Genomic DNA, 115,343 nt, shown 5'->3' on the forward strand with positions numbered 1-115,343 from the left:
CTGTGGAGGGTGCCGGTGTCGATGGCGACGACGGGGAAGCCGTCGCAGTCGGGGCAGCGGCGTACGCGGGCAGGGGTGGGCTGGGTCATGATGGTTGGTGTCCTTTCGGATCTTTGGATTCGGGAGAGATGCAGGCGCCCGGGGCGGCGGATACTTGGCGGTAGAGGCCGCCCCGGGGGCCCTTCAGCGGCGACGGCCGCGGCGCGGAGTGGAGACCGGGGGGATCGCCTCGTAGTCCTGGCGGCCCTTGCCGAAGGACTTGGAGTCGATGGAGTCGTCCCGCTCCAACTTGCGGGCGATCTGTCGCTGTGCACTGCGGTCTCGGTGGCGACGCGCGATGGCGTACTCGCGACCGAGTTCGTACGAAGCGGTGTCCGAAGTCGAGGCGGACTCGGAAGACTTGCGGTTGAACAGGCCCATGTCGGGGCTCCTTTCAGCGGTTGTTGGTGAGCAGGGAGCGGAGGACCACGGCGCACACGGCGACCGAGGTGGCGGTGATGGCGACGGCCAGGAGCATGGAGACCAGGACCGCGCCGACGATGAGCACCGCGGCGGCGCCACCGGCCACGGCGAGACCGGCACCGGCCGGGGAGATGTGCACCGAGGGCCGGGAGGCAGCAACCGATGCCGGCGCGGGTGCCTGAACGGCAGGCGCCTGTGCGACCGCGGGCGCCTGGTGGGCGGTCCTGCCGAGGGTGGTCACGACCGGGACCGGGGCCGTGCTGGCCTGGTCAGGTGCGGGGTACTTCGGGGTGAACATGCCTGTCCTTCCTGATCAGTTGGTGGTGCAGGTGTGGGTGCGTGCGGCAAGTTCCGCCGCGGCGCGGGAGTCGTAGTCGGCGGAGAAGCCACAGCGAGGTGCGGTGCAGGCAGCGGTGTGCTTCTGCCGACCCCGGACATCGGAGCGGGAGCCGACGCGGACGGGACCGATACGGATCACGTCGCGGAAGTGGTTCGGGCGTGCCATGCGCGATCTCCTTTCAGGCAAGTTGGGCCGCGATCGCGTCGGCCAGGTGGTCAGGGATGCCAAGACGCGCGCGCAAAGTCGCGGTGTCGATCGGGGCACCGGTCCGTGCGTGATGGGCGTTGGCGACCTTGCGTGCGTGGTCAACCAGCGCCGGAGGCACATCCGGAACAGGTGCCGGCGTCGGCGTCTCCACCGGTGCCGGGGTCGGTGTCTCGGCCGGTGCAGTGGCCGGCGTCGGGTGAGGCGGTGCGATCGCCGGTGCCGGCACTGGCGTAGGAACGGGCTCGATGTCCACGGCCGGGGCCGGGACAGGTGGCGGCGCGGGTGCACGGTCGGTGGTTTCGTCGGTGACGAGGCCATGGACCTGGCGCATGAGGGCGCCGAAGGCGAGCAGTGCCGCGGTCGGCGGGACGGCAGCGACGACGTGATCAAGGCTCAGGTCATCGGTGCCGACACCCGCGACGTTCAAGGCGATGGAACCCAGCGAGCCCGCGGCGGTGAGGGAGAAGGCCCACCAGTCCCAGCCGCCGCGCAATGCGGCCCGGAACATGAGGACTTCACCGGCCAGGATGAACAGGTCGATGGTGCCGGGCCATGCCCAGGCACGTTCGGGGCTCTTGGCGAGACCGTTGTGCTTGGCCACGTCCGCGAGGTGGGCGTAGGAGAGCCAGAACGCGGCCACCGTCAAAGCGATGATCACGACTCCTGCGGTGAGGATCGCCGCGCGTTCTGCCTGTGTCTTCGTCATCGGGGACACCTCCTTTCCTGTTCGAGGCATGGGCGGGGTAGGGACCTGGCGCGAGGCGGTCACGCCAACCGTTGGGAAAGGGCGGGCTATTCGGTTACGGGCCGGGGCTTGACCAGCGAGGGCCGCTCAACCGGTGCCGACTCATCCACGTACTCGATCGCGGGGCGGAACGGTGCCAGTGCCGGCACGTCCGGGGTGAGGTGTGCGAACTCGCGGCAGATCGCGGTCGCTTCGGCGGGTGTCTTCTCGGGGGTGCGGATGTAGGACCAGCCACCGGAGGTGTCCCCTGCCACGGCGACGCCGGGACGATCCGGGGCGATCGTGGTCACGGCAGAGACGGCTTCGGGTGCGATATCCCCGAGACCCATTTCGCCGGTCTGCTTGTCATTCACTCGGTGCACGACACGGCCGGTGAGCTGTGCACGGAGCATCGTGGCTCCCTTGCCCAGATCGGAGCCGAAGCGCTGCCCGCAGACTTCGAGGTAGATGCCGATCGCGCGGGACATCTGCGCCAGGCGCACGAGCTGCATGACGATCCGGTCCCGGCGTTCCTCGTCCTTCTTCGCGGCGACCAGGAACAGCTCAGCCACCTCATCGACCAGGACGACCAGGGGCACCGGCCGCAGATGTGCGGGCAGTTCCCACAGGTCCGAGGCGCCGTGTTCGCTGAGCAGATCGAAGCGGGATTCCATCTCCCCCACGAGGACATTCAGCAACTCGGAAGCCTCATCCGGGTTCGTCGCCAACGCCGAGAGCCGGGGCGCGAAACGGGTCTGTTCCACGCCACGTTTGCAGTCGATCCCGACCAGGCCGACCGGCAGCTTCGCCAGCTCGGTGATCAAGTTGCGCTGGTACATCGACTTGCCCGACTGGTTCGCACCCAGCGTCAGCCCGTGCGGGACCTTGACGTAGTCGCGAACGAACGCGGTCCCGTCATCCCGCACAGCCACCGGCACCACAATCGGCCCGGAAGGCAAACGGCGCGGCATGCGCACCTTCTTCAGCACGTCATAGCCCGTCATTCGCAGTTCGACCACGCCGGGCTTGGTGTTGACGACGTTCACCGCGTGGACACCCCAGGCGTGCCGAAGACGACCAGCTGCAGCGGACACATCAGCAGGTTCCAGACCAGCGGGCAGGCGCAGGGTCACCCGCAGCCCCGTGGAAGCGGCGCGGACGCGGCGGATCTTCGGCGGAACCGGCTGCACCTCACGACGACGCGCGATGTTCCGCGCGACGAAGGCCCGCAGCCGGGAGGGCTGAACCGTCAGCCCACACACATCCATCGTGGAGCGGTAGGTGACGAGAAACCGTCCCCAGGTGAGCGGCAGTCCGACCAGGGACCAGTACACGCGCGGGGCGCGGACCTTGGCGTAGCCGAGGCCACCGGCCCCCGCGAGGGGGCCAGCGATCTCCAGCACCGTAGAGAGGTCTGTCATGGTCAGGCACCCGCCGTGATGGCGACCGCGCGGAAGGCGATCCCGTGACGCTTCTGCCCGTTGAACTCGTTCTCCCAGTCACGGGCCTTCAGCCCGACCACGGAGACCGGGGTGCCGGGCTCCAGGTTCTCGGGGACACCGGTCTCGGGCACGGACACCTGGTAGAGGTTGCCCTCACCCTCGTCCGAGATCAGCAGGCCAACGGTCATCATCTTCGCCTGCGTCTCGCGGTCGACCGCGATCTCGCCGGTCTGCTTGTTGACCATCTTCGGCGTCGGCGCAGTCGCAACGAACACCACGGCGGTCGAAGTATCGATCTTGAAAGAAGGCATGAGTCACTCCCAGCTTTCGAGGGTCGCCCCGTTGGCAACAACTTCTCTAGACATCTCTAGTGAACTTCACCTACCTAGAGACGTCAAGCCTCTTCTCTAGAGATCTTCGATTCGACGACATGAGCAAGGTCTCGTGCGGGCACCCACGGCTGGGTGAACCCGCCTGGGTCGCCTACGCTGTCTAGAGAAGCGAAGGGAGGATGTGCCATGGCCAACCAGGGCAAGGACCGTCAGCCGAAGTACCAGCAGATCGCCGGCGCGCTCCGGGCAGCGATTCAGGCAGGCGAGTACGGCCCAGGTGACCGGCTGCCAGGCGAGAACGACCTGATGGCCACCTACGAGGTGGCACGCATGACGGCACGGCAGGCCCTCGGCGTTCTGCAGAGCGAAGGGCTGACCGAGTCCCGGAAGGGTGCCGGTGTCTTCGTAAGGGACTTCAAGCCATTGCGACGCCAAGGCATCAAGCGTTTGTCAGAAGAGCAATGGGGCAACGGCCAATCCATCTGGGCTGCTGACATCGGAGACCGCACGCTCGAAGTGGATCAGGTTTCGGTGTGTGAGGAATCTGCGCCGGAACGGATCGCTCGCGTGCTCGACTTGGCCCCGGGCGACGCTGTCTGCGTTCGGAACCGACGCTTCGTCCTTGACGGCAAGCCGGTGCTGCTTGCCACCAGCTACCTGCCAGCAGAACTCGTTGCCGGTTCAGCCATCACCCAGAAGGACACAGGCCCTGGCGGGATCTATGCGCGGTTGGATGAGCTGGGATGGAAGCCCGTGCACTTCCGCGAAGAGATCCGCTCGCGCATGCCCTCACAGGACGAAGTCAGCAGTTTGCAGCTCACGTCCGGCACACCAGTCATCCTCCTGTGCAGGACAGCGTTCGCTGATGAAGGTCGAGCCGTCGAAGTCAATGAGATGACGCTCGACTCTGCGTCCTACGTGCTGGATTACTCCTTCGACGCGTAGTGCCTGAACAGCCCTCCTGAGGTTGTCTAGTCCCAGTTGATGCGCGACGTTCTGATCCCGGGTGATGCTTGACGTTGGGCCTAGACAACATCACTGCCTTCGTGGGGCTTGTCCGCTTTGATGTTGCGGACGGGGAGGTCGGTGGTGCGCCGTACGACGCGGGCCTGGCCGTCCAACTCGACCGTGAAGGTCGACTCCGACACGTGGACGGTCACGGTCTGTCCCGCATACGTCCGTCCCAGGGAGACCACCTGGCGGCAGACCATGATCGTGCCCTGACTGCTGATCCGCCGCTGCACACGCACCGGCTCCACCCGCGGCCGAGGCGGCGGACCGGCCGGACGAAGCCCCCGCAAACGCTGGACCTCCCCGGGACTGAGCGGGTTGGGCCGCACCCTCAGCAACTCCCGCGAGGACGGATCGAAGAACGACAACGTCTCCTTCTCGATCCGCACACCCACCTGCCGACCACCCAGAATCTCCGCCGCCAGCACCCGATGCCCGCCCAGGCTCACCACTCCGCTGTTGTTGACCAACCGGTCCACCTCGAACGCAACAGCATCCCCAGCCGGAAGCGGCGCCGGCCCCGCCGCACGCCCGCCCCGGGCCGCCAACCGGGCCAAGTCCGCCACCGACAGGTGCGAACGCACCGTCTTGACCCTCGCACCGGCGATCAGCAGATGAATCACCGCGGTGTCGGCCCAGAACGTCACCGTCAGCCCCGCCCGGGCCGGCCCCAGCCAGAACTGCTTGTCCGCGACCTGCAGATTCCCACTCGCAGGCACCACCCGCTCGAACTCCACCGGCCCACCGTGCTCCCACGGCACCGCCTCCGACGGATCAGCCGGCACAGGCTCCACCGCATCCACCGGCTCCGGGAGCACAGGAGCAGTCCGCTGCTGCGGCACCAGAGCAAGCGCGCCCGGCACCCGCACTCCCAGCACAGCCCGCTCCTGCTCGGAAACCGAAGCGAACCGGTCTGCCGGAGACTGCATCTCCAACGCCTGATGCGGCCGCGAAGAGTTGTACTCCTCCACCCACGCATCCAGCGCCATCTGAGCCGCCTCGACGCTCTCGAACGCGCCGCAGTCATCAAGGAGTTCGCGCCGCAGCGTCTGATGGAACCGCTCGATCTTGCCCGTCGTCGTCGGAGACGCCGGCTGCGTCAACCGATGCGCAATCCCGTTCTCCCGGCAGATCCGGTCGAAGAGCACCTCACCACCCCGCCCGAACCGGTCGGTGAACTGCTTGCCGTTGTCCGTCAGCACCTCCTCCGGCACCCCGAACCTCTGCAAAGCTCCAGCGAACGCCGCGCACACCGCCCGTCCCGTCGCCCGCTCGACCACCGACGCGATCACGCAGTACCGGGAATGATCATCCACACCGGTCACGACCTTCGCCTCGGACAACTCACCCGTGAGCGGATCGACCAGCATCACCCCGCCGACGATGTCCATCTGCCACAACTGCATCGGACGATCCCGCTGCCAGCGCTTGTAATCCGACCGCTTCCGCCGCCGAACCCCCGGCTCCACCAGCCCATGCCGCAGCAAGATCCGATACACCGTCATCCGCGACGGCGCCGGGCTCACCGCTCCACCCCGCTCCAGCACATGAGCAATCCGCACCGGACCCCACCGAGGATGCTTCCGCCGCAGCTCACACACCGCCGCCTCCACCTCCGCAGAAGCCTGATGCGGACACGAAGCCGGCCTGCGCGAGCGGTCCACCAAACCCGCCAACCCAGCAGCTCCATAACGCGACTTCCACCCGCTGACCGTCTGCCGCGACACCCCCACTTGAGCGGCGACTTCCGTCACCGTCGCGCCCGCCAGCACCGCCAGGACAGCCCGGTACCTCTGCTCGACGACCGACAACTCCACCAGCGCCAATCCCAGCCTCCCCACACGCGCCGCAACGACGCGCACAGAAAGACCGATCACGGCCACTGTCAACCATCAGCTGGGACCGAAGCGTCAAGCATCTACCGGGACACGACACAGCCCTCCTGAGGTGAGTTGTTACAAGTTTCTCTACCTCATCAAGACCCCGCCCGATGGGCGGGGAGGGGGTGGGGCCGCCTGGTGGAGTGCGCTTCAGTGGGAACCGGTCGAAGAGGGATGGCCGGCACCGGTCAGCCTCACGGCAGGAAGAGGGAAGACGGGGAAGCGCTCGTACGGGAGCTCCCGCACCACGACAGGCCAGCGGGAAGACTCCGCCCCAAGGGCAACGTGTCGGTGTCGGCACCATGTTGGCGGGGAAGCTCTTGCCCTTCGGGCATCCGGTCGCATGGCAGATCAATCGGCTTCACAGCCGTCGCTACGGACACACCCCGGGGCCCGCAGTGCGGGCCACTCGGGGCTCGGGGCCGGGCGCCTGCCTTCGGCGCGCCCGCCCCGGCCCCACGGCAGCAAGACAGCCGCGGGATGTCCGTTTCACGCTTTGATCCACCAAAGCCCGCGCCGGACTGACGAGAGCAGAAAACACCCCGCCCCACGGGCAACGCAGCACCCACAGCCCACAGGCAAGCCACCGACAACCGGCCAGGATCGAAGCAACGACCGACGCACACCGAAACCCGCACCAGGCCCGGAGCAGCCACCCGCCGAACCCCAAGGCGCAGGAAGAAGAGGGCGGGGGAGAGGGGTAGTTGGTGGGGTCGGCCGGCTCCACGGCTTTAAGCAGCCACCTTGGGGCGAGACTCTAAGATCAGGGGCTCACTTCGGGCTATTGCGGGCAGGCGAGATGCTGCCCGAGTCGCGGCAAGCTTACGAGCCCCTGATCTCTCACCCCAAGGCAGCTCCAGCTCAAAGCCGCTACACCGACCTCGACTGCGCGTGGACAATCACGCTCATGGACCAAGGGAAAGCAGCCGTTTACGGAGCCATTGTCGGCGTCGGCGGCACGGTGCTCGGCCACCTGATCGCCTGGATGCAGTTGCGCACCCAAGCTAAGTACGGCAACGCCCAGTGGCGACGCCAACTGCAACGCGACTCCTACGGGGTTCTGATCGAGAAGGTCATAGCTGTCACTCAGCAGTTGGAAGCTCTAGGCAAAGACATACGCGCTACCGGCTGTACTTCCACGAAGTATGCCCAGCTCACCTCGTTGGCCCAGAGCGCTGGCCCCGATATCGACTCGGCAACCATCGTCGTTCTCCTAGAGGGCCCACAACCGATCTCGGAGCAGGCGTTCGAGGTCGGTCATGCCGTGAGAGCCTGGGGAGCCGCGCTAGACGCCTTCGCGAGCGCTGTGCTGAATCAGGAGACCGGCAAAGACGAGAAGGACGAAGAGGAACAGCAGATCAGCCTCATCGCGGGCGAAGTCGTCGGCACCTTCATTGACATGGCCCGCAAGCACTTGGATCGAGCCTAGACTGCACTAAATGGCCTGAACGTATATTCATGTCCGAGATGCCCAGTTCTACTCTCAGGCCATGAGCAACCTCATAGCTGGCCTTGCCGTGGTCATCAGCATTGCCGCCCTGGTGTACACGCGACTTCAGGTGGTCTACAGCAGGCAGCAGTTGGCACTAGGCGAACGAGTCCGCAAAGAGGCCACCGAGCCGTACGTCGTCCCAGATATCCAGCCCCGGGCTGGATCCGGGCTCCTGGTCTTCACGGTCGAGAACACCGGACCAACCATCGCCCGGGATGTAGAGCTGGATGTCAGTCCTCCCCTTCAGGGTGGGGAGCGCACCGACTGGGACGAGAAGCTGGCTCAAGTTGTGGGCCGGAAGATCCCTCACCTACCGCCACGTCGACGACTTGAGTGGTACTTCGCCTTCGGACCTAGGCTCTTTGACAACCCCGAACTGCCGCGTCAGTACACGGTCACCGTCAGAGCAACCGGCCCCGGGGGGCCTGTCGAACCACTGACCTATGTGATTGACCTCGATGTCATGCAAACCTTGGCGCTCGACCGGGAGACCGTCGTAGCAAAGCTCGACACCATCGCCGACAACACGAAGGCACTGAGGAAGCTTCCCTCGAAGTGACCAAGAGCAACCCCTCGTCCCTGATACCAACAGGCGCGGGCACCGGCGATCGAAGGCGAACTCCGACGGACCACTCACCGAGAGCCTGGTCGATCGGGCCGCCCCTGGGCCGTGCGAGGTGGCTCAACGGTGACAGACGATGACAGAGGCCAACACCCAACTCGCAGGTCAGGCCGTTGGTCTCTCGTTCATCCGCAGGTCAGTGAACTGGCGCATCAATTCTTCGACTTCTGATCACGCTGGTGTCCACCGACCTCACGCGAGACCAGTGACCCATCATTTTCAGCCAGCTTCTGTTTATCTCGGGACCTCTTCGTTGCAGCTACGCATTCGCGATTGACGGTTTCCACCGTTGCATCGAGCTAAATGGAGACCGTGCTGCTCAAGCCCAGTTTCTGTACTGCAACAACATCTATAATAGTGGAAGATTCCGCAGGTCAGACACTCAACGAACACCTAACGAACCCTCAATAATCCTAGGTTTAATAGGCCTCGTTCGGCTTCTGGAACGCACCACTGCTGTCGTTACCGTCGACCGTTCGCTGCTAACTTCTCCGATTAGCGATGAGGCAGAAAACAACGCCCCGCAACTGCCGATTGGTCGTCGCGTGCGGGGCGTTGTGACGGCCCGTCGGTCGAAACCCGCGGGACACGGAGGAGCCCACATTGAACGACAGCTCGTTGGCACACAAGCCGAGCCCTCGTAGCAACGCTACCCGGGGAGCACTAACAAGCACTACTGCTGCAACTTGGGTCGCTGCCCTGTCCACCCTGGCAGGAGCAGTAGCCGCCATCTTCACCGCACTGCGGGGCTAGCCTGCGCGGCTGCCCGTGCCACTCGCGTGCCAGATCGAGCGGGGAACCACGGTCAACCGCGGTCACTAACGGAGAGCCCCCACAGCAACGGCCCCCGACCAACTTCCCTGGTCGGGGGCCGTTTTCACTGCTCAGCGAGCGGAGGCGGTGGGATTTGAACCCACGGAGACATCGCTGCCTCGACGGTTTTCAAGACCGTTCCCTTCGGCCGCTCGGGCACACCTCCTCGCGCCGCCCCCGCAGGAGCAGCGCGAGGGCAAGCCTAGCGAATGGCCGGGACGGTCACTGATCGCCCTTGCGGGAGCCGAGGGTCACCTCGGTCGTGGCTTCCTTGCCGTCGCGCTCGTAGGTGATCTTGACCTTCTCGCCGGGCTTGTGCGTCCAGATCGTGCCGATCAGCGTGGGCCCGCTGTCGATCGTCGTGTCGTCCAGCTTGGTGATGACGTCGCCGGGCTTCAGGCCCGCCTTGTCGGCGGGGCCGTCCTTGGTGACCGCTCCCTGGCCGCCCTCGCCCCTGTCGGCGATGACCGCGCCGCCGCCCTTCTGGTCCATGGTGACCGTGGCGCCGATCACCGGGTAGACGGGCGTGCCCGTCTTGATCAGCTGGGTGGCCACCCGCTTCGCCTGGTTCACGGGGATCGCGAAGCCGAGGCCGATGCTGCCGGACTGGCCCTGGCCGAGGCCGCCCTCGCCCCCGGCCGACTGGATCGCCGAGTTGACGCCGATGACCGCGCCCTGGGCGTTGAGCAGCGGGCCGCCCGAGTTGCCGGGGTTGATCGAGGCGTCGGTCTGCAGGGCGTTCATGTAGGAGGCGTTGCTGCCCTGGCCGTCGCTGGAGGCCACCGGGCGGTTCTTGGCGCTGACGATGCCCGTCGTCACGGTGCCGGACAGCCCGAAGGGTGCACCGATCGCGACGGTGGCGTCACCGACCTGTACGTCGTTGCTCCTGCCGAGCGGGAGCGGCCTGAGCTTCCGGTCGTCGGCGTCCTTGAGCTTGATGACTGCGACGTCGTAGCCCTGCGCCTTGCCGACGACCTCCGCCTCGTACTTCTTGCCGTCCGAGAAGGTCGCGGAGAGGCCGCCGCCGTCACCCCCGCTGGCGACGACGTGGTTGTTGGTCAGGATGTGGCCCTGCTTGTCGAAGACGAAGCCGGTGCCGGTGCCTTCCTCGCCCCCGCCCTGGGTCTCGATCGTCACGACGCTCGGCAGTGTCTTGGCCGCTATGCCCGCGACGGACTTGGGGGAGCGGTTGAGTGCCTCGGGGTCCGAGCCGGAGGTGATCGTCGTGGAGCTGTCGTCGCCGCTCTCCGCCGCCCAGAATCCGATGCCGCCGCCGATGCCGCCCGCGACCAGCGCGGCCACGAGTACGGCTGCGAGCACACCGCCCGGCAGGCGCTTGCCGCCCGGCGGAGGGCCGGGCGGCACCGGGGGAGCTCCCCACGGGTACTGCGGACCGGCGGGGCCCTCGGGTCCGCCCGAGCCGGGACCACCGGCACCGGGACCGCCGGCACCGGGGCCACCCGCACCGGGGCCGTACGGGTTGTGGGCGCCGGGTGCGCCGCCCCACGGTCCGCCCTGCGCGGGCCCGCCGCCCTGGTCCGAGCCGCCGGGCCGGCCGGGATCGCCGAAGGCCCCCGTCGGCTGCTGCGACGGGGCCGTCCGGGGCGGCTGCTCGGGCTGGTGCGGCGCCTGCGGGGGCTGCGCAGAATGGCCGGACTGCGCAGACTGGGCGGGCTGCGCCGGCTGGACGGGCTGGCCGAACTGAACGGTGTCCCCGGAAGAGGACGGCGTGGTCCCCGGCTTGCTCATGCTCTGCCCCTGGGAGTCGGTGGCTTCGGGTGCCGGAGTGCCGTCCTGCGCCCCCGTCATCGGCACCGTGGGGGACGTGGGGTTCGGCCCCGTCGCCGGCGTGGTGGCAGCGCCCTCGTTCTCGGTGCTCACAGGTTTCTCCTCATCAGCTACACGCCATCACAGACCGGGCGTTCGCGTATTCGGATGTCCTTGGACAGCCTTTCCCATGGTGCGTCAGGCGGACGTAAACCGCCGCCCGACCGGAAGAGGGGATCCTTTAACTCCGGCATTACGGACGCATCCGGTACATCCGCAGCAGGCCCCCGGCAGCCTCCCCGCCCGCCGGTGGCACGATAACCCGGTGAGCCCTGAGATCCGCCCCGGGTTGCGCCTCTCCCCCGACCGCCCGGTATCCGTCATCGCGCACCGCGGCGCCTCCGAAGCCGCCCCGGAGCACACCCTCGCCGCCTACCGCAGAGCCATCGACGAGGGCGCGGACGCGCTCGAGTGCGACGTGCGGCTCACCGCCGACGGTCATCTCGTCTGTGTACACGACCGCAGGGTCAACCGCACCTCCAACGGCCGCGGTGCCGTGTCCGCCCTGGAGCTGGCGGACCTCGCGGCACTCGACTTCGGCTCGTGGAAGAAGGAAGGCCCGGACGAGGACCCGTACGAGTCACCCGACCAGGAGGAGAGCGACCGCACCTCCGTCCTCACCCTGGAGCGGCTGCTGCAGCTGGTGGCGGACGCCCCGCGCCCCGTCGGCCTCGCCATCGAGACGAAGCACCCGTCGCGGTGGGCCGGCCAGGTCGAGGCGCGGCTGCTGCAGCTCCTGGAGAAGTACCGGCCGGTGACCCCCGTACGGGTCATGAGTTTCTCCGCGCGGTCCCTGCACCGCATACGGGCCGCCGCGCCGCACATCCCCACCGTCTATCTCATGAGCCTGCTCTTGCCGCGCCACCGTGACGGCCGCCTGCCCCCCGGCGTCGCCGTCGCGGGCCCCAGCATCCGCATCCTGCGGGCGCGTCCGGAGTACGTGGAGCGGGCGCACCGCCTCGGCAACGAGGTGTACGCATGGACCGTGAACGAGCCGGAGGACGTCGAGCTGTGCGTACGGCTCGGTGTCGACGCGGTGATCACAAACCGGCCACAGCAGGTACTGGCGCAGCTGCGCTGAGAACGCCGCTTTCCCGCACCCGTGTTAGATACGACACAACCGGCACCGGCGAGACGACGCCACGCGGCCCCAATTCGCCCTGAAAACAAACCTCTTACCTGCTGTGCATCGATGCATTCGTTCTGTATTCGATCCTTCCGAATGCGTCAAGCAGCGTTGCGTGGCCGGTTTCCGCCAGACGTTCCCGGGGCATTCATCGAATTGGCGTGGGGCAAAGGAGGTCTCGGGGGTGGCGTTGGTTATGGCACAGAACGTGCCTGCTTCGTCGACGATGGCTGTGCCTCACGGCCCCGCCGGCGTAGGGGCTGCGCGGCGCAGAATGCGCGCGGACCTGCTTGCGAGCGGGGCTAACGAGACGGTCGTCGACGATGCCGTCCTGATCCTTTCCGAACTGCTCAGCAACTCGTGCCGGCATGCGAGACCGCTGAGCCGCGACGAATCCGTACGAGCGGCCTGGAACCGCGACAGACATGGCGAGTTGACCATTTCCGTGACGGACGGCGGCGGCCCCACCCGGCCGCTGCCCGGCACCCCCTCGGTCAGTGCGCGAGGTGGCCGGGGTCTGGCCATCATCGGTGCGCTGGCGCGTGACTGGGGTGTTCGGGAGGAGTTCCACGAAATCCCGGGAGAAATACGGCATCCGGAAGGCGGTCCGGAACGGGGGGTGACCGTGTGGGTCGTCCTCGCAGGCGACAGCGGCGACATCGGGGAAGGCCTGGCGGACAGCCTGGCTCTCGACCTCGCGGCGGTCGAGGAACTGCGCTGAGCCGAAGCACGGCACGGGGTGGAGGAACTGCCACGGGCGGTGACCGCATCGGGTTGCGGTCACCGCACCGCGTTGCCGGGAGGGCGAGTACCGCGGGCCGTCGCACGGCTGCCCCGCCCTCCTCCGGGAAGCGGACGGACGACACGCGGAGCGCGTCCTCCGGCGGACTCAGCGGCTAGGCTCACGCCCACAGTTGGTGCGCGCGGCAGGGGCCGTCGGCCGCCGCGGACCGTGACCTGCCGGCCGGCCGAGCGCACGGCCCGGCTCCCAACGTCACGGCAGCGCACCGCACTTCACCGCACCGACCGACCGCCGACCGATCTCGACCGCGATCCCTCCCGACCACCCGATCGCAGAGCTGGAGAACCGCACGCCATGGCCAAGAAGCGCCGCCCCCAGCCCAAGGCCGCCGCACCGCGACTCGTCGACGGTGAAGTCCCCGTCGTCGGCGCCCGCGAGCCCTGCCCCTGTGGCTCCGGACGCCGCTACAAGGCGTGCCACGGCCGTGCCGCCGCCCAGGCCGTGACGGAGCTCGTGCAGCGCCCCTTCGAGGGGTTGCCCGGCGAGGCCGACTGGGTCGCGCTGCGGGAGCTCGTACCCGCCGCGACAGCGCAGTTGACGCTCAAGGACGGGCTGCCCGAGGGCGTACCGTCCGTGACGCTCGCAACCGTGCTGCCGATGGCCTGGCCCGCGCTGCGCCGCGACAGCGGCGAAGTGCTCCTCGGCCTGCAGAACGACACCGCTTCCGGTGACATCAGCCGGGACCTCGCGGACACGCTGAACCGCGCGTTCACCACCGCGCCCGGTTCTCCCGTGGACGCAGGCCGCGCGGCTCCCGACGGACCGCGCCTTCAGGACCTGCTGGACCTGGACGCGCCGTTCTCGCCCGAGGTGCACACAGGCTTCGAGTTTTGGCTGGGGGACGAGGGCGACAAGGCCTCCGGCGAGGTCGCCGCATCGCTGGAGCGAGCCAATTCGGCCGCCATCCCCACGGCCCGGCTCACCGGCGCGGAGGGGGCGTACTGGTGTGAGACACCCGAGAAGAACCACCTGCGCTGGGTCATGACGCACCCCGAGGAGAAGCTCCTCGACGCGCTCGCCCGCCTGCACGCCGCCGGAACCTCGTCGCTGGGCGAAGACACCCGGCTCGTGGGTTCCTTCCGCGCACACGGGCTGACGGTGCCCGTGTGGGACCTGCCCGGCAGCATGCGCGCCGAGGACTGCGAGAAGCCGGCGGCGGCCTTCGCCGAGCGGCTGACGGAGGCCCTCGGCACGAGCACGCCTCTCACCGGGGACGAACGGCGGGCACGCAGCGGTCTCATGAACCGCCAGGTGACACTGAGCTGATCTGGAGCAGACCATTCCGCAGAGGCCGTACGGAGAAAGTGTGACCGTGACTCCCGTCACACCTGGCCGGTAACCGAGCATACTGGCAGGTAAATCAACGTCCGGATCTGCGCGATCGAATTTGCTAACGGCGGATCTCTTGTTACCTTTCTAGGAGCCCGGTCGCTGGTGCATCCCCCGTCGCCAGCGACCGGGTTCTTCCATGTCCGGCCCCGGAGCCGCACCGCCGCCACAACTCAACTCCCTCATTCCGCTTGGGAGTTGCTCCCCGAGCGGAGCAACAGCCGCGCTCCGTCGGGGGTTCCGATCTCCGCCGTCGCCGAGTACCGCTCCGTCCCCCCGGCCGTCCGCTGCCCGCCCGCCTCCCGGCTCCGCTCCCGGGGCGTCTCGCACATCCCCGGGCCGCCCCCGGCCGGCAGCGCGCACTCGGCGCGCAGCGAGGTGCCGTCGGGCCGGGTGAGCGTGAGCGCGCCGCGCAGCGGGGAGCCGGTGCCGTTCCGGTGGTACGTACGGGCCCACGTCTCCTCCGCGTCGGTCAGGACGCAGGTCTGCGCACGCAGTCCCCCGGCTGCGGTGAGTTCGTCACCGCAGGACGAGACGAGCCGCGCGCCCTCCGCCGAGTGCGCAGCAGGGCCGCCACGCATGCCGCCCGCCGATCCGGTCCCGGTGCCGGGCCGCTCGTCGCCCCCGGCTGCGGAATCAGAGAACTTCGTGACCTGTACGGGCGTCTCCCCGTCCGGACCGGACCCGGCGGGCCCTGCCGTGGCCGCCGCGATCGGCAGCACGGCAGCGAGCACCACGGTGCAGGCGAGCGCGACGAGGGGGAGGTGAGACGCACGGTTCTGCGGCTGCTGCTGAGGCATGAGGGAACCCATCTACGGCTCACCGGAGAGAGGAAGCGGGACCGTGGAGCGAACATATCCGGCGTACCGGGTCAACTCCGCGCGAAAAGCGCCCATTTCGCGTACAACACCCGTGAGCTCCTACCCGTACGGGTGACGCGGCTCCGCATCCCTCTGCGAGGCGCCCCGGAGAGCACTCCGGGGCGCCCTGCGGCCCGTGGCCGCCCAGGGTTCGGAAGGTTCAGAAGGTGAGGCTCGTGCCGGAGCCGGGAGCCGTCGTACTCGCCTCGACGAGGACGTCCAGCACGCGCTCCATGCGGGGCAGCCACGGCGCCGTGCAGGGCAGGGCACCGCGCTTGGCACGGCGCGCGGCGGACCGCCCCGACTTGCGCGTGCCTCCCGTCACCTCCGCGGCGAACGGTTCACGTTCCCAGCGCACCCGGCCGGCGCCGGTGTGCGAGGGCGGCAGGGCGACGTAGCCGCCCTCGCCGTGGAACCGGAGCGAACTGGGCACCCAGTCATGGGCGTAGAGCTTCTCCCCCAGCTCCGCGAGGGCGTACGGCGCGACGAGCAGCGTGAACCGGGTCGGCGTCGCGACCACCGGCCCGATGCGCTCCCCGAGGCGGTCGAACTCCGCGAGCGCGCGGGCACCCGCGATCGCGGGCAGGCTGAGCGCGGACGGTCCCCGCCCGCCGGTCGCCAGGATCAGCGGCGCCGTGGGGCGGTTGGTCCACCACCAGCCGACCATGCGGGCGTCGGTGGACGCGGCAAGCAGCACCGGGTCGAAGGGATGGGCTCCCGGCACCGCGCACTCGGCATCGGGGCAGGAGCACACCGCGGCCGACGGCTGTCTGGACTGGCGTGCGGTCGTGGCGGAGGCCGGATTGAGTGCCGCTCCGGGAAGTACCGGCCAGCCCCAGCAAGTTGCGTAGTGGAGCGCCGCGTTGCGCAGCGAAGACCGGTTCATGCGTCGCCTTCCGAGGATCTCGCGCATGTGCGCTCGTTCCTTTCCGTAAACGCCAACAGATCGTCCCGACAGAGATCGTTCAGCCCGTCACCACACGTCATTCACTGCTCACTTTGCGCCACAAGAAGCGCATCTCATCCCACGGCCGAGCCTGGAACATGGCGGGTGCGGGCTCACGCACCGTGCCCGCGCGCCGTGCCGCCTTCTGTGCTGGTGCCCTCGATGACGCCTGGTATTGCGCTCGTACTGGCCGTGCCGACTGTGCCTGTCCGTCGAACCGGAGAGGGGAGAGGTCGCTGCCTCATATGACGCGCCGCTCCCTCACCGGGTTCCGTTCCCGCGGCTGCCGAGTCGACCCTCCGGCCTGCGCTTCCTCAACAGCGGGGAAGCGAGCGGGTGTGCGGGGTTGCTCCAGTCGACAGCAAATGCCGCCCCTCAGAGACGATTTTACGCCAACGTTGTGCAACCGCCGCACGGGCCCGTGGAGTCAACATCAGCACACGGACACCATTCGTAGTGCAAGGACAATGCTGGACATCCCGTTGTTGGTACGTGTACATCTGGTGCATTGCCAGCGGAGCAGCGTGCCATGGGGGTTTGCGATGCTATGCAGAGAGACTGTCCAGAGCGCGAGAACGCTCCCGTGAGCGCCCCGCAGCGGTCGAAAGTGGCCGGATTCAAACCCGTGATCCCCCCACCGCCTCAAACTGCGCCCCCCGCTTCCGATGCGTCGGCAGAGCAGTTCGCCGCCATCCACGACAGGCTGGCCAGCTGGGTCACCGACCTGACGACACTTCAGGAACTCGCCGAGCGGCTCTCGGCGACCGCCACCCTCGATGAAGCTCTCCGGGAGACGCTCCGCGCCGGAGCCACCCTCGTCGGCGCCCAGCGGGGTCTCCTCGCGCTCGAACCGGCCGACAGCGACAGCCCGGAACGCACCATCGGGCTGGGCCTGGGCCGCTCCGACATCGGCGAACTGGAGACGGTGCCGCGCAGCTCGTCCTCGTACGCACGCATCCTGGACGGACTGCCCGCGCCGGACGGCCGGGACGCAGCCCGCGGTCCCGACGGCAGCGCCGACGACGGCATGGGCCCGGGGCTCGGCGAGGACCGCGGCTACCCCGAGATCACCCACCCCGACATCGCCACCGACGACACCCTCGACCCACGGCACCGCGAGGTCGCCGCCAGACTCGGCTACGCCGCCAGCCACGCCACCCGCATCGCCACGGCAGGCTCCCCGCGCATCGGCGCCGCCGTGTGGCTCTACGACGAGCCCGCCGAGCCGACCCCCCGCCAGCGCCACCTGCTCGGTCTCTACCTCCGCTGCGCCAGCGAGCAGATCGCCCGGCATCTCGAACTGGCAAGGGCCCGCGCCGACCTGAGCGCACTGCACGAGGGGCTGCTCCCCAGCCGGCTGCCGCGTGTCCCCGGCGTCACGACCGCCGTACGCCATCTGACGGGCAGGGGCGGCGGAGGCGACTGGTACGACGCACTGCCCCTGCCCGACGCCGCGCTCGGTCTCACCGTCGGAGGAGTCACGGGCAGCGGCCCCGGCACGGTGGCGGCGATGGGACGGCTGCGTGCCTCTCTGCGCGCGTACGCCGTCATGGAGGGCGAGGACCCGGTCGCCGTGCTCTCCGACCTCGAACTGCTGCTGCGTCTGACCGAACCGGCGCGTTCGGCCACGGCGCTCTTCGCCTACGTCGAACCGTCCGTGCGTCGTGTGCTGCTCGCCGGTGCCGGCCACTGCCCTCCCCTGATCATCGGCGAACACCGCACCGAGTTCGTCGAGACGACCCTCTCCGCACCGCTGGGCATGCTCGCCTGCTGGGAGGCGCCCAGTGTGGAGCTGACGCTGTACGAGGGCGAGACGCTGCTGCTCTACAGCGACGGGCTGCTGCACCGCACCGGCGAGGAGATGGACCGGGCGTTCGCCAGGCTGCACGCCGCTGCCTCCTGCGCACCCCCGGCCGTACGGGCCGACCCCGACGCGCTCGTCGACCACGTGCTGCGCACGACGCTGCCGGAGGGCGACACCGGACAGTCCGGCCGCCGAGGGCTCGCCGGGCACCCCGGCGACTTCGGACAGCACGACTCCGAGGACGTCGTCCTGCTGGCCGCACGCTTCTGACCCTCCCCGGCCGTCGGCGCGTCCGTGCACCGGCGGCCCCCGCGCGGGCACCCGTCCGGTGCCCCGCGCTCTTCGCGGCGACCCCTTGCTCGCCATCGCGTCGCCCGGCGACCGCTCCCCGCGCCCGTACGCCCTCACACCTGCCCCATGACCAGCTTCCGCGGGCTCGTGGGCCCCCATACGATGGAGGCGGTCGAACACCAGGAGGAGGCAGACGTGGCGGACCCCGCTGACGAGCAGCCGATCAAGCAGCGGAAGAACGGCCTCTACCCGGCCGTCTCCGACGAGCTGGCCGAGAACATGAAGACCGGCTGGGCCGACACCGAGCTGCGCGGGCTGGAGCCCGTCGCCCAGGCCGGGCAGACCGCGGACCGGCGTGCCCGGCTCTCCGCGCGGTTCCCCGGCGAGCGACTGGTGATCCCGGCGGGCAACCTCAAGACCCGCTCCAACGACACCGAGTACAGCTTCCGCGCCTCGGTGGAGTACGCCTACCTCACCGGTGACCAGACCGAGGACGGCGTCCTCGTCATGGAGCCGGACCCGGCCGGCGAGGGACACGAAGCCACGCTCTATCTGCTTCCGCGTTCGGACCGGGAGAACGGCGAGTTCTGGCTGGACGGCCAGGGCGAGTTGTGGGTCGGCCGCCGGCACAGCCTCAGCGAGGCGCAGCAGCTGTACGGGATGAGCTGTGCGGACGTCCGCACAGTCACAGGTGAGCTGCGTGCCGCCGCAGGTCCCGTGCGCGTGGTGCGTGGATACGACGCCGCTGTCGAACAGGCGCTCAACGACAAGGTCACCGCCGAGCGCGACATGGAGCTGCAGGTCTTCCTGTCCGAGATGCGCCTCGTCAAGGACGACTTCGAGATCGGCGAGCTGGCCAAGGCGTGCGAGTCGACTGTCCGCGGCTTCGAGGACGTCGTCAGAGTGCTGGACAGGGCGGAGGCCACCTCCGAGCGGTACATCGAGGGAACGTTCTTCCTCCGGGCCCGCGTCGAGGGCAACGACATCGGCTACGGCTCGATCTGCGCCGCCGGCCCGCACGCCACGACGCTGCACTGGGTGCGCAACGACGGCGCCGTCCGCTCCGGCGAGCTGCTGCTTCTCGACGCGGGGGTGGAGACCCACACCCTCTACACCGCCGACGTCACCCGCACGCTTCCGATCAACGGCCGCTTCACGGACCTGCAGCGGAAGATCTACGACGCGGTCCACGAGGCGCAGGAGGCAGGCATCGCGGCGGTCCAGCCCGGCGCCAAGTACCTCGACTTCCATCTCGCCGCGCAGCGCGTCCTGGCGACGAAACTCGTCGAGTGGGGCCTGCTGGACGGACCCGTGGAGCGGGTCCTGGAACTGGGGCTCCAGCGCCGCTGGACTCTGCACGGCACGGGTCACATGCTGGGCATGGACGTGCACGACTGCGCGACCGCCCGCCGCGAGACGTACGCCGAGGGCACCCTGGAGCCCGGGATGTGCCTCACCGTCGAGCCCGGACTGTACTTCCAGCCCGACGACCTCACGGTCCCCGAGGAGTACCGGGGGATCGGCGTCCGCATCGAGGACGACATCCTGGTGACGGCGGACGGCAACCGCAATCTCTCCGCCGGGCTGCCGCGCAGCAGCGGCGACGTGGAGGAATGGATGGCCGCCCTGCGCAGTTGACCGGTCGGGCGGCGGACGGCAGGCACCAGCCGCGAGTTGTGTGCCGTGCCCGGAGTACCGGGTTACAGCAAGGGCGTTCCGGTACGTCCGGTTCCGGGGCTACTTTCGTCACATTGCCGCGCGGAATCAGTCACGGTGCATAACCTTGCTGATACCCGGCTTGCCAGTCCCGGTCAAGGAGAGAGCACACGGTGGTCACGCTTCGGTTCCGGCCCGGCCTGCTGGCGGCGCTGCCCTTCGTGGCGATGGGCAGCGTCGTACTGGTCGACGTGACCGCGGGCCCGGGCATCGGTTTTCTGCCGATGATGGCGCTGGGGCCCGCGTTCGCCGGCTTGATCGGAAACGTACGCCGCAGCGTGGTGATCGGAGTCGTCGCGCTCGTGCTGTCGCTGATGCTGAGCATCTTCAACGACCAACTCGGCGAACGCCGCGGTTACACGACCCTGTTCTCGGTGGCCGGGGTCGCCGTCGCGGGGGTCGCGGCGACGGCGATGCGCCAGCGGCGCGAGGCGGAACTGGCCAGCGTACGGTCCATCGCGGAAGCCGCACAGCGCGTCCTGCTGCGGCCTGTGCCGCGCAACGCGGGGCATCTGCGGGCGGCCGTCTCCTACACGTCCGCCATGGCCGACGCCCGCATCGGCGGTGATCTGTACGAGGTGGTGACCTCGCCGACCGGCGTGCGCATCATCGTCGGGGACGTGCAGGGCAAGGGCCTCGAAGCGGTGGAGACGGCGGCGGTCGTCGTGGGCGCGTTCCGTGAGGCCGCGTACGACGAGAAGGACCTGATGGCGGTCGGCGAGCGGCTCGAACGTGCGCTGTCGCGCCATCTGAGCGGGGAGAAGTTCGTGACCGCCGTGCTGGCGGAGGTGCGCGACGGGGACGGCGCCACCCTGCTCAACTTCGGTCATCCCGCGCCGCTGATGATCCGTCCCGACGGCTCCGTCTCCTTCGTGGAACCGCCCGAGCGTGCCATGCCGCTCGGCCTGGACCTCGAGGACGGCCCCGCGCCCGAGCCCCACCCCGTGCCGTTCGTCCCCGGTGACCAGCTGCTCTTCTACACCGACGGCGTCAGCGAGGCCCGCGACCGGTTCAACCGGTTCTATCCGATCGACGAACGCGGCGACCTCTTCAAGGACCCCGACCCGGACGCGGTGCTCGCCTCCGTGCGGCACGACCTCGCCGACCACGTGGGCGCCCCGCCGCACGACGACGCCGCGATGCTGCTGCTGCGGTATCGCGACCAGTAGGCGTAGGCGTCGAGAGCAGCGACAGCTGAGCGTTCAGCCCGCCGCCAGCAGCGCGCTCGGGCCGCTCTCGGACCGCTTCCCGTTCCCCGAACCACCCTGACCGTGCTGCCATTTGAGCGTCTTGTCGAAAGTGACGACAGCTCCGCCGTGGTCCGGCCTGTTCTGTACGCGCAAATGGTCGGCGAGTGACTCGATCAGGACGAGCCCCCGCCCTGACTCCGCGTCGAGGGGCCCGCTGCGGGCGCGTGAAGCTGCCGCGGCACGGAAGCCGGGGCCGGAGTCGGCGACCTCGATGCGGCACTGGTCACCGTCGAGGTAGGCGGTCACGCAGTACGCCTCGGACGTCTCGCCCTGCCCGTGCTCCACGGCGTTCGCGCATGCTTCGGAGAGTGCGAGCGACAGTTCGTAGGAGATCTCGCTGTCCACACCGGCGCTGTCCATGGCGTTGACGAGCAGCCGCCGGGCGAGCGGCACGCTGGCAGCTTCGCGCCTCAGTTGGAGACACCACCACATGCTCATGCTCAACCCTCCACAGGCCGAGGCTCGACGGTCGGCCCCGAGAGGCCGCCCCGGCCATGGGCTACGTATTGCCGGGGTGGGCGAGGCGTACGCACATGGATCTGCGCATGCCGTCCGTTCGGGGGACCCGCGGCCGGTGGCGGAGGGGGAGAGACATAGCTCCGGCCAGACGTTCCGGTCGGAGCCGGACCGGTGTGGGCAGGGACGGAGTGCACCGGTGCACATGATTCGGATGTTTCGACCCCCGGCTTATGCAGGGCGGTCCCCGGTGAGATGATTGCGCCGCAATGACGGCCGGGGCGGATCTCAGACTCCTGCGGACTGCGGTGTTCACCGCGGTCTGCGTGACGTTGTCCGCCGGCGGTCACTCGCTGACAGGCGGTGGTCGCGTACCGCTCTGGACGATCGGTGTCGCCTGCGTCGCCGTCTTCGTGATCGCGGCACCGCTGGCCGGGCGTGAACGCTCGCTGCCAGGGATCGCCGCACTGCTCGCGGGCGGACAGATAGCGCTCCACATGCTTTTCTCGTGCGGCGGTACGAGGTCTGTGACGGCTTCCGCCGCTCCCTCTGCCCATTCCTCCCACGGCGTCACCGCCCCCGGGAGCGGCGCGGGTCTGCGGAGTCTCGCCGCGCAGTTGCTCTGCGGTGATCAGTCCGCGGGGAGCATCAGCGAAGCGCGTGCCCGCCGCGTCGTCTCCGACGCCGGGCTGGACCCGGCCCGGCTCGGCGGCCAGGCGGGGTCGTCCGTGCCCGAGCACGGACACGCCGCCCACCACGCCGGTCAGCACGCCGCGCACCACCCGGGGACAGGCACGGGGGCAGGGCACGAGGCCGCCGGTGCCGCCGCGTCCGCGGCGGACACCCCGCTGGAGTGCCTGCGCACCGCGGCCGACGTCGCACTCTCCCTCTTCGACGGGCCGATGCTCCTCGCCCACCTGGTTGCCGCGCTCGCCCTGGGCTGGCTGCTGCGCCGCGGCGAAGCAGCGCTGTGGCAGCTGGTCCGGCTCTCCGCCCGCTCGGCGCGCACCGCCGCCGCCCACGCGCGTGCGCTGGGCACGGCGTTCGCGTGCGTCCGGGCGATGAGCGGCAGGTCCCTGCCGCAGCTTCCCGGACGCGTCGTCTGCGGCATCCGCGCATGCGACCAACGTGAGCCGCGCTCCGTACTGCTGGACCACTCCGTGCACCGGCGCGGACCGCCGGAACAGCCGCGGCAAGAGACCTACGGACTCGCGGCCTGACGCACGGCGCCCACGACGGAACGACGGCGTGCGCCTCGCCGCGCACCCAGTCCTGTGCTGATCCGTTTTCCGATCCGCGTTCCGTCCTGGCATTCAGGAGCAACACACCATGCAGAGCACTCCACGCCGTCGTCTCACCGCCGTCGGCGCCCTCGCAGCCACCACCGTCATGCTGTGCGCCGGGCCCGCGCTCGCGCACGTCGGCGTCGACCCCGAGGAGGCCGAGCAGGGCGGCTACGGCGTCGTGAACTTCAAGGTCCCCAACGAGCGGGACGACGCCGCCACCACCAAGCTCGAGATCAGCATCCCGACCGACCACCCGCTCGCGTCCGTCATGCCGCAGCCGGTGCCCGGCTGGGACGTGAAGGTCACCAAGTCCGAGCTGGACAAGCCGATCGAGATGCACGGCGAGAAGATCACCGAAGCCGTCACCAAGCTCACCTGGACCGGCGGCAAGATCGGCAAGGGCGAGTTCCAGCAGTTCCCCGTCTCCATGGGGGAGTTGCCGAAGGACGCCGACCAGATCGTGTTCAAGGCCCTGCAGACGTACGACGACGACGAGGTCGTGCGCTGGATCGAGGAGCCGAAGGAAGGGCAGCCCGAGCCGGAGAGCCCCGCCCCGGTGCTGAAGCTGGCGCCGGCCGCGGCGTCCGGGTCCGACGCCAAGAACGGCGCGGGCACGGAGCAGACCTCGGCGGACGTCGCGGCCGAGGCGAAGGGCGGCGCCGAGAGCGGTACGGACACCACCGCACGCGTCCTCGGTGTCGCAGGCATCGTCGTGGGCATCGCGGGCGTGGCCTTCGGCGTGCTCGCCGGGCGGCGCAGGAGCGCCTGACCGGGGCCTCGGATGCGGGGTGGCCCGGCCGGACTCCCACCAGGGTTCCTGACTGGGCTGCCGGGCGCCCGTACGCGTGCGGCTGCGCGGGTACGGGCGCCCTCCCCCGGCAGGCCGCGGAGTGCGCTGCTCTCCGTACTGCCCACGGGGACCGACCCGAGGACTGCGAACCACGAACCACGGACCGCGGACCGCGAACCGCATGACCAAGCCGCAGGGCGGCTGCCGACGAACAGGAAGTCAGAAGGCAAGTGCTACATGCGTAAGACAAGAACCCTCTCCGCGGTCGCTCTCGCTGCGACCGCCGCCCTCGCCCTGTCGGCGTGCGGCGGAGACTCCGGTGCGAGTGGCAAGGGCACGGGCGACGAGGACAAGGCCGTCGCCTCCGCCGAACCGCAGAAGAAGGGCGGGACGGTACTCGACCAGCCCTTCGACAAGCCGGACCTCACCCTCACGGACACCAAGGGCGAGGAGTACGACCTGATCGACGAGACCAAGGGCAAGCCGGTGCTGCTGTACTTCGGCTACACCCACTGCCCGGACGTCTGCCCGCTGACGATGAGCAACATCGCCGTAGCGAGGTCGAAGCTGACCGCGGAGCAGAAGAAGGAGCTGAAGGTCGTCTTCGTCACGTCCGACCCCAAGCGCGACAACCCCGAGGAACTGGGCAGCTGGCTGCGCGGCCAGGACCCTTCCTTCGTGGGGCTCACCGGTGACTTCGACACGATCCAGGCGGGAGCCCGCACGGCAGGAATCAGCATCGAGCCGGCCTACAAGAAGAAGAACGGCGACATCGTCTCCACGCACGGGGCGCAGTTGCTGGCCTTCTCGCCGAAGGACGACAAGGCGCACGTCCTCTACACCGAGGGCAACACGTCCCCGCAGATCCTGGAGAAGGAACTCCCCGAGATCATCAAGGGGGAGAACCCGTGAGTGCCACGCTCCACCCGGCCCGGGGCCACCGCACCGGCCGCAGTCTCCGAACGGCCGTTCTGGCAGGAACGGCCGCCGTGCTGCTCGCGCTGTCCGCGTGCGGCTCCGGCGAGGAATCCGGCGCCGGAGCCAAGGGCTCGGGTTCGGACTCCGCGCCGCGGCTCACCGTCGAAGGCGCCTACCTGCCCGAGCCGGTGACGTCCGACATGGCCGGGGGCTTCCTCGTCGTGCGGAACGACAGCGCCACGGCGGACAAGCTGACGTCGGTCGAGAGCAGTGCGTTCGAAGAGGCGCAGCTACACAAGACGGTGGACCAGCAGATGCAGCGCGTGAAGTCGATGGACGTACCGGCTGACGGGGAGCTGCGGCTGAGCCGCGGCGGAAATCACATCATGTTCCTCAAACCGGAGCGGAAGCCGGTGAAGGGCGAGAAGGTGCCCGTGACGCTCCACTTCGAGAAGTCCGACCCCGTCGAGCTCTCGATGCCGGTCAAGGCGACCAACCACGTACCGGAGAAATGAGGGACTGACTCGTGCTGTTCACCACTCGGGCCACGACGTGCACTGCGCACACCTCGCTCAGCCCGTTGCTGCGGCCGCTGTCGATCGCTCTGTGCGCGGTTCTGTTCGCGCTGATCGCCGTACTGGGCAGCGCCGCTCCTGCTTCCGCGCACGCGGTGCAGACCGACAGCAGTCCCACGGAAGGGGCGGTGGTGGACAGCGCTCCCCGGGAGGTCCGCGTGACCTACTCCGAGGAGGTGTCGATGTCGGACGGTTCGATCAGGGTGCTCGGGCCGGACGGCAAGCGCGTCGACAAGAACAAGGTACGCGTCGTCCAGGGCAGCAAGGTCGAACGGGCAGTCGGCCTCAAGTCCGATGTGCCGAAGGGGACTTACACAGTCGCCTGGCGAGCTGTCTCCGCCGACAGCCATCCCGTGTCCGGGGCCTTCACCTTCTCGGTCGGGGCACCGTCCGCGACGAAGGCGGACGTGGGAAGCGGCGGCGGGGACTCCGAGACGGGGCTGGTCGACGCGGCTTATCAGACAGGACGGTACGCGGCCTACGCGGGTTTCATCCTGCTCGTGGGAGGCGCGGGCTTCGTGATCGCCTGCCGGCCGCGCGAAGCATCAGCGCGTCGTCTGCAGCGGCTCGTGGTGACCGGCTGGATGACACTCACGGCGGCCACGCTGCTGATGCTCCTGCTGCGCAACTCCTACGTGAACACCGGGTCGCTGAGCGAGATCTTCGACCTGGACGGGCTGAAGGCCGTCTTCGGGACCAAACCCGGCGCCGCCCTCGCCTCGCGACTGCTGCTGCTCGGCACGTCCGCAGTGATCATCGCGGTGCTGTTCGGCTCGTACGGGCGGAGTCACACGGAGGAGACGGCGCAGGGGGACGAGCAGGAACCGGCTGCGGAGAAGCCGGAGCAGAAACAGGGAGAGAGGACCGCAGAGGGAACGGCAGAAGGAACAGCGACGGCGGACGGGCCGAACCGCGACGTCACTCTCGGGCTCTGCCTCGGCGGCGGCGTCGTCGCAGTGGGACTGGCGGCGACCTGGGCCATGGCCGAGCACGCCTCCGCAGGACTCCAGACCGCCGTGGCCATGCCCGTCGACGTGGTGCACATGCTCGCGGTGGCGGCGTGGCTGGGCGGACTGGCGTCCCTGCTCACCTGCCTCCACTGGGGACCGCAGCCCTCTCGCAGCACTGTGCAGCGCTTCTCGCAGATCGCGTTCGGCAGTGTGGTGACGCTGGTGGCGACGGGGCTGTACCAGTCCTGGCGTCAAGTCGGGTCCTTCAGCGCGCTCACCGGGACTCCGTACGGGAAGCTGCTGCTGGCCAAGGTGGCTCTGATCATTCTGCTCATCGCAGTCGCCCGGGCGTCACGGCACCTGGTGGGGCGCCTCGGTGAGGTGCACAGCGACGCCCAGGACGCAGCGGGCACGAGAGCCGCCGACGACGCAGACAACGCAGACGATGCAGAGGACGCCGAGCACTGCGCGGATGCCGAGCCCCCTGTGCGCGAGGCCGAACCCGTCGCTGTCGGAACCGCTGGGACCGGGAGGAGCGAAGACTCCGGGGCCGGTTCCGGTTCCGGGGCCGGTTCCGGAGCCGTACGCGCCGCACAGCTCGCGCGGCAGCGCGCAGCGATCGAGAGCGCTCGCCGCAAGAAGTCCCGCCAGTCGGACCCGGAACGTGGCGCCCTTCGCCGTTCCGTGCTCGTCGAAGCCGGTATCGCCGTCGTACTGCTGGCCGTGACGACCGGCCTGACCAGCACCGAACCCGGCCGCACGGAGGAGCTGGCCCGGGCGGGGAGCGCAGCGGCGGCCGAAGCGGCACAGAAGCGCCTCGGCCCCGTGAAGGAGAAGATCCCCTTCGACACCGGTGGGCCGAAGGGCAAGGGCACCGCCGAACTGTGGATCACGCCGGGCCAAGCGGGTGGCAACTCGCTGCGAGTGATCACGAAGGGCCCGGGAGGCAGACCGCTGGAAGCCTCGGAAGTGAAGGCCGCCCTCCGGCTCCCCCTGCAGGACCTCGGACCGATCTCGGTGCCGTTCGAAACGATCAACGACAAGAAGAACCGCTGGCGTTCAGAGGTCGTCCAGGTTCCCCTTGCCGGCCGGTGGAAGGTCGCGCTGACCATCCGTACGTCCGACATCGACCAGGTCACCGAGACGATAACGGTGCAGATCGACTGACCGCCCCGGGTCCGTACGGCCCTCGCCGTACGGACCCGGGCACCGTGGGAGCGTCCTCCCGTCCGCACGACCCACCGAGACGAAGATCCGATAGGAAAGCCCCGATGAACGCGAAGATGGGCAGAACCACCCCAACCGCACACCCTCACGTCCGGGCGCGCACGGGAACACGCGCCTGCGCTGAGGTAATTGTGGCCGTGCGGCTGAGAACCGTCGTCCCCGGAACTCGCTAGGACTCCCATGACCCAGCACGACAACGAACCACAGCGCGTCTCACGGCGCCGCCTCGTCAGCCAGGTCGGCGCTGTCGGCGCCACCGGCATCGCACACGGCGCAACAGGCGGCGCTGTCGCGCAGGCCACGGCGCAGCAGGCACCGAAAGCGCCCACCCCCCTCACCAGCGTCGGCTCGACGCGCGTGCCGTTCCACGGAACCCACCAGGCGGGCATCACCACGCCGGTGCAGGCCTTCGGACACCTGATCGCCTTCGACCTCGTCTCCGGTGCCGGCCGCAAGCAGGCCGCGGCACTGCTGCGGCGCTGGTCGACGACGGCGCGGGAGCTGATGGAGGGCGAGTCCCCCGCGCGCAACACCGGCATCGCGCTGGACGCGGGGCCCTGCTCGCTCACCGTGACCTTCGGTTTCGGGCGCAGCTTCTTCGCCCGTACGAAGCTCGGGAAGCAGCTGCCCACGGAGCTGGCGCCCCTTCCGGATTTCTCCAACGACGCTCTGGAGAAGGGCCGTTCGGAGGGTGACCTGTGGGTGCAGATCGGAGCCGACGACGGACTCGTCGCCTTCGACGCCCTGCGTGAGGTGCAGCGTCAGGCCGAGGGAACCGCCCGCGTGCGCTGGCAGATGAACGGATTCAACCGCACGCCCGGTGCCACCCCCCGTCCGATGACCACCCGGAACCTCATGGGGCAGATCGACGGCACCCGGAACCCCAAGCCGTCCGAGGCGGACTTCGCCGAACGGGTCTTCGTCCCCGGCTCCGGTGCGAAACCGGGTGCCGCGTCCCCGGAGTGGATGGCGGGCGGGTCCTACGCCGTCGTACGGCGCATCCGGATGCTCCTCGACGACTGGGACGAGAGGTCGCTGACCGAACAGGAGAAGGTCATCGGCAGGCGCAAGTCCGACGGTGCTCCTCTCAGCGGCGGCAGCGAGAAGACCGAACCCGACCTCGAGAAGCGCGGTCCGGACGGCTCCCCCGCGATCGCAGCCGACGCCCACGTACGGGTCACCGCGCCCGAGACGAACGGTGGCGCCGCCATGCTCCGCCGCCCCTTCTCGTACCACGACGGCTTCCGCGACGACGGTGCACCCGATGCGGGGCTGCTCTTCATCGCCTGGCAGGCCGATCCGCAGCGCGGTTTCGTACCGGTGCAGCGCAAACTCGACCGCGGAGACGCCCTCTCGAGGTTCATCCGGCACGAGGCGAGCGGACTCTTCGCGGTGCCGGGCGGCCCCGCGAAGGGCGAGTACGTGGGGCAGCGGCTCCTGGAGGGGTGACCCCCTTTGCCGCTGCTGCCGGCTGGTCACGCGGTTCCCGTCAGGCGGGGCACCGAACAGCGGGGGCACCTGGGGCGACGCGCGGTGGCCGGCGGACTCGGTCGGTACGACGACGAGAGCCCGCCGGCCCCGCCGGTCACCGGGTTCCCGTCCCGGCGGAGTGGCGTTTCCGGCGCTGAGGGCCCCTCGCGGAGTTCAGACTCTCCCGAAGAGGTTCACCGGATCGACAAGCGCCTTGATGCCCGTCAGACGACGGTGGTGCCCGGTGTCGTGGGCGGCCCGCACCCCGCCGGGCGTCGTCCGGGCGGCCCGTCCGTATCGGAAGTTGCGGTTCGAGCCGACCGTCCAGGGCTCCACCAGTTCGAACACGCGCTCGTGCAGTGCACCGAGTTCGGCGAGGGCGGCGCCCTCCGTCACCGACAGCACCACCAGCAGACAGCCGGCGTCCCTGTGTCCCACGGCGTTCGGCACCTCCGGTTCCCGGCCGAGCGCACCGCCCAGATGACGCAGGCTGAGCACAGTCATCGCCGGGGCCCGCGGGCCGGTCAGCTCCAGCACGGAACGCAGCACCCCCGCATCCGGCAGCTCCCCGCCGAGCAGCACGTTGCCGCCCGCGTAACCGTGCGGCCGGTCGGGTTCGTTGTACACACCGGCCGACTCGGAGTACGGCATCGTCCGCAGGGTCTCCGCCAGACGCGGCCCGATCGCGCGCAGCGGGTCCACCAGACGCTCCCCGTCGGCCTGCAGACCGTTGTACGCGATCTGCACCTGCGCCACGTACCGTCCGCGGAGGTGCTCCGGCAGGACGGGAATGTCCGGGTAGTCGAGCAGGGTCACCGACGACGTCAGCTCTTCCGGGACCGTCGGCGTCCACGCCCGCCACCCTTCGACGACGTCCTCGGCGAGCTCGCCGTCGAAGAGCAACTGGCCGCCGTAGAACTGCTCGACGGGCATCAGACCGATCTCCAGCCCCGTCACCACGCCGAAGCCGCCCCGGCCGCCGCCTCCGCGCAACGCCCAGAACAGCTCCGGGTCACTGTCCTCGGTGACGTGGCGCAGACGCGTGTCGGAGGTGACGACGTCGAGACTCCGCACATGATCGGCCGCATAGCCGTACTGCCGTGCGAGCAGGCCCACACCGCCGTTGAGGGTGTACGAGACGGCACCGACCCCCGGCCCCGAACCGCTCAACGGTGCCAGACCGAACCGGGCCGCCTCCTCGATCACCTGGCCCCAGCGCACGCCGGCACCGATCCGCGCGGTACGGGCCGCGGCGTCCACGTGGATGTCCGTCATCCGGCGCGTACTCACCAGCACCCCGCCGTCCAGTGCCGTCCCGAGTCCATGGCCGGTGGCCTGCACTGCGAACGGAAGTTCGTGCGCTGCTGCGTGCCGCACCGCTGTGCGTACGTCCTCCGCATCGGCGGCACAGACGACCACGTCCGGGCAGTGCCGGTAACCGGCCTGGAAACCGGAGCATTCCTCGCTGTACGCGTCGTCGTCCGGCAGCAGGACCCGGCCCCGTACACGGCCGGTGGGGAACGGCACCGGGCTGACGGTGGCGCGGTCAGCCATGCGACCCGTCCGCAGAGCCGGCAGGCGTCCAGCTGCGCCCGAGCCAGGCCGCCAGTTCGTCGTACGCGTCCGCCCCTTCGGGTGGGGGCACGGCCGGACCGAACGGGACGTCCCCGCCGCGGCGTTCCGCGGGCGCGGCCTGCTTGGCGACCGCGAGGGCGAACTCCGCCAGTCCGTTGTCGAGTTCCGTACGCCTGCCCAGGGCCTGCGCCAGGTCCCACGCGTGGGTGACCACCTCCATCACACTGCCCGCGAGTGCGAACCGGCCGGGCATCGTCCCCCACGGAACGGTGACCACGGCGTCGAGCTTCGCGTCGTCCGCCCAGGCCGCGCTGAACCGTTCGCGGGCCTCCGCGTACGCCGCCGGCCAGGCGTCGTCCGCGACGCCCGACACCCCCGAGTCCACCTCCGCGTCCGGATCGACCTCCCCGGGCCCGCCGCCCTCCCCGACCTGCGCGATGCGGAGCGTTCCCCCGACCACGTGGCTCAGCAGGGCGCCGACGCTGAAGTCCGGGCAGGGCGTCGGATCGGCCAACTGCGCGGGACGCACCGAGTCGAACAGGAAGGCCATCTGGCGCGCTGCCCGTTCGTACACGGGACGGGGGTCGGCGGACGGGTCCGGAGCCGGGGCTCCATCCGGGCCGGGGGCGGAGGAATTCATGAAGCATCTCCTTTATTGCGGCATCTGTCCTGTCGTTGGACGTGCTGAGCTTCCCCGGTTTTCCTGACACATACCGTCAAGTTTTCCGGCAGTGTGGAACACGTGAAGTCGGACCGACTGCTCTCGATCCTGCTGCTGCTCCAGACCCGCTCACGGGTGCCCGCCGACGAACTGGCCAGACGGCTCGAGGTCTCCACGCGCACCATCTACCGCGACGTCGAATCGCTCTCGGCGACGGGCGTCCCCGTGTACGCGGAACGAGGCAGGCACGGCGGCATCTCCCTCCTGCCGGGGTTCCGCACGGACGTCACGGGCCTCACCGCCGACGAGGCGCGCGCGCTGTTCGTCCTCACCGCGCAGGGCACACACTCGGCGCTCGGCCTGGACAGCGCACTCGGCTCCGCCCTGCGCAAGGTGATGGCCGCGCTGCCGGCACCGCACAGACCAGCCGCCGAACTGACCAGCCGGCGCATCCTCGTGGACCCGGAACGCTGGCTGAGCGGACAGCAGCCCGCCGTCGACCTGGACGTCCTCACGACAGCTGTCTTCGCCGACCGGCGCCTGCACATCCGCTACCGGCACGGCGGAGAGACGCGCACGCACCACTACACCGTCGACCCGTACGGGCTCGTGGCGAAGGCCGGCACCTGGTACCTCGTCGCCGACCGCCGTGGACGGCCGCAGCTCTTCCGCGCGGACCGCGTCCAGCACGCGAACGTGACCGAGGTGCCCGTGCGGCGCAGGGAAGGTGTCGAACTGGGCGACGTCTGGGAGGAGTTGCGGCGACAGGTGGAGAGCTGGGCTCCGGACGTCCCGGTCAGGGCGAGGGTGCGGCAGTCCCGTCTGGAGATGTTCCGGCGCATCGTCGGGCCCTTCCTGCTCGGTACGGACGGCGACGGTGTCCCCGCGAGTGCCGACGCGGGTGGGGACGGAACGGCGGAAGGGGACACCGCAAGGACCGGGGATGCCGCCGTCGGGGATGCCGCCGAGGTCGGGGACAGTGCCGGAGAGACAGCCTGGGACACAGCCGAAGACGGCGATCCGGAGCACACCTGGGTGACCGTCCGTCTTGCCTACCCCGTGCTGCGCGCCGTCCGTCAGCTGCTCCAGTTCGGCCCGGACGTCGAGGTCCTCGAACCGGCGGCAGCGCGGGCTGAACTCGCCCGCGCTGCCGCCGCCGTCAGTGCGCTCTACGCGACGGACGGGGATGCGCCGATCTCACAGTCAGCTTGAGTGTGAGATCGGTGCGGTGTGATCAGCGGTCTCGACGGTGAGGTCGTCTCCGCGCGCAGTCCCGCGACAGGCGGTTGACGTCGGCACGCATGGTGCGCATGTCCTCGCCCATGTCGGCGAGACGCCGGCTCATGGCCGACACCACACGTTCGGTGTTGACCTGCCGTCGCTCCATCTGCAGGAGCCGGTGATCGACCCGCTCCAGCCTGGACGAGATCCGTCCGATGACGGGGCCGAGCTCGCGGAGGACGGACCCGGCGTCCGCGACGGCTGACTCCAAGTTCGTCACCCGGCGGTCGAGCGACGCGTACCCGGGCGGCGTCGCCGAGGCCGTGGTGGTCGCTGCTCGGGCGCTTTCCTCCGCGTCGAGGAGATATGCCCGCACCCGACGGGCCACGTCGCTGTCCCGCAGCAGCATCGCCACGTTGAGGACGGTGCGCCGGGTGTACACAGCGAGATGCGGCCGCCGCTGTGGATAACTTTGGGCCGCCTCGGATGTAACACTCAAGTTGAGTGTTACATATTCCTGCAGCTCAGAGCCCTGCAGGACCCGCAGACCGTTCCCCTCCAGCTCTTCCCGGTGACGGCGCAGCAGGTTATGCACAGCCTGCTCACCCACCTCGAAGTACTCGGCGACGTCCCGCGTCGTCGCGCGCACGCCGTCGGCGGACAGCGCCAACGCCTTGATCTTGTCGAGGACTTCGACCCTGTGGCTCATGCCGGAACGCGCGGTCGGCGACTCCAGCAACACGGATTCGGTGTACACGAAGAAACCCCTCCTGGGGCTCGTACGGACATGACGAGAAAGGCCCACTCACCTGGGGCCGTCAGGCGTCCGTATCCAGGAGCCAGGAGCGGAGATCAGCTCATGTCTGCCACGTACTGCACCACCGGCAAGGGAACTTCGCCCTCAACCGGCCACCACTGCTTCACGGACTCTCGTCGTCACGTACTCCGGTCGCCTCCGCGCACCGGGTGCAACGAACGGATCTTCGTATGGTCACGGCTCGAATCGAGTCGACTGCCGTGCTTCGCAAACCCGTACGGGAGGGGGCGGTTCCGACGCGGCGGCCGTGTGCGGGTCACACCGAGAGCAGGCGCTCCAGCACCACCGCGATGCCGTCGGCGTCGTTGGACGCCGTCACCTCGTCGGCCACCGCGCGCAGTTCCGGGTGGGCGTTGTCCATGGCGACGCCGCGGGACGCCCACCCGAACATGGGGATGTCGTTCGGCATGTCGCCGAAGGCGATCGTCTCCCGCGCCGTGATCCCGAGCCGCCGTGCCGCCACGGACAGACCCTTCGCCTTGCTGAGGCCCAACGGCAGCAGTTCGACGATGTCTTCGCCGGCCATCGTGATGCCGACCAGATCTCCGGCGACGGCGTGGGCGGCCTCCGCCAGTTCGTCGTCACCGAGGACGGGGTGCTGGAGGTACAGCTTGCTCAGCGGTTCCGCCCAAAGCTCCAGGGGATCGGCGCACTTCACGACCGGCAGGGTCCCGTCCAGCACCCGGTACCCCGGGCCGACGACCACCTCGCCGTCGATGCCGTCACGGGAGGCGGCCACCGCGAGCGGGCCGGTCTCCGCCTCGATCTTGGCCAGCGCGACCTGGGCCAGCTGCCGGTCCAGGGTCACGGACGTCAGCAGCCGGTGCGCGCCGGCGTCGTAGACCTGTGCGCCCTGCCCGCACACGGCCAGGCCGTCGTAGCCGAGGTCGTCCAGGATGTGCCTCGTCCACGGCACGGCGCGGCCCGTCACCACGATGTGTGCCGCGCCGCGTGCCGCGGCAACGGTCAGCGCTTCCCGCGTACGCGGGGAGACCGTCTGGTCGGAGCGCAGCAGCGTGCCGTCGAGATCGGTGGCGATCAGGCGGTACGGGACCGGGGCAGGCGGCACGGCTCCGGGGCCGTCGCCGGGCTCTCGGCTCACTTGCCCACCGGTTCGAGGATCTCGCGTCCGCCCAGATAGGGCTGGAGCAGCGGCGGCACCCGGACCGAACCGTCCGCCTGCTGGTGGTTCTCCAGCAGGGCGACGATCGTGCGGGGCACCGCGCACAGCGTGCCGTTGAGCGTCGCGAGCGGCCGGACCTGCTTGCCGTCCCGCATCCGGATCGAGAGCCGACGGGCCTGGAACTCGGTGCAGTCGGAAGTCGAGGTCAGCTCGCGGTACTTGCCCTGCGTGGGAATCCACGCCTCGCAGTCGTACTTCCGCGCCGCCGAGGAGCCCAGGTCACCGGTCGCCACGTCGATCACCTGGAAGGGAAGGCCGAGCGCGGTCAGCCACTGCTTCTCCCACTCCAGCAGCCGCAGGTGCTCCGCCTCGGAATCCTCCGGCGTCACGTACGAGAACATCTCGACCTTGTCGAACTGGTGCACCCGGAAGATGCCCCGGGTGTCCTTGCCGTACGAGCCCGCCTCGCGCCGGAAGCAGGGCGAGAACGCCGCGTAGCGCAACGGCAGCCGCGAGGCGTCGATGATCTCGTCCATGTGGTAGCCGGCGAGGGGGACCTCGGAGGTGCCCACCAGATAGAGCTCGTCCTTCTCCAGCTGGTAGACGTCCTGAGCTGCCTGCCCGAGGAAGCCGGTGCCCTCCATGGCCTGCGGTTTGACCAGGGCGGGAGTCAGCATGGGCGTGAAGCCCGCCTCGGTGGCCTGGGCGATCGCCGCGTTCACCAGGGCGAGTTCGAGCAGGGCGCCGACGCCGGTGAGGTAGTAGAAGCGCGCTCCGGAGACCTTGGCGCCGCGTTCTACGTCGATCGCGCCGAGCAGCTGGCCGAGCTCCAGGTGGTCCTTCGGCTCGAAGCCCTCGGCGCCGAAGTCGCGGGGCGAGCCGATCGTCTCGCGGACGGTGAAGTCCTCCTCACCGCCGACGGGGACGTCGGGGTGCACCAGGTTGCCCAGGAGGCGGAGCAGGCGCTGGGTCTCCTCGGCTGCCTCGTTCTGTTCGGCGTCCGCGGCCTTCACCGCTGCCGAGAGCTCACCGGCCTTCGCCAGCAGCTGGGCCTTCTCCTCGCCCTCGGCCTTGGGGATCAGCTTGCCGAGCTGCTTCTGCTCGGAACGCAGCGAGTCGAAGCGGACGCTGGACGACCTTCGGCGTTCGTCGGCGGAGAGCAGTTCGTCGACGATGCCGACGTCCTCTCCACGAGCGCGCTGGGATGCGCGGACACGGTCGGGGTCCTCACGGAGCAGTCGAAGGTCAATCACCCCGTCAGGGTACCGGGGGGATCACGATGCCTCGACAGCATTCCCCCGAGACCTTTCTTTCCTAAATTGTCCCTTTTTGCCAAAATGTGGAACCGCGGCCTCACGCCCCTCGCCACTGCGAAGTGATCAACACCCCCGCACGCGGCCCGCTTCCCCATGTCCACCCTCGTCAAGGGCAGTTGGGGAGGGGTGCGGACGGGGTCCACGGCTGACTTATCCACAGCTTCCACTGTCTTCCGCAACCTTTTCCACAGGAGCCCGTGGGGGCCTGTGGAAATTGGAGTTGACAGTTCCGAAGGAATCCTTGAGGCAGCGGAATTTCCGTCGCAAACCCTCAATAAGCACTCATTCGAGCGGGTTGGACTCACACCAAAGAGTGCAGCAGTGGAATTGAAGTGACGAAAAGGGATGGAAGCGGATCAGAAGCGCTGTGGATGCTTACACGGTCTCCATGCTGCTTTGTCGATAGTGTCCGTTTCGAGCACCCGGGTTGTGCACAGGCGCCGCAACACCCTGTGGATAACTCTCTGGGCTGCACAGACGCCGTGAAGTGCGGGCTCAGCCCCGCCCGTCCAGGCAGCGTGTGAGCCAGTCGGCGGCCTCGACGAACTCCGTGTCCGTCGTGCCGGGGCGTTCTGTGGGACGCCCTCCGTCCGCACGCGGGTACGAGCCCAGATAGCGCACCTTCTCGCATGCCCGCTTCAGCCCCATGAGCACATCGCCCACACGACGCTGCTGGAGGTGCCCCTCGCAGTCCACCGAGAAGCAGTAGCGGCCGATGCCCTCGCCGGTGGGCCGGGACTCGATGCGCATCATGTTCACGCCGCGCGACGCGAACTCCTGAAGCACCTCCAGCAGTGCACCAGGGTGGTCGTCGCGCAGCCAGAAGACGACGGAGGTCTTGTCCGCACCCGTCGAGGCCGCGGGCCGGGCCGGCCGTCCCACCAGGACGAAGCGCGTCGCCGCGTTGTCCGCGTCGTGGATGTCCGTCACCAGCGGCTCCAGGCCGTACGTGGCAGCCGCGAACTCACCGGCGAACGCCGCGTCGTACCGGCCCTCCTGCACGAGCCGCGCGCCGTCCGCGTTGGACGCCGCGGACTCCCACAGGGCGTCCGGGAGGTGCTTGGCCATCCACTGCCGTACCTGCGGCTGCGCGACCGGGTGCCCAGTGACTGTCTTGATGCTCTCGATGGACGTGCCGGGCCGGACGAGCAGCGCGAAGGCGATGGGAAGCAGCACCTCGCGGTAGATCATCAGCGGCCGGCCGCTCGCCAGTTCGTCGAGTGTCGCCGTCACGCCACCCTCGACCGAGTTCTCGATCGGTACGAGCGCTGCCGCCGCCTCGCCGTTGCGTACGGCGTCCAGCGCCGTGGGCACGGACACCATCGGTGTCAGCTCCCGAGTGGCGGCCTCGGGGAGGGTGCGCAGGGCAGCCTCGGTGAAGGTCCCTTCTGGACCGAGGTAGGTGTAGCGGCTCGCTGGTGACATACGGACACGTTAGTCGTGCCGGCGGCCATGCGGGTCCGGGGTCTCGACGGCCGGACGGTACGGCAGGTGCAGGACGGCCGGACAGTACGGCCGGACAGTACGGCCGGTTCATGGCTGCCGGCGGAGGCCGTCGGGCACCCCGGGACGTACAGACGTGAGTGCCCGGGCTACGGTCACGGGTGACCGTAGCCCGGGCACTCACAGTCGGCGTGCGGCCGGTCACTCCTCCCCGGCGAGCGTGAGCGTGCGCAGCCTGCGGCTCGCGTACCAGGTGCCGCCCACGGTGGCGACCAGCAGCAGGGTGAGGCCGGTCGTCAGCCCGACCTCGGACGTGATCCCCGCACCGCTGTCGGCGACTTTCTGCGCCAGTGCGAGCGCCCACTGCTGCACGGACAGTGCACGTGCGCCGTCCACGAGGCTGCCGAACAGGGCCTCCCAGATCAGGGCGTAGACCAGTCCGATCACCACAGCGTGCCGGGAGACCGTCCCCAGCAGCAGGAAGAGCGCACTGTAGGCGACGGATGCGATTGCGGCGGCCACCGCGTAGGCGACGGCGATCTGCTGGCTGTTGCCGTTGAGGACGAAGCCCGCCAGCAGCGTCGGAACGGCCGAGAACACCACTGTCACGCCGATGGCGACCAGCAGCTTCGTGAAGATGATGCTGGACCGCTTCAGCGGCTTGGCCAGCAGGTACACCACTGAGCCGTCGTCGATCTCGGGGCCGATAGCGCCCGTGCCCGCCACGACGCCGATGAGCGGCACCATCGTGGCCAGCGCGAAGCCGCCGAGCAGCTCCCTCGTCACCTCGTCGTCCATGCCGGTCAGCGTCCGTACGGCCACGGCCACGACGAGGAGCAGCAGCGGCAGCGCGAACAGGATCAGCGCGCGGCGCCTGCCCAGCAGGGCCTTGTAGGTGAGCCTTGCGACTGTCTGGTTGTACATCGTGAAGGCTCCCTTCAGGCCGCGACGAGGTACGAGAAGACGCTCTCCAGGGACTCGTCCGAGGGCGAGACCGTGTAGAGCCGGATGCCGTGCTCGCGTGCGAGCCGGGGGAGGACCTCGGTGAACCGTCCGAAGTCGACGGCCTGGATCTGCAGGGCCTTCTCGGTGTAGTCGAGCTGGATGCCCGCCGTGGAGGCGTCGGCGATGAGCGCCGCCGCCAGGGCCCGGTCGTCGCTGGAACGCACGAGGTACCGGTGCGGACGGTCCGTCATCAGGCGGCGGATCTTGCGGAAGTCGCCGCTGGCGGCGTGCCGTCCGGCGACGACGACCTCGATGTGGGAGGCGAGCTGTTCGACCTCTTCCAGGATGTGCGAGGAGAACAGCACTGTGCGGCCCTCGTCGCCCATCTGACGCAGCAGCTCCATCAACTGCATGCGCTGCCGCGGGTCCATGCCGTTGAACGGTTCGTCGAGCAGCAGCACCGACGGGTCGTGCACGAGGGCGGACGCCATCTTCACGCGCTGGCGCATGCCCTTGCTGTAGGTGGAGATCTTGCGGTCCTGGGCCTGCTCCATCTCGACGGTGGCGAGCGCCTTGCGGGCAGCCGCTGCCGGGTCCGGAAGCCTGTGCAGTTCCGCGTTGGCGAGCACGAAGTCCCAGCCGGTGAGGAATTCGTACATCCCCTCCCGCTCGGGTACGAGCCCGATCTCCCTGTACGCCTCCTGGTTGCGCCAGATCGGCGAGGAGTCGAGGGTGACGCTCCCGGTGGAGGGCGGCAGGAAGCCGCCCATCATGTTGATGAGGGTGGACTTCCCCGCGCCGTTCGGGCCGAGGAGGCCCGTCACGCCGGGGCCGATGTCCATGGTGATGTCGTTGACGGCGACGACGTTCCCGAACCAGCGGGACGTGTGGTCGATGTGCAGGGTTGTCACAGCCCGGCCTTTCGGTAGCGGCGCAGCAGCAGGGCGTACGTACCGGCGATCAGTACGGCGATGAGCGCGACGTAGACGGACACCTGCGCATCGGTGAGCTCCTGGCCCAGCGGGAAGGCGTTCCTCCCGCCGAGGAGCTTGCTCTGCAGCCCGTCGATCAGCGATCCGGGCGAGCCGAGTCCGAGCCAGCCGATGGCCGCGGTGTTGTCCTGCGAGGAGACGATGGCCTGCAGTGCGCTGATGAGCATGTACGGGATGGTCAGCACGGCGATGATCGCGGCGACGCCGAAGCCGCGCCGGGGTGTGGCCGCGGCCGCCACCAGGCCGATGCCCGCGTGCAGCACGGAGAAGACGAGGCAGCAGACCATGCCCAGGGCGAAGTCCTTCGTCTCGTCGCCGAAGTCGAGCTTCGCCAGCAGTGCGCCGACGTAGAGGATCACGACGGACGCACCGGTGAAGATGAAGATCGCGGCGGACAGTGCCGCGTACTTGGCCCCGACATAGTCGCCCCGCTCGATGGGACGGGAGAAGTAGAGCGGCACGACGCGGAAGCGCAGGTCGAGCGATACGGCCTGGGGTGCCATCGCGGCGATGTAGATGCCGATGACGGGCTGCATCTGGATGACGTAGGCGCTGTACCCGACGGGCAGCTGCTTCGCCTCGGTGAAGACGGTGACGGCGACGACGATCGCTGCCGGAACGCACATCACAGCGAAGAGGATCATCGGCAGGACCTTGGACTTGGCCGAGCGGCCCAGCCCGTACGCGCCGCGCAGCGACTGCTCGAAGAGCGACGTGCGGGCGTAGCCGCGGCCGAGCCTGGGCCCGTCGTAGTTGCGGTAGCCGATGTTGTGGATGACGTTCTCGCCGCGCGCTCCCGCTCCGTGCGCCTGCGCAGTGGCAGTGCCGGCGGACGCGGGGCCGGGCGTGGACTCCGGGGCGGACCGGGGGGCTTGAGGCTCAGGCGACATCGCCGCTGCCTCCCTTCTGCATCTGGAGCTGCCGGTCGGCGGCGGGCTCCGCGGACGCCGCGGCGGAGGCGGTGCCGGGCTGCGAGCTGAAGACCTCGGAGATGTGGTGCCTGCGCTGTTCCATCCGGACCAGGCCGAGGCCGAGTTCGCTCACGGTGTCGCGGACGGTGTCGTAGGCGCTCTCGTCGGTGGCGTCGACCATCAGCAGATGCCCGGCGCCCGGTGCGCCCGCGGCGCCGGGCGCTTGCGCGGACAGGCCGGCGGCGACGAGCGCGGCACGCAGCGCCTCGGTCCCGTTCGGGTGGGTGTCGGTGTCGGTGACCTCGACGGCCAGGGACGGCGTGCTCTTGGTGAAGTCCGCGGTGCTTGAGGCACGGAGCAGCTTGCCGCCGTCGATGACGACGACGTGGTCGCAGGTGCGCTCCAGCTCGCCCAGCAGGTGGGAGGTGACGAGCACGGATATGCCGAAGTCCGTGTGGACGCGGCGGATGAGCGCGAGCATCTCGTCGCGGCCGACCGGGTCGAGTCCGTTCGTGGGCTCGTCCAGGAGCACGAGCTGCGGGTCGTGCACGAGGGCCTGGGCGAGTTTGACGCGCTGCTTCATGCCGGTCGAGTAGCCGCCCATGGGGCGGTAGCGCTCCTCGTACAGTCCGACGTGGCGCAGGGTGTCGGCCGTGCGTTCCCGGGCGGAGGTCGTCGGGAGCCCGGACATCCGGGCCATGTGGACGACGAACTCGGTGGCCGAGACGTCGGGCGGCAGGCAGTCGTGCTCGGGCATGTATCCGACGCGTTCGCGGATGGCGGATCCTTCGCGGGCGACGTCCAGACCGAGGACGGTCGCGCCGCCCTCGGTCGCGGGGGAGAGCCCCAGAAGGATCTTGATGAGGGTCGATTTACCGGCCCCGTTGGCGCCCACCAGGCCGGTTACACCCGGTGTGATGCCGACGGTCAGCCGGTCCAGGGCGGTCACCCGTGGGTACCGCTTGGTCAGGCTTTCGATAGCGATCACAGTCACCCTCACGACGCTAGGGCCTGAGCGCCGTGTGTCACGTCCCTCCTGAGGGCTGGATCCGACTGATACCGGAGACGGACGCGCCCTTAAGGGGGCGTAGACAAGTAGGACAAAGCCGGGTTACTCGCGGTATCCACAGGAACCGCGCCGCTGTTGACGGCGTCACGCGGCGTTGATCCCATTGACCGGTGTCGAGTACGCGGGCCGGCGGAGGCGTCGGGCCCTCGATCGCGGGATGGTGGGGGCTGTGAGCGAGCGTGCGGGCGTCGAGGGGCACGGGGCGGACGGAGCCGCTCGGGCGGCGGAGAGCGGAGCAGTGCGCGGGGCGGGACGGGACGGAGGTCCCGCGGTTCTGGAAGGTGCGCGGGAGCGCTGGGTCCGTACGCGGGAGGGCGTGGAGCTGTGCGTCGCCGAGCTGGGCGACGCGGAACGGCCCACCGTGCTGCTGCTGCACGGCTATCCCGACAGCAAGGAGGTCTGGTCGACGGTCGCCCGGCAGCTGTCCGGACGCTTCCACGTCGTGCTCTACGACGTGCGGGGCTGCGGCCGTTCCTCCGCACCGCGGCCGCTGCGCGGCGGGTTCACGCTGGAGAAGCTGACGCAGGACTTCCTCGCCGTGGCGGACGCGGTCTCCCCCGACCGCCCCGTCCATCTGGTCGGACACGACTGGGGCTCGGTGCAGGGCTGGGAGTTCGTCTCCGTCGAGGAGACCCGCGGCCGCATCGCCTCGTTCACCTCGATGTCGGGCCCGTCCCTGGACCACTTCGGGCACTGGCTCAGGCGGCGGACGAGGCGCCCGACGCCCGGGGGGCTGGCGCAGGCGCTGAACCAGGGCGTCCGCTCCTGGTACGTCGGGGCGCTGCACACCCCGGTTCTGCCGGAACTGGCCTGGCGGGGGCCCCTGTCCGCGTACTGGCCGAAGTATCTCCAGCGGGTCGAGAAGGTCCCGGCCGACGGCTATCCCACGCCGTCGCTCCCGCGCGACGCGGCACACGGCGCCTGGCTCTACCGGGACAACGTGCGACGGCGGCTGCGCAGTCCCCGCCCGGACTGCCACGCGCACGCGCCGGTGCAGCTGATCACCCCGCTGCGGGACGTCTTCCTCAGTGCGCGGCTCTACGACGAAGTGGCCGTCTGGGAGCCGGACGTCACGCGCAGGACGCTGGACGCCGGGCACTGGATCCCCCGGACGAGGCCCGACCTGCTGGCCTGGTGGATCACGGACTTCGTCACCGGACGGGAGGCGGCCGCCACAGGGGGCGACCTCCGTGAGCCCCTCGTGGAGGGGGCCGGGGAAGACGGCGGGGCGGTCGCCCGCGCAGGCGCCGGCCGCGACCCTCTCGCGGAGCGGTTCGGCGGGCAGCTCGTCCTGGTCACAGGCGCGGGCAGCGGCATCGGCAGGGCCACCGCGGTGGCCTTCGCGGCGGCCGGGGCCCGGGTCGTGTCCGTCGACGTGGACGAGGAGAGCGCCGTACGCACGGCGGAGCTGGCGCGGGAGGCCGGAGCTTCCCAGGCGTGGGCGGAGACAGTCGACGTGAGCGACCAGGACGGCATGGAGGAGCTCGCCGCCAAGGTCGCGTCGGAGATGGGCACGGTGGACGTCCTGGTCAACAACGCCGGGATCGGGGTCTCCGGCCCCTTCCTCGAGACCGGTGTGGAGGACTGGAAGCGGACCCTGGACGTCAATCTGTGGGGCGTCATCCACGGCTGCCGGCTCTTCGGCAAGCAGATGGCGGAGCGGGGCCAGGGCGGGCACATCGTCAACACCGCTTCGGACGCGGCCTACCAGCCGACGAGGATGCTTCCCGCCTATGGAACCTCGAAGGCGGCGGTGCTGATGCTGAGCGAATGCCTGCGCGCGGAGCTGGCGGGGAAGGGGATCGGCGTCACGGCGGTCTGTCCCGGTCCCGTGAACACCGGGATAACGGGGACGGCGCGGTTCGTCGGCCTCGGCGAGACGGAGGAGCGGCGGCGCAGGGAGCGGGTGGCGAAGCTGTACAGGCTGCGGAACTACCCGCCGGAGAAGGTCGCGAAAGCGATCATGCGCGGGGTCGTCCGCGATCAGGCCGTCGTGCCGGTGACGGCGGAGGCACACGTCGCACGGTTCCTCTCCCGGTTCGCCCCCCGCGTGCTGCGTGCCCTCGCCCGGATCGAGCCGCCGCTGTGACAGGCCGGAGTCCCGGACTCACTCCCGGCCCGCCCACAGCCGGCCTTGCAGTTCAGGATTCTGTTCAGACAGCTGACTCACATGACTAGGCCCTGTCTGACAAATGGCGTCGTCCGCCGCAGGCGGTGCTCGCGACGGATGGTGCGTGCAGCCGCAAGGCGGAGGATCGCCCTCGTAGTGGGCTACTCGGTCGATGCGACAACGCAGCGGATGTGCGTGCCAGTCGTCGCGAGCAAGGCGAGATTTGTCAGACAGGGCCTAGAGGCCCGGCGCTCCCCAAAGCGGGAACCAGCGTGCCAGATCCGGTTCCATCCGCAGGTCGTCCGTGAGCAGGCCACGAACCTGCAGTTCCAGGGCGCTGTCACGCTTCTCCGGTCCGCCCGGTTGGGGCGCGAACGGATAGAAGGTGCCGCGCTTGTAGAGGTAGACCAGGGCCAGCGCACGGGGGTCACCGTCCCCTGCCCCGCGGAAACCCACCAGGGAGCACAGCAGTTGCGGCCCGAATCCGTTCTCGGCGAGCAGGGTGTTCACGGCGTGCAGATCGTTCACGAGGGCGATCGTCCCCTCCGGTCCGTGCCGGGCGAGGAGCCAGGTGTAGCCGTACTCGTCCTGGCTGAACTCGACCGGTACGCCGGACCCGTCCCCTGTGCGGCTCCCGCCTCCCGCACCGTCCGCGGCTGCGCCCCCCGCCGCATGCTGAGCCGTATCCGCGTCGAGCAACTCCCGTACGTCCCGCTCCACCTGCTTGAACGCGCCGCCCTCGACGCTCGCGAAGCACACCGATCCGAGCCCCGTCGGCACGAGATCCGCACCGGCCTGGAGCGTGACGGCCGCGGCGGGCAGGCCGAAGAGCTGGTCCAGGTCGGGTCGCGCCGGTTTGCTGCGTCCGAGCAGTGCGTCCAGGAGACCCACGGTCTTCACGTCCCTCGGTGCGATGGGGGGCTGACGGGTGCGGTTCTGCTGTTGTCGTTCGGTGGACGCCGGTGGGCGCCCCTCCCTCACCGCTGCTGTCCGAGTTGCTGCCCGAGCTGCGCGGAGATGCGGCTGAGCTGGTCGAGGCGGCGCTCGAGCGGGGGGTGCGAGGAGAGCAGGGTCGCGACGCTCTCGCCGGAGAACGCGGGCGCGAAGTAGAAGGCGTTGAAGGGCTCGGCCTTGCGCAGGTCGCGGGTGGGGATCCGCGCCATCTCACCGGTGACCTTGGTCAGCGCGGAGGCGAGCGCCGAGGGCCGCCCCGTCAGCAGCGCTCCGGCACGGTCCGCGGACAGCTCGCGGTAGCGCGAGAGCAGCCGCGTCAGCAGGAAGCTGACGATGTAGACGGCGGCGCTCACCAGCGGAACGAGCAGCAGGACGATGCCGGCCCCGCTCTGGTCGTCACGGCCCACTCGGCTCAGGCCGCCCCAGAGCGCGACGCGCGTCATGACACCGGCCAGGACGCCGAGGAACGAGGCGATGGTCATCACGGCCACGTCGCGGTGTGCGACGTGGGACAGCTCGTGGGAGAGCACTCCTTCGAGTTCCTCCGGCTCGAGGCGCCGCATGAGTCCGGTGGTCGCGCAGACCATGGAACTGCTCCGGCTCCGTCCCGTGGCGAAGGCGTTGGGTACGTCGCTCTGGGCCAGTGCCACCTTCGGCTTCGGTACGTCCGCCAGTGCGCACAGCCTGTCCACCGCGCCGTGCAGTTCGGGTGCCTGTTCGGGTGTGACTTCGCGGGCGCCCATGCTGAAGGCGGCGATCCGGTCGCTGAACCAGAACTGTGCGACGAAGAGCCCGCCCACCACCAGGACGATCAGGGGCCAGGCGTTGCCGAGGGTCGCGACCAGTGCGCCGACGAGCACGACGTACAGCAGTCCGATGAAGAACATCGTGACCACCATGCGGCTGGTCAGGCCGCGGTCGGCGACATACCGGCTGTGAGTGGCTGCCATGGCCTCTGTTCCTTCCAGCGCCGAGTCCGGGACCGGCCGGCCCGGTGCCCTCCGTGCCGCTCGCTCCGCCAGGAGCAGTCGTCCGGGACGGCTCACTCCGCGCGAGGCGGAGACGCCGCACCGGGACCGGGCCGATGCACTGGTGCCTTCACTGCAAGCACCATGTGGTAATTGTCCACTTTTTAACTCTTTTCGACTAATAGCTGAGCGTGTCCGCGGGCTGACCCGGCGCGAACCGGGCGGTCCACAGCATCCGGTGCTCTTCCGGCGGGAGTTCCACGCGCGAGGCGTCGGCGCGGGGGCGCGCGGGGAGAGCAGGCAGTTCCGCTTGGCCCCGCCCTCTGCGGCCCCAGGCCGGAGCCGTGACGGACCAGGGCCCGACGTAGGGTCGCGGTCATGAGTCTGCGCCTGAGCACTGTGATCCTTCCGGTCCACCGCTGGCACGAGGGCGGTCGCGAGCGATGGCAGCGGGCGGAGGAGCAGGGCTTCCACGCCGCCTACACCTACGACCACCTCTCGTGGCGCGAACCCTTCCGCGACGGACCGTGGTTCGGCGCCCTCCCCACCCTGACTGCGGCGGCCTCGGCCACCTCCCGGCTGCGCCTGGGCACGCTGGTCACCTCGCCCAACTTCCGGCACCCGGTGACGCTGGCGAAGGAGTTGCTCTCCCTGGACGACATCAGCGACGGCCGCGTCGTCCTCGGCGTCGGAGCCGGAGGCAACGGCTTCGACGCGTCAGCCCTCGGGCAGCAGCCGTGGACGCCCCGCGAACGCGCAGACCGCTTCGCCGAGTTCGTGCCGCTGCTGGACCGTCTCCTGCGCGACCCCGTGGTCACCTACGACGGAGAGTTCTACTCGGCGCACGAGGTCCGTGGTGTCCCCGGCTGCGTGCAGCGCCCCCGCCTCCCCTTCGCCGTCGCCGCCACCGGCCCGCGCGGGCTCCTGCTCGCCGCACGCTACGGGGAGGCGTGGGTGACGACGGGAGACCCGCGCGTCTCCGAGAAGGGCACCCCGGCGGAGAGTCTTCAGGCCGTACGGGACCAGATCGTCAGGCTCGGCACGGCCTGCGCCGAGACCGGACGGGACGCGTCGGAACCGGAGAAGATCCTGCTCACCGGCTTCACCCCGGGGAATCCGCTCGAATCGCTCGACGCCTTCGTCGACTTCGCCGGGAAGCACGCGGAAGCGGGCATCACGGAGATCGTCCTGCACTGGCCGCTGCCCGGCACCCGCTTCGAAGCCGACGAGAGTGTCTTCGAGCAGATCGCCACCGAGGCACTCGGGCAGCTGGAGCAGAAGCGCTGAAGCCGGACCGCGCGGCGGGCGGCGCACCGCCCGGAGGCGGCCCGCGTCGCTGCCCGCGGCCCCTCGGCCGCTCATCGGGGGAGCCCTCCGCACGTGTGTGCGCACAAATGCGCGATGATGGACGCTGTGACTGATCCGCGCCCGTCCCCCGCCGCCGCCTGCGCCGCCGAACCCTCCGTCGGCACCTCCGCCGCCGGTGCCCCCCGCACCGTCCGTCCACGGCTGATCGCCACAGACCTCGACGGCACGCTGCTGCGGGACGACAAGACGGTCTCGAACCGTACGGTCGCCGCCCTGGCCGCAGCAGAGGTCGCGGGGCTCGACGTCTTCTTCGTGACGGGACGGCCCGCGCGCTGGATGGACGTCGTGAGCGAGCACGTCCACGGCCACGGTCTCGCGATCTGCGCGAACGGCGCCGCGGTCGTCGATCTGCACCGGGGCCGCAAGGTCGTCGACGTGCGTCCGCTGGAACTGGACGACGCGCTGGCCGTCGTGGACGCTCTGCGCGGTGCGGCGGACGGCGTGAGCTTCGCCGTCGAGCGCAGCGGCGGAATCCACTTCGAGCCCTCCTATCCCGCACTGCACCCCGATCCGGTGGGTGTCGTCGCCCCCGCCGAGAAGCTGCTGGGCGCGGGACCGGGGCCGAGGCCCGCTCTGGACCACGAGCAGCCCGTCCTGAAGCTCCTCGCGTACCACCCCGCGCTCGAACCGGACGACTTCCTCGCCCTCGGCCGCGAAGTGGCGGGCGCCCACGCCCAGTTCACGCGCTCCAGCAAGTCGGCGCTGCTGGAGATCAGCGGCCGGGGGGTGAGCAAGGCCAGCACGCTGGCGAAGTGCTGCGCGGAGCGGGGCGTTCAGCCGGAGGAGGTCGTCGCCTTCGGGGACATGCCCAACGATCTGGAGATGCTGGGCTGGGCGGGCACCTCGTACGCGATGGCCAACGCACACCCCGAAGTGCTCACCGCCACGACGCACGTCACCTCGTCGAACGAGGCGGACGGCGTCGCGGAGGTCATCGAGAAGCTGCTGCTCGGGACGCCTCTCGGGCAGCCCGGCCTGTCGTCCGGCCCGTCGTCAGGTCCGTCGTCCGGTCCGGTTCCGGACCCTGCGGGCCGCTGAATCCGCCCCCGGCGGGCGGGGCGCCCGCCGCCCACGAGGCCGCCTCCGCCTCCCGTGCCAGCATCCGGCTGAACGGACCTCCCGCGGCGGCCAGTTCACGGTAGGTGCCGCGCTCGACCGTACGTCCGCCGTCCAGCACGACCACCTCGTCCACCGCGTCGAGGCCCTGCAGGCGGTGCGTGATCAGCACGGTCGTACGGCCCTCGGTGACGGCCAGCAGGTCGGCCGTCAGTGCGTCCGCGGTGGGAAGGTCGAGGTGCTCGGCGGGCTCGTCCAGTACGAGGACGGGAAAGTCGGCGAGCAACGCCCGTGCGAGCGCGAGCCGTTGACGCTGCCCGCCGGAGAGCCGGGCGCCGTGCTCGCCGACGAGGGTGTCCAGACCGTCGGGCAGCGTCCCGACCCACGTCCCGAGCCGGGCAGCGGCCAGCGCCCGGTGCAGATCGGCGTCGCTCGCGTCCGTACGGGCGAGGCGCAGGTTCTCGCGCAGTGAGCTGTCGAAGATGTGGGCGTCCTGGGCGCACAGGCCGACGAAACGGCGGACGGTGTCGGAGTGCAGCCGTTCCGCGGGGACTCCGCCGAGGGTGTACGAACCGCTCTGTGCGCCGAGGAAGCGCAGCAGCGTCTGCGCGAGGGTGGTCTTCCCGGAGCCCGAGACTCCCACCACCGCGACGCGGTGACCGGGGGTGAGCGTCAGGTCGAACTCCGCGAGCGGCGCCGGAGGCCGGCTGCCCGGGGTGACGGTCTCCTCGTCCGGGTAGCGCACGGTGACGTTCCGCAGCCGGACGGGGAAGGGGCTGCCGGGTGCGGGGAGGGGCCGTTCGGGCTCCCGGACGGGTTCGGGCGCCTGGAGCACTTCCCGTACCCGCTCCGCGGATCGCCGGGTGCGCTGCCGGTACTGGACGGCGAGCGGCATGCCGTTGACCGCCTCGAACGCGGCGAGCGGCGTGAGCACGAGAGCCGCGAGCCACACCCCGTCGAGCGAGCCGTCGTGCACTGCCGCGACCCCGGCCCAGGCGGCGGCGGTCACGGTGAGCCCGGACGCGAGTGCGGCGAGGCCGGAACCGAGGGCGGTGACCGCTGCGGAACGCGTGGCCAGGCGGGTCAGGGAGGCGTCGGCCTGCCGCGCCGCCGAGGTCCTGGCGGGCAGCGCACCCGCGACGGTCAACTCGGCCGTACCGGTGAGGAGATCGACCACGCTTGTGGTCAAGGTGCTGCGTTCCGGCGCGAGTTGACGTTCCGTACGCCTGGAGAGAGCACCGGTCAGCGTGGGGACGGCGGCGCCCGCGGCGAACAGGCCCACGGCGAGCGCCGCTCCGGCCGCGGGAAGCAGCGCACCGGTGAAGCCGACGGCGACGACGCCGACCGTGCCCGCGACCGCCGCGGGGAGCAGCCACCGCAGCAGATGGTCCTGCAGGGCGTCGACATCGCTGACGAGACGGGTCAGCAGGTCACCGCGGTGGCTGCGGCGCAGCCCGGCGGGCGCGAGGCGTTCGAGCCGCCGGTGGACCTGCACGCGGACGTCGGCCAGGACGCGCAGCACGGCGTCGTGCGAGACGAGGCGTTCGGCGTACCGGAAGACCGCCCGTCCGATCCCGAAGGCGCGCGTCGCGGTGACGGCGACCATGAGGTAGAGCACCGGCGGATGCTGGGCGGCCCGGGAGATCAGCCAGCCCGAGGTGGCCATGAGACCGACGGCGCTGAGCAGGGCGAGCGAGCCGAGGAGGAGGGCGAGGGCGAAGCGGGGAGCGGCTGTCGACAGGGTGAAGGCGCGCGGAGGGCGGGGCGCCTGCTCCGGGCCGGACGGCACGCTCTCCCCGTCGGCCGCGTTCGCGTCAGGGAGCCCTGGCGAGCCGGGCTCTGCCGGGCGGCCGTCGGCGGCGAATTCGGCGCTCCCGATGTGGCTGCCGATGTCGCTTCCGCTGTCTCCGGCGTGCCCGTCCGGTTCCAGCTCCGGCTCCGGTTCCGGCCGTCCGAGGGCGATCACTCGGTCCGCCACCCCCAGCAGCGCGGGACGATGGGTGATCAGGAGAACTGTGCGGTCGGCGCAGAGGCGGTGGATCGTCTCGACGACCGCCGATTCCGTCTCCCCGTCCAGTGCCGCTGTCGGCTCGTCCAGCAGCAGCAGGGGACGGTCGGCGAGGAACGCCCTGGCCAGCGCGACGCGCTGGCGCTGGCCCGCGGAGAGCCCCGCGCCGCCCTCGCCGAGTTCGGCTGCCGGGTCGAGGCCGGCGCACGCCTCGGCGAGGGCGGTGCGTACTTCGTCGTCCGTGGCTCCGGGCCGGGCCAGCCGCACGTTGTCCGCGACGGTCCCGGCGAAGAGATGGGGGTGCTGGGGGACCCAGGCGATCTGGGCGTGCCAGCTTGCGAGTTCGAGATCCCGCAGTTCGGTGCCGTCCACCCGGATGCCGCCCTGTGCGGGACGGGCGAAGCCGAGCAGCGCGTTCACCAGGGTCGTCTTCCCCGCCCCGGAGGGCCCGGTCAGCGCGAGCGTCTCCCCCGGCGCGAGGGTCAGGTCCGTGGCCGGAAGGGAGTCCTGGCTGCGGCCCTCGTGCCGTACGACGAGGCCGTCGACCGTGATGCTCGCGGACCTCACGTCGGGGGCGGGGCTGCCGGAGACCTCCGGCGGCGGCTCCTCCAGTACGGCGAAGACCTCCTCCGCGGCGGAGAGACCTTCGGCCGCGGCGTGGTACTGGGTGCCGACCTGGCGGAGCGGCAGATACGCCTCGGGCGCCAGGACGAGGACGAGCAGCCCCGTGTACAGATCGAGCTCACCGTGTACGAGGCGCATCCCGATGCCGACGGCCACGAGAGCGACGGAGATCGTCGCGAGGAGTTCCAGCACGAAGGACGAGAGGAAGGCGATGCGCAGGGTGCGCAGCGTGGCCCGCCGGTAGTCGGCGGTGATGGCGCGGATGTTCTCCGCCTGTGCCTTGGCCCGGCCGAAGACCTTGAGTGTCGGGAGGCCCGCGACGACGTCCAGGAAGTGCCCCGAGAGCCGGGTGAGCAGCCGCCACTGGCGGTCCATGCGTGCCTGGGTGGCCCAGCCGACGAGGACCATGAAGAGCGGGATGAGCGGAAGGGTGACGGTGATGACCGCGGCGGAGACCCAGTCGGCGGTGACGATCCTCGCCAGCACCGCCACGGGCACGACGACGGCGAGCGCGAGCTGGGGCAGGTAGCGGGCGAAGTAGTCGTCGAGGGCGTCGACGCCGCGCGTGACGAGCGCGGTGAGCTCACCGGTGCGCTGCTTCGACAGCCACGCGGGCCCGAGCCTGCCCGCATGTTCCAGCAGCCGGGCGCGCAGCTGCGACTTGACCGCCGCGCTGGAGCGGTGTGCGGCCAGCTCCGTCAGCCAGGAGACCAGCGCGCGGCCGGCGGCCGTGGCGGCGAGCAGCAGCAGCGGCGTCCGCAGCTGCGCGGCCGAGGCGTGCTCCTGGAAGCCGCGCACGACGACGTCGGCGATCAGCATGGCCTGCCCGACGACCAGCGCGGCCGACGCCAGACCGAGGACCACCGAGGCGACGAGGAAGACCCGGGTGGTGCGGGCGTACCTGAGCAGGCGCGGGTCTACGGGCTTCATGGGTGACCTCAGTGGTTGCCGGCGATGTTCCGGGTGCCGATGCGCTTGCGGAAGACCCAGTATGTCCACCCCTGGTAGAGGAGGACGACCGGTGTGGCGAAGGCCGCACACCAGCTCATGATCCTCAGCGTGTACGGGCTGGAGGCCGCGCCCTCGACCGTCAGGCTCCAGTCGGCGTCGAGCGAGGAGGGCATGACGTCGGGGAAGAGCGCGAGGAAGAGCATGCTCACCGTGGCGGCGACGGTCACCCCGGACAGGCCGAAGGCCCAGCCCTCCCGGCCCGCCCTGTTCGCGACCAGGGCGGCGAGCAGGGCGAGCAGCGCCACGGCCAGTGCGACGAGGCTCCCGGTGCCGCCGGTGTGCCGTTGCGTCCAGGCGAGGAAGAGCGCTGCGGTGGCTGCGGCCGCCGGGCCGAGCAGCCCTGCCAGCCGCCGTGCCCGTCCGCGGATGTCACCGGTGGTCTTCAGGGCGGCGAAGACGCTGCCGTGGAAGGTGAAGAGGGTGAGCGTCGCCAGCCCGCCGAGCAGCGCGTACGGACCGAACAGGTCGACGGTCGTACCGGCGTAGTTCTTCCGGGCGTCGATCGGCACGCCCCGCACGATGTTGGCGAAGACGACCCCCCACAGGAACGCGGGCAGCAGCGAGGTGACGAACAGCGCCGCCTCCCAGCGGTCCTGCCAGCTCTTCTCCGGCCGCTTGGCGCGGTATTCGAAGGCGACGCCGCGCACGATGAGGCAGACGAGGACGAGCAGCAGCGGCAGGTAGAAGCCGGAGAAGAGCGTCGCGTACCAGTCGGGGAAGGCCGCGAAGGTCGCGCCCGCCGCGGTCAGCAGCCACACCTCGTTGCCGTCCCAGACCGGTCCGATGGTGTTGATCAGTACGCGGCGCTCGGCCCGGTCGCGTGCGAGGAGACGGGTGAGGACGCCGATGCCGAAGTCGAAGCCCTCCAGGAAGAAGTAGCCGGTCCACAGGACGCCGATGACGGCGAACCAGACGTCGTGCAGTTGCATCGTTCTCTCCTCAGTACGAGAAGGCCATCGGCCGGTCGGCGTCGGCGTCGTGACCGCCGATCCTGGTGGGCGGGTCGAGGTCGGCCTCGGTCAGTTCGGGGGGCCCGGCCTTGACGTACTTCGCGAGCAGCTTGACCTCGACGACTGCGAGGACCGCGTACAGCGCGACGAAGACGAGCATCGAGGTGAGCACCTCGCCCTGGCCGACGCTGGGCGAGACGGCTGCCGAAGTGGGCAGTACGCCGTAGACGACCCACGGCTGACGGCCTGTCTCCGTGAAGATCCATCCCCAGGCGTTGGCGACGAGCGGGAACGCCATGGTCAGCAGCGCGAGCCGCCAGTACCAGCGGGTGAGGAAGGGCCCGGCCTCGCGGTCCCGGGTCAGGGCGAGTCTCGGCACCTCGTCGTCGGAGGTACGGAGCCGGGGCGAGAGCCAGAACCTGCGCCGGGTGAGGTGCAGCCCAACGGCGCCCAGCGCCAGGGAGGTCATGCCGAAGCCGATCATCCAGCGGAACGACCAGTAGGCGACGGGGATGTTGGGCCGGTAGTCGTCGATGTCCATCTCGCCGCCGTACTTCTCCTGCAGTGCCCTCTCGGTGTCGTTGATGCCGGGAACGGCCTCGGAGAAGTTGTCGTGCGCGAGGAAGGAGAGCAGTCCCGGGATCTCGATCGCCACGGTGTTACGGCCCTCGTCGACGTCCCCGTACGCGAAGAGGGAGAACGGCGCCGGCGCCTTGGTCTCCCACAGGGCCTCGGCGGCGGCCATCTTCATCGGCTGCTGGTCGTACATGATCTTCCCCAGCCGGTCGCCGCTGACGGCGGTGAGCATCCCGGCGACGACGAGGGTGACGAGCCCGAGCCGCAGCGAGGAGCGCATCACGGACACGTGCCGCCCCCGCATCAGGTGGTACGCGGCCACGCCGACCATGAACGCCCCGCCGGTCAGGAACGCCGCGGCCAGTGTGTGCGCGAACTGGGCCAGCGCCGTGTTCTGCGTGAGCACGCGGACGATGTCGGTGAGCTCCGCCCGGCCGTTGTCCGGGTTGATGCGGTAGCCGACGGGGTGCTGCATCCAGGAGTTGGCGGCCAGGATGAAGTACGCGGACAGGACGGTGCCGACGGCGACCATCCACATGCACGCCGCGTGGATGTGCTTGGGCAGCTTGTCCCAGCCGAAGATCCACAGTCCGATGAAGGTGGACTCGAAGAAGAAGGCGATGAGCGCCTCGAAGGCGAGGGGGGCGCCGAACACGTCTCCGACGAAGCGCGAGTAGTCCGACCAGTTCATCCCGAACTGGAACTCCTGGAGGATGCCGGTCACCACGCCCATGGCGATGTTGATCAGGAAGAGCTTTCCCCAGAACTTGGTGGCCCGCAGGTACTTCTCCTTGCCGGTGCGCACCCACGCGGTCTCCAGGCCCGCGACGAGGGAGGCGAGGGAGATCGTCAGAGGGACGAAGAGGAAGTGGTAGACGGTCGTGATGCCGAACTGCCAACGCGCCAGGGTCTCCGGCGCCAGAGCTGTGATCTCCACCGGCTCTCTCCTTTGCCTTCCACCGTGACCCCGGGACTTCCTCCTGGTCGGGACGGGAAGCCCGGGGACACCGAAGTCGCTTGTGAATGAGTTCACATTCACAAGTAATATTACGACCCTGCCGTGCCGCTCGTGCAGCGGGGTCCCGAAATGGGAGGAAGGCCACAAGCGCAGCCCGGAGCGGCACCCGCACGACGACGGCCCGTCCGCGCCCACCCGCTGAGCGGAAGGGCGGACGGGCCGTCGGACGGTCGGACGCGGACGGGCCGACCGCCCTTCCGCGGGGTCAGAGCTCGTTCTTGCGGAACGCCGCCGCGGTCCGCAGGAAGATGTCGTTGGCCTCGCTCTCCCCCACAGTCACGCGGACCCCCTCACCCGCGAAGGGACGGATCATCGCCCCGGCCTTCTCGCAGGCCGCCGCGAAGTCGCCCGTACGCTCGCCCAGCCGCAGCCACACGAAGTTGGCCTGCGACTCGGGAACCGTCCAGCCCTGCGCCACCAGTTCACGCGAGACGCGGGCGCGCTCCGCGACGAGCGACTCGACCCGCTCCAGCAGCGCCTCCTCGCTGCGCAGCGAGGCCACGGCGGCGTCCTGGGCGATCTGGCTGACGCCGAAGGGCACGGCGGTCTTGCGCAGCGCGGCGGCGACCGGTTCGTGGGCGACGGCGAAGCCGACCCGGAGCCCGGCCAGGCCGTACGCCTTGGAGAAGGTGCGCAGCACGCAGACGTTGGGACGGTCGCGGTAGAGAGAGATGCCGTCGGGGACGTGCTCGTCCCTGACGAACTCGCGGTAGGCCTCGTCCAGGACGACCAGGACGTCTCCCGGCACACGGTCCAGGAAGCGCTCCAGGGCGTCCCGGCGGATGGCGGCACCCGTCGGGTTGTTGGGGTTGCAGACGAAGATCAGCCTGGTCCGGTCGGTGACCGCGTCGGCCATCGCGTCCAGGTCGTGCTCCTCGCCCTCGGTCAGCGGCACCTGCACCGGGGTGGCCCCGGAGATCTGGGTGATGATCGGGTAGGCCTCGAAGGACCGCCAGGCGTAGATCACTTCGTCGCCGGGCCCCGCAGTGCACTGGAGCAGCTGCTGTGCGACACCGACCGACCCGGTGCCGGTGGCCACATGCTCGACGGGGACGTCGAAGCGGTCCGCCAGTTCGGCGAGCAGAGCGGTGCAGGCCATGTCCGGATACCGGTTGGCCGCCGCGGAGGCCGCCGTCATCGTCTCCAGGACGCCCGGCAGCGGGGGGTAGGGGTTCTCGTTGGAGGACAGCTTGTAGGCGGCCGTTCCGGAGGCGGCCGGCCGGCCCGGCTTGTAGGTGGGGATCCCCTCGAGCGCGCCACGCAGTCTGGGCGTCTTCTCACTCACCGCTGCTCCTCCTCGTCCGACTCGGACTTCAATACTGCTCACCCTAAGAGGAATGCGGAACAGGGCGTACGGGTGTGCGGCATGAGCTCCCCCACTCACTACCGCGCTGGTGGCGGAAGCGGTGGCGCGCGTCACTCATGAGTGTGAGTTGAGACCTCCTCGCAACATCACCGTGTCCGCGGGCGCAATCACCCGAAGAGGACGACAAAGTTTATGACGGGGCGTCAACTACCGTAGTTTTAAAGGTCGTTGACGCCAGGGACACGTGCAGAATCGTGCCTTCTGGCCCTCCTCCGCGGCGTCCCTCACCCCCTCCGCCGCGGGCCTACGATCGGGGCGCCATGACAGCAGCAGAGAAGCATCAGGTAAGCCGGGCATCGGCCTCGCGCCGAGCACGCGGGGGGAGCCGGCTGAACGGGCGCGCGGGCATCCGCGATGTCGCCGCCGCGGCCGGTGTATCCATCACGACTGTCTCCGACGCCCTCAACGGCAAGGGCAGACTGCCCGAAGCCACCCGCCGGCACGTGCGGGAGGTCGCCGAGCGCCTCGGCTACCGCCCGTCGGCAGCCGCCCGTACGCTCCGCACCGGAAAGTCCGGCCTGATCGGGCTCACGGTGACCACGTACGGCGAAGAACCGTTCACCTTCACCGAGTTCGCCTACTTCGCGGAGATGGCCCGTGCCGCCACCTCCGCGGCACTCGCGCGTGGATACGCCCTGGTCATCCTGCCTGCCACCTCGCGTCACGACCTGTGGTCCAACGTCGCCCTCGACGGCACGGTCGTGATCGACCCCTCCGACGAGGACCCCGTCGTCACCGAACTCGTGCGCTCCGGACTGCCCGTCGTCTCCGACGGCCGCCCCGCCGGTTCGCTGCCCGTCACCGCGTGGGTCGACAACGACCACGAGGAGGCGGTGCGCGGCCTCCTCGACCACCTCGCCGAATCGGGCGCGCGCCGCATCGGACTGCTCACCGGCACCAGCACCGACACCTACACGCGGCTGTCCACCTCCGCCTACTTCGACTGGTGCAAGCGCGTCGGCCAGGAACCGGTCTACGAGACCTACCCCGCCCACGACCCCTGCGCGGGCGCCGTCGCCGCGGACCGGCTCCTGGCGCGGCCCGACCGTCCCGATGCCGTCTACGGCCTCTTCGACCCCAACGGCACGGACCTGCTCGCCGCCGCCCGGCGCTACGGGCTGCGGGTCCCGGAGGACCTGCTGCTGGTGTGCTGCAGCGAATCCACCGTCTACGCCAGCACCGAGCCGCCCATCACGACGCTCTCCCTGAAGCCCGGCAGGATCGGCAACACGGTCATCCAGTTACTCATCGACGCCATCGAGGGCGTCAGTCCGAAGACTCCCGTGCACCAGGTGATGCCGACCGACCTCATCGTCCGCACGTCCTCGCAGCGCCGACCGCCACGCACGACGATCAGCGCGCCCCGCTCGCCCGGTGCGAAGTGAGGCCCGTCAGCGATACGGCCCGGCCCGGCGGACCCGGCCGTACCGCTGACGGGCCGTCCGCCCGGGGACGAGAGGGGAATTTCCGGAGGAATGCGCCGGCCTCGCGTTCACGAGCCTCAATTGCCACCCCCAGGTGCGTCGCAAGGCGCTACAGGCGTTCCTATGATGGGCGCACGACACCGGGACCCGCCCACGACCTGTGAAACCGTGGGAACCCACGGACGTGTGGGCCGGCGCAGACAGACAACTGGCGGGAGTTCCCCGCCGCAGCAGGCAGGGCAAGGTCCGGGCAGGTGCACGGCGGCGCGCGATGGTGGAGGGGTCGATGACTCAGGGGGCCGGTCAGGGACCCGCGATGTGGCAGGGCGGCGGCGCGACCGCACAGGGCAGCGGGTTCGGCGGTGCTGCTGTTCCGCCCGTTGCGCCCGCACAAGCCGGTCCTCCCGTACACGCCGGTGCGCCTGCTCCTCTCCTGCCCCCGGTGGTGACCTCCGCTCCCGTGCGTGAGGAGCCGCAACCGGGGGAGCCCGAGGGCTACACGCCCACCGAACGCGACCTGCCGGTGATCAACACCCGCAACGGGAACGGCGAACCGGAGCCGACCCTCGTGGATGTACCTGCGCACAGCACCACCAACGAAGGCGACGGTTCGCTCTTCGTCGTCGGCGACGTGCACGGTTACCTCGACGAGCTGCGCGAGGCGCTGCGCAGCGCCGGGATCATCGACGCCCAGGACGACTGGATCGCGGGCGACTCCCGTCTGTGGTTCCTCGGCGACTTCACGGACCGGGGCCCGGACGGAATCGGCGTCATCGACCTGGTGATGGACCTCTCGGCGCAGGCCGCCGCCGCGGGCGGGTACTGCAAGGCCCTGATGGGCAATCACGAACTGCTGCTCATCGGCGCGAAACGCTTCGGGGACACCCCCGTCAACTCCAGCGCGGGGACGGCCTCCTTCCAGGCCGCCTGGCTCCTCAACGGCGGCCAGCGGTCGGACATGGAGCGCCTGCAGGATCACCATGTGCAGTGGATGTCACGGCTGGACGCGATGGCGCTCGCCGACGGGCATCTGCTGCTCCACTCCGACGCCACCTGCTATCTCGACTACGGCAGGACGATCGACGCGGTCAACGACGCCGTCACCGTGGCCCTCCAGCGCAACGACGCCGACGAGACCTGGGACATGTTCCGCAAGTTCACCAAGCGGTTCGCCTTCCGCGACGGCACGGGTCCCGAGAACGCCCGCGGTCTGCTCTCCGTCTTCGGCGGCACGCGCATCGTCCACGGCCACAGCCCGATCCCCTACCTGCTGGGGGACGTCGGCAGCGAGGACGAGGAAGCCGCACCCGACGTGACCGGCCCGCACATCTACGCGGACGGGCTGGCGCTGGCCATGGACGGCGGCGTGACCATGGCAGGAAAGCTGCTCGTCACGCAACTTCCCCTGGCGGAATAGCCGTTCGGAGGCGGGCGCAGAACTTCACGTACGGGCGCGGACGGCGCGGAACACGTTGCCGGGAAGAGCCAATTACCGGAAACTCTTCCTCAAGGGGTGCCGGACTGCCTCTAACATCGGTCCTGCCGCAGCGAGTTCCCCTACCCGTCGCCGTGGCCGCCCCGCCCGCCGACCGGCCGTCACGGCCTTACGGAGCATCGGGGGATGCACATGAACAGCGCTCCGCACCTGTTGCCCGAGGACCGGCCCGAATTCGAGCGGGCCGTGGACGAGGCTCTGCGTACGGCGGCCCGACGTCCCGCCCTGGCGGCACTGGGCGAGCGGCTCAGGGCCGAGCAGCTGCGCACGATGGCCCTCAGCGCGGCCAGTGCGATCGCCGACAACGCCGCGGAGGAGTACGCCCACTTCGTCGCGCTGCGCACCGAGCTGCGTCAGCCGGCGGCGAGAACCGCATCCGCCGCGCAGTCGGCGGGCGGCGCAGGCGGCGGAGCCGGGGGGAAGGCCGGACCGGGCTCCGGCTCCGGTTCCCGCTCCGGAGAGACGGGTTCGGGTACGCAGCACCAGGGAGGGCTCGGCCTGGCCGGCGCCGGGGCCGAGGGCCTCGGCGAGTCCGCGGGAGCCGGGCTGCTGGCGATGATCTCCGTGCTGGTCCCCCTGCTCGCCGGGACGGCGGCCGTCATCTTCCTGCTGCTCGGCTACGCGCTGCACGCCATGACACCCGAGCCGTCGATAGCGGCCCCGATGCGGGGCGCTGGCTGGGTCTTCGCCGTGCTCGCCGCCGCGGGAATCGTCGTCGGCATGGTCGAGTTGTGGCTGACCGCGCTGCGCAACGGTGCCGGAGCACGCCGGAGGGCTGCCGAGGAGGCGGCGTCGACGGCCGGCTCCGGAACGCCCGGCCGGGCGGGTCTCACGGAGGAGCTCGCCAAGGCCCGGGCCGCCTGGCGTGAGGCGCTGCTGGAACGCGGCATAGTCCCGTTCCTGACCGGTGCCCTCGCGGACGAGCCGGGCAGCCGGGCGCCGTCCAGTTACGCCCCGACTCCGCACGAGGACCCGGCGGCCGAGCAGCCGCGCCGTGCCGAGCGCACCCCCCGGCTCGGCTACTCCCACCCGGACTTCTCCAGCCGCACGCCCTCCGACGGCAAGGAGGAGCGGAGCGTACGGCCCCGCTACTCCAGCCCCGACTACTCCAGCCCGGAGTACGGCGGTCCCGAACACCCGCCGGAGTGACGCCCGTTCAGCGGCCCGCGGCCACGTCGAGGGCGCGCCGCACGTCCGCCACGAGATCGCCGGCGTCCTCCACGCCGACCGACATGCGCACGAAGCCCTCCGGCACGGCGTCCCCGCCCCACCGGCCGCGCCGTTCCGCCGTGGAGCGGACGCCGCCGAAGCTGGTGGCGTCCCCGACGAGGCGCAGCGCGCCGAGGAACCGCTCCGCCTCCTCCTTCCCGGCCAGCGTGAAGGAGACGACGCAGCCGAAGCGGCTCATCTGCCGTGCGGCCACCTCGTGCATCGGGTCGCCGGGCAGGCCGGGATGGCGTACGCCCGTGACCTCCGGACGCTCCAGCAGGGCCTCCGCGACAGCTCGTGCGTTCTCCGCCTGACGCCGGGTGCGGACGTCGAGCGTCGCCAGCGACCGGTGCGCGAGCCAGGCCTCCATCGGACCCGGGACCGCACCGACGTGCTTGCGCCACAGCCGCACCGAGTCCGCCAACTCCGCGTCGCGGCAGGTGACATGGCCGAGGAGGATGTCGCCGTGCCCCGTGAGCGCCTTCGTTCCGCTGGCCACGGAGAAGTCGGCGCCGAGTTCGAGGGGACGCTGCCCCAGGGGCGTCGCGAGGGTGTTGTCGACGGCGACGAGAACGCCCCGCTCGTGTGCCGCCCCGGCCAGCCGCCGGATGTCGCACACGTCCAGGCCGGGGTTGGACGGTGATTCGATCCACAGCAGTGACGCCCCGTCGAGCTGGGCGAGTTGGGCGTCGGCGGCCGTGGGTGCCGTACGGACCTCGGCGCCGAAGGCCACAAGACGCTCCCGCATGGCGGCCAGCAGGTTGTAGCCGTCGTCGGGCAGTACGAAGACGCTGCCGGGACGGGCGCGGGAGAGCAGCACCGCGGAGACGGCGCCCATCCCGGAGGCGAACGCGACGGTACGGGCCGCTCCGTCTCCCGGGCACTCCAGCTCGCTGATGGCGCTCTCCAGGCCCGTCCAGGTGGGGTTGGCGTCCCGCCCGTAGGCGTACGGGGCGTCGGCGACGTCGCCGGGGAGGTGGTAGTGGGCGGCGAAGACGGGGCCGGGCAGCGGCGGGGCGTAAGCCTCCTCCTCGGGAAGACCCGCCCGTACGACACGGGTCGCGTCGCGATCGGTGGTCATCAGGGTTCTCTCCTGTCGGGCCGGGACGGGCCTCTGCGGTCCCCGCCGTCAGCCCCGGTTGCGCAGCGCGGCTCGTGCCGCCTCCCCGCACTTCGCGCCGTACGCGCCGCCGAAGAGGACCGCATGCACGAGCAGGTGCTGCAGCTGGTGGAGAGGGACACGCTCGGCGCGGCCCTCGATGGGACGTACCTCTTCGTACGCGGCGAGGATACGGGAGAGCTCCGGGCAGCCGAACAGCTCCAGCAGAGCGAGATCGGTCTCGGGATGACCGCCCTGAGCTGCGGGATCGATCAGCCGGGCGCGGCCGTCGGCGGCCCAGTGCACGTTGCCGGACCACAGGTCCCCGTGGATGAGGGCGGGCGGCTGCGGCGGCCCCGCCACCTTGTCGATCTCCTCGCACAGCTGCTCCACGTCGAGGGTGTCGGACGCGGATATGCCGCCCCGGTCGAAGGCCTCGCGCAGGAAGGGCCGCAGCCGGTGCTCGGCGTGGAAGCGCGGCCACTCGGCGGGGTCGGTGACCTCCTCACCGGGACCGGGCAGCGGCAGCGTGCCCAGAAAGGCGGCACGTCCGGGTGTGCCGTAGGAGACGGTGCCGCGGATTCCGTGCATGGCGGCCAGGTCCCGTCCGAGCCTCTCGGCCTCCGCCGGGGACGGGCTCCCGTACGCGGGCTCCACCCACTCCAGCACGAGCACGTCGTCGGCGACGGCCAGGACCCCGGGCACGGCCACCTCGCCGGTGACGGCCAGCATCGCGAGCCCGGCCGCCTCGGCCTCGAAGAAGCCCGCCGGGGCATCGGCCAGCGACTTGGCGAACACGGTGCTGTGCGGTCCGAGCGGGCCGCCGCGCAGAGTGATGCGCCAGGCGTCGCAGATGTCTCCGCCGGGCACCGGGTACGCGCCGGTCGCCTCCGCGGCCTCGGTCAGCTGCGCCACGCGATCGGCGACGGCGTTCATCGGTGCTCCCCTGTGCTGTGCTCGCCCGCGACGGCGGGACGTCCTGTGCCGGCTGTCCCGCTGATGCCTCCGGGGGCCGTGCCGGCTCTGGCTTCGCCCCCTGCCCGTTCCTCCAGCGTCGCGCCGACTTCGGCGAGCAGCCCGGGAACCGCCGCCTCGACGAGCCGGAGGCACTCCTCGAAGCCCTCGGAGCCGCCGTAGTAGGGATCGGGCACGTCGAGGCCGAAGCCGTCGCCCTCCGAGGCCGTGGGGTCGTAGCTGCGCAGGAGCCGGATCTTCGCCGCGTCCCGCTGTGTGGGCGCCATCGCCCGCAGTTCCCTCTCGTGACCCTCGTCGAGGGCGACGACCAGATCGTGCTCCGCGAACCAGTCCGGCTCGAACTGTCGTGCCTCGAACTGCCGTGCAACGTGGTCGAGTTCGTAACCCGCTTCCTTCAGCACGGCTGCCGTGCGGGAGTCCGCCGGATCTCCGACGTGCCACCCCCCGGTGCCCGCGCTGCCGGCGACGACCTGACCGTCCAGTCCGGCGTCCGCCGCGTGGGAGCGGAAGACGGCCTCGGCCATGGGGGAGCGGCAGATGTTGCCGGTGCACACGAAACAGACGCTGTAGGTGTCCATGTTTCCTCAGTCCCGGTCGGGCAGAACCATGTGCAGGGCCCAGGCCACGATCGAGATGACCAGGCCGCCCAGGAAGGCCGAACCGAAGCCGTCCACATGGAAGTTGACGTCCACCTGCTCGGACACCCACGAAGTGAGCATCAGCATCAGCGCATTGATGACGAGCGTGAAGAGGCCCAGCGTGAGGATCAGCAGCGGCATGGAGAAGAACTTCAGCAGGGGCTTCACCACGAAGTTCACCACTCCGAAGATCAGCGCCACGATGATCAGTGTCAGCGTCTTCTCGCCGGTGCCGGTGCCGGTGACCTCGACGCCGGACACCAGCCATGTGGCCACCGCGAGGGCGGCTGCGTTGGCGAGCGTCTTGATGAGGAAATTCGTCATAGTGTGATCGTGGCAGAGCCGGACTCCGGCAGCACACGGGGTCCCTGGCAGGCGGAACGGAAGAGGCGGGGTGGGCGGCGAGATGAAGGAGTTCCGGCTGGACGAGTTGGAGGCCCAACGGGTCGCCAACGACGGGGCCTACCTCCAGTTCCTCCGTGAGCGCCACATGTCGGTCGGCCTGTACGCCCTCGACCGCGGCACCGTCGATCCGCAGCAGCCGCACGGGCAGGACGAGGTGTATCTCGTCGTGAGCGGGCGCGGGGCGATCACCGTCGGCAGCGAGACGACCGCCGTCGCGCGGGGCAGCGTCGTCTACGTACCGGCCGGGACGCCGCACAAGTTCCACCACATCAGCGAGGACCTGCGGATGATGGTCGTCTTCGCGCCTCCGGAGGGCTGAACTCCCGGCCGGACGCGAAGTACGGCGGCCCGGCTCAGGGTCGGCGTAGGGGACGGTTCAGGGGAGGACCGGGGCTTCCGCTCTCCCGGCGGAGGCCGGCGCGCTCTAGCATCGGACTCGGAAGGCGGCAGGACCTGCCGCGGAGCTCGCACTTCACCGGCCCGCACACCGGGCCGGCCGGCCATCGGGAGCGGTTCAATGGACGCCAAGGGGATCATGAAAAGCCTGCCGTGGTGGGTGAAGTGGGTCGCGATCCCGCTCATCGCGGTCGCGGTCTTCGGCGGCCTCATCGCCAGTGTCGTCGGTTTTCTGGTCGGACTGCTCTTCAAGCTGCTGATCTTCGCCGCTCTCGTCGGCGGCCTCATCTACGTGGTGCGGCACTTCACTTCGGCTTCCTCCTCTTCCCGCCGCGACGACTGGTGACCGGCGCGGGCGCTCCCGTGCCGGCGGCCGTCGCCTGCGGGCGCGCTCCGGGGTGCGCTTGAGCGGAGATGCCGGTTCCGCCCGTACCCACCGCCCCGGCCGGCACGGCCGCCGGTGCCGGGGAGACCGGGCCCGCCGGTCCGGAAGGGGACGCGGCGGCGCGCCGGTCCGCGGAGACCACCAGAGCGGCCAGGAGCGTCGTCACCGGCACGGAGGCGACGAGGCCGATCGAGCCGACGAGCGTACGGACGATCTCCTCCGCCACGACCTCGCTCGTCGCCACCGTGGAGACGCTGCTGCGCGCGATGGAGAACAGCAGCATGAGCGGCAGCGCGGCACCCGCGTAGGCCAGCACGAGCGTGTTGACGACGGACGCGATGTGGTCGCGGCCGATGCGCATGGCCGCGCCGTACAGCTTCCGCCAGCCCGCGTCGGGATCGGCCTGCTTCAGCTCCCACACCGCTGACGTCTGCGTGACCGTCACGTCGTCGAGTACACCCAGCGAACCGATCAGGACGCCCGCGAGCAGCAGGCCCTGGATGCCGATGCCGGGGAAGAGGCCGTGGACGAGGCCGGTCTGGTCGTCGGTGTTGCCCGTCAGCCGTGCCCAGTCGATGAAGAGCGAGCCGAGCACCCCGATGAGCAGCAGCGATATCAGTGTTCCGACCACGGCCACCGACGTACGGGCGGAGAGCCCGTGGCAGAGGTACAGCGTCGCCAGCATGATCGCGCTGCCCCCGACGACCGCCACCACGAGCGGATTCGAGCCCTGCAGTATCGCGGGCAGGATGAAGAACGACAGCACAGCGAAGCTGACGGCCAGCCCTGCGAGGGCGAGCATGCCGCGCATCCGGCCGACCAGTACGACGAAGAGGGCGAACACACCGGCCAGCAGCACCACCGGGACGTCACGGTCGACGTCGATGACGCTGTAGCGCAGTTCGCGGGGCGCGTTGGCCGCGTAGGCGACGACGACGTCCTGCCCGGCCGAGTAGGTGCGGGTGGCGTCCGGGGGCACGACCTCGGTGAAGGTGTCGCCCTTGTCCTTGCCCTCGGTCACCTCGACGGTCGCCTTCCGGCAGGTACCGCCGGACTTGGCGTCCCCGCCCTGCCCCTGCGAGCCGGGCGGCTGACCCGGCTGACCGGCGGGCGGCCGTACGTTCACGTCCTTGCAGTCGACGACCTTCACCGCCGTCACCCGGGCCTCGCGGGTGGGCCGGTCGAAACCGACGCCGGTGTCCTCGTCGTGGCCGGGCACTCCGCCCGGCCACAGGGTGACGAGCCCTGCGGCCACGGCCACGGCGAAGGGGATGAGCACGGCCGCGATGACCTTGCGCAGATGCCGGGAGACGGGGGCGGGGGGCCCGTGGCCGTGGGCATGGCCGTGGGAGTGGCCGTGGGCCTGGCCGTGACCGTGATTCCGGCCCTGATCTGTGCCCGGACCCGTGTCCGGACCCGTGTCCCGGCCTGCGGGCTGCCACGCGCGGACCGCCTCGCGGCGGCCGGACTCGGGTGCCTGCCCCGGGACCTGCTCGGGTGCTCCGGGGTAAGGCGTGTTCCCGCCGGGGCTGCCGGGACGGGACGGAGGTGTCGGTGTCACGCCCCCGATCATCGCAATACCCGAGGCGCTCTGGTCAGTTTTGCTGCTGGGCCGCTAGCGTGAGTACGCCTTTGCACATCGCGGGAGCTCCGAGCACGGGGCTGAGAGGGCGCTGACTTCCGTACGGCCGTTCCGAAGAGCCACGGAGAAGGCTGCGTCGACCGCCGAACCTGTTACCGGGTAATGCCGGCGTAGGGAGTTGGTCTCATGACCAAGCAGGATGCACACACGCCTTCGTCCGCCACGTCCGAGTCCCGTGAACTCGGCTGGCACAAGGGTTACTTGAGCGGATCACGGGCCGACCTGCGGGTCCCGGTCCGCCGCGTGCACCTCACCAGCGGCAAGGACGTGACGCTCTACGACACGTCCGGGCCGTACACCGATCCCGCCATCGAAACCGACGTGCGCCGCGGGCTGCCCCCGCTGCGCCAGAACTGGATCATCGAACGAGACGACACCGAGGAGTACGCGGGCCGTGAACTGCGGCCCGAGGACGACGGAATCAGGCACACCACCCCACGGGGCGGCGCCGTCCCGCACGGCCGCGCGGCGGGGGCCGGGCTGGACGGCCTCGACGCCGTCTTCCCCGGCCGTGCCCGCAGGCCCCGCCGGGGACGGGAGGACACCGGCGGCCGCAGCGCCGTCTCCCAGCTCGCCTACGCCAAGCGGGGCCTGGTGACTCCGGAGATGGAGTACGTGGCGGTGCGCGAGAACCGCGCGCCCGAGTTCGTACGGGACGAGATCGCCGCAGGCCGTGCCGTACTGCCCGCCAACATCAACCACCCCGAGTCCGAACCGATGATCATCGGCAGGGCCTTCCTGGTGAAGGTGAACGCCAACATCGGCAACTCCGCGGTCACGTCCTCTATCGAGGAGGAGGTGGAGAAGATGACGTGGGCCACCCGCTGGGGTGCCGACACCGTCATGGACCTCTCCACCGGCCGCAACATCCACACCACCCGCGAGTGGGTCCTGCGCAACTCCCCCGTCCCCATCGGCACGGTGCCTCTCTACCAGGCGCTGGAGAAGGTGAACGGCAAGGCGGAGGAGCTGAGTTGGGAGGTCTACAAGGACACCGTCGTCGAGCAGTGCGAACAGGGCGTCGACTACATGACGGTGCACGCCGGGGTGCTGCTGCGCTACGTACCGCTCACGGCCCGCCGCAGGACCGGCATCGTCTCGCGCGGTGGATCGATCATGGCGGCGTGGTGCCTCGCGCATCACGAGGAGAGCTTCCTCTACACCCACTTCTCCGAACTGTGCGAGATCCTGCGCACCTACGACGTCACGTTCTCCCTCGGTGACGGGCTGCGTCCCGGGTGCGTGGCCGACGCCAACGACGAAGCGCAGATGGCCGAGCTGGAGACTCTCGGCGAGCTCAACCGCATCGCCCGGTCCCACGACGTGCAGACCATGATCGAAGGCCCGGGACACGTGCCCATGCACAAGATCAAGGAGAACATCGACCGTCAGCAGGAGGTCTGCGACGAGGCGCCCTTCTACACACTCGGCCCGCTCACCACGGACGTCGCACCCGGCTACGACCACATCACCAGCGGCATCGGCGCAGCCATGATCGGCTGGTGGGGCACGGCGATGCTCTGCTACGTCACCCCCAAGGAGCACCTGGGCCTGCCCGACCGGGACGACGTGAAGACCGGCGTGATCACGTACAAGATCGCAGCCCATGCGGCGGACGTCGCCAAGGGCCACCCCGGTGCCCAGGACTGGGACGACGCACTCTCCGACGCGCGTTTCGAGTTCCGCTGGGAGGACCAGTTCAACCTGGCCCTCGATCCGGAGACGGCCCGCTCCTTCCACGACGAGACGCTGCCCGCGGAGGGGGCGAAGGTCGCGCACTTCTGCTCGATGTGCGGGCCGAAGTTCTGCTCGATGAAGATCAGCCGAAGCATCAACGAGCGGTTCGGCCTGGACGCAGGCGAGGAGCGCCCCCTCGACGAGGAGGAGATCCAGGCGGGCATGCTCGCCAAGTCCCGGGAGTTCGCGGAGGCCGGCAACCGGGTCTATCTGCCCTTGACGGACTGACCGCGGCACCGGCCAACCGGCAGTCCCGGCAGGCCGGAGGGGCGTCCGGTCTTCTGGCGTGCGCGGCAGAAGACCGGACGCAGGCCCGTCCGTGCGACGCCGCCGCCCTCGCCTTCACCAACTGGTGGGGGCGAGGGCGGCGTTGTTCCCCGGCGGCGCGCACCGTGCCGGGCCCGCATCCGGCGTGTCGCCCGGCACCCGCTGTCCCGCACGCAACAGGCGGTTCGAGGCTCCCCCCTCATGCCTCGAACCGCCCGGTTTCACGGTTCAACGCGCGAAGAACCGTTCAAAACAAGGTTAGTTGACTCTGCGTCAATGTCCAGTGACTGTCGCGACATTATCGATATAGCTCTGAGGGGATTTTCGCCGGTGCGCGACAGCGCGCCGAATCCGGCGACGGACGCCGGAGGGCGGCGCTCCGCCTGCACGGCCCGGAAGTGCACCGCCGGGCGGCAGGGTGTTTGACGCGTCCCCCCGCGGGCCAGACCTCCTCCATGACCCATGAACGTCCCGTGGTCAAGCGCACAGCCCGCGCCATCCTGCTCGACCGGGGCGGCAGGGGTTCCTCCGCCGGCGTGCCCGCCGACGCCTCCCCGGCCCCGCCCCACCTCGTCCTCATCAAGCGCACGAAGCCCGGGCTGGAGCCGTACTGGATCACGCCGGGCGGCGGGGTCGAACCCGGAGTGGACGACACCGTCATCGACGCGCTCCACCGCGAGGTGGACGAGGAGCTCGGCGGCAAGGTCACCGACGTCGTGCCCGCCTTCGTCGACACGGTCCCGCACACCACGGAGAGCGGCGAGAGCGGCGTGAAGGTGCAGCACTTCTTCGTCTGCCGTCTGGCCTCGATGGATCTCTCCCGCAGGCACGGGCCCGAAGTGGAGGAACCCAGCGGCGAGTACGAAGTCGTACGGGTGCCCTTCACCCGGGAAGGCGTGACCTCGGTCGAGGTCGTGCCGCCCGCGCTCCGCGCCTATCTCGAGCGGAACATCGAGGGCGTGCAGGCCCTGCTCGCCCCCGATCTGGGGTGAGCCGGGCCCCGGCAGCGGGCCGGTCCGGCCTGCGCGGGTGCTGCCTGGTACGCGGCTGCTCCCTGGTACGGGGGCGGGTCCGTCAGCCGAACCAGCCCTGGAACGTGCCGCGTTCACTCACCGCACCACGGCGCTGCGCCTCGGCCAGGGCCCGTTCGGCTTCCTGCCGCCAGGCCTGCGGGTCGCTGCCGCGGCCTGACGCGGCGGCGGCGCCCCGCGCGGCGATCGCTCCCGATGCGCCGTCGGCAGCAGTGGACGGTCCCGACAGCGGCGAGGACGTGGCCGCGAAACCCGTGGAGGCCGACGAGGGCCAGCTCGAACTCGGCGAGAACGCCGAGCTGCCCGACTGCGGGCTCGTGCCGCGCTGGCTGGGAGGCGCGTTCAGGAGCCGCGGCGGCGGTGGCATCTCCGGAAGCTGCCAGGCCGCCTCACGGTCGGTCCCGAGGAGCCCGGCACCGGTCCGGCTTCCGGACCCGGACGTCGCGGTTCCGGACGTCCCGGTCCCGGTTCCCGAGTCGGTCCCGGTCTCCGTCCCGGGCGTGGCCGCGCCGGGGGTGCCCGCCCCGGAACCGGACCCGGGTGCGCTCCCGGCTGCGGCCGACGCCGTCGCTCCCGGCTCTGCTCCGGGCACACGCGGCTCGTGGGACCGAGGGTCGTGTGGCTGCGGCTCGTGGGACCGCGAGTCGCGGACCTCCCCCCGCCCGTGGCCCGGCGGTCGGTCGTACGCGGATGGCCTCTCCTGCCCGCGGGACGCCGCGTATCCCTGGGCGGTCTGCATCGCCGGGACGCGCTCGCCCGCGCCCGCACCGCTCCGCGCGGCCTCACGCTCACGCGCGTCCCGTGCGGTGCCGAAGAAGTCGCCGCCCTTGCGCTTGTAGTCGTCCGTCCCCCACTCGCGGGCCGTGCGCTTGGGAGCGCGCTGCAGCTGAGGTATGTGCTTCGCGCAGTGGATGTAGGCCTCTTCGACCTCCACCCGGACCCACAGCTGCGCCCGGCGCCCGGGGACCGGGTCCTCGGGCAGCTCCGGATACGACGCGCGGATCTCGGCGTCGCCGACGACGGCGGCGCGGCCGTTGATGTGCAGTCCGATCCTGGCGCGCGTGAAGTCGATCAGCATGATGCCCAGGTGCGGGTTCTCCTCGATGTTGCCGAGGCTGGCGTGCACACCGTTGCCCCGGTACTCCGGGTAGACGAGGGTGCGTTCGTCGAGCACCCGGAGGAATCCGGGCGGCCCGGCGCGGAAGCTGCTGTCGCACTCACCGTGGCGGTCCGCCGTGGCGAGGAAGAACATCTCCTGGCGCTGCACGAACTCGCGCATCCGCTCGTTGAGATGGTCCAGCACCTGCTCGTCGTAGAAGCGCTCCGCACGGTCGGTCGTGCCCAGCCGGCGCTGCAGCACACGCTCCCCGTCACTGCCGGGCCGGGACGATCCGCCGAAGAGGCCGCCGCCGTCCGCGTGACCCGCGCCGTCCCCCTTCCCCGAGGCGCCCGCGCCGTCCGCCTTGAGCGGGCCGCTTCCGGAGGCCGTGCGGTCGTGGCGGTCGCGGCGCTCGAACCAGTGCGCTTCCGACCTCTCGTGCTCGTGCTGCGCCCGCGCGTTCCGGCCATCCCGTGGATGTGCCGCATCAGCCTCTGCCACGCCGCTGACCCCTTCCCCTTCCTCTGCCAACTGCTCTGCTCCGCACGCTGCTTCCTCGTACGGGGTGTGGTGCCTGTTGGGTGCTTGTGCTTCGCCGTGCCCGTTGTGCTGTTCTCGTGGTGCTGCTGCTGTGCTGCTCTCGTGGTGCTGCTGTGCTGCTGCGGGCCGCCCGGGTGCGTCCGTACGACCGCACGCCGTGCCCCCGGATCGCCGCTAGTCGCTTCCGACGTTCAGCTCCGCCACCGCGTCGTGCCGTATCCGGTGGGCCGGCACCCCCGCCGCCACGAGGGCGTCCAGGCCGCTGCGGATCATGCCCGGCGGCCCCGACAGATAGCCGACGTAGGAGGACCAGGGGCCGTACTGCTTCACGGCGTCCGGCAGTTGCCCGGACAGCACGTTCGCATGGCTCGGCCCCGGCCCGTTGACGGCCACCGGACGTACGGAAAGCCAGTCGTGCCGCTGTTCGAGGCGCAGCATCGTCTCCAGGTCGTAGAGATCGTGATCACTGCGCGCTCCGTAGAAGACCTCGACGGGCCGCCTCCGGCCTTGCTGCACGACATCCTCCACCATCGCCTTGATGGGGGCGATCCCCGTGCCGCCGCCGAGACAGAGAAGACCGTTGTCCGTGGAGTGGTCCACGGTCATTCCGCCGGAGGACGGGCCGAGCCGCAACACGTCACCGGGACGCGCACGGTGGACCAGCGCGTTGGAGACCCACCCCGTGGGGACGGCCTTCACGTGGAAGGTGAGCAGGCCGTCCGGGCGGGGCGAGGAGGCGAAGGAGTAGTGCCGCCAGACCCGTGGCCACCAGGGCGTCTCGACGCTGGTGTACTGGCCCGCGCGGAACGGGTACGGCTGGTCGGTGCGCAGGGTGATCACGGCGATGTCCGGGGTGCGCAGCTCGTGCGAGACGATCTGCGCGTTCCACCAAGCGGGGGCACGCATCTCGTCCTCGGCCGCGGCGTCGATCATGACCTGCGAGATCAGGGTGTACGCACGGACCCAGGCGTCCTCGGTCTCCTGGCTCCAGGTGTTGGGCGTGTACTGGGCGAGCGCCCCCAGCAGACACTCGCCCACCGCCGGATAGTGCTCGGGGCGGGTGCCGTACTTGCGGTGGCCGCGGCCGAGGCCGGAGAGGTAGCGGGTCAGCACGTCCGTGTCCTCGGCCAGCCGCACGGCGGTCAGCAGCGCGCGGAAGAGCCGGTCGCGCTGAGTGTCCATGGAGGCCGGGAAGAGCTCGCGCAGCTCGGGATGCTCGACGAAGAGCAGGGCGTAGAAGTACGCGGTCGCCGCGTCGGCGACGGGCTCCACCTCTTCCATCGTGCGGCGGATGAGCGTCGCGTCACGAGTCCCGACGGGATCGGTCTCCGGCGGGGCCGCCGCGGGTGGCGCGGCGTACGGCGGGGGCTGGACCCCGCGGCCGTGCGGGGAGTGCTGCCCGTGGGGAGGCGCTGCCGGGCAGGGGTGCTCCCGGGCCAGCTCCAGCCCGGCGTCGACCGTCGGGACGTCGAGCGTGGGGACGTCGATCGCGGGCGCCGGGCGGCCCCTTCCGAAGTCGCCGAAGCCTCGGGAGCCTCCGCCGTCAGCGCTCTCCGGCTGCTCCGGGGCCGCGGCCAGCCGGGTGCGTATCGCGCCGGGACCGGCGTTCGCGGCGACGGGGCCCACCGGACGCAGGGACGGCCGCTCCGGTTCGCGGGGCGCCTGTTCCGGGGTGGTCCGCGCCTCCGGCGTGCCCCGTGCCTCGTCCCCTCTCGCCCTCTCCCAGGGGTTCGTCCCGGTGGGCTCGTCCTCTTCGTGCCGAGCGGTCCTGTGTTCGGCGGTGGGACCGGCGGCCTGCGGCGTTGCGGGGCTGAACCATCCCCAGTCGCCGTCGTCTCTGCCGCCGTCGCCTCTTCCGCCGTCCCCCGCGGACGGACCGTTGCCGGCCGATGTGGTCGTCATGGTCTGCCTCGCCTCGAACTCTTACAGACAATCTGCGCAGTCACGCATTTCGAACGTTTCGGTGATTCGACCCCCCGGACACCGGCAGCGGATTGACGTACCGCACGATGCGGACTCGACCATACCGTTGTCACTTGGTCGCACAAGTCCCGTGAACAGCCCGGGCGAATCACGTGACGGGCGCCACTGCCTGGAATTACGGACGCGTGCCGACAAGTCCGTATGCCTCCCGAAGGTCGCGTCCGCAGTACTCGAAGGAGGCGAGGCCCTGCAGGTGACGGTCGGCATTCACCGCCACCGACACCGGCACCTCCGCGAACAGCTCCGCATCCGACATCGAATCGCCATAGGCGACGCAGTCATTTCTCGATACACCGAATTGCGCGCAGAGTTCGTCCGCTATCCGTACCTTCGCCGCCGCTGAGAGAATCCCCGCCGGATTCACGGGCTCGCGAAAGGGGATCGCCGGCCACCGCGAACCGTAGGCCGCGTCGGCACCTGTACGGACGGACCCGGCGCCCGTTCCGGAAGCCCCGGAGGCGGTGGCGGTGCCGGAGTCGGTGGCGGAGTCGGCGGTTGGGGCACCCGGGGCGGCGGAGTTCTCACCGCTGGACGGAGGGGCCTGCCGCAGCAGGCGGCTGACGAAGAAGTCCGGCGAGAGCGAAACGACGGCGCAGTGCTCGCCCCGTTCACGGATGTCCCCCCACACCTCCCGGATGCCCGCCAGCCACGGCGCCTCCACGAAGGCTCTGGCCACGTGCTCCTCCGTCAGCTGCGACCACAGTCCGCACGCCCGCGCCGCGAACTGCGGAGGAGTCAACGCTCCAGCCGAGAAGGCGAGTTCGAGTTCACGTATCTCTCTGTCCAGACCGAGCTGGCGCGAGATCTCGACTGCCGCCGACGAACCGTGGATCAACGTCCCGTCCAGGTCGAACAGGTGCAGCCGGGGACGGCGGCCGGCCGGCGGGACGCGCGGCTTCGAGGTGGTGGACTGCGAAGGAGGAGCCATGGGCCCGATCGTAGGAGCGGGCCATGCACCACCGTCCAGCCCGGCGCCGCTACTCGTCTGCGAGTAGCGGCGGGTACTCCAGCCGTAAGACGCGGAGAGGGGCACGGCAGCGGCACTGTGTCGAACATGCCACGACTGCCACTGCTCAAGCGTCCCGCACGGAGAGCCCTCCTCGTCGCCCATGTCACCGTCTCGGTCGGCTGGCTCGGCATTTCGCTGTGCCTGCTCACCCTCGCCCTGGCGGGCGTCCGCAATCCGGACGGCTTCGCCGAGACCGCCGTCCTCTCCATGAAGCTCTTCGGCGACTGGCTGCTCCTGCCCGTCGCGCTGGCCACCCTGGGCACGGGGCTGGTGCTCTCGCTCGGGACGCCATGGGGGCTGGCCAGGCACCGCTGGGTGTACGCCAAGTTCTGGCTGACGCTCGCCGCCGCCGCGCTGACCGTGTTCTCCCTCAGACCGGGACTGGCGGACGCGGCGGCGACGTTGACGTCCGGCGGGACCCTGCCCGCCCCGGACCTGCTGGCACCGCCTGCCGTCTCACTGACCCTGTACGCCTTCCTCACAGCGGTGTCGGTGCTCAAGCCCTGGGGCCTGACGCGACGTGGCCGGCAGCTGCGCGCAGCCCGTACGGCCGGGCCCGAGGGGACCGCGCCCGTCGCCGCCAGCCGGTCTGACCTGCGGGAACGATGATTGCAAGCGCCTCATACGCGTTAACCGCCGGAATTTCACCCGTGCACTAGCCTGGAGAGCGATCGAGCGGCGACCACCTGGCCGACGACGTCGTACGGCCACGCCGAAGAGGAAGAGAACGCAGCCATGTCACGACCGGCCCCGGGCCCGGCCAAGGGCTGGTGCGCGCTGTCCGCGCTGCACGGCCGCATCGAGGCCCGCATCGAACGCGCGCTGCAGGCGGAACACGACCTGAGCGTCCGGGAGTTCTCCGTCCTCGACGTACTGAGCGAGCAACACGACGGCGACGGCGGCCACTTCCGCATGACCCGGCTCTCCGACGCCGTCGTCCTCAGCCAGAGCGCCACCACGCGGCTGGTCAACCGGCTCGAAGAACGCGGCCTGCTCACCCGCTACCTCTGCCCGACCGACAGGCGCGGCATCTACACCGACGTCACCGAAGCGGGCCGCACCCTGCTGAAGGCCGCCCGCCCCACGCACGACGCGGCGCTCCGCAGTGCACTCGACGCGGCGGAGAAGCGTCCCGAACTGGCGCCCCTCGTCCGGGCCGTACGCGCGCTGGAACCGGCCACCTGACGGGCGGGCGACGGAGCAGCCGCGCGAGACGCGCGGGCGGCAGCGCACACCCGCGCGTACGCGCACGTTCCAAACGAGTCCGACCTCTGGCCAAAACTGCGGCGTAAGCTGCGAACATGACCACCGGCACTCCGTCATCCACGCCGTCCTCCCCGTCATCGGCACCCCCGCCGGTCACGATGCGCCGGGCGACAGCCGACGACGTACCGGCCATCGTGTCCATGCTCGCCGACGACCCCCTCGGCGCCCGGCGCGAGAGCCCGGACGAACCCGAGGTCTACCGAGCCGCGTTCGAGCGCATCGACGTCGACCCGAACCAGCACCTCGTGGTCGCCGAACGCGACGGCCGCACGATCGGCACCCTCCAACTCACCGTCATCCCGGGACTGTCGCGGCGTGGCGCCAGCCGCGCCCTGATCGAGGCCGTCCGCGTCCACTCCGACGCCCGTGGCAGCGGCCTGGGCAGCCGGCTCGTCGAATGGGCCGTCGCAGAGGCACGGCGGCTGGACTGCTCCCTCGTCCAGCTCACCTCCGACGCCACCCGCATCGAGGCCCACCGCTTCTACGAGCGGCTCGGTTTCGAGGCGTCCCATCTGGGCTTCAAGATGCAGCTCTGAAGGCCGGGGCCGCGGGAGTGCGGGGGCCGGGGCGGCGGTACGGGGAGCGCGGTGGACTGCGAGGCCGGGGCTGCGAGGCCCGGACTGCGAGGCCGGGAGCGCTCGCGGCGTGGGTGCGCGCCGGTCGGTCTGCACGTGCGCCGATTCGCAAGAACGCACGCATTTCGAGCGTGCCTTCCCATTCACGACGTCGTTGATCCCCACGGGGGCGGGGTCAGCGGGGACACCTGTCCGGTTCCGGGTCCGTACCCGGGTGGGGAGGGGGTCGTTCGTGGTGCACGAAGGGGCACTGCTCGAATCGCAGACTCTGCGCGCGTCCGTCGCGGAGCGTACCGAGGCGCTCGACAAGGTGAAGGCACTCGCACTGCTGCCTGACGGCCTGCACGTGACGACACGCATGGTCGCGCACTACTTCGAGGTTGCAGAGCACGTCGTCAACAGGCTCATGCAGCGCCACCGCGACGAGTTGACGAAGAGCGGCATGCGGACGTTGCGAGGCTCTGACCTGGCGCTCTTTAAGAGAGACATCCTGTCTTCCTTTTCGGAGAGTTATCCACAGCCCCGTTCCAACCTCGCGCTCTTCACCCGTCGCGCCGTGCTGAACGTCGCGATGCTGCTGCGCGACAGCGACGTGGCACGGCGTGTGCGTACGTACCTGCTCGACACCGAGCGGGCCGCACGGGAGGCCCCGGCGTCAGCGCCTGTGGACGACGCGGTTTTCCACAGCCTCGTCGAGTGGCTGGACCGGCGCATCGCCAAGGGCGTCGCCGAGCAGTCCACCGCGCCCGAGGACCGGGGGCGCGAGATCGCCGAGGAGGCGGTACGCAGCATCGTCGGCCGGACCGTCGTGCCGCTGCTGAACCAGGTGATGCAGTCCCACAACGAGTTGCGGCGTCGGCTGGACGAGCACGAGGCGGAGATGGTTCGGCTCAGGCGCGTACTCCGCGAACACGAGGCGGCCGGTTCGATGGCGGCGCTGGACGCCATGAACTCGCGGGAGTTCGGACGTCACATCGCCCGGCTGTGCCGGCGTGACGGCTGTGAGCAGGTGACCGTCACGGGCGGGACCGGGGACAGCCCGGCCGGCATTCTCGGCTACACCGCCGACGGACGCCGCCTCGTCGTCCAGTGCAAGGCCCGGAACCCCGGTTCCAGCATCACGAGCGGCGACGTGCAGCGCTTCACCGGCATGGCCCGGCTCGAGTACAAGGCCGACGTCGCCCTCCTCGTCGCCTCCGTGCCCTTCACCCGGGACGCGCTGCTCGTGGCCGCACGCCACGAGGTGACCGCCGTCCACCGCGGACTGCTGGAGGCGTGGAACAACGGGGCGAAGCTCCGCGCGCTGGAGTGAGCGTTCGGAAACGGGGGGCGGTCCCGGCGGTCCGCGGTCCGGGACCGGGACCGGGACCGGGCGGGCCGCCGGCCGGCAGAGTGCCCGTGACGTCCCTCAAGTGCCGTTCGCGGCGCCGGAGTCGGAGCCCGGCATGGTGACATCGGTGCCGGCCTGTTCGCCGCACGAGCCGCACATGATCCCTGCGTCCAGCGGACCGCCGCAGTCGTGCGTGAACACCGTGGCGTCGGTGGGCGCACCGGGCACCCAGCGCATGCCCCACCGCATGAGTCCCAGCATCGCCGGGGCGAGTTCCCGGCCCGCCTGCGTCAGGTGGTACTCGTCGCGTGGCGGGCGCTCGGAATAGCGCACGCGCCGCAGCACTCCGCCGTCGACCAGGGTGCGCAGCCGCGTGGCGAGTACGTCCCGCGGAGCGCCGGTGTTGCGGACGATGCCGTCGAACCGGTGGACGCCGTAGAACACCTCGCGCAGAGCGAGCAGCGACCACTTCTCCCCGACCACGTTCAGCGCCGACGCCAGCGAGCAGTCGCGCGGATTCACCTCTCTCCTCACCATGACCGCAATCTAGTCCAGTGCGAGTTGGAAAAACAAACCAAGGTGCGCTAGCGTCCCGGGCGCCGAGTCAGTCGCAAAATCCAACTCACCCTGTCCGCTGGAGGACTTCCGTGCACACCGCCGCCCTGCTGCTCGTCGCCCTGATAGCCGCGCTCCACCTCTGCTTCCTGGTCCTGGAGATGTTCCTGTGGCGCACCCCGCGCGGACGGCGCACCTTCGGCACGACTCAGGAGTTCGCCGACGCCTCTGCGACGCTCGCCGCCAACCAGGGCCTCTACAACGGCTTTCTGGCAGCGGGTCTGACATGGGGGCTGCTCGCCCCCGACCCCACGGGCCCCCAGGTGCAGGTCTTCTTCCTGTGCTGCGTACTCGCCGCCGGCCTCTACGGCTCCCTGACGTTCGCCCGCCGCATCCTCTACGTCCAGGCCCTGCCCGCTGCGGCGGCCCTGGGGTTCGTACTCGCCGCCTGACGACGCAGCAGTCCGGCGGCACCGTGGTAGCACCGCCGCACTGCGCACTCGTGACCCCGGCAGTCGCCTGCCGGGGTCATGGCGTGATGGCCGCCTCGAAGCGGTACTTCGCCGCGCTGCCACCCTCGGCCGACGGCCGGTTCAGCTCCACCAGCGCCAACGGGCGTCCGACCGGCTCGCCCGTGTCCGGGTCGAAGGCGATCTCGCCGCTCACCCCGCGCACCCGCAGCTTCCCGTTCGTCTGCTCCAGCATGGCCAGCACCATGCGCGGGGTCACCGCTCGCGTCCCGTACACGCGCACTGCCGTACGGGCGGCCTTGCCGATGGCGAGCGTCGCATCGTGCCCCAGCATCGCCTGGCCGCTGTCGAGAGCCGAGAGGGGACCGCCGGCTTCGCGCCGGTAGGCCCTCGCGAAGTCGGCGAACGGGCCGCCGCCGCTGCCGTACACCTTCTCGGCGATCTCCGGATGGGTGTACGCCGTGTAGTACACCCTCAGTCCGCTGTGCGCCCATCGGCTGCGCAGCTTCTCCAGCTCTGCACCGGGCTTCTTGTCCTTGAGGTCGAAGTAGACGCCCAGGGTGCTGGACCCGGAGAGCACCGTCGTGCGGCAGCGGCGCCCGCCCTCGCCGGCCGCCTCTATGAAGCGCCGCAGATCCCGGCCCCGGCCCGCGAAGAAGACGAAACCGGGCGGACTCCCGTCGCAGACCCTGTCCGCCGCGAGGGACAGGGCGCGTTGCCGGACGGCGAGACCGCGTCCTCGTCCGAGCGGTACGGCACGACCTGGTCGTCGACCTTCAGCCCCTCACGCCGCGCCGCGGATCTGAAGTCCGTGTACAGCGAGGTGTTGTAGGCGTCCTCCTCGTTGCCGTCCCTGACCACCTGGACGCGCCGGCCCGGATGCTTCTTCTGCTCCTCCCCGATGTGGCGGGCAGCAGCGGCCGCCTGATCGCTGTTGGGAAAGGAGACCCGGTAGAACCCGGCCCTGGAGGAGCTCAGCCCGTCGGCCGCGACCGTCGCCCCCACCATCGGCAGCCCGGCCTTCCGCAGCCGGCGCACCGCGGCCTTCGTCCTGTCGTTGCTCTGCCCGAGGCCCGCGACCGCGACGAGCCGCTCCCGCTCCTTCAGACTCTGCAGCTGATCGACGACCGACTCCCAGTGCCGGTCTCCGCTGCCGGTGTTGGCCAGCAGCAGACGCACCTTGGGCAACGTCTCGCCCTCGTCGTTCAGCGCACGCTGAGCCAGATAGGCACCGGTGAGCGCCTGCCGCGTCGTCTCCGCACCGCGGTCCGCCGAACCGCCGGACATGGCCTCCACATAGGCGACGGCCACCGAGGGCTCCCCCGACTGAACGACCCGCCTGTTCTCCGCGTGGATCTTCCTGTTCAGCCCTTTCGTCGTCTCGAACGCGAAGGCGCCGTCCGTCACGCCGACGCACTCGCCCCCGGCCACCGCACGCACGCCCTCCCCGCACTGCCCCGCCCGCTCGACGCTCCACACAGTCACCGGCACCGCCACGGCCAGCACCAGCAGCACGCCGGCTGCCCGCAGGCCCCAGCGCCGCGGCGGCCTCGGCGGTACGAACACCCGCTCGCTCACAGCCAGGGCTCCTTCCCGTACTGCCGCGCCTTCCTCAGCAGCACAGTCGTCCACTGAGCGCTGTCCGCGTGCACGGCCAGCGTGTGAAACCGCGCCTTGATCTCCCCGTACAGCTCCGCCTCCGGATCCCCCAGCGGGTCCCGGTACGGATCACCGACCCTGTCGGTGCGGGGATCGTCCGGCGGTTCCGGGGCGAGCCAGACCGCGGCCAGCAGCCGCGTGACGGTCCTCAGCCGCTGGTCCACCGCGCCTTCGTTGAGGTGGTCGACGAGCCGCTCGTACCATTCCCACAGCGTCAGTCCCCGCTGCCCCCCGGACTCCGCGAGCGGAGCACGCCGCAACCTGCACAACTCGGCGCACCATTCCTCCGGGGGCAGCCGGTCGTAGGACCGGCCCAGATGACCCGCCGCCGTGGCCAGGTCACCCACGGCCAGGGCGTGGTAAGCCGCCGTCCCCTCGTCGCCTGCGGCCTCCGCCCGCTCCTTCAGCGCGCCGTGGACGGCGGTCCAGCCACGTCCCTCGCCCCTGGCGCCCGTGGCGGCGGGATCTACGGGGGACCCGGAGGAACCAGGACCGTCGGAGGTCCCGGGTTCGCTCACCGAGGCGAGCCGGCGCAGCAGCAGGAACCGGAGCAGCGGGTGCGCCGTCTCCGTACAGCCGTCCGACCCCTCGTCCGCGCCGTCGAGATGCATCGTGCGCAGCACGTCGGTGCAGAAGTCGTGGAACTCGTCCTGAGCCCCCGCGTCCGCCTCCTCCCACAGCGCACGCCCCGACTGCGCCTGAGCGAAGTCCACCGCCGCGGCGCCGCGCGCCAGAGCGCCCGCCAGCTCGCCGCTCACCCCGATGGGCAGCAGCCGGTCCAGCAGCACACCCACAAGCGGCGCCCCGGGTTCCAGACTCCGCCGCACACGCTCCTCCCAGGCCACCTCCCCGCCGAACTCCAGCAGCGCCTCCAGCAACTGCGCCGTACCGGCCGGATGGCCACGAGTCAGCTCGTACACCAGCCAGCCCAGCCACTGCACGCCGTTGTCCGCGGCAGGGACCACCTGACGGGCAGCACGCAGCACTTCGTCGGCCTGCAGTTCCACCTCATGACGCGCCAGATCACGGAGGCGGCCCACCACGAGCCCCTTCACGACCTGCTCCGGACGGAACCGCTCCTCGTCCGCCGCCCAGCTGCCCGGCAGCACCCCGGGCTGCCGGGGACCCCCGAACGCGAAGCTCTCCAGCGCCTGCGGATAACTGCCGGCCGTCGCCAGCACCAGCAGCGGATCGGGGGCATCGGCCTTTCTGCGGGCGTCCAGCAGGGACTTGAGGAACTCGTTGCCCAGCGGACTGTCCACGTTGTCGAGCAGGACCAGGCAGTGCGTCGTACGCCTGCGGTCGCCCTCGCGCGAGCCGTAGGCCCTGCGCAGATCGTCGAGGAACGCGTCGAACAGGACCGACTCGGCACGCTGCCGCTCCGCCAGCTCACGGTCCCCGTACCGCTGATTGAGATCGATCAGGAAGCCGTCGACGGAACTGCTGCTGTCGGCAGTTCGACGCCGGATACGGGCCAGCCGCCACCGCATCCGCAGACGCACCCAGTGCCGCTGCCACTGCGGCAGCAACGGCAGCGCCGCCGTCACCGCAGTGGGTGCGCCCAGCACCGTCGCGGCGTACTGCGCAAGCTGGTTGAACACCTCGGCACGGCTGCCGGGCGGACCGATGAGGGCCTCCTCCATCTGCCGCACGGCCTCGTCCCGGTCGGCAGCCCCCATCCGCGCGGCGACCGCGATAGCCAGCAGACCGAACGAGGGGAAGCGCAGCCGCGCGAAGTCCCTCTTCGGCGCGTTGAGCTGGAACACCAGGGCGGCCAGCACATCGATCGGCTTGCGGCCCTCCTGGCCCAGCGCCGCCAGATCCAGCCGCGCCACCGGCACCCGGCGCGCCCAGTCCGCCAGGTGCCGCAGCACCGTCGTCTTGCCGCTGCCTCGCGGGCCCAGCAGCAACGTCGCCGGCAACTCGGCGCGGGAGCGCGGTAATCGGACCAGCAGATCCTGCACATACCGCTCCACGGCCCTGTCCCGGCCCGATTCACCCGCCCATTCCTTCATCCCGCTCCCCCTGCCCCCGTTGCACGATCTGCCGCGATCACCGTCGCAGGATTCAAGAATGCTTCAACACGCCCTGATTGGAAGGCGTTTGACGCTTCCCCCGACGCTGCTGCGACCCGTCGGACGAACAGGCGGACGGGCGGCCTCCGGAAGTGTAGGGTCTCACCGCGCGCGACATGTTGATCTTGACTGACCTGCGGATTCTCAATGTGTCTCACGCCGTGTCGGGCAAGATCAGTCTCACGGACCTGTCATTTCCTCGGCACAGCGCATGAGGGGTGCCAACGTCGTTGTGCCATTGGTGAGCGTCCCTGCTGAGAGGCGCATGGTCTCGTTCACGCCGAAGCGACAACTGTAGGCCGGGCCCCAGCACGGTGCAGGCAAGCTCGATGCTCGCCGCATGCCAGATGCGGGTCGAGCCACGGGTGTTGATGGTCAGATCCCGCACCCGGATCGTGGGGCCATGGCGATCGGCGGATATGTCCACGGGACGACTGTCGACGGTGGTGCAAGATCGGAATACAAGATACTTCCGGGTACTCCTCGTCGCATGCCCAGTCAGGAACTACAGTCTCCTGCTCATGACGGGGTTACAGCAGAAGCGCGAACGCATGCGGCGGATCTTCCGGGGGGAAGAGCGATACGGGGACGGCACGGCTGCACAGCAGGCCAACGAGTACCGGCTGGCCGAGATGTACACCGATGTCGTCGCAGCTGCCAAGGACAGTTCGGCCGACATCGAGCGTCCCGACGTCGACCTGCTCGTGAGCCTGGCGGGCTTCTCACCAGAGACGACACTCCTGGCGTTCGAACTGATACAGCCGCCGCGGCTGTTGGTCATATCCTCCGAGAACACCAGGTTCAAGCTGGATGTGATGCAGGAGAAGCTGGGGGGACGGCTCCCGTTCTCGCAGTTCGAGCCTAGGTACTGTGACCCGGTCGACCCGCTTGAGATCTACGAAATCGTCAAGAAGGCCGTCCTGCCGAGGCGGCCGGACGAGCGCCCACGGAAGGCCATCATCGACATCACCGGTGGCAAGAAGGTGATGAGTGCTGGGGCCGCCTTGGCCGCCTCCCAACTCGATCTGCAGATGTGTTACATCGACAGCGATTTCGACCCGGAGATGCGGCAGGCGACTCCCGGCACCGAGCGACTGCGCATCTTGCCCAACCCGACATCGCTGTTCGGTGACAAGGCGATGGACGCCGCGATGGAGATGTTCCGCTCGGGTGCCTATTCGGGAGCCAAGGCGAGGTTCGACGAGCTGAGTTCGTCGATGTCCGAACCCGCCCGTGCACGCTTCCTCGCCGACCTCGCCGCGCTCTACCAGGCCTGGTGCGACCTCGACTCGATGAGCCTCGCCTCCTGCGCCGGGCAGTTACGCACGCGGCTTGAGGACTCCCGGTCACAGGTGCGGCCGGAAACCGCCCGCCAACTCGGCGAGCAGCTCAACTTCGTCGAAGAGCTGGTCAAGAAGAGCGGTTCGGCCATGCTGTTGAACTTCTTCCTGCTCGGCGAGCACTATCTGCGGCTCGACCGCTACGACTTCGCCGCCCTGCTCTTCTACCGGACGATAGAGAAGAGCCTGGCGGAACGGCTCAACCGCGAGTACGGCGGGTTCCGTATGGACAGCCCCGACTACACGCTGCTCCACCACGACGTGAACGACCTGTCGCAGCGCTATTCGGCAGCCGCGATGGAGATGTTCCGCAGCGACCGTCAAGTGCCGCTGCCGTTCAAGGTGGGACTGATCGACGCGGTTCTCCTGCTGCACCTGCTGAACGACGAGATGCTCGTCAAGTCGAAGATCACGGACCTCAACGGGATACGTCACCTGGCGGGCCTCGCCGACGCGCGGAACCGCTCGGTGCTCGCGCACGGGGAGCAGTCGGTGACCAGCGGCCAGTGTTCCGATCTCAGGCAGCGTGCTCTGCACCATCTCCGGGTCTTCTGGCAGCTCCACGAGCGAGGCTGGAAAGTCGACGACCGCATCAGCACTCTGCAGTTCGTCGCAGAGGCCTAGCCGTGGCGGACGTGCTGCTGACGCCGCCCGGAGACTGGGCGGAGGAGCTGAGGGTTCTTCAATTGCCGCAGCTCTGCCTCAGCTACTTCCCCAGAGGACTCGAATTGCCGCCGGGGAAGTCCGTGGCCGACATCGCGCGGGACCTGGAATCCGGAGCGTGGCTGGTGCGGAGCGGCCCGCGTTCGGGCGGTGAGCCTCGGTTCTTCCGCCTGGGCGGCTCGGAGTTCGAACTGCGTGTGCGCCGTCAGCGTGCCCGCGATTCCGGGGCCTGGCTGGCCGTCGTGCTCAACGTCGATCCGGCGCGTTCCGTCCCCCCGAAGGCGCACCGGCTCGTGCCGTCCAGAGTGTCCATGGCGAACATCTGGTCCGAGCAGCGATGCGATCTGGCAGAGATCGAAGAGCGTGTACGCGAAGTGGAAAAGCAGCTCCGCCGCGGCACTCGCCGCGAGGAACTGCGCTCGCACGGCCGGCTGCAGCGGGCGGTGCTCAAGGAGTACGGGGATCTGGGGACGCTGATCGAACTGCTGGAGCAGCGGCCGGAGGACCCGGAGGTGACTGTCACCGGCCATGTGGCCGGGGTGAAGCGCGGGCGTCACAGGTCCGTCGTCGTCGAACCCGGCACACGGGATGTGGAGGCCTTCCGCGGCCGACGGGTGCAACTCGTCGGCCCGGACGGCCGCTCGTACAACACCAGGGTCGCCTCCAACCGGGGCGGACGCCTCGAGATCATCGAGCCGAGGGACTGGTCGGCCGAGCTCGGTGACAAGGTCAGCGTCTCCGTCGTCCGTCCCTTCGGCATGCGGCAGAACGCCGAGGCTCTGGGAAACTTCCGGAGTGCGCAGGTCGAGGGCCCGTGGGAGGACCTGGCGAGACTGCTCTGCCGCCCGGGAGATCTCCGGCGTGACGAGCACAACTCGCGGCCGCTGACGATCTTCTACGGTGACGACGACCCTGACGCACCCGTCCTCAACGACGAACAGAGAAGTGCCGTCTCAGGTGCGGTGACGAGCCCGCACGCCTTCCTTGTCCAGGGCCCGCCCGGCACCGGGAAGAGCGAGGTGATCTGCGAGACGGTCCGTCAGCTCGTCGCCCGAGGGGAGCGGGTTCTGCTGCTCGCCCCGACTCACGTCGCGGTCGACGAGGTTCTGAGCCGCATCGGTCACAAGCCCGGCATCCGGCCGCTGCGCATCACCTGGCGCGACGACAAGGTCGACGAGCGGCTGAGGGCCTATCTGCCGCAGAACGTAGGCGTCGACGCCGCAGCCCGGATCATGCGTCCGGGACCCGATGAAGGGCAGACCGCACGGTGGGAGCGGGAACTCGTTGCCGTCGGTGAACGGATGGCACGGTTCGACCGACTGCGTGACAAGGTGCACCACTGCGATGCCGCCGCGCAGGAGTTACGGGACGCCGCGCGTGCCGCGGCCGAGGCCAAGGAGCGGCTCGCTGCCCGGCTGGCTGCCGCAAGCGAGGAGATGGCAGAGCTCGACCACGGCATCGCTGCCGCCGAACGCGCTCTGGGCGAGACGAGTTCGTTGCTCAGCGCCGCCCTCCTCGCAGAGGAGGTGGCACGGGAGCAGTACAGCCTGAGCATGGAGGCCCTGCGGGACGCCGCACTCGAACTCGCGCGCTCCGGAGAACTCCTCACACTCGCGGAGGAAGCGGAGGAGGAGGCGGCGCGGGAGATGCGGGCCTGGGAGAGCTGGTACCAGGGCCGGTTGAGGGAGGCGGCAGCGACTAAGGATGCAGCCGAGCGTTCCATGACCGAGGCCCACCGCGCCGTTGCCTCCGTCGTAGCGGAGTTGGCAGCAGCGCGGACCCACCTGGAACAAGTCCGTTCCACGCAGGGCGCGTTCGGCCGCTTCGCTGAGCGTCTGCAGCTGGGCCCGGCGGGCGCCGCCCGGTTTGCGGTGGCGCAGGCGGAGCGCGAACTCGCGCAGTGGGAGTCGGCCCGCACTGAGCGGGAAGACGCGCTGCGGCGCGCGGCGGCCGACCAGGAACGGATCACCGACAACGGCCGTTCACTCCGCGCCCAGCGCGTCACTCTGCGGGACCAGCGTGCCGAGGAGCGTGAACAGGCGGAGCGGCGCTTCGTACCGGCACGCCAGGCCTTCCGCGAATTCGTCCTGGCCGTGCACGGGGAGCTGTCCGCGGCCGCCGATGATGCGTCCGCGCAGTCGTGGGCCCACCTGGGCCAGGCCCTACACATCCGTGTCGACGCGTCCGGTGCCGGCCGTCCTCTAGTGACGGGGCAGGGGGACCGCATTCCCGCCTGGGGCGCGCAGCTCGTCGGTTGGGTAGAACTGATCCTGGACGAGCTGGACGCAGTCACAGGTGAGAGCGAGCGATGCCGGACGGCTCACCAGGAGGCGTCCCGGCGCCATGCCGACTGGACGGACAGGCAGCGGCAGGCCCGGATATGGACTGATGCCGAAGTGGAGCGCCTCTCCACCGAGTCCGAGGACGCCCAGGCAGACGTGCAACGCCTGAGAGGCGAACTGAACTCGTTGATCGCGGAGCGGGACGCGCTCTCCGCGGACTTGGGCCAGGAGGACCCCGCCTCCGCACTGACCGAGCTCACTCGCAGGCAGAGCGTGCTGGAAAGCCTTCCCTCGCTCGCGGCCCGCTGGCGCGAACTCACCGCCGAGCGCAGCGACGAACAACTCGTCGAGGACATGCGGCATTCACTCGTACGCGCGACGAACCTCGTGTGTGCCACCACCAAGGGCATAGTCGGCCGAGGCAGCGAACTCGTCCGCCACACGGACTACGACACGCTCATAGTGGACGAGGCGAGCAGAGTCACCGAGAGCGAGTTCCTGATCGGGGCGGTTAAGTCCCGGCGGTGGGTGCTCGTAGGTGACGAGCACCAACTGCCCCCGCACGTCGACCGCGACGACGAGCACTTCCTGCACGCGCTCACCGCCCTTCACCGAACGGACCGCGGCGCCGCACCTTCACTGGAACAAGCCGTGAAGGATCTGGCTGAGATCTGGGCCGAGGACGAGGAGCTGCACCGGTTCCGTACGGACTCCGTCGAGGAAATCGCCCTGGATCTACAGGCCTCCGGCGCATGGCAGGCCACCTTCCGCGACCGCTTCGTGGAAGCGCACAGCCGTTTCGCGAAGCAGGGGGACAAAGCGGACCGCGCCCTGCTGCATTCCATGATCCGGTACCTGGTGCAGAGCCTGTTCCAGCGAGCTGTCAAGACCTGCCCGGAGGCTCTCTGCCGGCCTCTGGTCTGGCAGCGCCGGATGATTCCGCCGTTAGCAGAGGTGGTGAACTCATCCGTCTACGGAGGCCGTTACAGGTCCCCGGCCGACAAGGAACTCGCGCGGGTCGGGGTGACTCCGCTCGTCACCCGTACGTTCGCGAAACCGGGAATCCTGATCGACACGAGCCGCTATCGCGACGCCGGGGACAGACCGGCTGAGAGCGGGCACGGTTTCACGAACAAGCGGGAAGCCGAACTGATCACTCAGATCAGCCAGATCTACAACGACGAACTGAGCGAACGCGGGTCGGAGCCCGTGACCGCCAGCGTGCTCTCCTTCTACCGGGCTCAGGCACGCCAGCTCGACCGGCGTCTGCGCTCCCGCCACCTGCCCATGCTGGACTGGCAGGTCATCGATGTGATTGACCGGATCCAGGGACAGCAGAGCGACCTTGTCATCATCAGCTTCACCAGGGCGCGCGCCTCTGCCCGCGGCGGACGACCTCCGGCCATCAGCCCTCGGTACGGCCAGTGGCTGCAGGACCTGCGGAGGCTCAACGTGGCCTGTACCCGAGCACGGCGGGCCCTCGTCATGGTCGGACACGCCGATACGTTGCGCCAGCTGGGCAGGGGATCCCGAGCAGCCTCTGCGCTCCAGGCGGCAAGGTTCTACGACAACTTGTTCGAGCTTGTGGAGTCGGGCGAGTTCCTGCAGGTGTCGAGGCTCTGATGCCCGAGTTCGACTGGTTCGCTGCGCCGCGGACACCCCGAAAAGCAAGCGTGGTGGTCCGCGAGGCGCTCTTGCCCATGCTCATGTGGCCCTCGGTGTCGGTGACGCGGCGTGTGGACGAGAAGCTCACTGTCGTGGACCGGTTCGTCGTCGAGGCGGCGCTGGCTCTTGCTCCGATGCGCGTCGAGGACGTGGAGGAGGTCACAGCCATTCCCCGGGAGGCCGTCGTCCGGATCGCCGGGCGACTCGTCGGGCTGGGGGTGCTGAGAGCCTCCGGCCCGGACTACCACGCGGTGGAGGAAGCGGCACGGTCGGCCTTGAACGGCTACGCCGTCCCCAGGTACCACACCACCACCGTCGGGTTCCTCTACCTCCCCGACAGCGACGAGCTGATCGCCTGTCTGCGGGGTGCTGGCCGGCCGGACCCTCCCCTGCTCGACCGGGTGGAACCCACCTCGCAGAAGCCGACACCCCGACGGGTACGCGGACTCACCCTCGCCGGTCTGATCACCGACAGGATGCGCGAGGGCACCGTCGTCGGGCTGCCCGACGACATCGTGGACGCGGTGGAGCGCGAAACCGCCGTTCCCGAGGCCGGGCCCGTCTACCGCACCAGAGGACACGTCCGGTCACACGGCGAGAGCGCAATGCTCGTGCTCGACGTCATGGACCCGTCGGGCAGAAAGAAGCTGAAGGATGTCGTGGTTCCCGCCCCGCGGCAGGCGCAGCACTGGATGGATCTGACCGGCCTGGCCCCTGACGCGGCGCTGCCCTGGCAGGAACAAGGAGGCGATGTCACCGCCGTCCCGAGTTCACCGACGCGCTGGTCGTTCACCCTCGACAGCAATGCCGCCGAGGCTGCCATGGGCCGTGGAATCGCCCTCAACAGGCCGACAGGGTTGTCGATCGGACACCCGGACTGCGCGGTGGGCGTCACCGTCGACTTCTCTCCGGCCGACGCGGCGGCACGGTGGGTCTTCGCCCTCGACCAGGCCGTGCGCGAACTTGCCGAGATCCCGCCCGCAAGCCTGGACACAGGCATGCTTCCCGCCGCCGCAAGCCGGGCCGTCCAAGCGCACGGCATGCCGGAGGAGAGCCTCACCTCTGCCCACATCGAGGAACACCTGTGGGACGAGGGCCACTTCCGCCACGTATACGCCCTGCGGGCGGCGAAGGACTTCGCCTATGACTGACCTCGTCGACGAAACCTCCGCCGCGGTCGCGGACCCTCTCCGGCTGGCCGACCGGGTGGTGCGCGGTGGCTACTTCGTCACCCGGCGGGACGCTCCGAATCGGTCCGCCTTCTCCCCGGCACCGTCGAACGGAGACGACCCGGCCGCGTACGCGCACTGCTTCACGTATGCGGGGGGCGGCTCCTCGATCCGTACCCGGCTCATCGACATGATCGAGGGGGCGGAACGGAAGATCTTCGTGGGGGTGCTGTGCCTCGGGGACACGGAGCTGCGCGAGGCGCTGGTGAAGGCAGCCGGCCGGCTGCGGGGCGGTGTCTATGTCGTGTCGGCTCTCGACAACAAGGGGCTGGAGCAGTCGATCAACGACGACACGACCGACGTAGACCGGCAGATGGAGTACCGCAACTTCCGTGAACTGACCCGTCACGGCATCTACGTACGCGGATATCCGGGTCTGCATGCCAAGTTCGTCGTCGTGGACGACCGCGTCGCGCTGGTGTCGAGCGCGAACCTGGTGAGCAGATCGTTCGACACCGTCGGCGAGAACGGCGTGGTCGTCACAGCTCGCGACGACGTCCTCCGGGTCGCCCGGCTGTTCGCCCGCCTGTGGCAGCTCAGTCCATGGGACATGCCCCCCGACAGGCGAACCCACCCGGTCCAGTCGCGCACCGCGGCGAGTGACCTGGCGATGCCGTCCCCGGCCGGCCCGGGCACGGGACCCCTCTGGACATGGGGCGAGCAGTGCCACATCGCCGACGCCGTGACCGACGTCATCGACCGCGCGAAGTCCGAGTTGCTGCTCGCGACCTTCAGCGTGGCGAGCATGACGTACGGCCTGCCCCGGGCAGCAGCACGTCCCGAGCTGCTGTACGAGCCGGTGTGCCGGGCGGTGGACCGAGGCGTGCGGGTCAGTCTTCTGCTGCGCGGGCGCAACCACCTGCCAGCCGCCCGTGCCGAGGCCACGGCCTTCTCGGAGGCAGGGGTCGAGATCGTCCCGGACAGGCTCAATCACGCCAAGGGCGTGATAGCCGACGGCGTCACCGGAGCGCTGTTCTCCGCCAACTTCGTCGCCAAGCAAGGACTGACCGGCGGCGTCGAGCTAGGAATGCGCCTCGACGGAACCCACGCACTGGCCGAGGCGACCCGCTACTTCAAGCACGTGATGAACGAGGCCAACATGAGTTTCGTCCGTGACGCCACGGCGGGCGAACTCGCCGGCACCCTCTACGCCGAGGCACTCACCCCATGGCCGTTCCCGCCCACCCTTCGGGTGGTCGCCGACGGGGAGCACTGGACGCGGCTGGGTAAGCAGCAGGGCATGGCCCTGTACGAACATGCCGAAGACGGTCTACTCCAGCTGTACATCGGTCGCACCCGCTGGACACTGCTGGAGGTGGACGGCCGTTGGCTGCTCACACCCGGTGAGCAAGGCAGCGGCAAGGGCCGCGCGGCCGACATCTTCGAGAGCTGGCTGACTCGTGAAAGGACGCCGGAGGGCACACGACGCGGTCTGTGCCCAGCAACCCTCCTGCGCGTCGACCCTTGATCGGTACCGCCGCTCCGTACGTGCAGTCCAGCAGGGTTCAGAGACAGCAAGTCGGACGTCGGCGCAGCCGCGACGAGCGGTTCGAGGCGATGATCGCCGCTTGCCGCAGGCACGTCGACGGGCTTACGCGGTCATTGTCGACGGGATGACGGTGCGGCGGCGGACGCGACTGGGCACCGCCCACGCCCGCCGCGCCGCCCACACGTTTCCCAGTTCAACGGACGGGGGCTCACTCCAGACCTCGTACTTCCATGCGCGCGATTCCACCACCCGCCGGGTCCAGCTGAAGGTGAACTCCACCTCCGGCTTGGCCAACCGATGCAACGGTTTGACGTCGCCAACCACCGGCGTCTGCCCGGTGAGCAGGAGATAGTCCGGGATGTGCCGCCACACCTCCCCCTCCAGCACTGTCTTCAACAGGAAGGGCTGGGCCGCGACGCCGCGTACGGACGGATCGAAGTCAGCGAATAGCAACCGTGACAGTTCCAGGCGCGACTCGTAGATCACGTGGTCGCGCCTCGTCGCCGACTAGTAAATACCCGAGTAATGCTTCTGGCCCTTGTACCAGCGGAGAGTCCGCCACGGACAAGCCGACTGCAGAAGGTCGACAGGGGCCGTAGCCCAGTCCCGGTCCTCCACAACAGCACCACGCTGCTGACGGATACTCACCGTCGCAGTGACACTGCCCATCGCGCACCCCCACCCCACGGGGCAACGACCCGTACGGCCAAGGGTGTCAGCGGAGAAACAACGGGCAGAGCGGGCTGGACCTCCATCACCCGAAAAGGTGAGAACCCCCACCAGCGAGTCTCACGAAGACGGCATAAGTGCCGCCGATGTGCCATCGGACCTGAGACTGTGCCGCGAAATCTGAGTCCCTACAGCGCCGCCCGGTCAGGTCTGTGCCATGTCCACGAAACGCGAGTAGTGCCCCTGGAAGGCGACCGTGATCGTCGCCGTCGGCCCGTTGCGGTGCTTGGCCACGATCAAGTCGGCCTCGCCCGCCCGCGGGGACTCCTTCTCGTACGCGTCCTCGCGGTGCAACAGCACGACCATGTCGGCGTCCTGCTCGATCGAACCCGACTCACGGAGGTCGGAGACCATCGGCTTCTTGTCGGTACGTTGCTCAGGACCACGGTTGAGCTGCGAGAGCGCGATGACCGGAAGCTCCAGCTCTTTGGCGAGCAGCTTGAGGTTGCGGGACATCTCCGAGACCTCCTGCTGACGACTCTCCGGACGCCTCGAACTGCCCGTCTGCATCAGCTGGAGATAGTCGATCACCACGAGCTTCAGATCGTTCCGCTGCTTCAGGCGACGGCACTTGGCCCGGATCTCCATCATCGACAAGTTCGGCGAGTCGTCGATGTAGAGCGGCGCTTCCGTGACGCCCGGCATCTGCCGGGCCAGCCGCGTCCAGTCCTCGTCCGTCATCGAACCCGACCGCATGTGGTGCAGCGCCACCCGGGCCTCGGCCGACAGCAGCCGCATCGCGATCTCGTTACGCCCCATCTCCAGCGAGAAGATCACGCTGGGCATGTTGTGCCGGATCGAGCAGGCACGCGCGAAGTCGAGGGCGAGGGTGGAGTTGTGGGTGGGGATCATCGACCGGGTCGCGAGGTACAGGTGTGCGGGATTGTCCACCTGCACGCACCGGACCGGGACGGAGCCGACCCGCTCCACGTCCTTGATGAACCGCCGCTTCAGCCTCGGTGTGACCGGACGGCGGCGGTCCCGGTGCGTCTGCTGCTTGCGGCTCAGCCGGAACACCTCGTCGTCGGTGCTGAAGGTGACGGTGTAGCAGGTCGTGGAGTCGGCCGACTCGGCCGACTCGGCCGACTCCGCCGACCGCCCCCTGACGCGCTCGGCAGCCACCCCGCACCGGTGGCCGAGGCTCATGACGAGTTCCCGGAACCCGTCGGCGAGGGCCCGGTCGGTGACGGTGAACTGAACCGATCCGGTCGGCTTCACCGTGCCGGCGGTGTCGAGGAGTCCGGCCAGCAGCGCCCGGCGCTGGGGGACGGAGGCCCGCAGGTACTCCCCGGGGATGTGCCCGTTCCCCGGCAGCCCCGTGTCACGGAGGAGGACGGGCAGTCCGCCGTGCCGTTCGGTGCATGTGGCGCAGCCTGGTTCGGCGAACGGGGAGAAACACTCGCTGCCGCAGTCGGCGCACGCGGCGTGCGGGACCTGCCCTGGGACAGCCTCTGCCCTGCCCCCGCAGGACTCCTCGATGAGGTCCAGCAGTTCCGGGTCCGCCGTGGTGGACCTCGTCGCGTCGCCGGCCCGGGCCCCCAGCCACGCCCCCAGCGCGTACGGCGGAACCGGAAGCTCGCGCTCAGGGAGGTCGAGCGGCGCGGCGTTGGCCACGGAGTGGTTCGAGCGCCCGTCTGCGGTGACGCACCGCACCGTCTGGGCGATCTCCTTGGTGGTCCTCACCGAGGCGCAAGTCCGCTGTTTGCGGGACCCGTTGCGTCCGTCGGCGCCCTGCTGGGCAGAGCGGCGGGAGGCGCGGGTGTCGGTGAGCCACTGGTGCTCGGCGTCGGCGACGACGCTCGTACCGTCGTCGAAAGTGATCCGGTAGCAGGGGCGGTCGTGCATGACGCCGGTCGCGGCGACGACACGTGTCGGCCTCCCGTCGGCGTCCAGGAGGTGGTCCCCCTCCCCGACTTCGCCCATCGTGGTCCACCCGGTGGGGGTGGGCAGGGGGGTGTCGAGTGCGAGCGCCTTTCCCATCGCGGGCCGCGCCGCGATGACGATCATCTGGCCCGGGTGCAGTCCGTTCGTCAGCGAGTCCAGGTCGGTGAAGCCTGTCGGTACGCCCGTCATCTGGCCGCTGCGGGAGCCGATCGCCTCGATCTCGTCGAGTGCGCCCTCCATGATGTCGCCCAGCGGGAGGTAGTCCTCGGAGGTGCGCGCCTCGGTGACCTGATAGATCTCCGCCTGGGCGGAGTTGACGATGTCGTCGACGTCGCCGTCGGCCGCGTATCCCATCTGGGTGATGCGGGTGCCCGCCTCGACGAGCCTGCGCAGCACCGCGCGCTCGTGCACGATCTCCGCGTAGTACTCGGCGTTGGCGGCAGTGGGCACCGTCTGCACGAGGGAGTGGACGTAACCGGGGCCGCCGACGCGGCCGATCTCGCCGCGGCGCGTGAGTTCGGCGGTGACGGTGATGGGGTCGGCGGGCTCGCCCTTGGCGTAGAGGTCGAGGACGGCCTGGTAGACGAGTTCGTGCGCGGGGCGGTAGAAGTCGTGGCCCTTGAGGACCTCGACGACGTCGGCGATGGCGTCCTTGGACAGCAACATGCCGCCGAGGACGGACTGTTCGGCTTCGAGGTCCTGCGGAGGCACCCGCTCGAAGGACGCGGCGACGGGGACCGCGGCGTCCGCGCCTCGGTCGTGCTGTTCGACGTGGCCGCCGTCGCGTCCTCCGCCCGTGCCGCCGTGACGTTGGCGCGCGACGGGGAACCTGTCGCCGGCGTGGGCCTGTTGGCCGCTCCGGGTGTGGGAGTCGGCGGCCCAGACGTCCTCGACGTGCTCGGGTTGCTGAGTCACCCGGCCACCTCCTCCCCGTCCGGCGGTCGTGCAGGACCGGACCTCCGCAGTGCCCCTCTTTCTTACGGCACCGCTCTGACAATGGCCGCCCGGCTCCGCTTCCGGCGCGTCGAGGCCATGGTGTCGATGAGGGTCAAGTGGGCGGGCGCTGCACTACGTTATGGCGGCGCGTGGCGTCAGCCAATCTTGTTATCCACAGGGGGGTGTGGATGACGTGGCGCTTCCTGTGGAGAAGGCCGCGAAAGCTGTGTACGGCTCGGGGGACAGGCTTGTGGAGAAGTGCGGTCGCCCGATCGTCGGCACCCTCTGACCTGTGGCTATGAAGTCCACCGCCTGTGTGCGTGAAAAAATCCGGCCTCCGGCGCGAGATCGTTACACGGGACGGCGTACAGGTGCCCGGCCCTTACCCCCACTGCACAGAAGTAATAGACCATAGCCCCTTGCAGTCATTACCTGTGGATGTTTGTATCGAACCCATGCCCGACCGCCCCGCGTCTCGTTGCACCCCTGGCTCGCCCCCCGGTTCCGGACCGGGCCCGCACCGCCCCGAAGGCCACCCCGGCACCGCAGCCGACCGTCGCGCCCTCATGCGCCGCCACGACCGCGAGATCGTCTCACTCGCACTCCCGGCCTTCGGCGCGCTCGTCGCGGAGCCCCTCTTCGTCATGGTGGACAGCGCCATCGTCGGCCACTTGGGCACACCGCAGCTCGCCGGTCTGGGAGTCGCTGCGGCGCTGCTGCAGACCGGCGTCAACATCTTCGTCTTCCTCGCCTACGCGACCACCGCCGCCGTCGCACGCCGCGTCGGGGCCGACGACCTGCCCGCCGCCATCCGCCAGGGCATGGACGGCATCTGGCTGGCGCTGCTGCTGGGGGCCGCCGTCGTCGTGACCGTGCTGCCGAGCGCGCCCGCGCTGGTCGACCTCTTCGGGGCCTCGTCCACCGCTGCGCCGCACGCCGTGACGTATCTGCGCGTCAGCGCGCTGGGCATTCCCGCCATGCTCGTCGTACTCGCGGCGACCGGAGTGCTGCGCGGCCTGCAGGACACCAGGACACCGCTGTACGTGGCGGTCGGCGGCTTCTCCGCGAACGCCGCGCTCAACTTCCTGTTCGTCTACGGGTTCGGGCTGGGCATCGCCGGGTCCGCGTGGGGGACCGTGCTGGCGCAGTGGGGCATGGCCGGGGTGTATCTGTTCGTCGTGGTACGCGGCGCGCGCCGGCACGGGGCGTCGCTGCGGCCGGACGCCGCGGGGATCCGGCAGTGCGCGCAGGCAGGAGCGCCGCTGCTGATCCGTACTCTTTCGCTGCGGGCCGTTCTGATGATCGCCACAGCTGTGGCGGCACGGCTCGGGGACGCGGACATCGCCGCGCACCAGATCGCGTTGACGCTCTGGTCGTTGCTGGCCTTCGCACTGGACGCGATCGCCATCGCCGGGCAGGCGATCATCGGCCGTTACCTGGGGGCGGGGGACGAGGCGGGTGCGCGAGCGGCGTGCCGGCGGATGGTCCAGTGGGGGGTCGTCTCAGGGGTCGTGCTCGGTGTGCTCGTCGCGGCGGCGCGTCCGGTGTTCATGCCGTTGTTCACGGCGGACGGAGCGGTGATCGAAGCGCTGACGCCCGCGTTGCTGGTGGTGGCGGTGACACAGCCGGTGGCCGGGGTGGTCTTCGTACTGGACGGAGTCCTGATGGGCGCCGGGGACGGGCCGTATCTGGCCGGGGCGATGCTGGTGACACTGGCCGCCTTCGCTCCGGTGGCGCTGCTGCTGCCCGGTTGGGGCGGTGGGCTGACCGAACTGTGGTGGACGGTCGCCGGATTGATGATGAGCGTCCGGCTGGTGACGTTGTGGCTGCGGGCCCGATCCGGACGGTGGGTGGTGACGGGCGCCGTGCGGACCTGACGAGGCGGGGCACGGGAAGGGACCACGGCGCGGAGGAGCCGCGGCCGTAGCCCGTGCCTCGTCGGTCGCCGTCGTGAGCCGACGCGGCGTCTGCCGAAGCGCCGGGCAGGCAGAAGGGCCGCACCCCGCCGGAACGGGATGCGGCCCTTGGCCGTGCTGCTGCCGGACAGCCGGCGGGCAAAGGCCCGGACCGTCCGGCGGCAGCGGCTGCGATCAGCTGCCGGTCACGCCGCAACGACGTCGACGTCGACCTTCGCCAGAACCTCGGCGTGCAGGCGTACCGAGATCTGGTGGGCGCCGAGCGTCTTGATGGGCGAACCCACCTCGATGCGGCGCTTGTCGATCTCCGGACCGCCCGCTTCCTTGACGGCAGCGGCGATGTCGGCCGGAGTGACGGAGCCGAACAGACGGCCCTGGTCGCCGGCGCGCACCTTCAGGCGGACGTTGACGCCCTCGAGCCGGGCCTTGACCTCGTTGGCCTGCTCGATCGTCGCGATCTCGTGGATCTTGCGAGCGCGGCGGATCTGCTCGACGTCCTTCTCGCGGCCCTTGGTCCAGCGGATGGCGACACCACGCGGGACCAGGTAGTTGCGGGCGTATCCGTCGCGAACCTCCACGACGTCGCCCGCGGCACCGAGACCGGAGACCTCGTTGGTAAGGATGATCTTCATCTATTGGTCACCCTTCCCTTATCGAGCGGTCGAGGTGTAGGGCAGCAGCGCCATCTCACGGCTGTTCTTGACGGCCGTCGCGACGTCACGCTGGTGCTGGGTGCAGTTGCCGGTGACCCGGCGGGCACGGATCTTGCCGCGGTCGGAAATGAACTTCCGCAGCAGGTTCGTGTCCTTGTAGTCCACGTAGGAGATCTTCTCCTTGCAGAACACGCAAACCTTCTTCTTCGGCTTGCGAGCAGGCGGCTTCGCCATGTCTCTCTCCGTTGAGTTTCAAGAAGTGTGTGACTGTCGGGCCCGCCCTCGGCCGTACGCACGCGGCGTGACGGTCAGAAGGGGGGCTCGTCCGAGTAGCCGCCGCCGGAGCCGCCGCCCCAGCTTCCGCCGGAGCCGCCCTGACCGCCGCCGGCCGGAGCACCGGTCGCCCACGGATCGCCCGCGGGTGCCCCTCCGCCCTGCTGGCCGCCCTGGCCTCCGCCCCAGCCGCCGCCACCCTGGCCGCCGCCACCGCCGAATCCGCCGCCCTGCGAACCCCGGCCGCTGGTCTTGGTGACCTTGGCCGTGGCGTTGCGGAGGCTGGCGCCGACCTCGTCGACGTCCAGCTCGTAGACCGTGCGCTTGATGCCCTCGCGGTCCTCGTACGAGCGCTGCTTGAGGCGGCCCTGCACGATGACGCGCGTCCCCTTGGTGAGGGACTCGGCGACGTTCTCCGCCGCCTGCCGCCAGACCGAGCACGTCAGGAACAGGCTTTCGCCGTCCTTCCACTCGTTGGTCTGCCGGTCGAAGGTGCGGGGAGTGGACGCGACGCGGAACTTCGCGACCGCCGCACCCGAGGGGGTGAAGCGCAGCTCGGGGTCGTCGACCAGATTGCCGACGACCGTGATGACGGTCTCGCCTGCCATGGTGAACCTCTCGGCGGGTACTGCTGGCTGCTTGGGGCTTCGGTGGCTTCAGTGGCTCGTTGGCGTACTGCTGCTACCCGGTTGTCCGGCCCGTGTGCCTCTGTGAGCTGACGCTCAGTGGGCGGCGGGGCGGAGGACCTTGGTCCGCAGAACCGACTCGTTCAGATTCATCTGACGGTCGAGCTCCTTGACGGTTGCAGGCTCGGCCTGCAGGTCGATGACCGAGTAGATGCCCTCAGGCTTCTTGTTGATCTCGTAGGAGAGCCGGCGACGGCCCCAGGTGTCGACCTTCTCGACCTTGCCCTGGCCGTCACGTACGACGGACAGGAAGTTCTCGATCAGCGGCGAGATCGCGCGCTCCTCGAGATCGGGGTCGAGGATCACCATCACCTCGTAGTGACGCATGTGGAACCCACCTCCTCTGGACTCGCGGCCACGGTCGTTCCGTGGCAGGAGGGTCGTGATGCGTTCTGCACGGACACCCGCAGGCGTGTGCAGACCGTTCAGCCTACCCGGCTTCGGCCTTCCGGTTGAAATCCAGGGGCAAGACGCCGCAATCTGGACGCAACGGTGTGAGCGGCGTCACCCGGACTCCGCCCGAGGCCGCCCTCTGCAGGAGGTGCCGCATGGCACAGGCAGTACGGCAGAACCCGATCTCGATGCTCCGCGCCGACCGCAGGGCCCATCCCCTCGAGAACTCCTTCGCGGCGGTGACGCTGCTGCTCGGCGTCGTCGCGTTCCTGACAGCGATGTGGCCCGGCCTGCACGTGCTCAGCGCCTGGACTGGCCTGGTGGGCGTCCTGACAGGCGCGTGGGGCCAGTTCATCTCGGCGTCGACGGGCGAACGCTTCGCGTTGATCATCGGGATGGGCGGGGCCGCCTTCGGGTTCTACCTCGGCATGGCACACGGCGGGCTGCTGGCCTAGTGGCGGTCGCGGGCGTACGTCCGGCGGGGCCGGGAGCGCCCGGCGATCAGCCGAACGTGTGACACGTCGTCGCCGGGCTGTCATCGGCTGCTGTCGGCTGTTGTCGGCTGCCGGCACCCGTTCACCGCCTGCCGGCGCTCTTCGCCGCGATCGCCGCTCCCGGTACGCGTCGCCCGTCCGCCCTGCCGGGCCCGCCGGTGACGGCGGTGACGCCGGTGACGTCCGCCGTTCCGTCCGCCGATTCCCGTTCGTCCGGCTGCGTCCGCACGCCGGAACAGAGACCGGTACGGCCGCACCGGCCGTACCGGCAAGCGAGGGACAACCGAGGGAGAGGAGCTGTCACATGGCACAGAACCAGGTTCCCGGCATCGATCCCACCGCTCCGCCCAGCGGCTCCGGGTGCGTGGAGTGTTCAGCGGGCGACGGTCCCGGATGGTGGTTCCACCTGAGGCGTTGTGCTGCCTGCGGGCACGTCGGATGCTGCGACTCCTCCCCCGGGCAGCACGCCACGATGCACGCGGTGGAGGCGGGGCATCCGTACCTGACCAGCTTCGAGCCGGGGGAGGACTGGTACTGGAACGCGGAGACAGAGCAGGTCCTCGAAGGCCCGACCCTGGCCCCGCCCACCTCGCACCCGCAGTCGCAGCCGACTCCCGGCCCCGCGGGCAAGGTCCCTGCGGACTGGCAGCGCCAGTTGCACTGACGGTGCCGGGTGCCGGTCGGAGGCCGGGTGCCGGAGGCCGGGTGCCGGTCGGCGCCGGACGAATGGGCACCGGCCGGTCGAGCGCTGGGAGGCCTGACGGACCTCGTCCGTCAGGCCTCCCAGCCGTCGGGACGCGACCGGCCGTCGCGCCCCGCCCGGCGCAGTTGCTCAGCCGTGCCGGCTGAGCAACTGCTGATCCGTCACCCCGTGCGGGCTCGCGAACCGGTCGATGTCCCAGTTCGCCCGTACGGCCGCCGCCCGGTACGCACTGCCGTAGAAGTCCAGCACAGCGGTACGGGGATCGGCCTCTGCCCGTGCGTCGTCGTACCGCAGAAGCGCGAGGTGCCCGCCGTTCTGCGCGGCCCAGTGTGCCTGCCGCGGACTGAGCCGTTCCTGTTCCAGACCCGCGGGTTCGGGGGCTGCATAGGCGTAGAAGGCGGGTTCGGGGAGCTTGTCGTCACCGAACCAGAAGCCGAAGCTCGTGACCTCCTCCGAGTAGGCCTCGCGGGTCACCGGATCGGTCTGCGGCGGCTGCTCGACATGGCGCCCCGAGAAGCGGGTGTGCGCGATGTCGAACGTGTGCCAGAAGTGGTGGACCGCGCTGCTCTTGCCGGAGAAGCCGGCGGCGAACTCCTCCAGCACGAGCGCGACCTGGCTGAGGACCTGCCAGTAGCGGTTCGCGTGTTCGGGGTCGTACGTGGCGTGCTCGGTGTCGCGCGCGAAGGGCCTGGAGGAGTCGGGCAGGTCGAAGGGCTCGGGGTGGGGGATCTCCGCGTGGATGCCGAGGTCGGCGAGCGTCTCCAGGGTGTGGGCGCGGAAGGACGCCACCGACTGGCCGAGGAGCGGGAAGGACACGGCGGTCCCGTCGAGCGTCGCCACGACGAGCTGGTGGTCGACGAAGTCGAAGTCGATGGTGAAGACGGGGTTGCCGTCGGACTGTCCCATCGGACGGGTGGTGATGCCGCGTCCGGTCACGTGGAACGGCACGTGCCACCAGTGGTTGCGCCGGGGGCTCGAGGTGAGCCGGATCTTGCCGATCAGCTGCTCGAAGCGGTGCAGGGTCTCCTTGGTGTCCCGCCATTCGGCGAGCGGCAGGGGCGGGAAGAGCTCCATGGCGTCCGTCCCCCTTCCTCTCCTGTGCTGCGCTGGAGTTCGCTGGGGTGGTGCGGCGTCTCCCGGTCGGCACCGTGGATCGCGCACCGCCGGGAGGCGTTGCGGCGACGCGTCGCAGCGACGCTCCGCGCCGACGCGCTGTGGAACAGGCGCTCCTCGGGGCGTTCCGAAGGGCTCGAAGGCTCGTGCGCGCGCCCCGGGAGTGGCCGTGCTGCGCTTCCCATGATGACGACGTCGGCATGGTTCGGCATGTGCACCGACGAAGCGCCCTCCCGCTGCGGCGTGCTCCCCGGCGTGCGCGACCGTCCCGCCCCAGGATGGAGCCATGAACGCTGCCCGCGCAGGTGACGTCCCCATGGCCGGCGCCACGGGGCGCTGGGTGCTGTTCGCGACCGTGCTCGGCTCCAGCATGGTCCTGCTGGACGGCACGGTGGTGAACGTGGCGCTGCCACGTATCGGCCGGGATCTGGGCGCCAGTCTCGCCGGTCTGCAGTGGGCCGTGAACGCCTATCTGCTGACGCTCGCCGGCCTGATCCTGCTGGGCGGTTCCCTGGGCGACCGCTACGGCCGACGCAGGGTCTTCGTGGTGGGCGTCCTGTGGTTCGCGGTCTCGTCCGCGCTGTGCGGCTTCGCGGTGAACGCGGAGATGCTGATCTGGGCGCGTGCGCTGCAGGGAATCGGCGGTGCCCTGCTGTCGCCGGGCTCGCTCGCGATCATCCAGGCCGTGTTCCGTCCCGCGGACCGTGCTCCTGCTGTGGGGATGTGGGCGGGGCTGGGCGGCGTGGCCGGGGCCGTGGGGCCGCTGCTCGGCGGGTGGCTGGTGGGCGGTCCGGGCTGGCGCTGGGTGTTCCTGATCAACGTGCCGCCGGCGGTGCTGACGGTGCTGATCGCCATGCGTCACGTGCCGGAGACGCGGGACGAGACGGCGAGCGGACGGTTCGACGTTCCGGGTGCGGTGCTCGCCGCACTGAGTCTCGGCTCGCTCACCTACGCCCTGACTGCGGCCTCGACACAGCCCGTGACCGCGGTCGCCACGGGCGCCGCCGCCGTCGTCCTCGGTACAGCGTTCGTCCGGACGGAACGGCGCGCCCTCCAACCGATGATGCCGCTGTCTCTCTTCTCCTCCCGGCTGTTCTCGACGACGAACGTCGTCACTGTGCTCATCTACGGGGCGCTGTCCGCGGTTTCGTTCTTCCTCGTGCTACAGCTGCAGACCACCGCCGGATTCTCACCGCTGCTGGCGGGTCTGGCACTGCTGCCGCTCACCTTGCTGATGCTGGCCTTCTCCAGCCGGGCGGCCCGGCTGGGCAGCCGGATCGGACCGCACATCCCCTTGACTGCGGGGCCCGTGATCGCCGCCGGCGGCGTGCTGCTCATGCTGCGGATCGGGCCGGACGCCTCGTACTTCGCCGACGTGCTGCCCGCGGGCATCGCCCTCGGCGCGGGCATGACCCTGCTGGTGGCGCCCCTCACGGCGACGGTGCTGGACTCCGTCACCGTCGTCCGGGCGGGCACGGCGAGCGGCGTCAACAACGCGGCCGCCCGCACCGGCGGCCTGATCTCCGTGGCGGCCATCCCCGCGATCGTGGGCCTGTCCGGCGACGAGTACAGATCGCCCGCCGACGTCGACGCCGCGTTCCAGGGCGCGATGGTCAGCTGCGCCGGGCTCCTGCTGGTGGCGGCCGTGGTCTCGCTGCTGGCGGTGCGGGCCGAGGCGCCGGCGCCCGAGTCGGTGGACGCGGTCTGCACGACGTGCTCGGTGACGGTGCCGCCGCCGACCGCGGAGCGGCAGCCCCACGAGGGCGGTTGACGTCTCGCCGCCGGCCTCCGACCGGCTGCTGATCTCCCCTTACCGGCCGCCCGTCCAACACCCGTGACCCCGCTCGCAGTTCCGGACCGCGCCCGCTCGCGCCCCCCGGACGCCGGGGCGCAGGCAGTGGTCCCTCGCGGACGCACAGTAGGCTTCGCGGCGAGTTACTTACCTGCGCCGGAGGAGCGTCCCGCATGAGCCTGACCCTGAGGACCATCAGCCGTGAGCAGCATCTCGCGTACATCCGGAACCTTCCTTCGGCGAGCCACTGCCAGGTGCCTGCCTGGGCGGACGTGAAGGGCGAGTGGCGGTCGGAGAATCTGGGCTGGTTCGACCGCGACGGTGAGCTGGTGGGTGCGGGGCTGGTGCTCTACCGGCAGCTGCCGAAGGTCAAGCGCTATCTCGCCTACCTGCCCGAGGGACCGGTCATCGACTGGTACTCGCCGCACCTTGAGGAGTGGCTCCGCCCGATGCTGGCCCACCTGAAGCAGCAGGGCGCGTTCTCGGTGAAGATGGGCCCGCCGGTGGTCATCCGGCGGTGGGACGCCCCGGCGATCAAGCGGGGCATCCAGGACCCCGATGTGAAGCGGCTGCGGGACGTCCAGGCAACGCACATCGAACCGCGGGCCTTCGAGGTGTCGGACCGGCTGCGCCGCATGGGCTGGCAGCAGGGCGAGGACGGCGGCGCCGGCTTCGGGGACGTCCAGCCGCGTTACGTCTTCCAGGTTCCGCTCGAAGGACGTTCGCTGGAGGATGTGCACAAGGGCTTCAACCAGCTGTGGCGCCGCAACATCAAGAAGGCCGACAAGGCCGGGGTACAGGTCGTGCAGGGCGGCCTGCAGGACATGGACGACTGGCAGCAGCTGTACGAGATCACGGCGGAGCGGGACAAGTTCCGGCCGCGTCCGAAGGCGTACTTCGAGCGGATGTGGAAGGTGCTCAACGCCGAGGACCCCAACCGGATGCGGCTGTACTTCGCCGAGCACGAGGGCGAACGCATCGCGGCGGCGACGATGCTGATCGTGGGCGGCCACGTCTGGTACTCGTACGGCGCCTCCGCCAACCACAAGCGGGAGGTGCGGCCGTCGAACGCGATGCAGTGGCGCATGCTGCAGGACGCGTACGCGCTCGGCGCGAGTGTCTACGACCTCCGCGGCATCAGTGACTCACTGGACGAGAACGACCATCTCTTCGGGCTCATCCAGTTCAAGGTGGGGACCGGGGGAGAAGCGGCGGAATATCTCGGCGAGTGGGACTTCCCGCTCAACAAGCTGCTGCACAAGGCGCTCGACATCTACATGTCGCGGCGCTGACCGGCGCGGCCCGCCGCGCAGACGCAGGTCTCAACAGACCGAGACGACCCGAAAGAAAGGTGCCTTACCGGCCATGGCGCTCACCCTCTACGTCGACACCGATCGCTGGCGGGCGCATCAGCTGTCTGTCATCCAGCAGTACCCGGGGATCGTCCCCGTCTGCAAGGGAAACGGCTACGGCTTCGGTCATGAGCGGCTGGCCGACGAGGCCACCCGTTTCGGCAGCGACATCCTGGCTGTCGGCACGACCTACGAGGCCGCTCGTATGAAGGACTTCTTCGGCGGGGACCTGCTGGTGCTCACCCCGTTCCGCAAGGACGAGGAACCGGTGCCGCTGCCCGACCGTGCGATCCGGTCGGTCTCCTCCGTCGAGGGCGTCGGACTGATGCGCGGTGCGCGGGTCGTCATCGAAGTGATGAGCAGCATGAAGCGTCACGGCGTCACCGAGGAGGACCTGCCGAAACTGCACGCCGCGATCGACGAGGTGCGGCTGGAGGGTTTCGCGATCCACCTGCCCCTGGACCGTACGGACGGGTCCGACGCCGTCGACGAGGTCATCAACTGGATGGACCGGCTGCGGGCGGCACGGCTGCCGCTGGACACGATGTTCGTCAGCCACCTCGGGCCGGACGAATTCGCGCGGCTCCAGCAGCAGTTCCCGCGTACGAACTTCCGGGCGCGGATCGGTACGCGGCTGTGGCTCGGGGATCACACGGCCACGGAGTACCGGGGTTCGATCCTGGACGTGACGAGGGTGACGAAGGCCGACCGGTTCGGCTACCGGCAGCAGAGGGCCCCGGGTGACGGGTGGCTCGTCGTCGTGGCGGGCGGCACGTCGCACGGTGTGGGGCTGGAGTCGCCGAAGGCCATGGCAGGGATGACGTCGCGGGCGAAGGGCGTCGCCCGTGCGGGGCTCGCCACGGTGAACCGCCACCTCTCGCCGTACCTGTGGGGCGGCAAGCAGCGGTGGTTCGCGGAGCCGCCGCACATGCAGGTGTCGATCCTGTTCGTGCCCGCCGACGCTCCGGAGCCGAAGGTGGGCGAGGAACTCACCGCGCAGCTGCGGCACACCACGACGATGGTGGACCGCACGGTCGACCGCTGACGCGGTGGGCCGAAGCACCCTTCGCGGCACGTGCAGGGGGCGCAGGAGGCGCGCGGGAAGGACGGGGCCCGCGCCGCGGTGGCACAGGCCACCGCGGCGGACCCCGCGACTCCGCCGGCGCTCACGGGGCTTCTGCGAAGCTCCGCGGCGCCTCAGTGCCGCAGCCGACGCGTGTGCGAGCTGTTCAGCGCTCGACCTTCCCGTCGATGAACGCCTGGACCTGCTCGCGTGCTTCGTCGTCGTAGTACTGCACCGGCGGCGACTTCATGAAGTAGGACGAGGCGGAGAGGATCGGTCCGCCGATGCCCCTGTCCTTGGCGATCTTCGCGGCGCGCAGCGCGTCGATGATGACGCCGGCGGAGTTGGGCGAGTCCCAGACCTCCAGCTTGTACTCCAGGTTCAGCGGTACGTCGCCGAAGGCCCGTCCCTCGAGCCGCACATAGGCCCACTTGCGGTCGTCCAGCCATGCCACGTAGTCGGACGGGCCGATGTGCACGTTGTCGGCGCCCATGTCGCGGTCGCGGATCTGCGAGGTGACCGCCTGCGTCTTGGAGATCTTCTTCGACTCCAGCCGGTCCCTCTCCAGCATGTTCTTGAAGTCCATGTTGCCGCCGACGTTGAGCTGCATGGTGCGGTCGAGGATGACGCCGCGGTCCTCGAAGAGCTTGGCCATGACGCGGTGCGTGATGGTCGCGCCCACCTGCGACTTGATGTCGTCCCCCACGATGGGGACTCCCGCCTCGGTGAACTTCTCCGCCCACTCCTTGGTGCCCGCGATGAAGACGGGCAGCGCGTTGACGAACGCCACGCCCGCGTCCAGGGCGCACTGCGCGTAGAACTCCACGGCTTCCTGGGAGCCCACGGGGAGATAGCAGACCAGGACGTCGGCCTCGGCGTCCTTCAGCGTCCGGACCACGTCGACGGGTGCGGCGTCCGACTCCTCGATGGTCTCGCGGTAGTACCTGCCCAGCCCGTCGAGGGTGTGGCCGCGCTGGACGGACACCCCGGAGGGCGGCACGTCGCAGATCTTCACGGTGTTGTTCTCACTCGCGCCGATGGCGTCGGCCAGGTCGAGTCCGACCTTCTTGCCGTCCACGTCGAAGGCGGCGACGAACTCCACGTCACGCACGTGGTAGTCGCCGAACTGGACGTGCATCAGGCCCGGCACCTTGCTGCCCGGGTCGGCGTCCTTGTAGTACTCGACGCCCTGCACCAGTGAGGCAGCGCAGTTGCCCACGCCGGCGATGGCTACACGAACCGAACCCATTCCGGTTGCTCCCTGTGTTGATCGGTGGGACCCCGTTCGTACGGGATCTCAAGCGGTGTCCTCGGACGGATCCGGCAGCGGGGTACCACCCCTGTGCCGGGGCCGGCCGTCCGCGTCTCCTGAAGTGCGCGGCGGGGGCCCGGACTTGGCCTGCCGCCCGGGTGAGGTCCGCTCTTCCCGGCCGCGCCCGCTCCGCTCGCTCTCGATGAGCTCGTTGAGCCAGCGGACTTCACGCTCCACGGATTCGAGCCCGTGGCGCTGCAGTTCGAGGGTGTACTCGTCGAGCCGTTCGCGTGTGCGGGCGAGGGAGGCGCGCATCTTCGCCAGTCGCTCCTCCAGGCGGCTGCGCCTCCCCTCGAGCACACGCATCCGCACCTCGCGCGAGGTCTGCCCGAAAAAGGCGAAACGGACACCGAAGTGTTCGTCTTCCCACGCGTCCGGTCCGGTCTGTGAAAGAAGTTCCTCGAAGTGTTCTTTTCCTTCGGCAGTCAGCCGGTAGACGATTTTCGCCCGGCGTACGGGCAGTGAGGCGGAGCGCGCGTCGCGCTCGTGGGCCTCCTGCGGGTGTCTGTGCTCCTCCGTCAACCATCCCCGTTGCACAAGGGTCTTGAGGCAGGGATAGAGCGAGCCGTAGCTGAAGGCGCGGAAGACACCGAGCGAGGTGTTGAGCCGCTTTCGCAGCTCATAGCCGTGCATGGGCGCTTCACGGAGCAGGCCGAGCACGGCGAACTCGAGGATGCCGGCGCGTCTGCTCATGCTCCACCGCCCCCTTCGGCACTGCCCGGCCGTCCACTTCCCCCAACGCGAGGTATCTCGCGCTGATGTATCGGCTCGATACATCTGAACGATAGGCCGAGCGCCGTCGGGCAACAAGAGGGACGGGGGTGAAGGGACTCACATCTCAACTTCGTGCAAGGGAACTTGTTCCGATTGAGATGAATGCAGGCTAAGTCATGTTTTGGAGCTGCGTAGTCTGTGCGCGTGCAGACCACCACCGGGAACCAGAAGACGCCCGCGCGCGTCATCGTCCTGGGTGCAGTGCGACCGGCCGACGGACAGTCGGCGGGACGTACTCGGGGGGACCAGACGTCAACTGCCACCTTCAGGCGAGAGCGCCTGCCCGAGGAGTAGCTGTTCCATGAGCGAGCACCGTCGAAAGCCGCCACAGGGGCGCGGTCGGCGCGCAGCGCAGCCGTCGCCGTCATCAGGCACCGGCCGGCGTTACACGCAGCCGCCGCAAGGAGGCGCTTCCAGCTCGTACGGCCCCCGCGCCGACGCCCGACGAGCGGCGCCGCGCGGGGGGAGCGGCGGCAGGCGCCGGGCGTCCAGCCCCGCAGCGGGCGCTGCCGGCGCCGGAGCGGGCGCGGGCGCGGGCATGGGTATCCCCGGCATCGGCGGGGGAGGACGCGGCCGGGGCGGCGGGATGCCGCCCGGCAGGGGTGGCGGCCGAGGGCGCTACCAGCCGCCGCCCAGAAAGCGGTTCATCGACTACCCGCGCTGGAACAGGACGGGCCTGAGCCGTTGGGTGCCGTCCTGGAAGCTGGTGCTGGGAGCCTTCGCCGGCTTCGTCGGGGCGATCATCGGCCTCTCCGGCATCGCGCTGGCGATGGTGGACGTGCCCGACCCGAACAAGACCACGGAGCAGCAGAAGAACGTCTACTACTGGGCCGACGGTTCGCAGATGGTGGTGGCGGGCGGCGGCGACCAGAACCGCCAGATCGTGCCCCTCTCCCAGATCCCCGAGTCGATGCAGGACGCGGTGATCGCCGCCGAGAACGAGACGTTCTACGAGGACGCCGGTGTGGACCCGGTCGGCATCGTCCGTGCGGTGGGACGCATGGCGATGGGCGGTGACACGCAGTCCGGTTCGACGATCACCCAGCAGTACGTGAAGAACACCTACCTCGACCAGTCGCAGACCCTGACGCGAAAGCTGAAGGAGCTGTTCATCTCCATCAAGGTGGGTGCCGAGAAGGAGAAGCCGGAGATCCTCGCGGGGTACCTCAACACCGGCTACTACGGGCGAGGTGCGTACGGCATCCAGGCGGCCGCCCAGGCGTACTACCGCGTCGACTCCAAGAAGCTGAACCCGAGCCAGGCCGCGTTCCTCTCCGCGACGCTCAACGGCCCGAACCTCTACGACCCGGCGGGCGGCGTGGGTTCGGCGGCCACGCCGGAGAAGAACCGTCAGCGTGCGGAGGCACGCTGGAAGTGGACGCTGGACCGCGAGGTGCAGACGGGCCGGATGAGCAAGGCGGAGCGGGCCAAGTACCAGGAATTCCCGACGCCGAAGCAGCCGAAGAAGTCGACCGAACTCAAGGGCCAGAAGGGCTACATGGTCGACGTGGCCAACAACTACATCACCGCGAACAGCGAGACGATCGACGACCGCCGTCTCAAGCAGGGCGGCCTGCGCATCTACACCACCTTCGACAAGAAGAAGATGGCGCAGATGACCTCGGCGGTGGAGCGGGTGCGCAAGGCGAACATCGACCCCAAGGAACGCGACGTCGACAAGTACGTCCAGTTCGGCGGCGCTTCGGTGAAGCCGAAGGACGGTGCGATCGTCGCGATGTACGGCGGCGAGGACGCCACCACGCACTTCACCAACAACGCCGACTACACCGGCGTCCAGGTGGGATCGACCTTCAAGCCGTTCGTCCTCGCGGCGGCGATGCGCGACGGCGTGCGCGACCCCGAGGGGCCGGAGGTGCAGGGCGCGGACGCCCGTACGCCCGTCTCGCCGAAGAGCGTCTACAACGGCGACAACAAGGTCAAGCTGCGCAACTACAACGGCACCATCTGGCGCGACAAGGAAGGCAAGGAGTGGCGCCAGCGCAACGACGGCAACGAGAGCCGCGGCGAGATCGACCTGCGTGAGGCGATGCAGTACTCGGTCAACACCCCCTACATCCAGCTCGGTATGGACGTCGGGGTCGACAAGGTCGCGGACGCGGCGCTCAAGGCGGGCCTGAACGAGGACAGCCTCGCCCGCAGGACCCCGACGTTCTCCCTCGGTACGTCGGCGCCCAGCGCCATCCGCATGGCGAACGCCTACGCGACGTTCGCGAGCAGCGGCATGGCCTCCGAGCCGTACTCGGTGAAGAAGGTCGAAGAGGACGGCACGAACGTCTACGAGCACCAGCCGAACGTGAAGAGCGCTTTCGAGGCCAAGGTCGCGGACAACGTCACCAACGTTCTGCAGACGGTGGTGCAGGACGGCACCGGTACGGCGGCCAAGGGCCTGGGCCGTCCCGCCGCGGGCAAGACGGGAACGACGGACGACAACAAGTCGGCCTGGTTCTCGGGTTACACGCCGCAGCTGTCGACGTCGATCGGCATGTGGCGCGTCAACGACAAGGCCAAGGTGCAGAAGTTCCTGAAGATGTACGGCGTGGGCAACCAGGATTCGATCCACGGTGCGTCCTTCCCCGCCGAGATCTGGACGAAGTACATGACGGGCGCGCTCCAGGGGCAGCCCCTCCAGAACTTCCCGGAGCCGGCCCCCATCGGCGGCAAGATCTTCGGCCCGGGCGCCAGCCCGTCGCAGACGGCCCCGCCGAGCGACGCACCGTCGCAGGACCCGTCGCAGAACCCGTCCCAGTCGCCGTCGCAGTCGCCTTCGCTGCCCTCACCGTCCGAGACGTGTGACAACCCGTTCGGGTGCAACGACCAGGGCCAGGTCAACGGCGGCAACGACCAGGGCCAGGACGGCGGCAACGACCAGGGTCAGGACGGCGGCAACACCGGCGGTGAAGACGGCGGTGGCGGAGACGGCGGAGGTGACGACGGCGGAGGCCTCTTCGGCGGTCCGGAGGGCCGCACGAGGGAGTAGCTCCACCGCCGGGCTCCCGCCTCCGGGCACCGCCCCGGCAGCATCCGGCCTCCAGCCGCTGTGAGGCCACAGCAGCCCCGTCACGGGTCACCGTGACGGGGCTGCTGCCGTAGGGGGCCGTACGGCAGGATGTGCGCATGACGCGTGCCTACCTCTCGGACCGGAAGACCGCTCCCGTACATCCGACCGAGCAGGACGAGGTCGCCGCAGCCGGCAGCGAACTGATCGGCGGGCCGGTGGGGCGGCGGGCGGCGCCGGGTGCGGGCGGCTGGTGGACGCCGGTGAAGGTCGTGGTGCTGCTCGGGCTGGGGATGTTCGTCCTCGGCATGGTGCAGAAGCTGCCCTGCTACAACGGCGCCTGGTTCTCGGGCCAGACGAGCCAATACGTACACGCGTGCTATTCCGATATCCCCCACCTCTTCGTCGGACGCGGCTTCGCCGACGGCCTCACCCCGTACTTCGATCGCATCCCGGACCAGGTCTCCGGCGGCATGGCCTACCTCGAATACCCCGTACTGACAGGGGCGTTCATGCAGGTCGCGGCCTGGTTCACGCCGGGCGGCGACGACCTTCAGCACCGCGAGCAGCTGTACTGGATGATCAACGCGGGCATGCTCATGGCCTGCGCGGCCGTCCTCGTCGTCTGCGCCGTCCGTACGCACCGCTCCCGCCCGTGGGACGGCCTCCTGGTCGCTCTCGCACCCGCTCTCGCGCTGACCGCCACCGTCAACTGGGATCTGCTGGCCGTGGCGCTCACGGCCGCGGCCACCCTGATGTGGGCCCGCAGCCGTCCGCTCGCCGCCGGCGTCCTGATCGGTCTCGCGACTGCGGCGAAGCTCTACCCGGCGCTGCTGCTGGGCCCGCTGCTGGTCCTGTGCTGGCGGGCCGGACGCTGGCGGGAGTACGGCTCGGCGCTGGGCGGTGCGGCGCTGGCATGGGGATGCGTCAATCTGCCGGTGATGCTGCTGGCGCCGCAGGGCTGGGCGAAGTTCTACAGCTTCAGCCAGGAGCGGCCTGTCGACTTCGGCTCGATCTGGCTGATCATCTCCCAGCGCACCGGCAGTCCCCTCGATGACGCCAACGTCTACGCGATGGTGCTCATGGCGCTCGGCTGTGCGGGCATCGCCGTACTGGCGCTGTGGGCACCGCGCAGGCCGCGGCTGGCGCAGCTTTCGTTCCTCGTTGTCGCGCTCTTCGTGCTCACCAACAAGGTCTACTCCCCCCAGTACGTGCTGTGGCTGATCCCCCTCGCGGCCCTCGCCCGCCCCAAATGGCGGGACTTCCTCATCTGGCAGGCCTGCGAGGCCGTGTACTTCCTCGGGATCTGGCTCTACCTCGCCTATACGGGCAGCGGCGACAAGCACCAGGGGCTGCCCACCGAGGGCTACCAGCTGGTGATCCTGGTCCACATCCTCGGAACGCTCTACCTGTGCGCCGTCGTGGTACGGGATGCGCTGCTCCCGGAGCGGGACGTCGTACGCAGGGACGGCTCGGACGACCCGGCGGGCGGGGTGCTGGACAAGGCGCCCGACGTCTTCGTACGGGGCCGTCGCGTGCCCGGCGACGAGGGTCTCGCTCCGGTGGAGACACCCCACGTCCTATGGGGCACGCCGCCACACGGGACGCGGATGAGGTGAGCTCCCGGGCCGAGACGAGCTCTCGGCGGGGCGAGGCGGGAGGCCAGGGGTCATGTTTCACGTGAAACAGCGGCTCACAGAACCACGCACTCGGACCCGCTCTCCGGACCCGCGGCCCGGGCCCACGACGCTCGACAGCGGTGACCTGAACCGTCCTCCCGGCCCCACGCGGTACGCCCGACTCCCGGGCGCAGTACCGTCCTTGACGTCCGGACGCGCCGCGGAGACCAGTGTGTGAAGCTGGGGGCCATGAGCGTCGTCGGCGATCTCCGCACTCTGCTGCACCTCCCCGACTTCCGCCGACTGCTCACGGTGCGTCTGCTCTCCCAACTCGCGGACGGCGTCTATCAGGTCGCGCTCGCCGCCTACGTCGTCTTCTCACCCGAGAAGCAGACCTCGCCGGCCGCGATCGCCTCCGCGATGGCCGTACTGCTGCTCCCGTACTCATTGCTGGGCCCCTTCGCGGGAGTGCTCCTGGACCGGTGGCGCAGGCGGCAGGTCCTGCTCTACGGAAATCTGCTGCGCGCGGTTCTCGCTGCGGGCACCGCGGCACTCGTCCTGACCGCCGTCCCGGAGTGGCTCTTCTATCTCTCGGCCCTCTCCGTCACGGCGGTCAACCGCTTCATCCTTGCCGGGCTCTCCGCCGCGCTGCCCCGCGTCGTCGACGACGAACGCCTCGTGATGGCCAACTCCCTCTCCCCGACGGCCGGGACGCTCGCCGCCACAGCAGGCGGCGGGCTGGCCTTCGCCGTGCGCCTCGCCTCCCCCGAGGGGGGCCGCGGCGCGGACGCGATGGTCGTGGGCGTCGGCGCCCTTGTCTATCTGCTGGCGGGGATCGCCGCCCTGCGACTGGGCAAGGACCGTCTGGGCCCCGGTGCGGCGTACGTACAGCTGCGGCTGCGGGCGGCCCTGGCAATCACCGCACGCGGCCTCGTCGCAGGACTGCGGCATCTGCGGGAGCGTCCGGGTGCCGCCTACGCGCTCACCGCCATGACCCTGATGCGTTTCGGCTACGGCGCTCTGACGGTCATGGTCCTGATGCTGTGCCGCTACGCCTTCGGGGACGACGCTGACGTGGGGGACGCCGTCGACGCGGTGGACGTGGGGGCGGGACTGAAGCTTCTGGGCCTCGCCGTCGCCGCGTCCGGCCTCGGCTTCTTCGCAGCCGCTGTGATCACTCCGTGGGGCGTCGCGCGGTCGGGGCGATTCGGCTGGCTCGGACTGTGCGCGGCAGCGGCGGCCGTGCTGGAACCCGCACTCGGACTGACCTTCGCCCCGGTGCCGATCCTGTGCGCGGCCTTCGTGCTGGGACTCGTCACGCAGTGCTCGAAGATCACTGCCGACACCGCCGTGCAGTCCACGGTGGACGACGCCTACAGAGGGCGGGTCTTCTCCCTCTACGACATGCTGTTCAACGTCGCCTTCGTCGGGGCCGCCGGTGTCGCCGCCTTGATACTGCCCCGGGACGGACGCTCCGTCACGCTGGTGGTGACGGTGGCGCTGCTCTACGCCGCGGTCGCCGCGCTCATGTTTCACGTGAAACGTGCACACCGCTCATGGGAGTCCGCGCCGACTTCGGCGCCGCCGTCCTCGCCTCCCGGCCCCGGCCCCGACCCCGGCCCTGGCTGAACCGTCGCGTGTCCTCGCCCCGCACGGGCGCGGGCCCGGACCGACCGGCCCGGGACCCATCCGTGCTAGCCCCGCTGATCCTGCAGGGCCGCCCACTCCTTGAGCGCCGCGACCGCCTCGTCCCGCTCCATCGGCCCGTTCTCCAGCCGCAGTTCCAGCAGATGCTTGTACGCCCGGCCCACCATCGGGCCCGGACCGACGCCGAGCACCTCCATGATGTCGTTGCCGTTCAGGTCCGGCCGGATGGAGTCCAGCCGCTCCTGCTTCTCCAGCCGCGCGATCCGGTCCTCCAGCCCGTCGTAGGCACGCGCCAGCGCGTCGGCCTTCCGGCGGTTCCGCGTGGTGCAGTCCGAACGTGTCAGCTTGTGGAGCCTCGGCAGCAGCGGCCCGGCGTCCCGTACGTAGCGCCGCACCGCCGAGTCCGTCCACTCGCCCGTGCCGTAACCGTGGAAACGCAGGTGCAGTTCCACGAGCCGGGAGACGTCCTTCACGAACTCGTTGGAGTACTTCAGCGCGGTCAGCCGCTTCCTGGTCATCTTGGCGCCCACGACCTCGTGGTGGTGGAAGGAGACCCGTCCGTCCTTCTCGAAGCGCCGCGTCCTGGGCTTGCCGATGTCGTGGAGCAGCGCTGCGAGGCGCAGAACCAGATCGGGTCCCTCGTCCTCCAGGTCGATCGCCTGCTCCAGGACGGTCAGCGAGTGCTCGTAGACGTCCTTGTGCCGGTGATGCTCGTCCCGCTCCAGTCGCATCGCCGGGACCTCCGGGAGCACGCGGTCTGCGAGCCCCGTCTCCACGAGCAGCCGCAGGCCCTCGACCGGCCGGTCGGAGAGCAGCAGCTTGTTCAGCTCGTCCCTCACGCGCTCTGCCGAGACGATGTCGATGCGGTCGGCCATGGCCTTCATCGCGCCGAGGACCTCGTCGGCGACGGTGAAGTCCAGCTGCGCCGCGAAACGCGCCGCGCGCATCATCCGCAGCGGGTCGTCGGAGAAGGACGTCTCGGGCGCGGCAGGAGTGCGCAGCACCCGGAGGGCCAGATCCTCCAGACCGCCGTGCGGATCGATGAACTCCTTCTCCGGGAGCGCCACCGCCATGGCGTTCACCGTGAAGTCCCGCCGCACCAGATCCGCTTCGACGGAGTCGCCGTAGGAGACCTCCGGCTTGCGGGACGTACGGTCGTACGCCTCCGAGCGGTAGGTCGTGACCTCGACATGGAAGGTGCGCGTCTCTCCCCCGTCATGGGTCTTCTTCCGGCATCCGACCGTGCCGAAGGCGATGCCGACCTCCCAGACCGCGTCCGCCCAGGGACGCACGATGCGCAGCACGTCCTCGGGACGGGCGTCCGTGGTGAAGTCCAGGTCGTTGCCGAGCCGGCCCAGCAGCGCGTCGCGTACCGAACCGCCCACCAGCGCCAGGCGGAATCCGGCTTCCTGGAAACGGCGTGCGAGGTCGTCGGCGACGGGGGACACCCGCAGCAGTTCGCTCACCGCACGGCGCTGCACTGCGCTGAGCTGCTCCTGGGCGGGCTGAGCGGGCGTTCTCGGCTGGGGGTCTTCGTTGGCGTTCGGCACGACAGCACAGGGTACGTTGCCGCCCGTACGGCCCGCCCCGCACCTGCTCCGAAAGCCGGTCGATCATGTGACGCACACCGCGGCACGTGCACCCTCGAAGCATCGTTACCATCAGGGGTTCAGGAACCGGTGCGCGCTGGCGGCACCGGCACCTGTGAGCGAGACGCACCCCACGACGACACGACGGGACGGACGAGCGCGTGGCCGAGGCGGCTGACAACAGGATCACCCCGACCGCTGCCGTCCGCCGGTGGCTGCGAGGTGGCGTCGCCGTGCTGCTGACCACCGGACCGCTCGTCGGGGGACTCCTGACGCCACCCGCCCACGCGGCGACGGCGCACGGTTCCGCCGCCCCGGCCGCGTCCACCGGCTCTGCCGCTCGCGCCACCGCCCAGGCCGCCGCCGGCGACCGCAAGGGCACGGGCTCGCGCACCGCCACAGTCACCATGAGGACGCTCTCGCCCGCCACACCGGAGAAGGGCGACACCCTCAACGTCACCGGCACTGTCACCAACAACGGGCGCTCGTCCATCAGCGACGGCCGGATCGGCCTCCGCGTCGGCCCGGCCGTCGAGGGCCGCGGCGCGCTGGAGCAGAACGCCGAACGCAAGGACTATCTGCCGGGTGCCGACGGCACCGAGGTGAAGGACAAGGACGCGACGGCGAAGGTCGGCACCATGCGCCCCGGCATCCGCCGCACCTTCAAGCTGAGGCTCCCGGTCAGCGCCCTGAAGTTGGACTCGTCCGGCGTGTACCAGCTGGGCGTGACGCTCACAGGACAGACCCGCGAGCGCCCGTACGACCAGATCCTGGGCATCGAGCGCAGCTTCCTGCCCTGGCAGACGTCCGACGCGAAGAACAAGACGGGCCTGACGTACCTCTGGCCGCTGATCTCCAGGCCCCACATGACGGCCCGTACGGAGTCCGACGAGGAGCAGACGCCCGTCTTCCGCAACGACGACCTCGCGAAGGAACTCGCACCGGGAGGCCGTCTCCAGCAGCTGGTGAAGCTGGGAGGGGACCTGCCCATCACATGGGTCGTCGACCCCGAGCTGCTCGCCACGGTCAACGCCATGACCGAGCCCTACCAGGTGCGGAAGAAGGGCGGCGGCACCACCGCCGGCAAGGGCCAGACGTACGCGAAGCAGTGGCTGATGGACCTTCAGGGCGCCGTGAAGGGCGAGGAGATCGCCACGCTCCCCTTCGGCGACCCGGACCTCGCGTCCCTCGCGCACCGCGGCCGTGACGTCCCCGGTGCGCTGTCCGGTCTGAGCTCCGCCACCGAGCGGGCCGTCAACACGGTCAAGTCCATCCTGCACACCGAGCCCGCCACCGATTACGCCTGGCCTGCCGAGGGCGCCGTGGACCCCTCGATCGTCGACGTCGCCACGTCCGCGGGCGCCCACAACGTCATCGCACGCAGCGACAGCCTCCGCGACACCGCGCTGTCCTACACCCCGACCTCGGCCCGTCCCATCGGCGGCGGCAACACCGCGCTCGTCGCCGACGCGGCTCTCTCCCGTGCGTTCGAGGGGGACATGACCCGGCCGGGCGCCACGTCGAAGGCGGTACAGCGGTTCCTCGCGGAGACGCACACGCTCACCGCGCAGGTGCCGAACAAGCAGCGCAACATCCTCGTCGCCCCGCAGCGGATGCCGAGCGCCGGCCAGGTCCAGGCGATGGCGCTGGCGCTCAGCTCGCTCCAGAAGGACGGGCGCTGGGCACAGGGCACCGACCTCTCCGAAGCGGCCGCCGCCAAGCCCGACCCCCGCGCGAACCGGAAGGTGCCGGGCAGCCGCCAGTACCCGGCCTCGCTGCGCCGCCAGGAGCTGCCCACCGAGGCGTACCGGCAGCTGCAGGAGACCGACCGCGGCGTCAACGACTTCAAGCAGATCCTGACGCAGGACGACCGCGTGGTGACGCCGTTCGGCAGCGCGATGGAACGAGCGGAGTCGACCTCCTGGCGCGGAGAGGCCGAAGCGGCCAAGAGCTTCCGGGACAACACGAGCGACTACCTGGTCGGGCTGACCAAGAAGGTGCAGCTCATCCAGAAGAGCCCCATCACCCTCTCCGGCCGCAGTGCGACGATCCCGGTCACTGTGCAGAACAACCTCGTGCAGGGCGTCGACGGGCTGGAGCTGCGGCTGAAGTCGCGGCGCCGGATCGGGCTCGACGTCGGCGAAGCCCAGCCGGTCAAGGTGGACGGCGGACACAGCCAGTCGGTGAAGTTCTCCACCACCTCGAAGGCCAACGGCCGTGCGTACGTCGAGGCGCAGCTGTACACGAAGGACGGCAAGCCGTACGGCAAGTCCATGGTCTTCCAGGTGAACGTCACCTCCATCACCTCGACCGTTCTCCTGGTCATCGCGGGCGGTGTACTGCTGGTGGTGCTCGCCGGCGTCCGGATGTACATCACGCGGAAGCGGAACGGCGGCCCGGCTCCGGGCGGTGACGGCACGGGCACGGCCCAGGGCCC

95 protein-coding genes, 1 tRNA gene and 1 pseudogene (2 of these 97 running past the window's edge) are annotated in these 115,343 nt (G+C 70.0%); 45 read left to right on the forward strand and 52 right to left on the reverse strand.

Going from position 1 to position 115,343, the window contains the following annotated elements:
- The 7 genes from ACFPA8_RS15195 to ACFPA8_RS15225 all read right to left on the reverse strand — a co-directional run.
- Window positions 1-89, reverse strand: the beginning of a protein-coding gene (locus ACFPA8_RS15195; protein WP_386448346.1) for a hypothetical protein. 100 nt of this gene lie to the left of the window's left edge; only the first 89 of its 189 coding nucleotides appear in the window; its start codon is at window positions 87-89; the stop codon falls past the left edge of the window.
- Window positions 90-183: 94 nt separating this feature from the next.
- Window positions 184-420, reverse strand: a complete 237-nt coding sequence (locus ACFPA8_RS15200; RefSeq protein WP_386448349.1) for a hypothetical protein — start codon at window positions 418-420, stop codon at window positions 184-186.
- A gap of 13 nt (window positions 421-433) precedes the next feature.
- The gene (locus ACFPA8_RS15205) at window positions 434-760 is read right to left on the reverse strand and encodes a SpdD protein (protein ID WP_386448352.1); all 327 of its coding nucleotides are present in this window, start codon (window positions 758-760) and stop codon (window positions 434-436) included.
- A gap of 15 nt (window positions 761-775) precedes the next feature.
- Window positions 776-967, reverse strand: a complete 192-nt coding sequence (locus tag ACFPA8_RS15210) for a mobile element transfer protein (protein ID WP_386448355.1) — start codon at window positions 965-967, stop codon at window positions 776-778.
- 13 nt (window positions 968-980) lie between these two features.
- Complete coding sequence (locus ACFPA8_RS15215) at window positions 981-1,715, reverse strand: DUF2637 domain-containing protein (RefSeq protein ID WP_386448358.1); 735 nt, start codon at window positions 1,713-1,715, stop codon at window positions 981-983.
- An 86-nt stretch (window positions 1,716-1,801) separates the two neighbouring features.
- The gene (locus ACFPA8_RS15220; protein WP_386448361.1) at window positions 1,802-3,154 is read right to left on the reverse strand and encodes an FtsK/SpoIIIE domain-containing protein; all 1,353 of its coding nucleotides are present in this window, start codon (window positions 3,152-3,154) and stop codon (window positions 1,802-1,804) included.
- A 2-nt stretch (window positions 3,155-3,156) separates the two neighbouring features.
- On the reverse strand, window positions 3,157-3,486 hold the full coding sequence (locus tag ACFPA8_RS15225) for an SCO3933 family regulatory protein (RefSeq protein WP_386448364.1): 330 nt from the start codon (window positions 3,484-3,486) through the stop codon (window positions 3,157-3,159).
- Window positions 3,487-3,693: 207 nt separating this feature from the next.
- Here ACFPA8_RS15225 and ACFPA8_RS15230 point away from each other — a divergent pair, with 207 nt between their 5' ends.
- A complete protein-coding gene (locus ACFPA8_RS15230) occupies window positions 3,694-4,452 on the forward strand; it encodes a GntR family transcriptional regulator (protein ID WP_070035210.1) in 759 nt (252 codons plus the stop codon).
- A gap of 80 nt (window positions 4,453-4,532) precedes the next feature.
- Here the strand turns inward: ACFPA8_RS15230 and ACFPA8_RS15235 are convergent, their stop codons facing one another.
- The gene (locus ACFPA8_RS15235; protein ID WP_386449454.1) at window positions 4,533-6,329 is read right to left on the reverse strand and encodes an IS481 family transposase; all 1,797 of its coding nucleotides are present in this window, start codon (window positions 6,327-6,329) and stop codon (window positions 4,533-4,535) included.
- A 976-nt stretch (window positions 6,330-7,305) separates the two neighbouring features.
- Between ACFPA8_RS15235 and ACFPA8_RS15240 the strand changes: the two genes are divergently transcribed.
- Both ACFPA8_RS15240 and ACFPA8_RS15245 read left to right on the forward strand, forming a co-directional pair.
- Window positions 7,306-7,827, forward strand: coding sequence for a hypothetical protein (locus ACFPA8_RS15240; protein ID WP_386448368.1), 522 nt, complete (start codon window positions 7,306-7,308; stop codon window positions 7,825-7,827).
- Window positions 7,828-7,888: 61 nt separating this feature from the next.
- Complete coding sequence (locus ACFPA8_RS15245; protein WP_386448371.1) at window positions 7,889-8,449, forward strand: hypothetical protein; 561 nt, start codon at window positions 7,889-7,891, stop codon at window positions 8,447-8,449.
- Window positions 8,450-9,404: 955 nt separating this feature from the next.
- Here ACFPA8_RS15245 and ACFPA8_RS15250 read toward each other — a convergent pair.
- A tRNA-Ser gene (locus ACFPA8_RS15250) sits at window positions 9,405-9,491 on the reverse strand.
- Window positions 9,492-9,547: 56 nt separating this feature from the next.
- Window positions 9,548-11,206, reverse strand: coding sequence for a S1C family serine protease (locus tag ACFPA8_RS15255; RefSeq protein WP_386448374.1), 1,659 nt, complete (start codon window positions 11,204-11,206; stop codon window positions 9,548-9,550).
- A 211-nt stretch (window positions 11,207-11,417) separates the two neighbouring features.
- On the opposite strand from ACFPA8_RS15255, the gene ACFPA8_RS15260 reads away from it, so the two are divergent.
- The 3 genes from ACFPA8_RS15260 (at window position 11,418) to ACFPA8_RS15270 (ending at window position 14,346) form a co-directional block, all read left to right on the forward strand.
- A complete protein-coding gene (locus ACFPA8_RS15260) occupies window positions 11,418-12,233 on the forward strand; it encodes a glycerophosphodiester phosphodiesterase family protein (protein WP_386448377.1) in 816 nt (271 codons plus the stop codon).
- Between the two features lie 319 nt (window positions 12,234-12,552).
- Window positions 12,553-12,999, forward strand: coding sequence for an ATP-binding protein (locus ACFPA8_RS15265; protein ID WP_386448380.1), 447 nt, complete (start codon window positions 12,553-12,555; stop codon window positions 12,997-12,999).
- 375 nt (window positions 13,000-13,374) lie between these two features.
- On the forward strand, window positions 13,375-14,346 hold the full coding sequence (locus ACFPA8_RS15270; RefSeq protein WP_386448382.1) for a DUF5926 family protein: 972 nt from the start codon (window positions 13,375-13,377) through the stop codon (window positions 14,344-14,346).
- A gap of 245 nt (window positions 14,347-14,591) precedes the next feature.
- Here ACFPA8_RS15270 and ACFPA8_RS15275 read toward each other — a convergent pair whose 3' ends face one another.
- Window positions 14,592-15,221 carry a hypothetical protein gene (locus ACFPA8_RS15275; protein WP_386448385.1) on the reverse strand — a complete coding sequence of 210 codons (630 nt, stop codon included), beginning with the start codon at window positions 15,219-15,221 and terminating at the stop codon, window positions 14,592-14,594.
- A 208-nt stretch (window positions 15,222-15,429) separates the two neighbouring features.
- Window positions 15,430-16,182, reverse strand: a complete 753-nt coding sequence (locus tag ACFPA8_RS15280) for a bifunctional DNA primase/polymerase (protein WP_386448387.1) — start codon at window positions 16,180-16,182, stop codon at window positions 15,430-15,432.
- 562 nt (window positions 16,183-16,744) lie between these two features.
- Between ACFPA8_RS15280 and ACFPA8_RS15285 the strand changes: the two genes are divergently transcribed.
- The 3 genes from ACFPA8_RS15285 to ACFPA8_RS15295 all read left to right on the forward strand — a co-directional run bounded on the left by ACFPA8_RS15285 (window position 16,745) and on the right by ACFPA8_RS15295 (window position 21,195).
- Complete coding sequence (locus ACFPA8_RS15285) at window positions 16,745-18,289, forward strand: PP2C family protein-serine/threonine phosphatase (RefSeq protein WP_386448390.1); 1,545 nt, start codon at window positions 16,745-16,747, stop codon at window positions 18,287-18,289.
- A 183-nt stretch (window positions 18,290-18,472) separates the two neighbouring features.
- Window positions 18,473-19,948 carry an aminopeptidase P family protein gene (locus ACFPA8_RS15290; protein WP_386449456.1) on the forward strand — a complete coding sequence of 492 codons (1,476 nt, stop codon included), beginning with the start codon at window positions 18,473-18,475 and terminating at the stop codon, window positions 19,946-19,948.
- Window positions 19,949-20,193: 245 nt separating this feature from the next.
- The gene (locus tag ACFPA8_RS15295) at window positions 20,194-21,195 is read left to right on the forward strand and encodes a PP2C family protein-serine/threonine phosphatase (RefSeq protein ID WP_386449458.1); all 1,002 of its coding nucleotides are present in this window, start codon (window positions 20,194-20,196) and stop codon (window positions 21,193-21,195) included.
- Between the two features lie 33 nt (window positions 21,196-21,228).
- Here the strand turns inward: ACFPA8_RS15295 and ACFPA8_RS15300 are convergent, their stop codons facing one another.
- Window positions 21,229-21,714: an ATP-binding protein gene (locus tag ACFPA8_RS15300; protein WP_386448393.1), complete on the reverse strand. Its 486-nt coding sequence runs from the start codon at window positions 21,712-21,714 to the stop codon at window positions 21,229-21,231.
- A gap of 344 nt (window positions 21,715-22,058) precedes the next feature.
- On the opposite strand from ACFPA8_RS15300, the gene ACFPA8_RS15305 reads away from it, so the two are divergent.
- The 6 genes from ACFPA8_RS15305 to efeB all read left to right on the forward strand — a co-directional run bounded on the left by ACFPA8_RS15305 (window position 22,059) and on the right by efeB (window position 28,927).
- Complete coding sequence (locus ACFPA8_RS15305; RefSeq protein WP_386448396.1) at window positions 22,059-22,952, forward strand: hypothetical protein; 894 nt, start codon at window positions 22,059-22,061, stop codon at window positions 22,950-22,952.
- 109 nt (window positions 22,953-23,061) lie between these two features.
- Complete coding sequence (locus tag ACFPA8_RS15310; RefSeq protein ID WP_386448398.1) at window positions 23,062-23,787, forward strand: YcnI family copper-binding membrane protein; 726 nt, start codon at window positions 23,062-23,064, stop codon at window positions 23,785-23,787.
- 258 nt (window positions 23,788-24,045) lie between these two features.
- Window positions 24,046-24,720 carry an SCO family protein gene (locus ACFPA8_RS15315; RefSeq protein WP_386448401.1) on the forward strand — a complete coding sequence of 225 codons (675 nt, stop codon included), beginning with the start codon at window positions 24,046-24,048 and terminating at the stop codon, window positions 24,718-24,720.
- Window positions 24,717-25,241: a copper chaperone PCu(A)C gene (locus ACFPA8_RS15320; RefSeq protein ID WP_386448404.1), complete on the forward strand. Its 525-nt coding sequence runs from the start codon at window positions 24,717-24,719 to the stop codon at window positions 25,239-25,241. The genes ACFPA8_RS15315 and ACFPA8_RS15320 overlap by 4 nt, the downstream gene beginning before the upstream one ends.
- Window positions 25,242-25,252: 11 nt before the next feature.
- The gene (locus tag ACFPA8_RS15325) at window positions 25,253-27,418 is read left to right on the forward strand and encodes a copper resistance CopC/CopD family protein (protein WP_386448407.1); all 2,166 of its coding nucleotides are present in this window, start codon (window positions 25,253-25,255) and stop codon (window positions 27,416-27,418) included.
- A gap of 240 nt (window positions 27,419-27,658) precedes the next feature.
- On the forward strand, window positions 27,659-28,927 hold the full coding sequence (gene efeB / locus ACFPA8_RS15330) for an iron uptake transporter deferrochelatase/peroxidase subunit (protein WP_386448410.1): 1,269 nt from the start codon (window positions 27,659-27,661) through the stop codon (window positions 28,925-28,927).
- 195 nt (window positions 28,928-29,122) lie between these two features.
- Here efeB and ACFPA8_RS15335 read toward each other — a convergent pair whose 3' ends face one another.
- Together ACFPA8_RS15335 and ACFPA8_RS15340 are read right to left on the reverse strand one after the other, a co-directional pair.
- Window positions 29,123-30,502, reverse strand: coding sequence for an FAD-binding oxidoreductase (locus ACFPA8_RS15335; protein WP_386448413.1), 1,380 nt, complete (start codon window positions 30,500-30,502; stop codon window positions 29,123-29,125).
- A complete protein-coding gene (locus tag ACFPA8_RS15340; protein ID WP_386448416.1) occupies window positions 30,495-31,163 on the reverse strand; it encodes a TIGR03086 family metal-binding protein in 669 nt (222 codons plus the stop codon). Before ACFPA8_RS15340 ends, ACFPA8_RS15335 begins: the two co-directional genes overlap by 8 nt.
- A 102-nt stretch (window positions 31,164-31,265) precedes the next feature.
- Between ACFPA8_RS15340 and ACFPA8_RS15345 the strand changes: the two genes are divergently transcribed.
- Window positions 31,266-32,396: a helix-turn-helix transcriptional regulator gene (locus ACFPA8_RS15345; RefSeq protein ID WP_386448419.1), complete on the forward strand. Its 1,131-nt coding sequence runs from the start codon at window positions 31,266-31,268 to the stop codon at window positions 32,394-32,396.
- Between the two features lie 22 nt (window positions 32,397-32,418).
- Here the strand turns inward: ACFPA8_RS15345 and ACFPA8_RS15350 are convergent, their stop codons facing one another.
- From ACFPA8_RS15350 to ACFPA8_RS15385, 8 genes are all read right to left on the reverse strand, one after another.
- Window positions 32,419-33,162 (reverse strand): hypothetical protein, encoded by a 744-nt coding sequence (locus ACFPA8_RS15350; protein WP_386448422.1) that lies wholly within the window; start codon window positions 33,160-33,162, stop codon window positions 32,419-32,421.
- A 316-nt stretch (window positions 33,163-33,478) separates the two neighbouring features.
- Window positions 33,479-34,291 carry an HAD family hydrolase gene (locus ACFPA8_RS15355; RefSeq protein ID WP_386449460.1) on the reverse strand — a complete coding sequence of 271 codons (813 nt, stop codon included), beginning with the start codon at window positions 34,289-34,291 and terminating at the stop codon, window positions 33,479-33,481.
- 29 nt (window positions 34,292-34,320) lie between these two features.
- Window positions 34,321-35,598, reverse strand: coding sequence for a serine--tRNA ligase (gene serS, locus ACFPA8_RS15360; RefSeq protein WP_386448425.1), 1,278 nt, complete (start codon window positions 35,596-35,598; stop codon window positions 34,321-34,323).
- A 558-nt stretch (window positions 35,599-36,156) separates the two neighbouring features.
- Window positions 36,157-37,086 carry a prephenate dehydratase gene (gene pheA, locus ACFPA8_RS15365; protein WP_386448428.1) on the reverse strand — a complete coding sequence of 310 codons (930 nt, stop codon included), beginning with the start codon at window positions 37,084-37,086 and terminating at the stop codon, window positions 36,157-36,159.
- A gap of 219 nt (window positions 37,087-37,305) precedes the next feature.
- A complete protein-coding gene (locus ACFPA8_RS15370) occupies window positions 37,306-38,028 on the reverse strand; it encodes an ABC transporter permease subunit (RefSeq protein WP_386448431.1) in 723 nt (240 codons plus the stop codon).
- Between the two features lie 14 nt (window positions 38,029-38,042).
- Window positions 38,043-38,960, reverse strand: a complete 918-nt coding sequence (locus ACFPA8_RS15375; RefSeq protein ID WP_386448434.1) for an ABC transporter ATP-binding protein — start codon at window positions 38,958-38,960, stop codon at window positions 38,043-38,045.
- A complete protein-coding gene (locus ACFPA8_RS15380; RefSeq protein ID WP_386448437.1) occupies window positions 38,957-39,931 on the reverse strand; it encodes an ABC transporter permease in 975 nt (324 codons plus the stop codon). Before ACFPA8_RS15380 ends, ACFPA8_RS15375 begins: the two co-directional genes overlap by 4 nt.
- Window positions 39,921-40,940, reverse strand: a complete 1,020-nt coding sequence (locus ACFPA8_RS15385; RefSeq protein WP_386449462.1) for an ABC transporter ATP-binding protein — start codon at window positions 40,938-40,940, stop codon at window positions 39,921-39,923. Before ACFPA8_RS15385 ends, ACFPA8_RS15380 begins: the two co-directional genes overlap by 11 nt.
- Window positions 40,941-41,259: 319 nt before the next feature.
- Between ACFPA8_RS15385 and ACFPA8_RS15390 the strand changes: the two genes are divergently transcribed.
- Window positions 41,260-43,110: an SDR family oxidoreductase gene (locus ACFPA8_RS15390; protein WP_386449464.1), complete on the forward strand. Its 1,851-nt coding sequence runs from the start codon at window positions 41,260-41,262 to the stop codon at window positions 43,108-43,110.
- A 258-nt stretch (window positions 43,111-43,368) separates the two neighbouring features.
- On the opposite strand, the gene pspAB is transcribed toward ACFPA8_RS15390, so the two are convergent.
- Together pspAB and htpX are read right to left on the reverse strand one after the other, a co-directional pair.
- On the reverse strand, window positions 43,369-44,022 hold the full coding sequence (gene pspAB / locus ACFPA8_RS15395; protein ID WP_386448440.1) for a PspA-associated protein PspAB: 654 nt from the start codon (window positions 44,020-44,022) through the stop codon (window positions 43,369-43,371).
- Between the two features lie 86 nt (window positions 44,023-44,108).
- Window positions 44,109-45,035 (reverse strand): zinc metalloprotease HtpX, encoded by a 927-nt coding sequence (gene htpX, locus ACFPA8_RS15400; protein WP_386448442.1) that lies wholly within the window; start codon window positions 45,033-45,035, stop codon window positions 44,109-44,111.
- A gap of 396 nt (window positions 45,036-45,431) precedes the next feature.
- On the opposite strand from htpX, the gene ACFPA8_RS15405 reads away from it, so the two are divergent.
- The gene (locus ACFPA8_RS15405; RefSeq protein WP_386448445.1) at window positions 45,432-46,340 is read left to right on the forward strand and encodes an LLM class flavin-dependent oxidoreductase; all 909 of its coding nucleotides are present in this window, start codon (window positions 45,432-45,434) and stop codon (window positions 46,338-46,340) included.
- Window positions 46,341-46,457: 117 nt separating this feature from the next.
- Window positions 46,458-47,459 carry an HAD family hydrolase gene (locus ACFPA8_RS15410; protein ID WP_386448447.1) on the forward strand — a complete coding sequence of 334 codons (1,002 nt, stop codon included), beginning with the start codon at window positions 46,458-46,460 and terminating at the stop codon, window positions 47,457-47,459.
- On the opposite strand, the gene cydD is transcribed toward ACFPA8_RS15410, so the two are convergent.
- The 4 genes from cydD to hisC all read right to left on the reverse strand — a co-directional run bounded on the left by cydD (window position 47,353) and on the right by hisC (window position 54,949).
- Window positions 47,353-51,039: a thiol reductant ABC exporter subunit CydD gene (gene cydD, locus ACFPA8_RS15415; protein ID WP_386448450.1), complete on the reverse strand. Its 3,687-nt coding sequence runs from the start codon at window positions 51,037-51,039 to the stop codon at window positions 47,353-47,355. The genes ACFPA8_RS15410 and cydD overlap by 107 nt on opposite strands.
- Window positions 51,040-51,047: 8 nt before the next feature.
- Window positions 51,048-52,049: a cytochrome d ubiquinol oxidase subunit II gene (gene cydB / locus ACFPA8_RS15420; protein WP_386448453.1), complete on the reverse strand. Its 1,002-nt coding sequence runs from the start codon at window positions 52,047-52,049 to the stop codon at window positions 51,048-51,050.
- A 10-nt stretch (window positions 52,050-52,059) separates the two neighbouring features.
- Window positions 52,060-53,577: a cytochrome ubiquinol oxidase subunit I gene (locus ACFPA8_RS15425; protein WP_386449466.1), complete on the reverse strand. Its 1,518-nt coding sequence runs from the start codon at window positions 53,575-53,577 to the stop codon at window positions 52,060-52,062.
- Between the two features lie 292 nt (window positions 53,578-53,869).
- Window positions 53,870-54,949 carry a histidinol-phosphate transaminase gene (gene hisC, locus ACFPA8_RS15430; RefSeq protein WP_386448455.1) on the reverse strand — a complete coding sequence of 360 codons (1,080 nt, stop codon included), beginning with the start codon at window positions 54,947-54,949 and terminating at the stop codon, window positions 53,870-53,872.
- 341 nt (window positions 54,950-55,290) lie between these two features.
- Between hisC and ACFPA8_RS15435 the strand changes: the two genes are divergently transcribed.
- The 3 genes from ACFPA8_RS15435 (at window position 55,291) to ACFPA8_RS15445 (ending at window position 59,098) form a co-directional block, all read left to right on the forward strand.
- Complete coding sequence (locus ACFPA8_RS15435; protein ID WP_386448458.1) at window positions 55,291-56,415, forward strand: LacI family DNA-binding transcriptional regulator; 1,125 nt, start codon at window positions 55,291-55,293, stop codon at window positions 56,413-56,415.
- A gap of 310 nt (window positions 56,416-56,725) precedes the next feature.
- Window positions 56,726-57,871, forward strand: coding sequence for a metallophosphoesterase (locus ACFPA8_RS15440; RefSeq protein WP_386448461.1), 1,146 nt, complete (start codon window positions 56,726-56,728; stop codon window positions 57,869-57,871).
- Between the two features lie 204 nt (window positions 57,872-58,075).
- A complete protein-coding gene (locus ACFPA8_RS15445; RefSeq protein ID WP_386448464.1) occupies window positions 58,076-59,098 on the forward strand; it encodes a hypothetical protein in 1,023 nt (340 codons plus the stop codon).
- A 7-nt stretch (window positions 59,099-59,105) separates the two neighbouring features.
- Here ACFPA8_RS15445 and ACFPA8_RS15450 read toward each other — a convergent pair whose 3' ends face one another.
- From ACFPA8_RS15450 to ACFPA8_RS15465, 4 genes are read right to left on the reverse strand one after another with little or no spacing between them, the layout of a single operon-like run.
- Window positions 59,106-60,239 carry a cystathionine gamma-lyase gene (locus ACFPA8_RS15450; RefSeq protein WP_386448467.1) on the reverse strand — a complete coding sequence of 378 codons (1,134 nt, stop codon included), beginning with the start codon at window positions 60,237-60,239 and terminating at the stop codon, window positions 59,106-59,108.
- 48 nt (window positions 60,240-60,287) lie between these two features.
- Entirely contained in the window at window positions 60,288-61,193 is a 906-nt protein-coding gene (locus ACFPA8_RS15455) for a fructosamine kinase family protein (protein WP_386448470.1), read from the reverse strand.
- Window positions 61,190-61,810, reverse strand: a complete 621-nt coding sequence (locus ACFPA8_RS15460; RefSeq protein WP_386448473.1) for a low molecular weight protein-tyrosine-phosphatase — start codon at window positions 61,808-61,810, stop codon at window positions 61,190-61,192. Before ACFPA8_RS15460 ends, ACFPA8_RS15455 begins: the two co-directional genes overlap by 4 nt.
- 6 nt (window positions 61,811-61,816) lie before the next feature.
- Complete coding sequence (locus tag ACFPA8_RS15465; protein WP_386448476.1) at window positions 61,817-62,194, reverse strand: phage holin family protein; 378 nt, start codon at window positions 62,192-62,194, stop codon at window positions 61,817-61,819.
- A gap of 82 nt (window positions 62,195-62,276) precedes the next feature.
- Between ACFPA8_RS15465 and ACFPA8_RS15470 the strand changes: the two genes are divergently transcribed.
- Together ACFPA8_RS15470 and ACFPA8_RS15475 are read left to right on the forward strand one after the other, a co-directional pair.
- The gene (locus tag ACFPA8_RS15470; RefSeq protein WP_386449468.1) at window positions 62,277-62,594 is read left to right on the forward strand and encodes a cupin domain-containing protein; all 318 of its coding nucleotides are present in this window, start codon (window positions 62,277-62,279) and stop codon (window positions 62,592-62,594) included.
- A 198-nt stretch (window positions 62,595-62,792) separates the two neighbouring features.
- Window positions 62,793-63,017 (forward strand): DUF5326 family protein, encoded by a 225-nt coding sequence (locus tag ACFPA8_RS15475; protein ID WP_386448479.1) that lies wholly within the window; start codon window positions 62,793-62,795, stop codon window positions 63,015-63,017.
- Here the strand turns inward: ACFPA8_RS15475 and ACFPA8_RS15480 are convergent.
- Window positions 62,977-64,617, reverse strand: a complete 1,641-nt coding sequence (locus tag ACFPA8_RS15480; RefSeq protein ID WP_386448482.1) for a YibE/F family protein — start codon at window positions 64,615-64,617, stop codon at window positions 62,977-62,979. The two genes, ACFPA8_RS15475 and ACFPA8_RS15480, sit on opposite strands and share 41 nt — an antisense overlap.
- Window positions 64,618-64,824: 207 nt before the next feature.
- On the opposite strand from ACFPA8_RS15480, the gene thiC reads away from it, so the two are divergent.
- Together thiC and ACFPA8_RS15490 are read left to right on the forward strand one after the other, a co-directional pair.
- The gene (gene thiC, locus ACFPA8_RS15485) at window positions 64,825-66,663 is read left to right on the forward strand and encodes a phosphomethylpyrimidine synthase ThiC (RefSeq protein ID WP_386448485.1); all 1,839 of its coding nucleotides are present in this window, start codon (window positions 64,825-64,827) and stop codon (window positions 66,661-66,663) included.
- Window positions 66,664-67,157: 494 nt separating this feature from the next.
- Window positions 67,158-67,694: an NUDIX domain-containing protein gene (locus ACFPA8_RS15490; RefSeq protein ID WP_386448488.1), complete on the forward strand. Its 537-nt coding sequence runs from the start codon at window positions 67,158-67,160 to the stop codon at window positions 67,692-67,694.
- An 82-nt stretch (window positions 67,695-67,776) separates the two neighbouring features.
- On the opposite strand, the gene ACFPA8_RS15495 is transcribed toward ACFPA8_RS15490, so the two are convergent.
- From ACFPA8_RS15495 to ACFPA8_RS15505, 3 genes are all read right to left on the reverse strand, one after another.
- Entirely contained in the window at window positions 67,777-69,333 is a 1,557-nt protein-coding gene (locus tag ACFPA8_RS15495) for a pyridoxamine 5'-phosphate oxidase family protein (protein ID WP_386448491.1), read from the reverse strand.
- A gap of 213 nt (window positions 69,334-69,546) precedes the next feature.
- Window positions 69,547-71,274: a globin domain-containing protein gene (locus tag ACFPA8_RS15500; RefSeq protein ID WP_386448494.1), complete on the reverse strand. Its 1,728-nt coding sequence runs from the start codon at window positions 71,272-71,274 to the stop codon at window positions 69,547-69,549.
- A gap of 196 nt (window positions 71,275-71,470) precedes the next feature.
- Window positions 71,471-72,283, reverse strand: a complete 813-nt coding sequence (locus tag ACFPA8_RS15505) for an HAD family hydrolase (RefSeq protein WP_386448497.1) — start codon at window positions 72,281-72,283, stop codon at window positions 71,471-71,473.
- 126 nt (window positions 72,284-72,409) lie between these two features.
- Here ACFPA8_RS15505 and ACFPA8_RS15510 point away from each other — a divergent pair, with 126 nt between their 5' ends.
- The 4 genes from ACFPA8_RS15510 (at window position 72,410) to ACFPA8_RS15525 (ending at window position 75,517) form a co-directional block, all read left to right on the forward strand.
- On the forward strand, window positions 72,410-72,973 hold the full coding sequence (locus ACFPA8_RS15510) for a DUF2269 domain-containing protein (protein ID WP_386448500.1): 564 nt from the start codon (window positions 72,410-72,412) through the stop codon (window positions 72,971-72,973).
- A 126-nt stretch (window positions 72,974-73,099) separates the two neighbouring features.
- On the forward strand, window positions 73,100-73,549 hold the full coding sequence (locus ACFPA8_RS15515) for a MarR family winged helix-turn-helix transcriptional regulator (RefSeq protein ID WP_386448503.1): 450 nt from the start codon (window positions 73,100-73,102) through the stop codon (window positions 73,547-73,549).
- Between the two features lie 179 nt (window positions 73,550-73,728).
- Window positions 73,729-74,166, forward strand: coding sequence for a GNAT family N-acetyltransferase (locus ACFPA8_RS15520; RefSeq protein WP_386449470.1), 438 nt, complete (start codon window positions 73,729-73,731; stop codon window positions 74,164-74,166).
- Between the two features lie 271 nt (window positions 74,167-74,437).
- Window positions 74,438-75,517, forward strand: coding sequence for a restriction endonuclease (locus tag ACFPA8_RS15525; RefSeq protein ID WP_386448506.1), 1,080 nt, complete (start codon window positions 74,438-74,440; stop codon window positions 75,515-75,517).
- A 96-nt stretch (window positions 75,518-75,613) separates the two neighbouring features.
- Here ACFPA8_RS15525 and ACFPA8_RS15530 read toward each other — a convergent pair whose 3' ends face one another.
- Window positions 75,614-76,072: a winged helix-turn-helix transcriptional regulator gene (locus tag ACFPA8_RS15530; RefSeq protein ID WP_386448509.1), complete on the reverse strand. Its 459-nt coding sequence runs from the start codon at window positions 76,070-76,072 to the stop codon at window positions 75,614-75,616.
- 110 nt (window positions 76,073-76,182) lie between these two features.
- Here ACFPA8_RS15530 and ACFPA8_RS15535 point away from each other — a divergent pair, with 110 nt between their 5' ends.
- Window positions 76,183-76,542: a DUF1304 domain-containing protein gene (locus tag ACFPA8_RS15535; protein ID WP_386448512.1), complete on the forward strand. Its 360-nt coding sequence runs from the start codon at window positions 76,183-76,185 to the stop codon at window positions 76,540-76,542.
- A 76-nt stretch (window positions 76,543-76,618) separates the two neighbouring features.
- Here ACFPA8_RS15535 and ACFPA8_RS15540 read toward each other — a convergent pair whose 3' ends face one another.
- Genes ACFPA8_RS15540 through ACFPA8_RS15550 form a run of 3 tightly spaced genes read right to left on the reverse strand, consistent with a single transcriptional unit; the run spans window position 76,619 to window position 80,234 of the window.
- The gene (locus ACFPA8_RS15540; RefSeq protein ID WP_386448515.1) at window positions 76,619-77,140 is read right to left on the reverse strand and encodes a type 1 periplasmic-binding domain-containing protein; all 522 of its coding nucleotides are present in this window, start codon (window positions 77,138-77,140) and stop codon (window positions 76,619-76,621) included.
- 38 nt (window positions 77,141-77,178) lie between these two features.
- Entirely contained in the window at window positions 77,179-78,138 is a 960-nt protein-coding gene (locus tag ACFPA8_RS15545) for an ABC transporter substrate-binding protein (protein ID WP_386448518.1), read from the reverse strand.
- Entirely contained in the window at window positions 78,135-80,234 is a 2,100-nt protein-coding gene (locus tag ACFPA8_RS15550; protein WP_386448521.1) for an ATP-binding protein, read from the reverse strand. Before ACFPA8_RS15550 ends, ACFPA8_RS15545 begins: the two co-directional genes overlap by 4 nt.
- A gap of 581 nt (window positions 80,235-80,815) precedes the next feature.
- Here ACFPA8_RS15550 and ACFPA8_RS15555 point away from each other — a divergent pair.
- From ACFPA8_RS15555 to ACFPA8_RS15570, 4 genes are read left to right on the forward strand one after another with little or no spacing between them, the layout of a single operon-like run.
- A complete protein-coding gene (locus ACFPA8_RS15555; RefSeq protein ID WP_386448524.1) occupies window positions 80,816-82,258 on the forward strand; it encodes a TIGR02710 family CRISPR-associated CARF protein in 1,443 nt (480 codons plus the stop codon).
- Between the two features lie 2 nt (window positions 82,259-82,260).
- Complete coding sequence (locus tag ACFPA8_RS15560) at window positions 82,261-86,202, forward strand: DEAD/DEAH box helicase (protein WP_386448527.1); 3,942 nt, start codon at window positions 82,261-82,263, stop codon at window positions 86,200-86,202.
- Complete coding sequence (locus ACFPA8_RS15565) at window positions 86,202-87,395, forward strand: hypothetical protein (protein WP_386448529.1); 1,194 nt, start codon at window positions 86,202-86,204, stop codon at window positions 87,393-87,395. Before ACFPA8_RS15560 ends, ACFPA8_RS15565 begins: the two co-directional genes overlap by 1 nt.
- Window positions 87,388-88,941 (forward strand): phospholipase D-like domain-containing protein, encoded by a 1,554-nt coding sequence (locus ACFPA8_RS15570; protein ID WP_386448532.1) that lies wholly within the window; start codon window positions 87,388-87,390, stop codon window positions 88,939-88,941. The genes ACFPA8_RS15565 and ACFPA8_RS15570 overlap by 8 nt, the downstream gene beginning before the upstream one ends.
- 123 nt (window positions 88,942-89,064) lie before the next feature.
- Here ACFPA8_RS15570 and ACFPA8_RS15575 read toward each other — a convergent pair.
- Both ACFPA8_RS15575 and dnaB read right to left on the reverse strand, forming a co-directional pair.
- Window positions 89,065-89,457 (reverse strand): annotated as a pseudogene (locus ACFPA8_RS15575) (TnsA-like heteromeric transposase endonuclease subunit); the annotation flags it as partial.
- Between the two features lie 378 nt (window positions 89,458-89,835).
- The gene (dnaB, locus tag ACFPA8_RS15580; protein WP_386448535.1) at window positions 89,836-92,490 is read right to left on the reverse strand and encodes a replicative DNA helicase; all 2,655 of its coding nucleotides are present in this window, start codon (window positions 92,488-92,490) and stop codon (window positions 89,836-89,838) included.
- A 587-nt stretch (window positions 92,491-93,077) separates the two neighbouring features.
- Between dnaB and ACFPA8_RS15585 the strand changes: the two genes are divergently transcribed.
- Window positions 93,078-94,388 (forward strand): MATE family efflux transporter, encoded by a 1,311-nt coding sequence (locus ACFPA8_RS15585; protein WP_386448538.1) that lies wholly within the window; start codon window positions 93,078-93,080, stop codon window positions 94,386-94,388.
- A 224-nt stretch (window positions 94,389-94,612) separates the two neighbouring features.
- On the opposite strand, the gene rplI is transcribed toward ACFPA8_RS15585, so the two are convergent.
- The 4 genes from rplI to rpsF all read right to left on the reverse strand — a co-directional run bounded on the left by rplI (window position 94,613) and on the right by rpsF (window position 96,366).
- Window positions 94,613-95,059: a 50S ribosomal protein L9 gene (rplI, locus tag ACFPA8_RS15590; protein ID WP_386448541.1), complete on the reverse strand. Its 447-nt coding sequence runs from the start codon at window positions 95,057-95,059 to the stop codon at window positions 94,613-94,615.
- An 18-nt stretch (window positions 95,060-95,077) separates the two neighbouring features.
- On the reverse strand, window positions 95,078-95,314 hold the full coding sequence (gene rpsR / locus ACFPA8_RS15595; protein WP_003978893.1) for a 30S ribosomal protein S18: 237 nt from the start codon (window positions 95,312-95,314) through the stop codon (window positions 95,078-95,080).
- A 74-nt stretch (window positions 95,315-95,388) separates the two neighbouring features.
- Window positions 95,389-95,961, reverse strand: a complete 573-nt coding sequence (locus ACFPA8_RS15600; RefSeq protein ID WP_386448544.1) for a single-stranded DNA-binding protein — start codon at window positions 95,959-95,961, stop codon at window positions 95,389-95,391.
- Window positions 95,962-96,075: 114 nt separating this feature from the next.
- The gene (gene rpsF, locus ACFPA8_RS15605; protein WP_028430506.1) at window positions 96,076-96,366 is read right to left on the reverse strand and encodes a 30S ribosomal protein S6; all 291 of its coding nucleotides are present in this window, start codon (window positions 96,364-96,366) and stop codon (window positions 96,076-96,078) included.
- A 221-nt stretch (window positions 96,367-96,587) separates the two neighbouring features.
- Between rpsF and ACFPA8_RS15610 the strand changes: the two genes are divergently transcribed.
- The gene (locus tag ACFPA8_RS15610; RefSeq protein ID WP_386448547.1) at window positions 96,588-96,887 is read left to right on the forward strand and encodes a hypothetical protein; all 300 of its coding nucleotides are present in this window, start codon (window positions 96,588-96,590) and stop codon (window positions 96,885-96,887) included.
- Window positions 96,888-97,008: 121 nt separating this feature from the next.
- On the opposite strand, the gene ACFPA8_RS15615 is transcribed toward ACFPA8_RS15610, so the two are convergent.
- Complete coding sequence (locus ACFPA8_RS15615; protein ID WP_386448550.1) at window positions 97,009-97,155, reverse strand: hypothetical protein; 147 nt, start codon at window positions 97,153-97,155, stop codon at window positions 97,009-97,011.
- A gap of 75 nt (window positions 97,156-97,230) precedes the next feature.
- On the opposite strand from ACFPA8_RS15615, the gene ACFPA8_RS15620 reads away from it, so the two are divergent.
- A complete protein-coding gene (locus ACFPA8_RS15620) occupies window positions 97,231-97,590 on the forward strand; it encodes a UBP-type zinc finger domain-containing protein (protein ID WP_386448553.1) in 360 nt (119 codons plus the stop codon).
- 168 nt (window positions 97,591-97,758) lie between these two features.
- Here ACFPA8_RS15620 and ACFPA8_RS15625 read toward each other — a convergent pair whose 3' ends face one another.
- Entirely contained in the window at window positions 97,759-98,703 is a 945-nt protein-coding gene (locus ACFPA8_RS15625; RefSeq protein ID WP_386448556.1) for a DUF5996 family protein, read from the reverse strand.
- Between the two features lie 325 nt (window positions 98,704-99,028).
- Here ACFPA8_RS15625 and ACFPA8_RS15630 point away from each other — a divergent pair, with 325 nt between their 5' ends.
- The 3 genes from ACFPA8_RS15630 to ACFPA8_RS15640 all read left to right on the forward strand — a co-directional run bounded on the left by ACFPA8_RS15630 (window position 99,029) and on the right by ACFPA8_RS15640 (window position 102,931).
- Entirely contained in the window at window positions 99,029-100,513 is a 1,485-nt protein-coding gene (locus tag ACFPA8_RS15630; RefSeq protein ID WP_386448558.1) for an MFS transporter, read from the forward strand.
- Between the two features lie 194 nt (window positions 100,514-100,707).
- The gene (locus ACFPA8_RS15635; protein ID WP_386448561.1) at window positions 100,708-101,826 is read left to right on the forward strand and encodes a lipid II:glycine glycyltransferase FemX; all 1,119 of its coding nucleotides are present in this window, start codon (window positions 100,708-100,710) and stop codon (window positions 101,824-101,826) included.
- A gap of 73 nt (window positions 101,827-101,899) precedes the next feature.
- The gene (locus ACFPA8_RS15640) at window positions 101,900-102,931 is read left to right on the forward strand and encodes an alanine racemase (protein WP_386448564.1); all 1,032 of its coding nucleotides are present in this window, start codon (window positions 101,900-101,902) and stop codon (window positions 102,929-102,931) included.
- Window positions 102,932-103,115: 184 nt separating this feature from the next.
- Here ACFPA8_RS15640 and ACFPA8_RS15645 read toward each other — a convergent pair whose 3' ends face one another.
- Entirely contained in the window at window positions 103,116-104,198 is a 1,083-nt protein-coding gene (locus ACFPA8_RS15645) for an inositol-3-phosphate synthase (RefSeq protein ID WP_386448567.1), read from the reverse strand.
- A 48-nt stretch (window positions 104,199-104,246) separates the two neighbouring features.
- The gene (locus ACFPA8_RS15650) at window positions 104,247-104,954 is read right to left on the reverse strand and encodes a PadR family transcriptional regulator (protein ID WP_386448570.1); all 708 of its coding nucleotides are present in this window, start codon (window positions 104,952-104,954) and stop codon (window positions 104,247-104,249) included.
- Between the two features lie 382 nt (window positions 104,955-105,336).
- Between ACFPA8_RS15650 and ACFPA8_RS15655 the strand changes: the two genes are divergently transcribed.
- From ACFPA8_RS15655 to ACFPA8_RS15665, 3 genes are all read left to right on the forward strand, one after another.
- Window positions 105,337-108,033 carry a transglycosylase domain-containing protein gene (locus ACFPA8_RS15655; RefSeq protein WP_386448573.1) on the forward strand — a complete coding sequence of 899 codons (2,697 nt, stop codon included), beginning with the start codon at window positions 105,337-105,339 and terminating at the stop codon, window positions 108,031-108,033.
- 137 nt (window positions 108,034-108,170) lie between these two features.
- On the forward strand, window positions 108,171-109,670 hold the full coding sequence (locus tag ACFPA8_RS15660) for a glycosyltransferase family 87 protein (protein ID WP_386448576.1): 1,500 nt from the start codon (window positions 108,171-108,173) through the stop codon (window positions 109,668-109,670).
- 249 nt (window positions 109,671-109,919) lie between these two features.
- A complete protein-coding gene (locus tag ACFPA8_RS15665) occupies window positions 109,920-111,299 on the forward strand; it encodes an MFS transporter (RefSeq protein ID WP_386448579.1) in 1,380 nt (459 codons plus the stop codon).
- Window positions 111,300-111,364: 65 nt separating this feature from the next.
- Here the strand turns inward: ACFPA8_RS15665 and ACFPA8_RS15670 are convergent, their stop codons facing one another.
- Window positions 111,365-112,867 (reverse strand): CCA tRNA nucleotidyltransferase, encoded by a 1,503-nt coding sequence (locus tag ACFPA8_RS15670; protein WP_386448582.1) that lies wholly within the window; start codon window positions 112,865-112,867, stop codon window positions 111,365-111,367.
- Window positions 112,868-113,067: 200 nt separating this feature from the next.
- Between ACFPA8_RS15670 and ACFPA8_RS15675 the strand changes: the two genes are divergently transcribed.
- Window positions 113,068-115,343 carry the 5' portion of a DUF6049 family protein gene (locus tag ACFPA8_RS15675; protein WP_386448585.1) on the forward strand. Its footprint extends 283 nt past the window's final position, so 2,276 of the gene's 2,559 nt are visible here — the first part of the coding sequence; it begins with the start codon at window positions 113,068-113,070; the stop codon falls past the right edge of the window.

The sequence above is a fragment of the Streptomyces ovatisporus genome (genome assembly GCF_042653885.1).
GTDB classification, from domain to species: Bacteria; Actinomycetota; Actinomycetes; order Streptomycetales; family Streptomycetaceae; genus Streptomyces; species Streptomyces ovatisporus.

Coding starts and splice junctions, on each gene's coding strand:
- ACFPA8_RS15640 (WP_386448564.1), top strand. CDS start 101,900: ATGGCGCTCACCCTCTACGTCGACACCGATCGCTGGCGGGCGCATCAG.
- htpX (WP_386448442.1), bottom strand. CDS start 45,035: ATGGCAGCCACTCACAGCCGGTATGTCGCCGACCGCGGCCTGACCAGC.
- ACFPA8_RS15410 (WP_386448447.1), top strand. CDS start 46,458: ATGGACGCTGTGACTGATCCGCGCCCGTCCCCCGCCGCCGCCTGCGCC.
- ACFPA8_RS15405 (WP_386448445.1), top strand. CDS start 45,432: ATGAGTCTGCGCCTGAGCACTGTGATCCTTCCGGTCCACCGCTGGCAC.
- ACFPA8_RS15660 (WP_386448576.1), top strand. CDS start 108,171: ATGACGCGTGCCTACCTCTCGGACCGGAAGACCGCTCCCGTACATCCG.
- ACFPA8_RS15665 (WP_386448579.1), top strand. CDS start 109,920: ATGAGCGTCGTCGGCGATCTCCGCACTCTGCTGCACCTCCCCGACTTC.
- ACFPA8_RS15510 (WP_386448500.1), top strand. CDS start 72,410: ATGCCACGACTGCCACTGCTCAAGCGTCCCGCACGGAGAGCCCTCCTC.
- ACFPA8_RS15445 (WP_386448464.1), top strand. CDS start 58,076: ATGCACATGAACAGCGCTCCGCACCTGTTGCCCGAGGACCGGCCCGAA.
- efeB (WP_386448410.1), top strand. CDS start 27,659: ATGACCCAGCACGACAACGAACCACAGCGCGTCTCACGGCGCCGCCTC.
- ACFPA8_RS15600 (WP_386448544.1), bottom strand. CDS start 95,961: ATGGCAGGCGAGACCGTCATCACGGTCGTCGGCAATCTGGTCGACGAC.
- ACFPA8_RS15335 (WP_386448413.1), bottom strand. CDS start 30,502: ATGGCTGACCGCGCCACCGTCAGCCCGGTGCCGTTCCCCACCGGCCGT.
- ACFPA8_RS15285 (WP_386448390.1), top strand. CDS start 16,745: ATGGGGGTTTGCGATGCTATGCAGAGAGACTGTCCAGAGCGCGAGAAC.
- ACFPA8_RS15455 (WP_386448470.1), bottom strand. CDS start 61,193: ATGAACGCCGTCGCCGATCGCGTGGCGCAGCTGACCGAGGCCGCGGAG.
- ACFPA8_RS15310 (WP_386448398.1), top strand. CDS start 23,062: ATGCAGAGCACTCCACGCCGTCGTCTCACCGCCGTCGGCGCCCTCGCA.
- ACFPA8_RS15450 (WP_386448467.1), bottom strand. CDS start 60,239: ATGACCACCGATCGCGACGCGACCCGTGTCGTACGGGCGGGTCTTCCC.
- ACFPA8_RS15220 (WP_386448361.1), bottom strand. CDS start 3,154: ATGACAGACCTCTCTACGGTGCTGGAGATCGCTGGCCCCCTCGCGGGG.
- cydB (WP_386448453.1), bottom strand. CDS start 52,049: ATGCAACTGCACGACGTCTGGTTCGCCGTCATCGGCGTCCTGTGGACC.
- ACFPA8_RS15500 (WP_386448494.1), bottom strand. CDS start 71,274: ATGACGACCACATCGGCCGGCAACGGTCCGTCCGCGGGGGACGGCGGA.
- ACFPA8_RS15380 (WP_386448437.1), bottom strand. CDS start 39,931: ATGTCGCCTGAGCCTCAAGCCCCCCGGTCCGCCCCGGAGTCCACGCCC.
- ACFPA8_RS15645 (WP_386448567.1), bottom strand. CDS start 104,198: ATGGGTTCGGTTCGTGTAGCCATCGCCGGCGTGGGCAACTGCGCTGCC.
- ACFPA8_RS15570 (WP_386448532.1), top strand. CDS start 87,388: ATGACTGACCTCGTCGACGAAACCTCCGCCGCGGTCGCGGACCCTCTC.
- ACFPA8_RS15245 (WP_386448371.1), top strand. CDS start 7,889: ATGAGCAACCTCATAGCTGGCCTTGCCGTGGTCATCAGCATTGCCGCC.
- ACFPA8_RS15550 (WP_386448521.1), bottom strand. CDS start 80,234: ATGAAGGAATGGGCGGGTGAATCGGGCCGGGACAGGGCCGTGGAGCGG.
- ACFPA8_RS15565 (WP_386448529.1), top strand. CDS start 86,202: ATGCCCGAGTTCGACTGGTTCGCTGCGCCGCGGACACCCCGAAAAGCA.
- ACFPA8_RS15555 (WP_386448524.1), top strand. CDS start 80,816: ATGACGGGGTTACAGCAGAAGCGCGAACGCATGCGGCGGATCTTCCGG.
- ACFPA8_RS15200 (WP_386448349.1), bottom strand. CDS start 420: ATGGGCCTGTTCAACCGCAAGTCTTCCGAGTCCGCCTCGACTTCGGAC.
- ACFPA8_RS15475 (WP_386448479.1), top strand. CDS start 62,793: ATGGACGCCAAGGGGATCATGAAAAGCCTGCCGTGGTGGGTGAAGTGG.
- ACFPA8_RS15630 (WP_386448558.1), top strand. CDS start 99,029: ATGAACGCTGCCCGCGCAGGTGACGTCCCCATGGCCGGCGCCACGGGG.
- ACFPA8_RS15440 (WP_386448461.1), top strand. CDS start 56,726: ATGGTGGAGGGGTCGATGACTCAGGGGGCCGGTCAGGGACCCGCGATG.
- ACFPA8_RS15290 (WP_386449456.1), top strand. CDS start 18,473: ATGGAGGCGGTCGAACACCAGGAGGAGGCAGACGTGGCGGACCCCGCT.
- rpsF (WP_028430506.1), bottom strand. CDS start 96,366: ATGCGTCACTACGAGGTGATGGTGATCCTCGACCCCGATCTCGAGGAG.
- ACFPA8_RS15270 (WP_386448382.1), top strand. CDS start 13,375: ATGGCCAAGAAGCGCCGCCCCCAGCCCAAGGCCGCCGCACCGCGACTC.
- ACFPA8_RS15625 (WP_386448556.1), bottom strand. CDS start 98,703: ATGGAGCTCTTCCCGCCCCTGCCGCTCGCCGAATGGCGGGACACCAAG.
- ACFPA8_RS15230 (WP_070035210.1), top strand. CDS start 3,694: ATGGCCAACCAGGGCAAGGACCGTCAGCCGAAGTACCAGCAGATCGCC.
- ACFPA8_RS15300 (WP_386448393.1), bottom strand. CDS start 21,714: ATGAGCATGTGGTGGTGTCTCCAACTGAGGCGCGAAGCTGCCAGCGTG.
- ACFPA8_RS15585 (WP_386448538.1), top strand. CDS start 93,078: ATGCGCCGCCACGACCGCGAGATCGTCTCACTCGCACTCCCGGCCTTC.
- ACFPA8_RS15655 (WP_386448573.1), top strand. CDS start 105,337: ATGAGCGAGCACCGTCGAAAGCCGCCACAGGGGCGCGGTCGGCGCGCA.
- ACFPA8_RS15465 (WP_386448476.1), bottom strand. CDS start 62,194: ATGACGAATTTCCTCATCAAGACGCTCGCCAACGCAGCCGCCCTCGCG.
- thiC (WP_386448485.1), top strand. CDS start 64,825: ATGACCAAGCAGGATGCACACACGCCTTCGTCCGCCACGTCCGAGTCC.
- ACFPA8_RS15530 (WP_386448509.1), bottom strand. CDS start 76,072: ATGGTGAGGAGAGAGGTGAATCCGCGCGACTGCTCGCTGGCGTCGGCG.
- ACFPA8_RS15315 (WP_386448401.1), top strand. CDS start 24,046: ATGCGTAAGACAAGAACCCTCTCCGCGGTCGCTCTCGCTGCGACCGCC.
- cydD (WP_386448450.1), bottom strand. CDS start 51,039: ATGAAGCCCGTAGACCCGCGCCTGCTCAGGTACGCCCGCACCACCCGG.
- ACFPA8_RS15370 (WP_386448431.1), bottom strand. CDS start 38,028: ATGTACAACCAGACAGTCGCAAGGCTCACCTACAAGGCCCTGCTGGGC.
- ACFPA8_RS15340 (WP_386448416.1), bottom strand. CDS start 31,163: ATGAATTCCTCCGCCCCCGGCCCGGATGGAGCCCCGGCTCCGGACCCG.
- ACFPA8_RS15490 (WP_386448488.1), top strand. CDS start 67,158: ATGACCCATGAACGTCCCGTGGTCAAGCGCACAGCCCGCGCCATCCTG.
- ACFPA8_RS15295 (WP_386449458.1), top strand. CDS start 20,194: ATGGGCAGCGTCGTACTGGTCGACGTGACCGCGGGCCCGGGCATCGGT.
- ACFPA8_RS15470 (WP_386449468.1), top strand. CDS start 62,277: ATGAAGGAGTTCCGGCTGGACGAGTTGGAGGCCCAACGGGTCGCCAAC.
- ACFPA8_RS15275 (WP_386448385.1), bottom strand. CDS start 15,221: ATGGGTTCCCTCATGCCTCAGCAGCAGCCGCAGAACCGTGCGTCTCAC.
- ACFPA8_RS15620 (WP_386448553.1), top strand. CDS start 97,231: ATGGCACAGAACCAGGTTCCCGGCATCGATCCCACCGCTCCGCCCAGC.
- pheA (WP_386448428.1), bottom strand. CDS start 37,086: ATGTCACCAGCGAGCCGCTACACCTACCTCGGTCCAGAAGGGACCTTC.
- rpsR (WP_003978893.1), bottom strand. CDS start 95,314: ATGGCGAAGCCGCCTGCTCGCAAGCCGAAGAAGAAGGTTTGCGTGTTC.
- ACFPA8_RS15650 (WP_386448570.1), bottom strand. CDS start 104,954: ATGAGCAGACGCGCCGGCATCCTCGAGTTCGCCGTGCTCGGCCTGCTC.
- ACFPA8_RS15240 (WP_386448368.1), top strand. CDS start 7,306: ATGGACCAAGGGAAAGCAGCCGTTTACGGAGCCATTGTCGGCGTCGGC.
- ACFPA8_RS15635 (WP_386448561.1), top strand. CDS start 100,708: ATGAGCCTGACCCTGAGGACCATCAGCCGTGAGCAGCATCTCGCGTAC.
- rplI (WP_386448541.1), bottom strand. CDS start 95,059: ATGAAGATCATCCTTACCAACGAGGTCTCCGGTCTCGGTGCCGCGGGC.
- ACFPA8_RS15265 (WP_386448380.1), top strand. CDS start 12,553: ATGCGCGCGGACCTGCTTGCGAGCGGGGCTAACGAGACGGTCGTCGAC.
- ACFPA8_RS15205 (WP_386448352.1), bottom strand. CDS start 760: ATGTTCACCCCGAAGTACCCCGCACCTGACCAGGCCAGCACGGCCCCG.
- ACFPA8_RS15610 (WP_386448547.1), top strand. CDS start 96,588: ATGGCACAGGCAGTACGGCAGAACCCGATCTCGATGCTCCGCGCCGAC.
- ACFPA8_RS15280 (WP_386448387.1), bottom strand. CDS start 16,182: ATGCGCGAGATCCTCGGAAGGCGACGCATGAACCGGTCTTCGCTGCGC.
- ACFPA8_RS15435 (WP_386448458.1), top strand. CDS start 55,291: ATGACAGCAGCAGAGAAGCATCAGGTAAGCCGGGCATCGGCCTCGCGC.
- ACFPA8_RS15225 (WP_386448364.1), bottom strand. CDS start 3,486: ATGCCTTCTTTCAAGATCGATACTTCGACCGCCGTGGTGTTCGTTGCG.
- ACFPA8_RS15515 (WP_386448503.1), top strand. CDS start 73,100: ATGTCACGACCGGCCCCGGGCCCGGCCAAGGGCTGGTGCGCGCTGTCC.
- ACFPA8_RS15215 (WP_386448358.1), bottom strand. CDS start 1,715: ATGACGAAGACACAGGCAGAACGCGCGGCGATCCTCACCGCAGGAGTC.
- ACFPA8_RS15505 (WP_386448497.1), bottom strand. CDS start 72,283: ATGGCTCCTCCTTCGCAGTCCACCACCTCGAAGCCGCGCGTCCCGCCG.
- ACFPA8_RS15210 (WP_386448355.1), bottom strand. CDS start 967: ATGGCACGCCCGAACCACTTCCGCGACGTGATCCGTATCGGTCCCGTC.
- ACFPA8_RS15520 (WP_386449470.1), top strand. CDS start 73,729: ATGCGCCGGGCGACAGCCGACGACGTACCGGCCATCGTGTCCATGCTC.
- ACFPA8_RS15460 (WP_386448473.1), bottom strand. CDS start 61,810: ATGGACACCTACAGCGTCTGTTTCGTGTGCACCGGCAACATCTGCCGC.